Origin of the sequence: Lysinibacillus sp. VIII_CA (genome assembly GCF_049943995.1) — a bacterium.
Taxonomy (GTDB): Bacteria; Bacillota; Bacilli; order Bacillales_A; family Planococcaceae; genus Lysinibacillus; species Lysinibacillus pinottii.
This window is the reverse complement of the sequence record NZ_JBNFXM010000005.1, coordinates 171,484-260,285: the sequence shown is the minus strand read 5'-3', so window position 1 is coordinate 260,285 and position 88,802 is coordinate 171,484. Positions and strand designations below refer to the sequence as shown.

Genomic DNA, 88,802 nt, shown 5'->3' with positions numbered 1-88,802 from the left:
CGTTCCCATACCGAACACGGAAGTTAAGCTCTTTAGCGCCGATGGTAGTTGGGGGCTTCCCCCTGTGAGAGTAGGACATCGCTAGGCGCAAAAAGTCGCTACTGATACACTCAGTAGTGGCTTTTTTTTTGTTTAAAATTCTAAAAAGTAAAAGGAGGCATTTCATTCAAAGAAAATGCCTCCTTACTATATTTAGACAGTTGCTGCTCGTAGTTCGATACGACGAATTTTCCCAGATGTTGTTTTTGGTAACTCATCGATAAAGACAATACTACGAGGATATTTATAAGGCGCAGTCAGTGCTTTTACATGCTCCTGTAGCTCCTTAATTAATTCTTCTTCATTGTGTTCCTTATAGCCATCTCGTAAGATTACATAGGCTTTGACAATATGCCCTCTAATTTCATCTGGAGCAGCCACAACTGCGCACTCTTGTACAGCATCATGCTTGTTTAAGGCATCTTCTACTTCAAAGGGACCAATAGTGTAACCAGATGAGATAATTATATCGTCGCCTCGACCTTCAAACCAAAAATAACCATCTTCATCACATTTCGCTTGATCACCAGTAATGTACCATTCACCACGGAATGCCGCTTGTGTGCGTTCAGGCTCCCGATAATACTCTTTAAACAACGCTGGCGATGATTTGTGTATGGCAATATCTCCAACCTCGCCAACAGGTGCCTCATTTCCTTCATTGTCGATAATACGTACAATATTACCTGGAGTTGGGACACCCATGGAACCAGGACGTAACTCTGTGTTTTCCAGAGTACCAATGAGTAATGTATTTTCTGTTTGACCATAACCATCGCGGACTTTTAGATCAAAGTGATTCTTAAATGTTTCAATGACTGGTCGATTTAATGGTTCACCAGCAGAGACAGCACTACGCAGAGAGGATAGATTATAGTCTTTTAAATTCTCAAGCTTCGCCATGATACGATATTCAGTTGGAGTGCAGCAGAGAACATTAATTTTTTCATCCTGCAACAGGCGAAGATATGTTTTTGCATCAAACCCACCATGATAAACAAAGGCTGTAGCCCCCAACATAATGGTGGATAGGAAAGGACTCCAAATCCATTTTTGCCAACCTGGAGCAGCAGTAGCCCATACTAAGTCTCCTTCACGTACACAAAGCCACTGTGCAGCCGCTGTTCGAATATGCGCGTAGCCCCAACCATGAGAATGAACGACACCCTTAGGCTTACCTGTTGTTCCAGAAGTATAAGAAAGGAACGCCATGTCATCGCGTTTAGTAGCAACAGCAGTAAATGTATTTGGTTGCGAGCTAGCCAATTCATCTAAAGAAGACCAATCTCCTGTAGCTGTGCCAATGACCATTTTGTTTTTTAAAGTATTGACAGAAGAAGAGATTTTATCTACTTCACTAGTAAATGCTTCATAGGCGATCACAGCACTAGCAGAAGAATGCTCCATACGATACTCTAAATCACTTGCGCGCAACATTTCTGAGCATGAAATAGGAACAATACCCGCTTTTAAACAGCCTAGGAAAACAAAATAGGCCTCTGGTAGGCGAGGAATAATAACTAATACACGATCTCCTTTTTGAAGCCCCTTCTTCGTAAAGGCATTAGCGTATTGATTCATTTTTTGAACAAGCTCTACGTAAGTAACTGTTTGCCTCTCTTGTTGTGTATTTAACCAACGTATAGCTTGGCGTTCACTATCTTGCGAAAATTTTTCTAATTCCTCTGTAATGTTATAAACATCCGGTGCAATTAAATCCTTTATTACCATTTGAACATTCCTCCCCCTGAAATGATAGAAAATTCGTAAAACTATTTTCATTTTAACAATTGCAATAATATACAGCAAGAATATTTAATACACAAAATAGAAATATTAGATTTAATAGAGAACTATTTTGCTTTCTAAGTTATATTTAAGAAGGCCTCGACAAAAAATATAAAATTTTTCACAAATGTGTTGCATTATTTAGAATGCTTGCTATAATAATAAATGTACTTAAGAGGTTGTCTAAGACATACGAATAGTATTGTTCCGAAGTAGCTCAGTTGGTAGTAGCACCTGACTGTTAATCAGGTTGTCGCAGGTTCGAGTCCTGCCTTCGGAGCCATTTTTTTGCTCATTTTTAAGATGGTTTTATACATAAAAAAATTGTAGAAAAGTGTTGCAAGAATGTAGAAATAATGTTATTATAATTATTGTCTTGTTTGAGACGTACATATGGCCCCTTGGTCAAGTGGTTAAGACACCGCCCTTTCACGGCGGTAACACGGGTTCGAATCCCGTAGGGGTCACCATTCATTTTTATACCCAGATGGAGGATTAGCTCAGCTGGGAGAGCATCTGCCTTACAAGCAGAGGGTCGGCGGTTCGAGCCCGTCATCCTCCACCATTATTATTGTGTTATTTCGGAGGGGTAGCGAAGTGGCTAAACGCGGCGGACTGTAAATCCGCTCCTTAGGGTTCGGCGGTTCGAATCCGTCCCCCTCCACCAGTTTTATAAATGATTGGGGTATAGCCAAGCGGTAAGGCAACGGATTTTGATTCCGTCATGCCTAGGTTCGAATCCTAGTACCCCAGCCATTTTTCTTTTATGAGCCATTAGCTCAGTTGGTAGAGCATCTGACTTTTAATCAGAGGGTCGAAGGTTCGAGTCCTTCATGGCTCACTTTTATAGAATAAAATATATTCAAAAGTGATATAATAAATACAGATAACTAATCTCTTGCTGAAAACAGTAGGAGATTTTTTTATGTTGATTTATAATGAATAAATATGCGTTTTTTTGTTGGGTTGAGCCAATTGGTAAGTAGGCTTTACAATAGTCTTATAACTTTTAGGGGGTATAAAAACATGAATAAACTTAATATTTCTATTATTGGAGTACCAACAGATTACGGACAAACACGTCGAGGCGTAGATATGGGACCAAGTGCTATTCGTTATGCAGGCGTTGTTGAACGTTTAACAAGTATTGGACACGAGGTACAAGATCAAGGGGATATTCGTGTAAGTCAAAAGCAAGCAAATGCAGCAGTAGACGAAAAGTTATTAAATTTAGAGGAAGTTGTCGAAGTTAGTACAGCTTTGGCTAATAGTGTACATGAAGTAGTCGAACAAAAAAAATTCCCACTTGTATTTGGTGGAGACCATAGTATTGCTATTGGTACACTTGCAGGATTAGGAGAACATTATAAAAATCTAGGTGTTATTTGGTATGATGCACATGCAGATTTAAATACACCTGAAACTACACCTTCTGGCAATATACATGGAATGCCTTTAGCAGTTAGTATTGGACTTGGGCATGAACGTTTAGTTCAAATTCGTAATAGTGTGCCGAAAATTAAGCCAGAAAACGTTATTATCATCGGAGCTCGCTCTGTAGATCCTGGTGAGCGTGACTTGATTCGTGAACAAGGAATTAAAGTGTACACAATGCATGAAATTGATCGACTTGGCATGACGCGTGTTATGGAAGATGCACTTGCCTATTTAAAAGAGCGTAATGTTGATGGATTGCACCTATCGCTTGATTTAGATGGACTTGACCCTCTTTATACACCAGGGGTTGGAACACCAGTGCCAGGTGGAATTACGTATCGTGAAAGTCATTTAGCAATGGAAATGCTACAAGAGTCTGGAATGTTAACCTCTGCGGAGTTTGTAGAAGTGAATCCGATATTAGATGAGAAAAATACAACGGCAAATGTAGCTGTTGCTTTAATGGGCTCTTTATTTGGAGAAACGTTAGTTTAAACAAAAATATTCAAAAAATTGCCTGTCGCCACATTGCATAAAAATCTTTTGCTATAATTGAAATAAAACGAAACTTTTCTTATCGATGGGTCGTATAGTATAAGACAGTTGTAAAGGTGGAGAAGTCAACACAATGGATGCGTTAGTAAATAAGAGAATAAAACAAGTGCTTAAAGGCGATCAAAACGCATTTGCCGATATTGTGAGTCTCTATCAGCACAAACTGTACCAAGTATGCTATCGAATGTTAGGTAACAAACAAGAATCTGAAGATATTGCTCAGGAAGCTTTTGTTCGGGCATATATGAATTTGCATACTTTTGATCAGAAAAGAAAGTTTTCGACGTGGCTTTATCGCATTGCGACAAACCTCTGTATAGATCGTATTCGGAAAAAGAAACCGGATTATTATTTAGATGCAGAAGTAGCTGGTACAGAAGGGCTTGATATGTATTCACAAATCGCAGCAGATGACCAGCTACCAGAGGAGCAGTTAGAGCAAATGGAGCTGCAAGATCGCATTCAATACGAAATTGGACGTTTGCCGGATAAATACCGTTCGGTTATAGTATTGAAATATATAGAAGAGTTATCGTTGCAAGAGATTAGCGAGATTTTAGATATGCCACTTGGAACGGTGAAAACGAGAATTCACCGCGGACGTGAGGCATTACGTAAGCAGTTAAACAATCTGTAGGAGGGGGAGCGTCATGAATACTTGTCCAGAGCATATTATTGATTATATGCATGATTATTTAGACGGTGACATTAGTCGTGAGCATGAGCAAGAGTTAAAGCAACACTTGCATACATGTAATGATTGTAAACAGTTGATGCATGAATTGAGTGAAACAATCGCCTTTGTGAAGAGTGCTTCCCATATTACAGCGCCTCCGGATTTTGAAGCAGCAGTAATGGCTCGTTTACCAAAACCGAAAAGTCGAGTAGGTATACAAAAATGGATACACCGACATCCATTTTTTGTGGCAGCAGCAGTATTTTGTTTATTTATGAGTGCTACCTTGCTAGGAAGCTTTATGGATGACCAGCATTTCTCTGTGACCAAGCAGCCCAATTTAGTTGTAGATGGTCAAACGGTTATCGTACCCGCAGGGGAAGTTGTAAAGGGCGATATTGTGGTGAAAAATGGCGATTTGGTTGTTGAAGGAGAAGTTGATGGTAACGTCACAGTCATAAACGGGCAATACATGGCATCTTCAGCGGTAGTTTCAGGGAGAATTGAAGAAATTGACGAAGTATTTGAATGGTTATGGTATACGATTAAAAACTCTGTAAAAACAGCCATGACATTTGATGAAAAAGAAGAAACTAAATAACACTCTATACGTCCTAAAAAATAGTGCACGTGAGAGGCTGAAAGGTCTACTCTTCTGAGTAGACTTTTTATTTGAAAAAAGTTACATTTGATAAGAATGTGCTATACTTGAATGTGTATGGATTCGTAATGAAAAGTGGGGGATGCCACGTGCAAATTATTGAACATTTCACAGATTTAACGCCTGTGAATATTGTTATTAACTTCATCGATGTACTGCTCGTTTGGTACGTTGTTTATAAGGTCTTAACCCTCATTAAAGGTACGAAGGCTGTCCAATTACTTAAGGGAATTTTCGTCATTATTATTGCACGAATTGCAACAGACCTTTTAGGGTTACAAACGTTAGGCTGGATGCTACAGCAGGTCATTGAATTTGGTTTCTTGGCGATTATTATTATTTTCCAACCTGAAATCAGACGAGGCTTAGAACAAATTGGTAGAGGGAAGCTTTTCCAACGTTCATCTAGTCAAGAAGACGAGGAGCAAACAAGGCTTATAGAGGCTATGAAAAAATCTGTAAGTTATATGGCTAAACGTCGAATAGGTGCGTTAATTTCAATTGAAAAAGAAACAGGTCTTAACGAATATATTGAAACAGGCATAGGTCTAAATGCTGAAATTTCTTCAGAATTGCTCATTAATATCTTTATACCGAATACGCCATTACATGATGGGGCGGTAATTATGCAAAGAGATAAAGTTACAGCAGCAGCTTGCTATTTACCTCTATCTGAAAGTCCATTTATTTCAAAAGAGTTAGGGACACGCCACCGTGCTGCACTTGGCTTAAGTGAAGTGACGGATGCGATAACTATCGTTGTCTCAGAAGAAACAGGAGCCATTAGTATTACGTTGAATGGCAATCTCCATCGTAATCTTTCTCTAGAGGAGTTCGAGACACTATTACGAAAAATGTGGTTCGGATCAGCACAAGAGTCAAATGCAGCCTCTAAGTTAACTTGGAGGGGGAAAAAGAATGGATAAAATGATGGATAGTCCTTGGGTACTAAGAATCATCGCGCTATTTTTAGCATTTTTGCTTTTTTTCTCAGTTCGTACCGAGCTTTCGCCAATCAATACAACAACTACCACTGAACAGACTGATATTATTCGTGATGTACCAGTAGATGTTTATTATGATAATGAGAATCTGATTGTAACAGGATTACCTGAAACAGTAGATGTGAAGATAAAAGGACCAATGCCTGTAGTTATAAAAACAAGGGCAACAAAGGATTTCTCAGTATTCGTTGATTTAAGTAATCTATTGATTGGCGAGCATGATGTTAAGCTACAATACGAAAATATTTCTGATAAGTTAAAGGTTACATTAGACCCTGCAACTATTCATGTAAATATTGAGGAAAAGGTCACGAAGGAGTTCCGAGTAGACCCAGAAATGAATACTCGACTAATCGAAGAAGGGTATATTTTAAAGGATATGGTAGCCGATCCACCGACTGTTTACGTGACAGGGGCAAAAAGTGCTATTGAAAGCATCAGCTATGTAAAAGCCACTGTTGCTGGAGAGCCAGGCTTGAAGCAATCATTCTCTCAGGACGCGGCAGTAAAAGTATTAGATCGAGATTTAAATAAGCTTGATGTAACAATTGAACCTGATACCGTTAATGTTCAAGTAGATATTGGGGAGTATAGCCGAGAACTCCCAGTTGTTATTAGAGAAACAGGGCAAGCCTCGGATGATATTACAATCAATTCTTTAACATTTACGCAAAAAATGATTAAAGTATATGGCAGAAAATCGATTATTGATGGTTTAACAGAAATTCCAATTGTAGTAGATTTGTCAAAAATTACTGAATCAAAAACTTATGAGTTTGATGTAAAATTACCAGATGGTGTGACAAAAATATCTGATAAGAAAATAAAAGTGAAGGCAGATATTACAAAAGTAGAGAAAGAAGAAGAGCAGAAAACACCGGCTTCTACAGAGGAAACGCCACCCCCTACTGAGGAAACTGATGTGAAGGATGATAGTACTACGACTGATAAAAATACGCCAACTGAAGAAACGGAAGATATTGATTCTTAAACAATATCTGACTATAATTTTATTTTGATTCTAAATCAAAAATTTAACTGGAGTTTGGTTTGGTGGGTAGATCGCAATATATTCACCAAACAAACTAACTGAGTGGATTACGAAAAATTACCAATGAATGAACAAAAGCAGACTTTTCCAAAAGTAAGCGGACAAGTGTCTATGATGAATGTGACACAGTCTTGCATTGAAGGAGAGAATAAGTAGAATGGGTAAATATTTTGGAACAGATGGCGTCCGTGGCGTCGCCAATAGTGAACTAACACCGGAATTTGCATTTAAACTTGGCCGTATAGGTGGCTATGTTTTAACGAAAGATGCAACTGACCGTCCTAAGGTTTTAATTGGTCGTGACACACGTATTTCAGGCGAGATGCTGGAAGGTGCACTTGTTGCTGGTCTTTTATCAATTGGGGTAGAGGTAATGCGCCTTGGAATTATTTCAACACCAGGTGTTGCATACCTTACTCGTATTATGAGCGCAGATGCAGGCGTCATGATTTCAGCTTCGCATAACCCAGTAGCTGACAACGGCATTAAATTCTTCGGCCCAGATGGCTTTAAGCTAACAGATGCACAAGAAGAGGAAATAGAAATTTTACTTGATGCTCAAGAGGATACATTACCACGTCCAATTGGGGCAGATTTAGGATCTGTAAGTGACTATTTCGAAGGCGGACAAAAGTACATTCAATACTTAAAACAAACAGTGGATGAAGAATTTGATGGTATCCATGTAGCATTAGACTGTGCACATGGTGCTACCTCATCATTAGCGACGCATCTTTTTGCGGACCTAGAGGCTGACATTTCTACAATGGGTTCTTCTCCAAATGGTTTAAATATTAATGATGGTGTAGGTTCAACTCACCCAGAGGGACTAGCTAAATTTGTATTAGAAAAGGATGCAGATGTGGGTCTAGCGTTTGATGGAGACGGTGACCGTTTAATTGCTGTAGATGAAAACGGTAAAATTGTTGACGGCGATCAAATTATGTTTATTATTGGCAAGTATTTAAATGCAGTTGGTCGTTTAAAGAAGCAAACTATTGTGTCAACCGTTATGAGCAATATGGGCTTCTATAAGGCAGTAGAAGATAACGGTATGCAAAGCATACAAACTGCAGTAGGGGATCGTTATGTCGTAGAGGAAATGCGTGCTAATGATTACAATTTAGGTGGCGAGCAATCAGGGCATATTGTTTTCTTAGATTTTAATACAACGGGCGATGGTCTACTAACAGGTATTCAGCTTGTCAACATTATGAAAGCGACAGGTAAGAAGCTGTCAGAGCTTGCTGCCGAGATGAAAATCTATCCTCAGCGTCTTGTCAATGTTCGTGTAACAGACAAGCATGCGGTGACTGAAAATACGAAAGTGGCCGCTGTGATTGCAGAGGTAGAAGCTGAAATGGCAGGGAATGGTCGTGTTTTAGTACGTCCTTCAGGTACTGAGCCGCTTGTTCGTGTAATGGTGGAAGCTGCTACTGAAACAGCTTGTGAGCGTTTTGTTGAGCGTATTGCAGATGTTGTGCGTGCAGAAATGGGCTTAACAGACAAGTAAATATAAACTTAACTCGATTTCCGTTTTTAGGAGGTCGAGTTTTTCTTGTTTGAAAAAGGATGTTTTAAATAGCAAAGATGGGGAACAGTAAAAAGGAGTCACAATAACAAGGAGTGTTTGATGGATATGGCTAAAATTGCTACAGTTATTACCGATATGTTCGAGGATAGTGAATTTACAAGTCCTAAAGAAGCCTTAGAAGCGGCTGGACATCAGCTAGTAACAATTGATACAGAGGCAGGAAAAGAGGTAAAAGGGAAACATGGGGAAACAGTAAAAATTGATAAAGGCATTGATGATGTAAAAGCGACTGATTTTGATGCACTGTTTATACCTGGTGGTTTTTCTCCAGATATCTTACGCGCCGATGATCGTGTAGTGGCGTTTGTAAAATCCTTTATGGATGATATGAAACCAACCTTTGCCATTTGTCATGGACCGCAGCTGCTAATTACGGCAAAAACACTAAATGGTCGTGACGCTACAGGTTATAAATCCATTCAAGTAGATTTAGAAAACGCAGGGGCAAAATTCCACGATGAGGAAGTATTCGTCTGCCAAAAGCAACTCGTGACAAGTAGAACACCAGATGACCTACCTGCCTTTAATAGAGAAATAGTAAATTTATTAGCTAGTAAATAACAAAAAGGCACAAGCAGCTTTTGCTTGTGCCTTTTGTTTCTTTTGTATAATGCGCTGGGCACATTTGTTGTTTGACCAAGATCAATGTGTATTCTGGCGATACCCTTAAAGCCCGTACTCGTAAGTTGCGTGACAACTTCATATCCATAAATTTCGTCACGACTAATGATTTCTAATACGATTCCTGCCTGCCTTTAAGCATTTTCTTCAGATTCTCCACCAAATCACCCCCACTAACAAAACAATCCGTACTAAGTAATGCTAAGTAGTGTGTTTTTCAAGGTTTTTCTAGCACTAGCAATTGTTTGTCTACATATTTGTCACGAAAAAGCAAGGGTACTAGGTATTTTTTATAACGAAAGTTTGACGGATAGCATATGATTGAGTATGATGGAGAAGTTGAAGACGAGGTCCGACCTTGTTCTTGAACGAACGCAAAAGGAGGAAAGAGAGCGTAAAATCGGAAAACAATTATAGCGCCTGAGCTGAAGAAATTGGACGAAAAGAATCTTCAGCAGACGAGGTGGAGGTTTATCGAAAATTCGGCGGATACCTCCCGATCGACATACCCGATTGTCATTTTTCATTTTGAAAGCATTTGAGTGATTGAATGTACAGGAAATGGAGAAGGTATCGTAAAGCAATAGATGAATAGAAGAAAACTTCACATATCGAATGCTCCATTCAGATGGCTGAATGAGTTCATTGCATGTACGAAAGTGCTTTATTTTATTTAAAATAAAGTTTGCTTGTCCATTCAAAAAATTCGGTAGATGAGGTCTACTTTGTCATTGCGTTAAATTGACAATATCGGAGGACGAGAATTTATGTGTGGAATTGTAGGATATATTGGTGAATCAGATGCAAAGGAAATTTTATTAAAAGGTTTAGAAAAGCTAGAATATCGTGGTTATGATTCAGCGGGCATTGCAGTCCGTAATGAAGAAGGCGTAACGGTTTTTAAAGAAAAAGGACGTATCGCAGACTTACGAGAAGCGGTAGATGAAGATGTTGCTGCGAAAATTGGTATTGGTCATACACGTTGGGCTACACATGGAGTACCAAATCGTTTAAATGCTCATCCGCATCAAAGTGCATCAGGGCGTTTTACGCTTGTGCATAATGGGGTAATTGAAAACTATCATCTATTACAAAAAACATACTTAAAAGGTATTCCAATGAAATCTGATACAGATACAGAGGTTATCGTGCAATTAGTAGAGTTGTTTGTAAAAGAAGGTTTAAGCACAGCAGATGCTTTCCGTAAAACGTTATCTTTACTACATGGTTCATATGCGCTTGCACTATTAGATGCAGAAGCCGCTGATACAATCTTTGTAGCGAAAAATAAATCTCCACTTTTAGTTGGAATTGGTGAAGACTTCAATGTTGTTGCTTCGGATGCAATGGCTATGCTGCAAGTGACAGACCAATATGTAGAGCTACACGACAAAGAGGTTGTAATTGTACAAAAGGCTAGCGTTGAAATTACAAAACTAGATGGTTCTGTAGTGGAACGTGCACCATATACAGCAGAGCTTGATATGAGCGACATTGAAAAGGGAACATATCCTCATTATATGTTAAAAGAAATGGATGAGCAGCCTACAGTCATACGCAAAATTATTCAAGCGTATGAGGGTGATAATGGCGATCTAACAATTGATACCGAAATTTTAGAAGCATTGCGAGCTGCAGATCGTTTATATATTATTGCGGCGGGCACAAGCTATCATGCAGGGCTCATTGGTAAACAATATTTTGAAAAAATGGCTGGTATCCCAGTAGAAGTTCATATTTCTAGTGAATTCGGCTATAATATTCCATTACTTTCAAAAAGACCTTTATTTATCTTTATTACACAATCAGGGGAAACAGCAGACAGCCGTCAGGTTCTAGTAAAAATTAAAGAGCTTGGCTACCCAACATTAACAATTACAAATGTACCTGGCTCAACACTATCACGTGAAGCTGATCACACGTTGTTATTACATGCGGGTCCAGAAATAGCTGTAGCTTCTACAAAAGCATATGTGGCGCAAGTAGCAGTCCTTGCTCTAGCAGCCTATGTAACAGCAAAAGCAAATGGCACCGGCTTAGAATTTGATTTAAAACAAGAGCTTGCGATTGCCGCAAACGGTATCCAAACAATTATTGACTCAAAAGATGTATTAGAAGACATCGCAGAAGACTACTTAAAAATCGCGCGTAATGCATTCTTTATTGGTCGTAATATGGACTTCTACGTGAGCCTTGAAGGGGCCTTAAAACTAAAGGAAATCTCTTATATCCAAGCAGAAGGCTTTGCTGGCGGTGAGCTTAAACACGGAACAATTGCTTTAATTGAAGAAGGAACACCAGTGTTTGCACTTGTTACACAAGCATCAGTTGGGCTAAACATCCGTGGTAATGTGAAAGAAGTTGCTGCACGTGGTGCATATCCATGTATTATCGCGATGGCTGGTATTGATGAGGATGGCGACCGATTAGTCATTCCGCATGTTCACGAATACCTAACGCCACTTGTATCGGTAGTGCCATTACAGTTAATCAGCTACTATGCAGCACTCCACCGTCGTTGTGATGTGGATAAACCACGTAACTTAGCTAAATCGGTGACAGTTGAATAATTGAGTTTTATGCTAGAAGTGTGTTTGTAGTTTTATAAAAAAATTTGATCATTTAAAACAAAGTTCGATAATTTATATTAAAGTTTGATTAAACATCCTGTGTTGATATGCAGGATGTTTTTTGTATAGATAAGATTGTGAAGAATTGTAGGTTTTCAAATTATATAAAGGGAATTTTTTAAAGATTAACATTTCTGTTATTCTTTTTTTCTTTTGTGATAGATTTATCGTATTCATTTCGTATTACATAGTAGGTACCAATATTCATTGAGCGGGGTGAACAATTGAAAATTACAGAGAACAATGTTGTACAACACATACAGAAAAAAAATGAAAAAGCAATTCCTTTTATTATTAATCAGTATGGTGGTTTACTTACAGCGATCATTAAACGTCATTTAAATTACCAGCAGCAAGATTATGAAGAATGCCTTGATGATGTTTTATTATCGATATGGAATAATATTCATTCCTTTGATCCTAAGAAAAATTCATTCAAACAATGGATTGCAGCGATTGCAAAGTATAAAGCAATTGATTATCAAAGAAGACAAATTACCATACAAAATCAGCAATTTTCAGTTTCAGAAATTGATGAATCTATGGTAAAGGCAAAACAACCATTAGAAGAAAACTGCGTTGAGGAACTCCTTGAGCAATTGTCAGCTAGTGAACGGAAAATCTTTGAAAAATACTATTTAGAAGGAACCACTTCAAGTGAAATAGCAAAAGAATTTGATGCGAAAGAGTCTTGGGTTTATAACAAGCTTTCCAGAGGACGTAAAAAGCTTAAAAGTTTTTTAGTTCAAAAAATGAAGTGTGAGGAGTGAGAATATGTCTATTTATAAAGATTTAAATGATATGAATATTGATTTGGAACATTATGAAGAACAAGACCTTACAAACTTCGAGAAAAAGAAATGGGAAAAGCGTATATTAAAAAAAATAAGTAAAGAAAAGCCATCTCACGTAAAGATATATTTAGGAGTTACAGCATCTGTAGCAATGATTTTTAGTTTGATTATTGTCACGGGTTTAATTTCACCAACGATGGCGGCGGCGATGAAAGAAGTGCCTTTATTATCATCTGTTTTTAAATTTACAAGGGATCTTGGTCTACACGCCGCGGATGAAAAGGGGCTCTCAACAAAATTGAATACAAGCGTTACGCATGAAGGCTTTACATTAAATGTAACAGAAGTAGTGTATGATGGTACACGTGTTGCAATTGGGATTGAAGGCCATCATAAAGAAGGTGAAAATTCAAAAGAAAGTTTATCAGATCAAATGAGTAATATTGAATTTTCACTAAATGGTGAACCACTGAATCACACTAATTATAGTGGTGTTTATATGCAACCAAGTAAGGATAATAATTCCGCAGTTCTTGAATTTGCAGATTTGGAAAATCAAGATGGAAGACCTTTCCAAAAGAAGTTTAATTTGACATTATCCACTACAATAACTGGGATTTCTGAACCTTTTAAAATGGATATTCCAGTGAGGGATATAGGTAACTATATAAACCTACAGCCTAATATAAGTAGAAAATACAAAAATAATCAGTTTACTATTGAACAAATTATACTAACTCCCATAACAACTAGTATTACAACAAGAATAGCCTTGCTTGATAAATCAACTTCTGTAGATTTCCGGGAAGGAATACGTATCGAAGTTTATGATGAACAAGGGCGTGAACTAAAACTAATTAATGGCAATGGTGGCCGTGAGACAAATAAAGGAAATAGCGATTTCATCATGGATTTACGTGTTCATCCATTTGAAACCTTACCAAAAGCTATTACAATTAAACCGTATATTCATCTTTATGACTTTGAGGGATCATACCAACTGGATGAAAACGGTGATCCGAAGATTCAATACATTCCAGAACTAGAAATAACAATACCAATTAACTCAAAAGAATAAAAAACTTCAAACTATCTTTTCACCTCAAAATAATAAGTACCAAGTAGTGCTCCGTTAGATTTAAAAGCTTTAACTTGAGCAGTTCCTGTATTTATCATAATAGTTTTATTACCAACAAGACGTACAACATTATTTCCATACAAAACTAACCAATGAGTACCTTGTATAGCGTATTCAGAGCTATAAGCGATTTTAGGAATAAGCCCATATTTTAGTTATTCCATTAAAGGACGCGTTTATTTAGGAACGCGTCTTTTTCTTTTAAAGGGCCATTTAGTTGAATAACTGCCTCTAAAGAGAATTGTATATTTATGTTAAAATTTAGGGATAGTTCTTGAGAACAACTTGGTTATTTAATAAGAGTTTTTCGTTATTGCCATAGATACTTTATTTATAGTAGAAGAAGTGAGGGATTAACATGTTTTTTGTTCAAATGTCTGGCTTTCCTGGGTCTGGGAAGTCTACACTTTCTCGTCAAATTGCTGAGCGTACAGGAGCAGTCATAATAGACCACGATATTGTAAAATCTGCTTTATTACAGTCAACAGAAGAAATTCAAATCGATTCAAAATTAACTGGTAAGATTTCATATAATATTGATTGGTCTTTAATTGAATTTTACTTATCACAAGGACAAAATGTAGTATTTGATAGCCCTTGCCTTTATCAAGAAATGGTAGATCGAGGAATTGCTATGTCTAAAAAATATAATGTGAAGTACAAATATATTGAGTGCTACCTTGATGATTTTCAAGAGATTAATTTTAGATTGAAAAATCGAGAAAGAATGATAAGTCAAATAAGTGAGGTAACTTCCGAAGAGAATTTTAAATATACATTAGTCAATAGTAAAAGACCCGCTGATTATCAGTGCTTGGTTGTAAATACTGGCGAACCTATCGATAGTTATATTAATGACGTTGTAAATTACATAAAGAAATGAGTTGTAAATATTTTTATTCAATTAAAGGGCGCGATTGTGGAGCAACACAGGTAGAAAATACTCAAACTTTTTTATAAGGCCTGACTTAAAACAGCTAAAGAAGAATCCCTTTTGGTCAATCTTTTTTCAAAAGGGATTCTTCTTATTTAACGTAAAATAAGGAATTTGCGAGGCATTTTTAATCAAACTTTATTCCAAACCAACAGTATTGAGTTACAATAAAGTTGTATACAGAACACTTAAACAGAATACATGAGTGATGATAACTATAAAATACAAACCTTGGTACAGTGTATTGCTGTATCAGGGTTTTTGTTTATGGTTTTTATTATGGCACACAAAATGCATTTCTTTAGTAAAGAATGCGACTTTCCTTCATCTAAGTAGCCATATGGTTGAATAACATTTTTATATGAAAGTCACGCTCTAGAAATGAAATAAAACTGTGATGAAACACCCCTTTGAAACCGAATAGGAGAGCAACATTTCAAATAATGTTCCTTGATATAATTCTCTATGTAATATAACTTTGTTTGAACAAGGAGATGGAAGCATGAGTAAGTTAACAGGCAAAATCGCTTTAGTTACAGGGTCAAGTCGAGGAATTGGCCGCAGTATTGCATTGCGTCTGGCTCAAGAGGGAGCCTTTGTCATCGTTCATTACGGGAAAAGGCGTAATGAGGCAGAAGCAGTTGTTCACCAGATCGAACAAAGCGGAGGAAATGCTTGCGCAATTGGTGCTGACCTCAGTACTCTAGATGGTATTCAAGATTTATTTACTACTTTGGATGATACTATTCGGGGATATATGGGCGGTGTCGGATTCGATATTCTTGTCAACAATGCTGGAATAGGTCAAATTATGAGTTTAGAAGAGACGACGGAAGAATCATTTGAGGAGGTAATGAAGATTAATGTTAAAGCACCACTTTTTGTTACTCAGCAAGCTTTGCCACGTTTAAAAGATGGAGGACGTATTATTAATATTTCTTCTTTTGTGACACGTGCAGCTTCGCCAAGTGTCTTCACATACAGTATGTCCAAAGGTGCTATCGACACTTTTACGCGTCTTCTAGCCAAGCAACTAGGGAGCCGTGATATTACGGTAAACGCCATCCAACCTGGAATTATTAATACGGAGATGAATGCTGAGACTTTGGAAAACCTTGATGGGCAAAAATATGCGGCTGGTCTTTCAATCTTCAATAGATGGGGAGAACCCGAGGATGTGGCAGATATTGCCGCCTTTCTTGCTTCCTCAGACAGCCGTTGGGTAACTGGTCAATTACTCGATGCAAGTGGAGGATCTCATCTATAGAACCTGTAAGATAACGAATTTATACGGAACTTCAAATGAAGACACCCGAAAAAGTTAGACACATATTTTTAAGCAGTTACTGAGGAATGAACTCTGTATTGGACAGGGCTCATTCCTTTTAATTTTTCTTTCATTCGTTGGTTATTGTAAATAGTAAATGTACCTCTCCAATTCGAAATGAAATGTTCTATACTTTCAAATTTTTAGTTCAGATGTTAATCGTCCTTCATTATGGAAGTATGTTGAACGATTGGCCCCATTTACAGAGGGAAATCCAGTTCCAGATTACGAGAAACAGAGTGGATTTATCGATGCCTAGCAATCGGGCTCAATTGTTGAACAGCATAGTTAGAAAATGATCCGATTTATTTAATAAAATCGAAACCGAAATATGCAAGAAAAGAATCTATTATGATCATACCTTCTATTAATATGGATTCTTTTATTTGCCGTAAAATATGGGTTTCTGAGGTACTTTAATTGCATGTCATCAAAAGCAAATGATTAAAATGTGGCACGAAGTTAAATGTAGGTTATTCCATTAAAGGGCGCGTCTTTTTCAATGCATCACTATTGCTTAGCAATGGCTTTTAAGAAGCAGCTCTAGAAATTATCTAATTTATATAATAAACCACAAATAAAAAAGCAATTGTAAAAGTAAAAGATATATCCAGAGTTAGGTGAAACTAACTTGGAGATAGTTTAATTTTTTATGTAAAAAAAATTAAATTTCAGATTCCTATCATTTTTCTTAGCTACAATGTAGTCAAATGAAGGGGGTAGTATCCATGAAAAAAAAGAGAATCAGTTTGATATTGGCTTTTTTAGTAACTTGTACATTCACTTTTGGATTAAGTGTTCGAGCTGATGATGACCATGAACACGAGTATAAGAAACATGAGAAGTACGACGATGATGATCGTTACGAATATGATGATGAAGATGAATCCTATAATACGAATGGTGAAGTATACGAAAAAGGTACTTGGAATATTTGGACAAGAGAATTAGTTATGGAGAAAGAGGTTTTGCCTTTCAGCATGTCAAAATTAGTCAATTTGAAAGTAGTAGGTATGAATAAAGAATTAAATTTTTATGTTATCCCAAAAGACGGGGAGTTTTTTGTACCAGGGAAAACAGTGGCACAGCTTTTAGGAGCAAAAGCTACCTTTTACAAAACAAGCAAAATTTTAGATATACAATATCAAGAGAATGAACTAGTTTTTCGCTCAGGTACTAATGTTGTCTATGATAACAATGTTAAAACACCGTTACCTGCATCTTCATTCTATTTAAATGAGGAACTCTATGTACCAATCAGTGTCATTACAAATGGCTTAGGCTATGTGGTCGAATGGCAAGAAGACAATCAAATGTTTTTATGTCAACTTTTAATCAAATAGGAAGGAATGGTGAACAATGAAAGATCCGAAAAAAGCGAAATGGATATTAGGCGCATCAGGGGTGATGTTATCTGCCGTACTATTAACGCAAATAAACACTTCAATACAAGCAAAAACAAACCATTCAAATGATCTTCAAATTACTGCGCAACAAGAAAAAGACATGACGGAGAAAGAGAAAGAGCTTGTCCAACTAGATTGGACAAATTTTGAAGTTCAAGCTGCCAATCAAATTTCAAAAAAGAGTGATCGAAAAACCAAAAGAACATAGTGGAGATGATGAAGATGGACACACTTTCCCTACAATTAATGAATACCGATTTTTTTATAGCTATTCCAAAAGGTAAAAATAAAAATTGGAAAGAGCGGGCTGAAAAATGGTTGCAGTACGTAGCAAAAGAATGGTCAAGGTTTCTACCTAATAATGAGTTGTCACTATTAAATGAATTAAAGATTGGCGAGACATTGCAACTAAGCACGTCACTTTATGATTGTTTACAACGAGCAAATCAATATTATCTTCAATCCAATGGATTATTCTCACCCTATTTGAAGTTGCAGCTGGAGCAGCAGGGCTACAATCAGTCGTTCCCATTTAAAGTGGCTAAGCATCAATCCTCAAATGTAAAGTCCATCTCAGGAAAGCCATTTCAGTTTTTAAGCAATCAGCAGGTAATGAAACTTACGAACCAGGAAATTGATTTAGGTGGATTTGCTAAAGGGTATGCCATAGAAACGCTGGCTAATTGGCTTGAAAATGAGGTTGCCCCTGATTACGGCATTATAGATGGTGGTGGTGATATGAAACTATGGTCTACAGGGGAGAAGATATGGAAGATTGGTGTGGCTGACCCTAAAATAATTGATAAAGAAATTAGCTATATCAATATTAGCACGGGAGCGATTGCCACTTCTAATCGAATTTTTAGAAGTTGGACACAAAATAATATTACGAAGAATCATCTATTGAATGGACGAACAGGTGAGGTTGCCAAAACAGATGTGTTGCAAGCGACGGTCGTAACATCTTCATTGTGTGATGCCGAAGTATGGGCAAAGCTTTGTTTCCTAATAGATGAAAGTGAGCAACAACAGTGGTTTGAAACAAATTGTCAACGAAATGCTCGGTTTATTGTCAAAGAAGGACAAGAAGGTTATTGGATGATGGCAAGGGGGAGAGAAGTTGTTAACTAGTACATGGGAATGGATTAGACTATTTGGATTTTTAGCCTATTTTTATTTTACAATCTCCATTGTTTTTGGGCTTTTAAGAAAATCACCATATGTAAAATCACATAAAAACTTAATTTATCAAATACATCAAAATGCAGGTTGGATGGGGTTGTTCACATTAATAGCCCATATGCTTGTATTAATGATTGACAGCTATAAGCCTTATAATGTAGTGGAAGTTTTGATTCCTTTTGCCGCCGACTATAAGTCAGTAGCCTCTAGTCTTGGCACAATTGCTTTTTATTGTTTTTTGATCGTGTTAATGACTTCAGATTTATGGATTAAAACAATGAGTCGATCTATATGGAAGAATATTCATATGCTTGTGTTACCTGCGTGGTTACTTTCACTTTGCCATGGCATCATCATTGGTACTGATACTGAAAATTTATTTGTACTAATTTTTTATGCGTTAACAGCCGGTTTCACTTTAGTTATATTGGTTTTGCGAAGAGTGAGCCAAGAGAGTTTGAAAAAGGACATTTCCCCGAAAAATAATACGTCTATCTAAGTGATAAAAGCATCAACTCTTCCTAGAAAAAGGGAAGGATTGATGCTTCTATTATTTCAAATTTTAAATACAATATGAAATGTTGTGCCTGTTCCTACTTTACTTGTAGCAAAAATTTTCCCATTGTGCTGTTCAACAATCGCTTTTGCTATTGACAGACCTAAACCAGTTCCGTTTCTTTGGCGTGCAGCATCGCTACGATAAAATCGTTCAAAGATTAAGGATAATTCATGCTCTGGTATACCAATTCCTTGATCGGTTAAAGCAATTTCAATAGAATCTCTTTCTTTTAAAAGGGTGAGTGTTATTTTCCCTTTTTTAGAGTACGAAATAGCATTTTCCAATAATATATAGAGTAGTTCTTGTATCTTTGCTGCATCTCCAAGTAGCTCTATATTTTCTTCAATTTGTGTTTCAAATTGTATTTCAGGAGGCATTAATTTGTGGAATTTTGCACTAACTTTTTCTAGCATTTTGGAGAGTGGTATAACACCTATATGCTGATTCCATTGTTGCTGATCATGGCGAGCTAAAAATAACAATTTCTCCAACAATTCTTTCATTAGTTGAGCTTCTTCTTTCATTTCATGAATTAATTCTTTGCCAAAAGGGCTTATATTTTTAGCTTCTTCTAGATCTAATATATCGAGCGAGCTATAAAAAATACTGAGTGGTGTGCGCAATTCATGAGAGGCATCTGAAACAAACTTTTTCTGTTTATCATATGACCATTGAATAGGGACCATTGCTTTACCTGCCATATAGTAACTAAGGAGTCCGATTAAGACTGTAGAAATACAAGTTAACAGAATAAGTAACTGAATGGTTTTTTTGAAAAAGTGTTGTTGTGAAGTAATGGATTTCCCTAAAATGATATATCCAACAACCTCATTACGTTCGTAAATAGGTTTTTTCAGAAGAAGGAAATGCTCATTTTGCCATTCGAAATGGAGCACTGTTTTTTCATTTGTCTTGCTTTTTGTAAAGACTTCCTCTAATTGTGTTTTCAGACCTTTATAGGACTCATCACCGTGAACAAATATATGGTTGTTTGTATAAATGTAATAGAAAAAATTACGGTTTGGATCATAGCTCAAATTTTCCTTGTCATGATCCTTGTATTCATAAAAATCATGTTTTTGTTTTGTATAGATGGATTCTAGTTCTTCTAACTGTTGAGTATCCATCAAATTTACGAGTGAAAAATAAAGAATGATGATGAAGAGAGAAAAAAACGAAAAGAAAATGGTGGCATATAATAATGATAATTTTTTTCTTGTTTTATTAAACACAGTAATCCCTCAGTTTATAGCCAATCCCTCTTACATTTTGAATATGCGATTTTTCATGGCTAGTATCAATTTTTTTTCGGACGAGTTTCACAAGTGCATCCAAGGAGTTATTTGAAACGTCAAAATCATAGCCCCATATGTAAATACATATTTGTTCTCTTGTAAGCACATGTCCCTTATTGATGAATAGGAATTCTAAGAGTGCAAACTCATTTTTAGTTAATTCAATTTCAGTATTATCGCGAAGGAAAACGCGAGAATCTATATTAAGTTGTAAATTTTCTACTTGGATGACTTGTTCGATTACTTTTTCTTTTCTTCGCAGTACTGCTCGAATTCTTGCTAAAAGTTCCTCCATCTTAAAAGGTTTTACTAAGTAATCATCTGCTCCACTATCTAAACCTTGAATAATATCAGAGGTATCATCTTTTGCAGTCAGCATCAAAATACCACCACTAAAACCTGTATCTCGAAGTTGTTTGCAAACCTCAAGACCACTCAACTGAGGCATCATCCAATCTAAAATTAATAAATCAAAGCTTTCGGAAAAGGTATGGTCGAGCGCGTCTAGTCCGTTATCCACTTCGATTACGTGGTGAAATTCCTTTCTAAGAATATATACGATATTTTTTCTTAAACGAGCATCATCTTCTGCAAGTAATATTTTCAAAGTTGTTTTCCCCCTGTAAATTATATTCAATATACTATACAACCCTAAAATGAATTTAAACTGAAAATTGTAGCTTTGAAAAAAAGATGCGATGCTTTTTTAAAAGTAGTGGAGGTTTGACCATTGGTAATCAATATGAGAGCCGCACGATCAAGATGTATCGTTGATTTTTGAAATTATGATTTGGGTAAATCTTTTATTTCTGTGCAATGTGCCAGCCAATAGGTTTTGATTCGGGCATTGATCTACTCCCTTAGTTGGTTGTGATAAAAGTATACTACGAATATCACAGCAAGCGGCATAAAACGGAAAGAGCAAAATGAATCACATAAAAATTATGACTGAACCTTGAAATAAATGAAAACACCTCTCTGATTAAGGAGGTGTTTTTACGAGAGGTATAGAGGGGTAATAATGGTTGTGGTTAATACTTTTAAATAATAATAATATTTTTCAATTTTTTCCTTTTGTACATCCTTGTAAAGCCTCAATAGAATATGCATCATGTGATTTTAAACACCATTAGCATAATTTTCCGTTTGTGTATAAGGTATTTCTTCATATGTAGGAGATAGAGATCAAGCGTGTAAAAAAACTTATTTTTGTTCTAACGTCTAACTACTTTTTCGTTAATTGGCACTCATTTCTGAGTCTGAACAAAAATGCAGAAGTTTGTTTTTATTTTAAACACGAACTAGTAAACAGTATATATGTACATAAGCTGAGTGGAGCTATTTTTATACTAAGTGTCTATACTGTTTAACCAATCAAATGTAAAATAAGTGATTCTTATGTATGAAATATGTAGATTTATCGAAAAAGGGACTTAAATAAACTAAACAGCTTGTATTCCTGTCAACATTATCGTTCTTTTTTTCTTCTGGTTAGAAGTAATTGATATAGAAAAATAATGGCCAAAAAAATTACTCCAAATAAATAAAACCAAAATATGGTTGTTTTTTCTCCCCAGTGAATACTTACTTGGCGTAAAAGAGCAATAAATAAGATTAGTAACGGGATAAGTATAGCTTTCCTATTAATCAAAATTGTTCACCACCTCTAATTTTCAATTTATGTTTCTGCATGCCTATCCAACTTTGAAACATTTTTTCAAATCTTAGCTAAAGTAAATGGAATCCCCTAAAAGCAAAGTGTTTCGCCATTTTAAACAAATGTCTATAACACCGATTACTAAAAGGGGATGATACAAATAAAAATTTAAATTCAATTACTTAGAACTATGTAATTAAATTATAATCAAAAAGTCAAAACTAAGTTTATTTTAGTTAGTCGTTACCTAACCATACTCCAACTACCCCACCTACTACGGCACCAGCAGCAATTCCCCAAGGTCCACCAAGTCTACCCACTTGAGCCCCTTTTTTTGCTCCTTGTACTAAAGCAACACCTGTCGCGCCAAGACCTGCACCTGTAGAAAAATTAAGAACAGAAGATGCAGCGCCCCCTCCACTAATCTGTAACTCATCATTAGACAATTCAATTAAATTTGCATCAAAACAATAGTCTCTCATGTATCGTGTTCTCCTTTACATTTATTTTTTATCAATCGCATACCCAATAATATAAGCAACAGCTCCGTAATGAGCTCCTACTACTGCTCCTGCCGGACCACCAACAAGGCCACCAACAGTAGCAAACCCTGCAGAAGTCTGAATTGTATTCCAGATTTCATTCTTCAGGCCCCCGCCATCTATTTCCATTAACTCTGCTTCAGATAGTTCGTTCATCCCTAACATATGTATTCACCACCTTTCTAGTAATCGGAATCTAATTAACATATATGTTTAAACATATATTATTTTTTTTGGGTCATATTTACAATTGTGTAATTCCGCAAAGTATCAATTGCGTAATCACACAGTTGATTACAGAATGTAGCTCTATTTAGGGGGGGAATTAACACCAATTTATTAGCATTCTTTATGTAATTTTTACCTGAATTTCGATTACCAATTTTAGAAATATAGCAAAATATTAAAATTGATAACAAAATTTTACTATTCCATTTTGTTGTTAGACGTTTATAATGAAATGTAAATATTTTAAAAGTGGGTGATGGGTGGAGTTGCTGTATCAAAAAAAAATACTTAAGGAAATGAAAGAAATAGTTTTATCGGAAGATTTCCATGAGTCTTTCAGAACTAACATTTTAAATTATATTGATGAAAAAAAAGATTCGCATATGATTTTTGGGCATCTCTGTATGATTCACTATCAAGAATTTGCCCAAGATGATAACTTGGAAATTATAAAGATAGCTGCCGCTATTGAACTAATAATTTTAAGCTTTGATATAATAGATGATTTACAAGACAATGATTCAGATAATATCTGGTGCAATGAACCTGCTTTTGCTATGAATGCAACTTTAGCCATGATTTTTTTAGCTATAAAGCTGATAAGTGAAAGTTCCTTTACTCATAAACAAATAGCTGTAGGTGTTTTAAACGATTTTGTCTTAAGAAGTATTAACGGACAACACTTAGATTTATTAAATAATTGTAGAGTTGAAGAAAGCTATATAGAAATGATTACTTTAAAATCTGGATCATTGACTGCCTTAAGTAGTCAATTAGGCACGGTTCTAGCGTTAGGTAAATATGAACCCTGTGTAGAAGAGTATTCAAGCTATATAGGTGTTATTCAACAAATAAAAAATGATATTGAGGATTTAAACATATGGAATAAGAAAAATGATTTGCTAAATAAAAAATTTTCCATACCCATTATTTTTTTATTTGAACAAAGTGAGGAGTATTCGAAAATTTTAACAGATTATTATTCAGGTACTACAGCATACTTAGATAATCAAATTTTTGAAGATGCTTTGATGAATAACGGAGCTATCCATTATACCGTTGCATTAAAAAATACGTTTAAATATAAAGCACTAGATTTATTAAAGATAATGCCATTTAGCAAAAAAAGTAGGCTATATTTAGAGAAATTAATGGAATGAGGGCTGTAATTTGAGAAAATTAATTCAGTATTTATTAGAAAATCCTAGTTTAATTGTTTCCTTAAAAGAAAACAAATTGTCATTAGTAGGTGTTACAACACGAGAGCAACAGGCTATTTTGGAAGCATTTAAAGAGCCTATCTATTTTAGAGGGCTTGGATGGCGCGGGGCAGTGGATGAAAATAAAATATAGTGCGTTTTTATTTACGATTATTAGCTATACATTAGCGATCGTATATATGTTGTCTATCAGTTTCAGATTTCCATTGATCGGCATTGAAGTCGAAAGAGTACATAATGATTGGGTCATAAAGAATTTTACCTATCCTGAGTGGGCAAACCTCAATGATGCAAAAAAAGGGGATACTATTTTAGAGGTAGATAATAAAGAAATAGAAACAGGAAAAGACACAAAAGAATATATGATAAGAAGTGCAAATAGTATCTTGTTAGAAGATTCACAGGGTAATTTAAAGACTATACAAATTAAGTATTCAGAGTTACCATATCAATTTCTGCATGCTTTCATTATTCCATTAGTTTATTTCTTTATCAATTTAACGTTAAGTATTTATTTATATATATATAAAAGAAAAACCTTTCAATCCTTGGGCATCTTTATTTTATTTATACTGACAGTTTCATTGACTTATAGCAGTGTGGGAGCTTCTACTCGATTAGATAGTTTAGGCATATTTATAATAAGCAATGGTTTAATATTAAGCTTAATTTTATTAATTCATTTTTTATGTAATTATCTTAAATCTTTAAGTATTCATTTCACTTTTATAGTGAATAAAATGATCTTATATGGATTTACTTGTATTGTTGGTTTATTGACGCTATGTGAGATGGTTAATCCTTTGATAAGACCATTCAATACAATCCTAATTTTAGTTATATTTTGTGTTCTAATACTTTATGCTATTTTTATAATGGGTATGTCTTACATAAGATATCGTAAGCAACAATTTTTGCTATTATTTTTATGTTTGATAGTACCATTCCTCCCGTTTGTGCTACTCTACGTTCTACCGATTCTTTTATTTAAACAATTTATCATATCATCTTCGGTTTGCGCTTTGTTTTTATTAGTTATCCCTATTTCTTTACTATTGGTGCAATTTCCTGAGCGGTTGTTTGATTTAGATTATCAAATTTCCAAGATCCGTAATTATAGTTTGTTTTCATTAACGTTAGCTGCTTTAATATGTACAGGGATTTATCTTACTATTCATATTTATTTAATGGATTTACTGTATATCTTTTTATTTGTGTTTATATTATTGGTAGTTGCACTCTATATTAAAGAAAAAATAGATTATGCTAATCGGAAGCTACTATATTCCCCTAAAGGAGATTATATTCACGTTGTCCATAAAACTATTGAACGCATTATAAAAGTGACAACAGTTGAAGAATTATTAGAGCGTTTTACAGAGGAACTATCACAACAATTAGCTGTTAGTAATATTACTATTTATATCTACTCTACAGTTGATGGAACAGTTATAAAGAATGATTTACCGTCTGTTCCTGTCTTTAATACTGATATTATTGAAAAAATAAGCTTAGGTGAGATAAAGAAAATAGGGGACCTTTATATAGGTTGTTTACATGAAACCTTAGATCAAAAATACATTCTTACGATTGGGGATAAAGATAAAGTTTATTTAAAAAGAGAAGAGTTATTATGCCTTGAACTGTTGATTATGTACATAAGTAACTTTATTGAAAATACGCAATTGGTTGAAGACTTAATCTACCAATTGAATACTTCTCAAAAACCAGGTAAGCCATATCCTCCATGGCTAAGGAAATTCGTTTGGATAAAGCTCGAAAACGAAAAATATCAGCTAGCTCAAGAGCTCCATGATACGATTCTTCAAGAACAAATCCATCTAATTAGAGAGATAGATAAATTTCAAGACAGGCAAGTACAAAAAGAAATACAACAACTCATTCAGCAGCATCGCGAAAATCTGGTTGAGCTTAATCACCAATTACGCTATTATTGTGGAAAATTGAAGCCACCACTACTAGAAAAGCAAGGTTTAAAGGCAGCATTAAATAAATTATTTGCAGAGACAGATCAGCGGGCGGATTTCGCTATGATTCTTGAAATTGAAGATGTAGAGTTAGCGAATGCTGATTATCCTTTACTCATTTATCGAACAGTACAAGAATTATTAAATAACGCAATAAAGCATTCACAAGCTACCTATGTGAAGATACAACTTATCTCTACACTATATGGCTTTGAGCTGGTGTATTTGGATAATGGTATAGGCTGCGATTTGTCCGAAAGTGAACGGAAAAATTCTATGGGACTCCAAGGAATAATAGAGCGTATTTATGCTTATAACGGTTTTATCCAAATTGAGTCTGCTCCTGACGAAGGGATGCGCGTCCATATAAAAATAGAGGAAGGAGTTACTTATGATTAAACTACTTATAGTAGACGACCATCCTATGATTTTGGATGGCAGTAAAAAGCTTTTTAACGCCGTATCAGACATTTCAATTGATACATTAAATGATATAGAGTCATTTGCAGATGTTATTGAGAAAAAAGTGTATGATGTTTTTTTAATTGATGTTAATCTCGGTGCTTGCAGTGGTCTAACATTTGCTGAATTAGTGAAGGAAAAATATCCATCCTCAATTGTAATTTTATATACGGGTGATGATATTAAAGATTACTATTCCTTAATTATTGAAAAGAAAATTAATAATGTGATTTCGAAAACAGCAACAAAAGATCGGATATTAAAAACCATTTACGCAGCCATGAACAATGATATGTTACTTCCTGAAAACTTTATTGATTATGTTAATGATCGGTATTCAGGGAACTCTCTCAAAAAAATATTGCGCTTCAATAACAGAGAAAAAAGAATACTCGAGCTCGTAATGGAAGGATATACGAATCAGGCTATTGCGCTTGAACTGGGTGTAAAGCAACGGACAATTGAAAATAATTTAACACAAATCTATGCACTGTTAAATGTGGGGACACGTGCTGAAGCGGTAATAAAAGCGAAGGAGATGGGGTTGATTTGAAAATTAGGGAGAGTAGTATAACGCTTATACTGCTCTTTTTATCCATAACCTTTCGAACTTAAATACGAAAAACTCCTCATTATAAGTCTCTACCTATGGTAATCGTTATAGTTTTAAGTTTAAAGAATAGTTTTTCTTAAGTTGCTTTTTTATTTGAAGAAAAGCTTCTTTTGCTTTTGGTGATAATAACGAATAAAATCTACCTTCTTCAATTCCTGAAAGTGCCAATAATGTCCCTGCTGCTCCAGAAAAGGAGTCACCTAAAGGCTTATTGTTTAAGGGAGGATTTTGTGTTGAATTAATTACGGTAGAAATCGATCACCAGAAATTTCCATAACCAAAATATCTATTATAGAAGTTTATTTGGGTATAAATCCTGCGATATTATAATACTGAATTTCTAGTATATTCTTTAAAATTTATTAGACTACTGAAGCTTTTTATATTTTTTATAGATAAATACACTCGAAGTCAGACTGGAGAAAATTCCTAGAGAATGCATTATAATAAAAAATGGCTGTTGTTCAATAATAGCAATAATGGTTGCAAATATAAAAAAGACTAATAAGATTAGTAACCCAGTTAATGATTGTTTGATTATATTCATATAATAAAAATCTCCTTACAATAAAAGGGGGATAAGTGGTTACACTAATCTTCTTTTTAATTATCCGATTAAAATACGTAAATTAAGCCTCCAACAATCCCATCAACACCTCCTGCGCCTAATCTAACTTCTATTTCAGCACCACCAATAACAGTTGCACTAAATCCTGTCCAGTAGCCACCACCATCAAAAGCTAAAAGTTCAGTAAAATCGAGTTCCTTGAAATTACTGTTAATAACAAAATTCATTTTACATTACCTCTCATTGTACCAAGGCTTGCTCCTATAGCTCCGCCTACAATACCCCCTGGATCAGCAAGTCCGCCAAAGTAAGCTCCAATACTAGCACGCCGCCAACTTAAGAAAGGTAATTTGTTAATTCTTTCATTATTAATCTCAACCTTTTTAATATCTTTGAGGGCAAAAATATGTTTCTGTAAAACATTTGTCCCCCCTAAAAAAAATATATATATTCCTTTAAGATTAAACAATTGCGTGTTTACGCATTTGAATCATGAGTAATCACGCAATTGAAATCGTTTGTTCTTTTCCTTAATTATAGAAATATATATTCTTATGAGATATACACAGATAGTCATTATTTTTAATTATTGAATAGAGGGATAGAGTTAAATGTTTAAAAGATATGTTTGTGTAAAGCAGCATGATCAAAAGGATTGTGGTATCGCTTGTTTATCTACAATTTCAAAGCAATATGGATTAAAAATTCCTATTTCTAAATTAAGGGAAGTAGCAGGAACAGATAAACAAGGTACGAACGTTCTTGGTTTAATAAAAGCAGCTGAAGAACTAGGCTTTACTGCAAAAGCGGTTAAAGGAGACGCTAAGGCTCTTTTTCAGGAGTTCCCACTACCGGCGATTGCGCATTGTGTTATAGATGGAAAAATATTACATTATGTAGTTATACATAAAATTACTCAAAAAGAAGTAATTATTGCCGACCCTGCAAAAGGGATTGTGAAATATACACCTGAAGATTTCTTGCAAATATGGACAGGCGTTCTTGTCCTACTTGTGCCGTCAATTAAGTTTGAAAGAGGCGATGAAACACAAGGTCTTTTCGCACGTTTCTTCCATCTACTAAAACCACAAAAATGGCTATTTTTTCAAATATTTATTTGTTCTATATTGTATACATTACTTGGTATTGCAGGTGCATTTTATTTTCAATTACTAATCGATGATATTCTTGTTTTTAATTTAGAAAAGTCGTTACATATTATTTCTTTAGGCGTACTTTTACTTTACACATTCCAAATTATACTTGACGCATTTCGTAACTATTTATTGTTACATATTAGTCAAAAGTTCGATATTTCACTTATTCTAAATTATTATAGTCATGTCATAAATTTACCTATGAATTTTTTCAGTACAAGAAAGGTAGGGGAAATTATCTCTCGAATAATGGATGCGTCTAAAGTTCGGGAGGCATTATCAGGAGCAACTTTAACAATAGTACTAGATACCATGATGGTCATTGTTGGGGCTGTTATACTGTATACCCAAAGTGCCTTTTTATTTGGAATAACATTGGTTATGGTCCCTGTTTACATATTGATTGTATGGCTATTCAAAAAAACCTATGAAAATATTAATCGTAGAGAAATGGAAGAAAACGCCCAATTAAATGCTTATCTTGTAGAATCTCTTAATGGAGTCGAAACCATTAAAGCTTACAATGCCGAAAAAGCAACAAAAGATGAACTTGAAAAACGCTTTATTAAATTTTTAAAAAGTATTTTTAAGCACGGGCTAATTGATAACTATCAAAACTCTTTGAAAAATTATTTAGGTCTAGTAAGTGGAACGGTCATATTATGGGTAGGATCATATCAAGTTCTAAGAGGAAATATGACAGCGGGGCAGTTAATAGCCTTTAATGCATTATTAGCCTACTTTTTAACGCCATTGCAAAACTTAGTTAATTTGCAGCCGATGCTTCAGTCCGCTATTGTCGCTTCTCAAAGATTAGGAGAAATACTTGATTTAGAAACGGAAGAAGAGAAGCATAAAGGAAAAAGAATGGTTCCTCAACATCTAAAAGGCGATATAGATATACGAAATGTTGATTTTAGGTATGGCACAAGAAGTCTAATCTTAAAAGATATGAACCTTTCGATTGGTCAGGGGGAAAAGGTAGCTTTTGTTGGCGAAAGTGGCTCCGGAAAGACAACTTTAGCAAAGCTTCTATTAAATTTCTATCAGCCAGAAAAAGGTGAAATTTTGATTAATGGTAATAATATTCAAGATTTAGATTTTCATAAATTGCGTGAGAAAATTGCCTATGTTTCTCAAGAGAGTTTCTTTTTTAGCGGGACAATTGAAGAGAATTTGTCATTGGGGACAGATAATGATGTGACACTTGAGGATATTGTGAGTGCGGCAAAAATTGCGAAAGCCCATGATTTTATTAATACTCTACCTTTGCGTTATAGTACGGTTCTTGAGGAAAATGCATCTAATTTATCGGGCGGACAACGTCAACGTCTATCTATTGCAAGAGCAATTTTAAAAAGACCGGATATTCTTATACTGGATGAGGCTACAAGTAACCTGGATTCCATCACAGAGAAAGCCATTTCGGAGACCATCGATGACTATTGTTCTGGAATTACTACTATTATTATTGCGCATAGATTAAGCACGATTAAGAAGTGCGATAAGATTTGTGTGATTGAACAGGGGCAAATTATTGAATTAGGGACACATGAAGAATTACTGAATAGTAAAGGTAGATATTATGAACTTTGGAGAAATCAAATTGCTGGTGGAAATGAACAAATAGAGTTAGTTACTAGTTAAAAGGTGAAAATAGATGAGAATAAAAATAAGTAATTTAAATGAGTTAACTGATAGTCGGGAGATTTTAGAATCCAAGCCACATCCGTTCGTATCAATCTTTATTTCTATTTTGGTAGTTATATTAATATGTGCATTAGCTTGGAGTTACTTTGGTGAGATAGATACTGTTGCAAAAGCGAATGGCATAGTACGTCCAAATGAAAAAGTACATACAGTGCATTCTCCAATAATCGGTAAAGTTCAAGGGCTATATCTAAAAGAGGGCCAAAAAGTAAAAGAAGGAGATTTACTATTTTCTATAGAGCAAAAAGAAGTTTTAAAAGAATTGGGGAACAGAAAAACGGAATTAGGACAAATCGAGTCAGAATTAAACCTTCTGAACAAATACAAGGTGAGCATTCAACAAAGAAAGAATCAATTTTCCAAATCCGAGGATAGAGAATTAAAATACTTAAAATTAGTAGATCAATATATTGCGAATTATAAGCAACTAGAAATAGATTTTAAAAGTAGCTCTATGGATGTAGAACAGAAAAGAAATACGTTAGAGCAATCTAGCCAAATGACTGATATTAAGATACGAGAAAATGAAAGAACTTTCAAAGATGAAAAAACTAAGTATGAGGTAGAAAAAGGGGTACTAAAAAATAAAATTAATGAAGTAATGGTTGATTTAGATAACGAAAGAAAACTAAAAAAATCAATTATTACTAAACAAAATCATTTAGACCCAAGCGATTCAGTACGTAATTCTCAATTGGCTAATTATCAAAAAAAAATTGATCAATTAACTTTAATAATGAATGATAATGAAAAAATATATAAAAGATCTTTAGAGTTAGGTGAGCGTTTTGTTCCAAAGGCTCAGATTGAAAAGGAAAAAATGCAGTATGAAAACGCCTCTTTAGAATTAGAAAAATTTATTAATAACACAATCTTGGATATAGATACACATATCAATACTTTAGAAAAACAACTAAAACAAACGAAAATTGATATGGAAAACTTAGATAAAGTAACAGATTTAGTCATAAATAATGATGGACTAAACCTAGAAAAGCAACATTTAGCCGAGAGTATGCAAGATATAGACAACCAAAAAGGATTACTAAATGAGGGTGTACAAGTCACACTAAAAAAGTTTGAGCTAGATAAAGTTGTAGAAATAAATAGTCAAATTGAAGAGGCGGAGAAAAAGAAAAAAGCGATACAAGAAAATATTGAACAGCTAGAAATTTCCTCAAATAAAGGTGCAGTTAAAGCATCTACAAGTGGAACGATAAATGTTATTAAGGAAATTAATGTTGGAGAATTTCTTCAAGCTGGAGAACCAATTTTGTCTATAATTCCTGATCAAGAATCTCAATATAAAGTTACTTTAGCGGTACCTAATCAAGAAATAGGCAAAATAAAAATAGGTGACAAGGTTAATTTTCATTTTTCAGCTTTTCCAAAACAAAATTTTGGTTATTTATCAGGAGAAATTTCTTCAATTAGTCCAGATTCAGTGACGGGTGAAAATGGCTTGAGTTATTATACAGTGGAAGCATCTCTTACAAGTAAATCGCTTAGCAATAAAAAAGGAGAAAAAGGTGAAGTTAAGGTAGGTATGACAGCAGAAGCGTCTGTCATTACAGATTCTAAAAAAATTCTAAATTATCTTTTAGAGAAAGTTAATCTTATAGACTAGAGGTATAAAATATGAACTTAAAATCAATTGTACCTTATTTTTTGAGCATTGTATTATGTATGTTTTGCGTATCAACAGTAGCTCAAGCGAAAGAAACAGAAGATATAGAAACGATTACAATTGAAAAGGCAGTAGAATTAGCACTAAATAATCATGGGAATATAAAACTTTTAGAAACTAAAATTAAGGCGTTAAGTTCACAACACAAGAATATACAAGATGAATTAAAAGAGCTAGATAATATTCATAATCCAACTATAAGTTTACTTCCTACAGATCCTGAGTACTTTCTTCATCAGCATCCAGATTTTAACCAATTAGCAGAGGAAGAAAAAGAGGCGATTGGACAATTGATCGGTACACAAATTTTAATTAATACGACACTGAATCAATTATTAGAAGGCCAGGAGGTTATAAGAAATCAGGAGCTACAAGAAAAGATAAAAGTGCAACGCGAAGAATTGAATAATGCTGCTAAAGTAATAGATACTAATAAAAATAAAAATTATATCGGAATTGAAAAAACTAGGGAGGCTATTAAACAATATATCTCTCAAAAGTATATTAGCCTTTTATTACTTGAGACTGAAATTGATCAACTTAAGAAAGAAGTATCGTATATTCATATGGATATCGAAGATTTATTGATAATGAAAGAACAGGGGTTAACGAGCAACAAGGATGTTGAGAAAAAAGAGCGGGAAATTGAAAAATTAAACCAGCAGCTTGATGAAAAAGAAAGAGCCTATCGTTTTTATTTAGAGGAACTGAAATTGGAGATTGGGTTGCCCTATAATCGAATGCTTCAGCTGCAATCAATTGATAAAGAAATTAATAGATTACCAATAATGGAACTGGAAAGTAAAATGTATAAAATGTTCAATGTTCGAGAATTAGAAGAGGATATATTGTTAGCAGAGAAAAACTACAATAGTGCTGATTCTAATAAAACAAATTTAAAAGATTATTATTACCAAACATGGCAAATAGCTAAATATGAAAAAGATAATCTTGTAAAGGAATTAAAAGTAAAAATCAAAAAGTTTTACTTTGAACAAGAAGAAATGTTTTTACAAATGAATAATTTGCAGGAAACTAGAGCGTCTTTAATTGCAGATAAAAAGGATTTACAAATACAATTTAATGCTGGAGTAATTACTAGTGCAGAAGTGGAAAGAATAGATAGAGATATTCAGCGAATTGATTCACAAATTAAAATTTATAAATGCGAATACTATATGCTAAGTGAAAAGTATACACAGGCATTAAATGGATATTTTATGTAATTATTAACGTTATTGTAGGTTACTTTCAACTAGTATATAAAAATTTGATTAAACTCGTATAAAGGTAAATCATTTACCTTTATACGAGTTTTAACTTGGTGTAGCATTTTCTTTTTATTGGAATTACCTATCAGTCTCTTTCTTGGAAAATGCCTGAAGCATTTTTTTAATATCTTAATGCCGTAGCATTCATAATATCTTGAATAGAAGTTTGGTTGTAACCTTGTTTATTAAATAAACTTAGTGAAGTTTGGATAATAAGATCACGTATTTGATCTTCTTTATTCATTGAATTTCGTCCATTTTGCACAATGATAGAAGCAATTAATGCTTAACTTTAAAGTATGCCTTACTTACAGTTTAAATATTATTTTTATAAATTTAATCCAAATCTTTTTAGTTCAATGAAAATCCCTTCCAAGCCTTTTCCCTTTTTTGTTAGCGTATATTCCACGCGAGGGGGAACCTCAGGGTATACCTTTCTTTCTAATATTCCTTGGTCCTCTAGCAACTTAAGTCGGAGGGAAAGTGTTTTCGGGCTAATTCCATCCATTGATTTCAATAGGTCACTAAAGCGCATCGTTCCTTCTATAAGCAGATCACGAATAATCAAAAATGTCCATTTAGTCCCAATCACATCCAGCGTTTTAGCAATGGGACAAGTCTCACCTGGAGTTCCTTTGGTCAACACGACTGGCTCAATCACATTCATCAGAAGCAGCCTCCTAAAATTTCTTTATCTAATTCACCCTATACTACCACAATAGTATCCTTTTAGAAACTTTATATAATAAATATCACTACTTCCATAAATGAAGTTACTGTATATATAATAGCGTTGTGGCTGGATTGAAGAGGTGATCTTAATGAGACTTCTGATACCCATTAAAAATTAATGCTTGATATACACATGCAAGAGAAATTAAATGTTTAATTTACCATTGGTAAATATAGGGGGTAAAAACATGTTAAAAGATAAAAAGATTGTCATTATTGGTGGGAGCTCAGGAATTGGCTTGGAATCTGCGAAACAACTAATAGCCGAAGGTGCTGAAGTAATCATTGCAAGCCGATCTGAAGATAAATTACGGAATGCAAAAGAGCAATTGGGGGCGAAGGCTATAGCTTACATACTAGATACAACACAAGAACAGCAAGTTGTGTCTTTCTTTGAAAAAGTTGGTCCGTTCGATCATCTCGTAGTAAGCGCAGCAGAAACATCCGGTGGCTCATTTCTCCAAACAAGTACAGCTCAAGCTCGACAGTTGTTTGAAAACAAATTTTGGGGGCAATATTATGCAGCTAAATACGGCGCGTTAAACATTTTACCAAACGGTTCCATTACTTTGTTTTCTGGGGTTGTAGCCTATAAGTCTATGATTGGTTCAGCAAATCTAGGTGCAGTCAATGCAGCTGTTTCAAATCTGGGTCAAACTTTGGCATTAGAACTTGCTCCGATTCGAGTGAATATTATTTCACCAGGTATCATTGATACACCTTCTCGTAATAAAATGCCAGAAGAAGTACGTAATAATTTCTATGCTTCTGTTGAAAACAAACTTCCAGTGAAACGTATAGGGAGGGCTGAAGATGTTGCACAAAGCGTATTATACGTACTAAAAAATAGTTTCGTGACCGGAACCATTCTTCATGTAGAAGGAGGACACATTTTAGCTTAAGTCCGTAACTAAATGAAAAAATGCATACGGGTTTAAGAAATGTTCAGATACTAATACTATTAAAAGGGAAAAGCTTCAATTTCATAAACAAAAGTATGTGAGATTAAACAAATATAGCCTAGTAACCTTAGGCTTCATTTAAAAGGCAAATTTAATGATGTAGAATAAGAATTGCTTATGACCAAAGAAGTGATAAACAGGTTTTTTCTATTTTGAACAATATCTTGGAATATAGTATGTAATTTTTGGTATAATTACATATAAATATATTAAGGAGTGTACTATATGAAAAAACTACTTATCATAACAAGTTATTTAGGCTTTTTTATATTAGGAGGTTTAACCTTCACCTACCTTTCAACAACAGACGCAGCAAGCAGTTTGAAAAAAATAAATGTTTATCAAGATACGATTCATTACTATGTAGATAAGGTGGAAAAAAAGCCACAAGAGGGTCAATCTGGCTTTATTTATGAAGGAACTACCTATGTTCCGATGCGATTTATTGCTGAATCATTAGGAAAAAATGTGACATGGGATGGAAAATCAAAATCCGTTTATATTGGTGATGTTCCTAAATTCATCTCTTTAAAAGATGTAAAACCTATTGGGAGTGATGAAGATCACTTCTTCCATAACCCGAGCTCTATTGTTATTAGTACTGGAGAAAAGTTTGAACAATCCTATCAACTAGGAGGTTTCCACGGTGGAGGGGCTGTACAAGATCATACAGTTGAATACTTAGTTAATGGAAAGTATAAGACATTTGAAACATCTCTAACGCCTGTTAAAAAGCTAGCAGCGGGCTCATTCGGCATAGGCTATATGAAAATTTACGCGGATAATAAATTGATCTATGATAGTGGATCAATAAAAGAAAAGGTAAAGGTTAATGTTAATTTAGACGGTGCTTCAAAAGTGAAGTTTGAAATGGAAGGCAGTGGCCTTGGTATATTAGACCCTAAATTTACGCAATAAGCTTTAATTTAAAGGCGATGACAAGAATGTGTGTCATCGTCTTATTTAATGGGGTGAATATTGTTTAACATTGATCTTGAATAACTATAGCGACATAATTAAGAGTCCATACATTTATGTAAATATTTTCACATTTACATATAAAATAGTTGGTATATTTATGGTATAATTTCAAACGTTGTAGTTAAGGAAGAAGAAAAGGGAGAGAAAATCTTATGATAAAAAAGATCATGAAACGTACAAGCGCTATTTTGCTTGGTGCTTCATTGATGCTAACAACGGTTGTACCTGTGATTCATGCGGAGGAGCAGTCACTGCCTCTAACACCGTCAATTAGTGAGTGGGCAATATCAACATTAAATGAGGGTGAAAAATACGGAATCTACCCAATGGAATGGTATTTTGATGGTTTCCTTCAAGAAATTCCGGTAGATAAAGTAAATGAACTACTAGCTTTAACAGAAAAGAAAATTGCATCTCTAGGCTTAGAAGAAAACAAACAATATAAACCAGTGAGTGTGAAGAACGATAACACACGTGGGGATATTGTAAAACGTTTATATAATATTGTAGCGCGCTATGATTTATCTGTGGGTAAAGATCCTATTCAATTTATGAAAGAGCATAATATTTTACAAGGCTCTTCAAACGGATTGCAACTGGAGAACAAGGCAACGACACAACAAGCTGTTATATTAGCTGTGCGTTTCATTCAGAGTACATATGCGCTTGCAGAGCAAGGTTCGAACGGAGTAGCTTGGGTTGTCGAGGATGAGGATACACTTGTATATTTACTAGGTTCTATTCATCTAGGAACACCAGACTTATATCCATTTAATAAAAAGCTAGTAAAGGCATTCAATGAGTCGGATGCGCTATTAGTAGAGGCGAATATCTTGGATACGAAAGCACTCGAATACTATGCAGAAAAAGCAATGTATACAGATGGTAAAACACTAAAAGATACGGTTGCACCAGAAACATACGCGAAGCTTGAACAAGTCGCTAAGCTTTACAATCTTCCAATGGAGGAACTGACAGTGCAAAAGCCATGGATGCTTTCTAACGCATTATCAATGCTGGCAATGGACGATTCCTTTGGAATGACACCACAAGAAATGGCAATGCATGGGATTGATATATACTTTTTATTGAACGCACAGTTACAGCAAAAGCCAGTGATTGAATTAGAAGGTACAAGAGCACAGGTTGATATGTTTGAAGCATTATCCCCAGAGGCACAGGAGGAATCATTAGTTGCTGTGTTGGATAATATCATAAATCCATCTGAAGAAAATCAATCCGAAATGCTTCAAGAATGGTTTACAAGCTGGCAGCAAGGGAATGTTGAAGAATTCGCAAAAAGCTTCCAAGCAATGGAGGGTACATCATCTGAGTTCAATGAAATGCTTTTCGGTTTACGTGATGAGCAAATGGCCAAGAAGATCATGAATGTACTGGAAGAGAAAAAAGGGACGTACTTCGTTGTTGTGGGATCAGGACATTTCCTAGTAGATAAAAATATTCGTTATCATTTGGAGAAAAACGGATACAAGGTAAAGCCGTTTTATCAATAAAATTTGAAAAGGCTACCCAAAGCTATGAATTTAGCTAGGGTTGCCTTTTTTTTAGTTGCACCCATAATATCCTAACCCAATGATATAATCTAAAGCTAAAAAACAGAGGGTTTTAGATATCCTATCATAAACACTATTGCTACCTGTTTTTATTGTGAGGTTAATTGAATTACATAACAAGAAAGTTCTAAAAAAGATGAACCATTTCTAATAGTCATTTGTTTATAAAGTAGAACAGTCAGAAAGGAGTGACTCAGATTGACAGAACGAGAATTATTTGATTCATACAATAAGGATGTATACCGTACCTGTTACTACATGCTAAGAAATGCACAAGATGCAGAGGATCTCTGCCATGATGTATTTGTTACCGTGTTCCGTCAGGATTGGAAAAGCATTGAGCATATACGTGCTTGGATTATGCGCATTGCGATGAACCAATGCTTAAACTTGTTAAAAAGAAAGCAGGCTCAATTGAAAAAACAAGGTCAGGTTCAACTTCTCCATGAGCAGAATACGGCATTGGTCAAGTCCGTAGACACTATTGTCATGGAGAAGGTAGCTGGGGAGGAATGGGAGGAATTGCTCAAGCAGCTGCCAGAAAAGCTCATGGCCGTTGTCACCCTTCGTTTTATCGGTGAGTTGTCGTTAGTAGAAATCGCAGAAGCGTTAAAAATTCCTGTAGGTACAGTGAAGTCGAGGCTGCATAAAGCATTAAAAATAATGCGCAAAAAACTGGAACAAAACCAAAATCTATGGTTGAAGGGAGAGAATCAATTTGGAACGCACTGAACAGAAGCTGAAAAAATTGATGAAGGCAGATCATAATATGGTCTACCCTGACTTTGAACAAATGTGGAGCTCTATTGAACAAGATGAGTTAAAGATGGCTGAAGGTGAAACGATTGAACAACGCCCCCGCAGAAGAAAGAAATTCGCTTTGGTGGCTGGACTAGCTGTCGCGCTCATGGCCACGCCAGTTTATGCAGCTCTGAATTATGATTGGTCAAACATTCTTTCATATAGAGCTGGTATTCAATCGGCATTAGCACAAGGCTTAGGTCAGACGATTGAGCAATCCATTACGAAGGACGGATTTACGTTAACGGTACACACGGCGTTTATAGATGATAATAGAACTTCTTTACTGTATAGCCTGAAACCTAACACCTCTTGGGATGGAAATGATGTAAGATTTGATCAGATTGGATTAAAAGATTCAGAGGGGAACTTTATTGAGGGAGTGTATTTACAGGATTGGAACGAAGAACTTGGTATGTTCCAAGGTATATTTGAGGCAGAATGGGTGGCAAAAGACCAGACGACTAATATTGATTTTACGATAGAAGGAATTCAAATCATCGATGTTGGAAAGCAGTCTATCAACTATGATCCTAACAACTTTAATACTCAAGTCTTACCTATTCACAAGGATGGCATTGATAGTGTAACCTTACATTCCTTTGAACATTCAAAAGGGAAAGTACTACTTCAATCAACGGTTACATTTACAGATCCTGATATGCAGGATAAAGGGATTTTTATAGAGGCTATGAATGTAAAAGATAATTCCATCCAAAAATCTGAAACTTTTAGTTTCCACCCTCCAGGGGAAGTTACAGAGAGATACTTGAGTCAGCAAATATTTAAATCGGATGTGTTACAGGCTGAAGGCGCAAAATTCCAGCTTACTTATGATTACATCACAGAGACCAAAGAGAGTACCTGGAATATTAATATGGACCTATCAAAAAAACACTTGGAAAATGGGTCATTTAAACAAGTACTAAATATTCCATTGGACAATGAAATTGCTGTTGGGGCTAAAATCCATGAAATAAAAGTGACCCCGACTCAAGTACGATTGATTTTTACATCCAAAGATAAAGAGACATACATCCGTGTGCCTTACAATGACTATTACCTTGATGTAGGTGGAACACTATTAAAAGGAAGATTAAATTTAGAAGCAAACAGAACGGAACTTCATTTTGAAATGGTAGGTCTGAATGCTACTGCCTTAGCCAATCAACCTGTAACGCTTGTTGCGAAGGAACGAGTTAATGAGTTCGAAGGGGATAGTCAACCAGTTCGACTGACTAATATATCGGACAAACCTCAAACTAAAACGTCTAGTATTGGTGGATATCCTATCACATGGACATATTATAAGAAAGACAATTACTTCTATGTGGAGTCTTCTAGTACAAATCCATCGTTCGGTGGAGTTGGGCAAACATATTACTTGGATAATAATGAAAGAGTCGGTGGAATACCGCGCATACGCTTGGATCATAATAAAATAATAGACGAGTATGATAATTTCAATAAAAAAGACATTGATATTTATATTTGGAAGTACGCAACTCTCCAACCTGATGAAGAACTCCGTATACCTCTAAGAATAGGAGAATAAGGATGAAAATCACCCCATCTATTTGGACAATCAAAACTCAAATAGATGGGGTTTTTTACTCATTATGTCCATAATTGCTTTACTTACAATAATATTTAATATATAGTTAAGTTAACTTAACTAAATTATTAAATAGGAGAATCATTGTATGCCCTCTATTGAAAAACAAAAGTCCATTGCCTATAAATTGGGTATCGGGATTATTATTTTTTCACTTTCGTTGTGGTTAATTCCAATTATTACACCATTCACACCTATTCCTACGAAAGTAAAAGCAGGTATTATTCCAGGCAGCATCATTGTAGCTGAAATCTTATTTTGGTTGGGCGCTTTACTTGTCGGGAAAGAAGTAGCTAACAAATTTAAAGGCTATCTTAATCCTAAAAAATGGCGTGAAAAAGGTGATACTCAAAAAAATGAAGACTAATCATGTAGCAGAGCAAATTAATCAAACGATTGAAGATATTTGGATTGTTCTTGAGAAAATGGAAAGAGACTATACTAAGTTCAATTTAAATAATCAGCAAGCGGTCCTTTTGGCATTAGTGATTCGTCACCCTTCCATTTCACCATCAGAAATAGCCGAGAAAATGACGATTACCAAAAGTGCCGTGAGCCAGCAGATAGCAAAGCTTGAAAAGGATGGCTATATTATAAAAAAGCAGCATGCCAAGGATAAACGTGGCTTTTCAATTGAATTAGGTGAAAAAGGGTTGCTGTATAAACAGGAAAGTGAAGCTTTTAATCAAGTAATCACTGAGAAATATCAAGCGCAGCTATCGGATGAGGATTTGGCGAATGTGCTAGAGGCACTAGAAATGTTAAAAAAAGCGCTACTGTGAAATTATGTAAATAATTAGATGTTTAACTTATTTAAATGCCTATAGTATCCCTAAACATAAAAGGGGGAATACATATGACAATCTACTTTGTCCAATCGTACACAACCAAACATCATCATAGTCAGTAGTCTTGCTATCTTTATTATTTAATTAATATTGAATAGGAAGACTTTTTCTCATGTAATCGTATAAATAAAGCTGATGGAGAGCTTTATCGAATACGGTTTTTTTATTTGTCAAAAAATGAGGAGGCAAAAGTGATGAAAAAAATGGATTACCAAAATGTACGTGGTACACAAGATTATTTACCTGAGCATGAGGTTACTAGGCGCACTTTAAAAGACACGCTTATGGCTGTAAGCAGATTGAGACACCTATACTTGATTTTCAATTTAAACGTAAAAGCATGTAGTCATTCATTTGGCTATATGCTTTTATTTTTATTTCACAAAAAGGAAAATTTTACTTGCATATTTGTATCGATGTGTATATATTGTATATAAAGTATATATACAATATTTCAAGAAGAGGGATTTGCATGCAAATTATTATTTCGAACAGTTCTAAAGAGCCTATTTATGAGCAGATCTATGCACAGATTAAAAAGCTTATTCTAACAGGGCAATTACAAGAAGGTCAGCCATTACCTTCTATGCGCCAACTTGCAAAAGATTTAGAGATTAGTGTCATTACGACGAAGCGGGCATATGAGGAGCTTGAAAAAAATGGCTATATTTACTCTATTGTTGGGAAAGGCTCATTCATCTCTGAACAAAATTCAGAAATGATGAAGGAAAGAAAAATGAAGGCCATTGAGGAAAAACTGTTGGTGGCGATTCAAAATGCGAAGGAAATGGATATTAGTTTGGCGGAGTTAAAGGCTATGCTTACTTTATTGTATACGGAGGATGAATAAATGGAAAATGTTATTGAATTACAGCATATACAAAAGTCCTTTAATGGTTTTCAAATAAAGGATTTTTCAATCCACGTTAAAAAAGGGTTTGTTACAGGGTTTATTGGAGGAAATGGTGCAGGAAAATCAACGACCATTAAAATGATTATGAATTTATTGCAGCAGGATAGTGGGACTATTTCTATTTTTGGTAAAACTTATGATAAACACGAAAAGGAAATAAAGGAACGTATCGGTTTTGTTTATGATGAGAATATATTTTATGAAAATATCACACTCAAGGATATGAAAAGGATTATTAAACCTGCCTATAAAAGATGGGATGATGAGGCATTTCAGCATTATGTGGAACAGTTTGAGTTGCCCTTGAACAAAAATATGAAGACCTTTTCGAAAGGGATGAAAATGAAAGCATCATTAGCCATCGCGTTAGCACATCACGCTGAGTTAATCATAATGGATGAACCAACATCTGGCCTTGACCCTATTTTTCGCAGAGAATTACTCAATATTTTACATGAGTTAATGCAAGATGAGGACAAAACTATATTTTTCTCCACACATATTACTACAGATTTAGATCGTATCGCAGATTATATAACGTTTATTCATAATGGCGAGCATATTTTTACAAAGGAGTTTTACAAAATTCAAGAGGAATACGCTATTGTTAAAGGAACCTTGGATTTATTAGATCGTGAAACGGAGCAGGAATTCGTCTCCCTTCGTAAAACAAACAGGGGTTTTGAAGCATTAACAACCAATAAACATCGGGTAGCTACTATATTTGGCGATACAGTTGTGATTGAAAAGCCTACGCTTGAAGACATTATGTATTATACAAAGAAAGGATGGTAAGGATATGTTGAATCTTATTCTAAAAGATATATTAATTCAAAAAAACATTCTAATCATTTACATAGCAACGATTATTCTTTATTTAATGGTCAATGTTCCATCAGTATATATAGTATTTATATATAGTATCGTATTTGTTTTAAGTGCTTTTTCGAATGATGAAAAAGATAATGCTAATATTTTACTCAATTCATTACCTTATACAAGGAGAGAAATTGTTAGTTCAAAATATATTGGAGCTTTAATTTTTACAGGGCTTTTTATGTGTTATACGTATTTGTTCGACTTTCTTTTAAATGGGAAACAGGTAGCTGTATTGTGGAAAGAAATATTGCTGATTATGGGCCTCGTTATGATTGTCATTTCTTTTATCCTGCCGATTTCCTATAAATTTAAAACAAAGTATTTAACTATTGCTATTATGGGGTTATTGGGTGTTTATATGGTGATCATCAATTATTTTGTCCCTAACTTAAATAAACAAATAACAACTGTTGTGCAAAATTTCATGACTGTACAGGAAATACAACTATACCTTATTGTCTCATTACTAATCGTTCTAATATATATAGGCTCATGGATGCTCTCGGTAAGGATATATAAGCGCAAGGCATTTTAAAAGAAAACGGCCGGTCCCATATAAGGTGGGACTCGAGCCGTTTTTGTCATTTGAAAGCTAACTTCCATACTAGCATGTTGATGAAAAAAAGCACTATGAAATAAATAGTCGGTCCGAATGCCGCTTGACTAACAATTAAATAGTGGAGACCTGCCAGCATAGCTAAAGGGATAAACAATAAAACAGTTTTCCAGCCTTGAGCATCTCCAACCTCATCATATGGTTTGGTAAAAGGTATTTTATTGCTCATCATCAAGAAACAAAATAGTGTATATAACCAGCTTGTCACTAAAACTACTAGTAGATCTGGGATAATTCGAATACCGTAAATATAGCTAAAGACCAAACTTAGTACTAAAAATAGTGGGACATACAATTTGATTAAAAAAGCCTTTAAACTGCCTTTTTGTAAATTCGTATAATCTTTTAATGGAAGTATCTTATAAATCCATGCAGCTTTATATTTAGCCGAATGACCAAGTAAAAGTACTGCAGCTGGAATAATCATCATACTAAAATAAATATTTAAGTAGCTCATACTAGTAGCGTAATCAATCTTTTCGGATCCGCTAAAGGTAAATATAAAAATAAATGGGATAATAAATGAAAAACCTAATGAAGGGTAAACTTTGAGCTTAAACTCTCGTTCTTGTTTCATCATAAGAGAGGCGAAACGAAAGAATGCTCTTTCTTCATGTGTTCTACATAGCATTGCTAATAAATACGTCTTCAGTCGATTGTGCTTCTCTTTTTTTGATTTACTTGTACTTAATAATTTTTGAAGGTTACGTTCAAAGGTTGGAATGAGTTTAATATATAAGCCAATCGAAAGTATCGGTATGATTACGGCAAAGATGCTGTATAGTATTGTTAATAAAGAAGTATCACCATTTAGTAATAAGTCAAAGGGCGCTGCGAACCACATCGGTATTAGGAAGAGACTCCACCAATGAAATGACACTGTCATATCCAAATCAACGAATTCAAAGGATCGAATGAGAACCTGATAGCCGATCATGAGCATTAACGACAAGGCAATTTGTACATAGTTAATCATATCCTTCAGCTTTTCACCATCAAAGAAGCGTAAAATGGCAATATATAAAATGGCAGTGATCGCTACAATAAACAAATTAATTAATATAATCTCTAGAACGGTTAAAAGGAAAAATACAATTCCTTGCGTAAAAAGGCTGACAAGTAAAGGGATACCTGTTAAGGCAATCGTTAAATAGAATAAGTAAATGAAAATATGCATAAATTTTGCAGCGTTAATGGTTCTAGCAGAAATTGGCTTAGTTGATAGTATACTTTTATCTCGTACATCTAATAGTACTGAGGAAAAGTCAGAAATCAATGAAGTCATAATTAAAAAAATGATCATGGCAAACGCAATGCTCATTTGAAATAGAAAATTTTGACCAAACCCCATGAGTGGAATAAGAATAAGGCCGAATAAAACATAAATCCATAGCGATTTAATATAGCCATATTTTTGATTGTCCTTCTTTTTGTTCTGGTTAAATAGTGTGGGTACTTTACGTTCATCCATCGTTAATTTGATATGAAGAATTTTTCTCATTAGGTCATAATCAATGCCCATTTTTACAAAGAGCCAGCGGAATAAATCAAGCAATTGGAGTGTTTTAAAATCGGTCATGATTGTACTCCTCGAACGATGGATACAAATTTTTCACCAATTTCCTGATGCTCATGAAATCCTGTTAATTGATTAAAGATCCTTTCTAGCGTTCCCTCAGTGTTACCGGCTTGTAATTGCGCAAATGTACCGTCCGCTGCTATGTTGCCATCATATAGCAGGATGATGCGACTACTGATCTTTTCCACGACATCCATAATATGAGATGAGTAAAATATTGTTTTTCCATTGGCTGCAAGCTGTGTTAAAATCTCTTTAAAAATCATTACACTGTTTGCATCTAAACCATTGATCGGTTCATCTAAAAATAGTAAGTCTGGATTATGTATAAGACTAGCAATGATTAATAGTTTTTGTCGCATGCCCTTCGAATACGAGGAAATTCTAGAATGGTATGCCTCACCCACTCCAAACAATTCCATGAGCGATTTCGATTTGTTAGCTGCTTCCTCTAGCTCTAGCCCATATAACTGACCGATAAAGGTTAAATATTCATAGCCTGTCAAATTGTCATATACATCCGCAATTTCTGGAACGTAACCAATTCTCCGCTTATAGTCTATTTGATCTTGCCCAATACTTTTGCCAAAGAGCTTAATTTCACCGCCATAATCACCTTCAAGTCCCAAAATAATTTTAACAGTCGTGCTTTTGCCAGCACCATTAGGACCAATATATCCGATAATTTCTCCTCTAGCTGCATGAAGGTTTACACCTTTTAATATTTCCTTATTTCCATAACTTTTCGTTAAATTTGTAATCGTTAAAATGTCTTCCAATTTCGTGCACCTCCATATTATAGAAAAAATATCCATTAATACACTATAACATATAAAAAGAAAATATATTCCTATTGGGAATGGTCCATTGTTGACCTAATGGTCCATGAAGGAAGGTTAGTGTCTTTTCGTCTAGGCGAATCATTTTTAAATCAATCACTATGTCCCTTATCATGTTAACAGTGTGAAAGACCGTTACCACGTTTGATAAGGTTGACATTTTTAAAATAAGATAGAAAGAAGAACAACCACTATAATAGGAAATTACATGATGAGTGGACCTTTTGAGTTCGCTCTCGTTGTGCAAGAATGAAGCAAGGGGGTCAGGGATTGTTTAATGATTTTAAGATGGTGGATGATCGTCCTGTTTATGTGCAATTGAAGGATTATGTTCAAGACATGATTGTCAAAGGGCATCTGTTAGAACATCAAAAGCTTCCATCTACCCGTGAACTTAGTAAGCTATTAGCAGTTAGCAGAAATACAGTGTTAAATGCATATGCCGAGCTAGAGCAAGATGGCATCATTTATGCAGTGAAGGGAAAAGGCAACTTTGTAGGTAAGGTTACTACTTTGAAAACGTCCACTATCGAACTTGATTGGAAGAATAGGCTTAATACTGCAACTTTGTTAGCTGATGAAATCGATTTAGTACGACAAGATATAAAGTGGCAAAAAGGAATGATCTCCTTTACCAGCATTGCTCCAGAAGAAAAGCTTTTTGATGTAGAAAATTTTAAAAGGGCTTTTCTTACACGGATGTCTCTTGAAGGCGATATTGTGCTGAATTATGGCTATGCAAAAGGGTATAAGCCTTTAATCGATTATCTCCTTCATTATATGGAAATGAAGGGCGTAGATATTTCTAATAAAGATATTTTAATTACTAACGGCTTTACGGAGGGATTAGATATTCTATTATCCTCAATAGCCAAAAAATCTGGACGTGTACTATGTGAAAACCCTACACACCACGCGGCATTGAAGCTTTTTCGTTTACATGGGCTAGATATACATGGCATTGATATGAGAGATGATGGGATTGACATGGGGCAGGTGGAAAAAACGTTAGCCGAAATGGATTATGATTTTGCCTATCTTATTCCGTCCTATCATAATCCAACAGGAATTGTCACTTCTTCTGAGAAGAGGAATGCTATCTTTCAGCTTTTTTCCAACTTTGAAATACCTATTGTAGAAGATGGCTTTAATGAGGAATTAAGGTATTCAAGCTCTCATTTGGCGCCACTCATCGCTTTTAGTGGGTCAGGTAATAACATTGTCTACATTGGCAGCTTTTCTAAAATTCTTTTCCCAGGTTTACGTGTTGGCTGGATTTTAGCAGATAAGGCGTTAATTGCCAGCCTAGAAAGCATGAAAAGAGCGCGAACAATTCATACATCGACATTGGATCAGGCAGTGTTATATCAATATTTACAGGATGGTTATTTTGAAAAATATTTAAAGAAAGCAAGATCCGTTTACAAGAAAAAATATGAGCTTGCTCGTCAAGCCTCTATGCAATATATCCCTTTTTGCAAAATCAGAGGGGATGGAGGACTTCATCTCTTTATTGAACTAGAAGAGGGCATTGATGCTCGCGAATTATTAGAAAAATGTTATGACAAAGGCGTGGTGTTTTATCCAGGAGATGTATTTTACACAAATGGACTTGGTAGAAACACATTTCGCCTAGGGTTTTCACGGTTATCAGAAGAAAATATTGTTCGGGGTATTCAAATTATCGGTGATACATTAAGAAATGATAGAAGGGGTTGAAAAAATGCGAGTTGGCGTAATCATGGGTGGCACCTCCTCTGAAAAGCAGGTCTCGATGATGACAGGGAAGGAAATGGTAGCTCATTTAAATAAACAAAAATACGATGTTGTTGAAATCTTATTGGAAGACCATCAAGAGGTAATAGAAAAAGTGCAAGGTATCGATGTAGCTTTATTAGCATTACACGGTAAGTTTGGGGAGGATGGCACGATTCAAGGTGTGTTAGAAACATTGGGTATCCCTTATACAGGAAGCGGTCTTCTAGCAAGTAGTTTGTGCATGGATAAAAATATGGCCAAAAAAATACTGCGCTATGAAGGGATCGCAACACCAGATTGGATGCATCTCATAAGGGGAGAGGAGCTACTATTACAGGACATAGAGCTGATAGGTTATCCGCTTGTTGTTAAACCAAATGCTGGTGGCTCTAGTGTAGGTGTTCAAATTGTCCATGATCGAAATGCCTTATTGGCAGCTGTTTCAGAGGTATTTAAGTGGGATAACGAAATCATTATTGAGCAGTACATGATTGGTGACGAAATTACATGCCCAATCCTCAATGATAAGCTATTACCAGTCCTCTCAATCAAACATACGGCAGTATTTTTTGATTACCAGGCGAAATATGATGATGCTTCAACAATAGAGGAGCCTGTGGAACTCCCACTTGCTATTCATGACCGTGTGGCAAAGGCTGCGATGACCAGCTATAAGTCTTTAAAATGTAGTGTGTATGCTAGAGTAGATATGTTAATTAAAGAGGGCGTTCCCTATGTGTTGGAGGTTAATACATTACCTGGCATGACCCAAAATAGCCTGCTACCCAAAAGCGCCCTTGCCGCTGGAATAAGCTATTCTGCCCTATTAGATAGCATAATTGATAGCTCCTTACAAATTGATAATAGATAAATAGAAAAAACACCTTTTTGTTGTCACATCCAAAAGGTGTTTTGACTATCTTATGATTTTGCTAATTCAATAAAGCCTTCTCCAAAAACATCCCTTACATCATGAATGGCAATAAAGGCATCCTTGTCGACTTCTTTAACTATTTTTTTGAGCTTTACAACTTCTTGCTTACTAATGACGATATATAAAATTTCTTTTTGTTCCTTTGTATAATAGCCATGACCAGAAAGTACCGTAACGCCACGGTTCATGTAAGCAGTTACCTGTCCAGCAATGTCTTCAGGTTTTTTAGAGATGATTGTAATTGCTTTTTTAGGATTAACTCCTTCGATAACGAACTCCATCACCTTTGTACCAACATAAAGCATGATTATCGTTAACATTAATGCCTCTGCACCGATGATAAAATAAGATGAAAAAGCAACGATTAAATCAAAGAATAAAAGTCCATAGCTAATACTCCAACCAAGGTATTTGTTGGTGATTCTAGCTAAAATCGTAGAACCAGCAGTTGTACCTCCAACTCGAATAATTAAACCAATACCGACCCCAGCAAATACTCCACCAAAAATCGTATTAACGATAATTTCATTTGAGGAAATCGACCAAGATTCCGTTAAATGTAAGAATAAAGAATGGAATGAGACGGCAATAATCGTATAAATTGTTGTTTGTCTATTTAGAAATTTATAGCCAACTATTAGTAAAGCTGCATTCATAATAAAGCTGACAATACTCGGAGACCATCCGAAAAGATAATAGGCTATAATCGTTAAACCCGTTACGCCACCTTCACCCAAATCATTCGGAATAACAAATAAGTTAACTGCCAGGGCAAAGAGCAGTGATCCAAGCATAATCATTAAAATATCCATTACGTATTTTTTCATTCACATAACACCACCATATCAAATTAGATTTTTTCTTAAATCCATACTATATCAGGTTTTCACCAAATGATATACTTTTTTTGTAATGTTCATTTAGGATATATCGTCCTTTTTTTACATGTCTTTAGTCTGGAAGACCTTGACTAATTAGAAAAAATATTTATAATAGTCATAACACTTTTTGGGAGGGTTATTAAAAAATGACATATTCGTTGAGGCGACGTTGCCCTGATTTAAGCCAATAACTGAATTGGGTCAAAACGGTTTGTGAAGCCAGAGTATACGAGATAGTCTGTCCTTTTTTAATCATCTTCTATCATACAAGAAATAGATTAGCTCACGCCTTTATGTAGAGACATATTCTCTAAATATAGTCTAGTTACTTGGATTACAGGCAAATTGTCTGTGATTGGTTGCTTTATCCAATAAGGAGGAATAGATCATGCATATGCTATTATTCTTTTGATACGAGCTTGAACTAAAAGCTCGTATCGGTACCATAGCTATCGATACGAAATGATTCAATTTCGGGAGGTAGTCGTATGGAAAAAGTTTGCTTTGAATTAGATCGCCTAATTGTAAGTTATTTAGATAAAGAGATTTTAAACATTGAAAAATTGGCCATTCACCAATTTGATCGTATCGGTATCGTTGGGAAAAATGGCGCTGGGAAAAGTACATTAATGAAGATACTGGCTAGCAAGATTCAGCCCACAAGTGGGATAGTAAAAAGTCATGTACATTTCGGTTATTTTGAACAAATGGAAGCACCAATGCTCGTAGAGGCGGAGGGACAGTTATTAGGGAAATTAGCTATTCCATCAAATTCTGAGGGACTAAGTGGTGGAGAGCAAACGAGATTAAAGTTAGCACAATTATTCTCCTATTATAAGGAGGCACTGCTCATTGATGAGCCAACGACACATTTAGATCAAGAGGGTATTTCATTTCTAGTGGATGAATTGCGTTATTACTATGGTGCGCTCGTACTAATTAGCCATGATCGAGCGGTTCTGGATGAATTGGTCACAACAATTTGGGAGATTGATGGGGGCACAGTAAACATTTATTCGGGCAATTATAGTAATTATGCTTGGCAAAAGCAGCTGGAGCGAGATCAACAACGTCATGCGCATGACTTGTACTTGAAAGAAAGAAGTCGTCTTGAAAAAGCTGCTGAAGATAAAATGAAAAAGGCTGAAAAAAATACCCAAGCAGGTAACATGTCAAAAAGAGAAGCTCATGCAAAACCGAACCTTACGTTTATGACAAAGTCCAAAGGTACAAGTCAAAAAAACGTACAACGGGCAGCCAAGGCAATAGAACAGCGAATAGAGAAGCTTCAGAAAGTAGATGCGGTGCAGGTAGACAGAAAAATAGTTTTTCGACAATCGAAAGCTTTAGAACTGCACAATAAATTTCCGATTATAGCAGATCAATTCACGTTACACGTTCCGGAAAAAGCACTATTGGAAGAAGTAAACTTCCAAATACCATTGGGTAAAAAAATTGCGCTTACAGGTAGTAATGGTTGCGGAAAGAGTACATTATTACGATATATTGCAACTAATGGGGAGGGATTGACCATTTCTCCTAAGGCTAAAGTCGGCTATTTTAATCAAATGAGCTATCAATTTAAAAGTGAGGAAACAGTTCTCCAATTTTTAAAAAATCGCTCTGATTACGATGAAGGCTTTTTAAGAAATATTTTAAGTTCCATGCAATTTGTAGGAACTGATATACAAAAGAGTGTGAACTCATTAAGCGGTGGGGAAGCAATACGCCTCCAGCTATGTTATCTGTTTTTGGGAAACTATAATATACTGTTATTGGATGAGCCAACCAACTTCTTAGATATTCAAGCATTAGAAGCGCTAGAGCAATTTATAACGGCTTATGAGGGGACCGTAATCTTCGTGACCCATGATAAAAATTTTATCGAAAATGTAGCTGACATACAATTCACAATAAAGAATAATAAGATATTTTAAATGTAAGGGTGCGATTCTTTCAGCAGAAGAATCGTACTTTTTTTATTGAATTTATGTTCATAAGAAGAGTATATAAAAGCGTAAATATACTATAAAAAGGAATGATGATCGATATTCAAAACAGATATGTCAGCGAAATTTTGAACATTATAGGAATGTATAAGAAAATCATCAATTATTATATAATCTAACCTTCCTCTAACCTAGCAATCGATATACTTGGTCTGTAACTATTGTTACAAATCATTTTCTTGGAGGGATATTTATGAAATTAAGAGCATTAGGGGTAGGAACACTAGCATTAGGGTTATTAACAAGTGGTTTTTCATTTTCTGCATTAGCTTCTTCAAATGATGAGAATGAAAAAGGGGCACAATCAATCAAGGCTGATATGAAGATACTTAAGCCTGGAGAGAAAAAGGAGGTTCATAAAGGCTTGTTAATGAAAAAAACAAAAGTAGATGAAAAAGAATCAGTAAAAGTGAGCGTAAAAACATTTGAACCTGGTAAAATGCCAGCTATTCCTGAGGGTGCTGTGATGATGACAACTACAATAGTTGATGGCGGGGAAAAGGATAAGTAATGAAAAGAAGCTTGTTTTGATTTTTCAAAACAAGCTTCTTACTATGTAAAGGTAAAAGAGACAAGTGTTAGTTAATTTAAATTATTTTAAAAGCTAATTCAAGTAGGCTATTCTAGGACAAAGGAGTAGAACGTGTTTGTTAGAAAATTTATGAAACTAACGGTTCGTTAAAAAAGTCTGATTTTTAAAGGTGGATAGAACGGATGAAACTTTTATTGGTCGAAGATGAGGCTGTCTTATCCAGGATCATCTCTAAAGGGTTAAAGAAATCTGGCTATGCCGTTGATACAGCTTTTGATGGTAAGGAAGCATTAGAATTATTCGAAATCAATGAATATGACCTTATTATATTGGATTTAAACCTACCCAAAATGGATGGCATAGAGGTGTTAGAGCAGATTCGAGTTCAGAACGAGGATGTGAAAATACTTATCCTTTCAGCACGTTCAGCTATTCATGATAAAATAATGGGTCTTGATTGTGGAGCCAATGATTATTTAATAAAGCCCTTTGATTTTCAAGAGTTGGATGCGCGTATACGCAACTTATTAAGGCGGTCTTTTAGTCAAAAAAGTGCCATTATATCTTTTGAAAATATAACACTTGATAGCTCAAAGAAAATAGTTTTAGTGGATGGTGAGATGATACATGTTACCAAAAAGGAATATGCTATTTTAGAATATCTCATGCTACATCAAAATAAAGTAATTAGTTCAGAGGAGTTGATAGAGCATGTATGGGACAGTGAAACGGATTTATTTTCAAATTCACTCAAGTTCCATATCCATTCATTACGGAAAAAAATAGCAGATGTTTTGGGGGAAATAGAAGTGATTCAGACAATCCGAGGACAAGGTTATATCATTACAGAAAATGATAGAGGTTCCCATGAATAACTTATCATTAAGAATGAGACTAACACTTTTAACTGGCTGTATTTTTATAGTGGTTACCATTTTACTAACGCTATTATCGATTTATAGTGCTGAAGAGAAAATCGTTCAACCTATTACGTCATCGCTACTCAATCAAGAAAATAGTCTTCACAAGGAAATCATGGATGAGTCGGCAGTAGAAACCAAGATGAATCAGGATATCGTTGCTCAGATAAAGATTACGGATGTAAGAGAGGCGAAAAAGAAATTTATCAATCAGAGTGTCATTTGGATGTTAATTATTATTGTAGCAGGGATAGCTTCGATTTATGTAGTGGCTGGTCGGGCTTTAAAGCCAGTTCATGATCTTAGGCAAAAAATCGGAAATATAAGCGAACATAATTTATCTCAACGTATTGAACATATTTCTACTAAAGATGAAATGGGGGATCTTACAGTTTCATTTAATCACATGCTAGATCGCTTGGAAAAATCGTTTCTTTACCAAAAGGGCTTTGCCGCAAATGCAGCACATGAATTGAGAACGCCACTAACAACAATGATGGCAGGTATCCAGGTTTTAAAACTAGAAAAATCTCCGACAGTAGAAGATTATAAGGAAACGCTAGAGGTGACAGAGGAAGGTACACAAAGGCTCATCCAAGTGGTAAATGATCTTTTAGCATTAGCCTATGAACAAACGGAACATTTTACAGATGATATTGAGCTTAGAACAATGCTTGACACGATAACACAGGAATTACAGTCTTTATGTTTAGAAAAAAACATTACTATTTCTGTCAATATTGATGTTGAAACAATAAAGGGAAATCAAACATTACTCTATAGAGTTTTTTATAATATGATTGAAAATGCAATTAAGTACAATCATAAAAATGGAATGATTGAAGTTCGAGGGCGTGTTAAAAATGGAGCTACTCATATTTCAATTGAAGATTCAGGAATAGGGATACCAAAAGATCAGCTACATTATATTTTTGAGCCATTTTACCGTGTCGATCATTCCCGAGCTCGTGAGTTAGGTGGTTCGGGGTTAGGTTTATCTATTGTAAGAACAATCGTTGAAAAACATCAAGGTAAAATAAATGTTAACAGTACATTGAATGTCGGTACAAGATTTGAGGTCATTTTACCATTGTAAAGGTGCGATTCTACCATGAGGGGAATCGCATTTTTTTATTAAATTTTTAATAAAAGAGAGGGAAGAGGGATAATTTGGCGAATGTGATAGATAGACACTATAAAAAGGAAGATGATCGATGATGAATACGAATGTGACGACTAAATTAAAAATCAAGCAGCCAGCTCATAAAGTTTTTGAAGCCATTATTTCCCCTACTGAAATAGGACATTATTGGTTTTCTAGTAGCTCTGAAAGATGGGCAGAGGGGAAGAGGATTACATTGAGATACGAGGAGTATAGCGCAGAAGGAATTATCTCTGTACTTGAAATAGAGACTAACAAAAAAATTGTATTTTCTTGGGGGGAGGAGCATGGTGAAGTGACGATTGTTACTATGACTCTTGAGGAATATCAAGGTGAGACAATCATTGAGGTAGTGGAATCAGGACTGAACGCACATGATCCGGAAATTGTGACGAAAATGATGGGCCAAAAAGAAGGCTGGATTTATACATTAACCTGTCTCAAAGGATACTTAGAAAATGGCATAAATACTTTAAGAGCTTCATTAATTCATTAGAGTATTTAGCTTACAATGTAATGACCTTAAATATTGATGCCACTATGAGGGACAAGTCTTTTTTAGAAAGTCAGGATTTAAAACGTGTCAGGTAAACTATGCTTAATATTTAAAATAGACATAATCATTTAAATCTAATTTTATTAAAGATTAAAATGATTATGTTTTTTTTTTATTAAAAATTGAAAAGGTCTAAGATAACATAAATGAATGTTTTAATATTTTCCATATATGTTACCATATTAATTAGTTGTAAAATATTTTCCAAAATTAAATAGGATTGAAGTAATGAGATACTTATTGTTAACATTTTTAGGATTATTGTTATTTTTAGGGTTTTCAATTACACCAAGTTCTGCAGCAGAATTAAATAATGAGGAAATAGTAGTCGATAGAGCAAATTACAATTCTGAATTAGATTTCGAAAATGCTGTCAATAGTTATATGAAGATGAAAATATTTTAACTGTAACAGTTATTGATAGTAATAGAACAATTGAAGAAAATGTCGAAGAAAATTTACGTGTCCAACCAATGAGCGCATTCGTACCGTATGCAGACAATGTATTTCTTGCCGGTAGAACTCAAGGTACACAATTGCTTAATACGTTATGGGGAGAACCAGGAATAGAGATGAGCTTAACTAATACTTTTTCAGCTTCAGCTACTCTTGATGGTACAATGAGCGGTTTTAATAAAAATGCTGTTTCCATTGTAGTTGGGTTTAGTGTTTCAAGTACACATGCGGTAAGCTAAACTGGTAAATATACAGCTTCAGCTAACCACAATGGAAAAAAGTAAGACGAGTAGAATTAAGCGCTTATCCTGTACTTGATCAGTATCATTTTGATTATTGGGTTCCTGAAAGACAAATTATTTCTACTAAATATGTTTGTGCTGGGAGTGGGGTTGGAGGAAAACCAGTGGGAGTATCCTATATAAAAACTTATAGATATGTATAAACAGAATTGATAGGTGATTCTTTGGATAAAAAATTTTTTTCAAGTTGTATAATTTTTATTGCTGTTATTTCGTTATTTAGTCCGACAATTATTTCTACTTTAATGCTACAACAAAGTTCAATACTTAATACTCATTATTACATTCAATACATTGCTAATTTATTAAGTTTCCATCTAAGTTTATTCTTTTTGGCTTCATTAGCATTAGTTTTATTTATCAAGAAGAGGGGCGATGACTAAATTAACACATTCAAAACCCACCTAAATCTCACGTAAATGGAGATTATAGATGGGTTTTTGTTTCTTACTATCAAATTAAATAAAGCTTTGGTATTAAAGCAAGACTTCTTCAGCTTTTGAAAAATAAAAAAGTGCTAACCGTCGTGTTTATTTACTGAACAATGATACAGTAACATTGGTTGCGCTAGATCAATGTTACTGCCAGTTATATGTTTAGGTCCGTCGAAAAAACGCTTAACCAGCAGTAATGTCATAAAGATGAAGCAAACACAGAAATAGCGTTGCAATTAAACCAGTTGTCTACAGCATTACAGCAATGGTTGGTGGAAGTAGCAGAGTGATGGAGGGATTAAAGTGAAAAAAATATACTGGATGATGGGTGGCCTTTTAATTTGTGCAGGGTTTGTCATAGGTATAGTATTTTGGAAATTTCAAAAAGAGATGAAGAAGGATGACCCAGAATATATTGTTCAATTTATAAAGGAACATAGAGCTGATAAAAATGTTTCAGTAGCCATTCAACACAATCAGCAGTATTGGGTGGAACTAAACACCATGGAACAGCTACCATTAGCCAGTACAGTTAAAATCATCGTAGCTATCGCATATGCTCAACAAGCCGCAGATGGACATATTAATCCTCAGCAACAAGTTCGCTTAAGGGAAATAGAGACATTTTATATCCCTAAAACAGATGGAGGCGCCCATGAAGCGTGGCTAGCGCAGTTAAACCTCAATGGCAAGGAAAGTGTACCGCTGAGCGAGGTTGCGAATGGAATGATTACTTATAGTTCTAATGCCAATACAGATTATTTAATGCATGTACTAGGGCTTCAAAATATCAATGAGGTTCTCACTCAACTGGGTGTAAAAGGTCATGAACCCCTCTATCCAATCACAAGTGCTCTCTATATCCCTATCCAACTACGAGATGAAAAGAGCCTAACGGAAAAAGAAACACTAACTGCCTTAAAAGATATGGGGATGGCTGAATATCGAGAAAGGGCATGGGCTATTCACAAAAATTGGCTAGAAGAACCTTTAACAACAGAGCAGAAAGCTCAGGCCATAAAAATGCTCAATATGGATGTTCAAAGGGTATGGTCTGATCGTTTAATAAGGGCTTCAACAAGTGATTACATATCTATTTTAGAAAAATTGAACAGTAAAAATTACTTTACTGAAGATGTACATAAATATTTAGATCCTGTAATGGAACAGTTGATGCAAAATCCGAAAAATCAAGAATGGCTTACACACGCAGGTCAAAAAGGAGGGTCAACAGCCTTCGTATTGACACTAGCTGCCTATGCGAAGGATAAGGAAGGGAATCAGACGGAGATAGCCTTTTTTGCTAACGATTTAAATACAATGGAACAAATTAAACTATCTACTAGTTTGAATAGTTTTCAATTAAAATTTCTTACAGATGAAAAATTTAGGATGCGTCTTCAAAGTGAATTATCTGAGTGATGCATTGCCTCTAAAATCATCTATGTTCATCAAGCAACCTTTCAAGACAATCTGAGAATGTAGGATCATGTCATTCAAATAAGCCATAACACAGGATGGGAAGCTCCCCATCCCTTTTTTTATAATGATATCCAAAGAGCGTCCGTATAGCCGAGGTAGCTAGAATTCGTACATTCCTTCAACCGTCTGCATACTATACATTAATAATATGTGAGAGGATTGAGATGGATGCATTACCCTTATTATCATAATTACCCCGTTTATAATTACGGCTATCACCCTGTTTATTGGGCTTATCCAGCACAGCAACAAGGGAACAGAAGTAATATGCGGACAGATTATGGACCAGAGCCATTCGTTGTAGACATTGAGGAGGTAGCGAAGCATAATAAAAATTTCCGTACTGCATTGTGGACAGGGTCCAACTTACAAGTAACTGTGATGAGCATCGATGTAGGAGATGATATTGGCTTAGAGGTGCATCCTCATGTTGATCAGTTCATTTGTATTGAAGAGGGTAAAGGAGTTGCCCAAATGGGACCGACGAAGGATTATTTAAACTTTCAAAGAAATGTTTCTGAAGATACAGCCATCATGGTACCCGCAGGGACATGGCATAATATTATAAATATAGGAAATGAACCATTAAAGCTTTACACGATTTATGCGCCACCCAACCATCCATTTGGGACTATTCATGTGACGAAGGCAGATGCAGTGGCTAAAGAAGCGGGCTATGGTCAAAATAAATAAAAGATAAAAAGCGTGTTTTATTAAACATGCTTTTTTTCGATATATGGTAGAATGTTTTTTAATTGCAGATAATAAAGGTCCTTATTTAATGAAAGAAGGTAATGAATGATGAAATATTCAAAAGCAACAAACTATGCGTTACATACAATGGTGTTTTTGACGAATATGCCTAAAGGTAAATCAATGAATGTCGAGACGCTAGCAGACATGCAGAAACTATCCCCAACCTATCTTTCGAAAATTTTAACAAAGCTTGTAAAGGCTGGTTTAATTGAATCGAATCCAGGTGTTAATGGAGGGTATCGTATTTCTAAGCGACCTCAAGAAATTTCCTTTTTAGATGTGATTTACGCTATCGAAGGACAAACCACATTATTTAGTTGTTCCTCTGATCATGAGGATTCCTTTCATAACGAAGGTTGTCTCATTGAACAAGTAATGGTGGATGCTGAGAATAATATGAAAGAAGAGCTAAGTAAGAAATTTATTATTGATATAGCCCATGAAATCGATAAAAAATGAGGTAGGCGGATAGAAGGTTGAGACTGGCGGATAGGAACTAGGGGGACCCTAGTTCTGTTATTATTTCAATTGCATAAGGGCCCCGAAGTATTGCTGTGCGGTGGTGAAGCAAATAAATGCCAGTAGTTCACTGATTTCTGCCTCTGTTAAATAGTCCTTTAAGAGAGCAGTGATATAGGGTGCAGTATGCCCCTTAGTGACTAAGAATGCTTCAGCAAAACCTGTGCAAACAGTTGTTTTCTCATCGTAATGCTGAGGGTCTGGCAGACCTTTTGCCTGACAGTACTGACAACCATTTTTTTGTGCCAATGTTTTTCGGACCTCTTCTTTCAAAAATGCAGATAAATGACCGTCCTTTTCGACTGCTTTCCCAAGTTGTAACCAGTGCGACTGTATGTCCTCGTTATAGCCTAATAGTTGTTGAAATGGTGTTAATCCCTTGTTATATAAATGAATTAGTGTCATTAGTATTCCCTCCTTTTAATTAGTGTAAAATATGAATAACGTAGTTAACATGCGAAATAGAAGGGAAATGTTTTCTTTCTCTTTTAAAATGAAGGGAATTTTCTATAATGGATTTCATTAACGAAAGAATACTAGAAGAATTGAAAAAAGACAGTCGAATTTCTATGAGTGAATTAGGCAGAAGAGTACACTTATCGGCACCTGCAGTTCGTGAAAGAGTACGGCATTTAGAGGAGCAGCAAATTATAAGGAACTATACGTTGGACATTAATACAAAGGCGCTAGGCTTTCCTATTGAAGCTTTAATTGAGGCAACAATTAAAAATAATCGCTATAGAGATTTTAAAGAGCATATCCAGACATTTACAAACGTAGATTTTTGCTATCGAATATCGGGAGAGACTTGTTTCTTATTAAAGGCTCATTTTCAATCTTTTCCTGATGTAGAGCAGTTTATTGATGATTTACAGCGATATGCACATACAAAAAGCAATTTTATTTTTTCTGATATATGTGAGGACAAATAAAAAAGGAGATTTTTATGGAAATCAAATTATTTACGGGTGAAGTAGATGCATGAGTCCATTTACTAACTCAAAATATTTGGATGTACCACACAAATCAGCACATAAAAGAAGAGACAGTTCGGGCAGCATTTGTAGAGGGCTATTATGGGAATGATCGTGAAACCCATTGGATACTGGAAAATGGAAAAAGGATAGGGATTATCTTTATTCATGATATCAGTGATACCATCCCACTGTTTGATATCCGTCTAGATGAAAATTGTAGGGGAAAAGGATATGGCGTAAGGGCACTTCGATGGTTACAAGAGTATCTATTTGAGGTAAAGGGTAAAATTCGTATTGAGGGCTATACAAGGGTTGATAATATAGGGATGCGGAGATGTTTTAGCAAAGCCGGTTTTGTGAAGGAAGGCTATTTACGAAATGCTTGGGAAAATGAAGATGGTACAGTGACTGATAGTATTGTCTATGGCGCAATTAAAGAAGATTGGATTTTAGGAAATCTAACGCTTATAAGCATAGATGACGTTCCATTTTAAGGAGACTAGTATGAAGATAAATGTACTAAATGCTTTAAGGCAAGCTTGGTCAGCTCAATCAAGTTCTAAATGGCGTATTGGGAACCCTGCAAAAGGACAATGTGGTGTTACTTCTCTAGTGGTACAAGATATTCTCGGCGGGGAAATTAGGAAAACACGTTTGGATGAAGGCTGGCACTTTTATAATGTAATCAATGGAGAGAGAATGGATTTTACGGAGGAGCAGTTTTCATCAAAAATTGATTATCAAGATATTGATTCAAATAGAGCGGAGGCTTATCTAGATACGAATCGTGCTCAATATAGCTATTTAAAATCACAAGTTAATAGACATTTAGAAAGGGCAGAGGGATAGATTCCTCTGCCTTTTCTAAATTTTAAAAACAAAGGTGTTGACGTTTAGGAAAGAGGCGTGTTATTATTATCTCGAATTCAAGATAAATAAATTCAAGATAAATGAATTCGAACCTTTAGCTTTCGTAAGGAGGTACAATAATGGGTTTTTGGAATAAATTATTTTCTTCAAAAAAAGAGGAGGAACAAACAATGGCAGAATTAAATATCGGTATTATTATTGGATCAACACGTGAGGGACGTGTAAGTCCTCAGGTGGCACAATGGGTAAAGGAAATCGCAGATCAGCGAGGCGATGCAAACTATACAGTAATTGATATTGCGGATTATAAATTGCCATTATTAGGAGAGCCAGGGCAAGATGCTTCAGGTGCACAGGCTTGGTCAGAAATTATCGCTAAACAAGACGGATTTGTGTTCATCGTACAAGAATACAATCACTCTATTACAGGTGCTCTAAAAAATGCGCTAGATTATTTACGTGTTGAGTGGAATAACAAAGCAGCAGGAATCGTTTCTTATGGTTCTGTAGGTGGAGCTCGTGCGGCAGAGCATTTACGTGGCATTATGGGTGAGCTTTTAATTGCAGATGTACGTGTTCATCCTGCCTTATCCTTATTCACAGATTTTGAAAATGGTTCAGACTTTAAACCAAAAGCTGTACAAGCGGACTCAGTCAATCAAATGTTAGATCAAGTAATCCCATGGTCAAAAGCTTTATACACAATTCGTTAAGCTTGCCTGTTTGAAATAGGACGATATTGGATAAAGTGTGGGAGAGAAAAATTAGACAGGAAAGGGCATGTTAACATGAAAAAACATACAGCAGGTATTCACCATATCACAGCTATTGTAGGCCACCCACAAGAGAATATTGATTTTTATGCAGGTGTGTTAGGCTTGCGTTTAGTGAAACAAACTGTAAACTTCGATGATCCTGGCACATATCATTTATATTTCGGTGATGAAGGTGGGAAACCTGGAACAATTATTACCTTCTTCCCTTGGGCCAATGCATATCAAGGGCGTATTGGTGATGGTCAGGTTGGTGTCACAACGTATGTTGTACCAGAAGGGGCACTACCATTTTGGATTAATCGCTTAGCAAAATTCTCGATTCCTTTCCAAAAAGCTGAACGCTTTGGTGAGCAAGTCATTCAGTTCGATGATCCACATGGTCTGCATATTGAACTCGTTGCCCGTGCTGCAGGTGAATTAAATAACAGGACATTTGGAGAAGTAACGCCAGAGGTTGCCATTAAAGGATTTGGTGGAGCTACATTATATTCTAGCCACCCTGAAGAAACTGCAAAAGTTTTAACAGAGGTAATGGGTCTTGAACGAGTAGCGACAGAAGGTGACTATACTCGTTTTAAATCCAATGCAGAGATTGGCAATACAGTTGATTTAAAAATGGTTGTAGGCCAACGTGGGCAAATGGGTGTAGGGACGGTTCACCATATTGCGTGGAGAGCACAAGATAATACGGATCATTTAGAATGGCAAGAGTATGTTATGAATCATGGACAACATGTAACGGAAGTCAAAGATCGTAATTATTTTAATGCGATTTATTTCCGAGAACCCGGTGAAATTTTATTCGAAATTGCTACAGATCCTCCAGGATTTGCTCATGACGAAACAATAGAGACGATGGGAAGTCAATTAATGTTACCATCTCAATATGAACAACATCGAGAGCAATTAGAAAGAACACTAATTCCGATTAAAGTACGTGAGCTTGACTAAGATATAGAATCTACTTAAATGAATGCGAAATGTTGAGAACTCAACATTTTCGCATTTTTTTGATCCGGCAAATCCTCATCTGCCGTTGAGCGCACGGGCCATGGCATTTTCTATGATTAAAGACAAATCACATATTTATAAAGCTCAACATAAAATGAATCTATAATTCTTTACAAGCCCAAGCATCGATTTCAACTTTTATGGCCGGAGCAGCCAGTGCCACTACATACAGCAAGGTTGTACATGGAAGATGCTCTTGCAAAAAATCATTAATTATTTCTTTTCGTTGATGAGCCTCCATATCGCCTACCAAATAAAACACGAGCTTTGTAATGTCTTGAATCCCCATATTAGCATGATCCAGATTTTTCCGAATATTCTCTAGCGCTATCTTCAATTGGGCGACAGGATCTTCAGGTATAGACCCATCAATATTCATGCCAATTTGTCCAGATAATGTTAACCATCTGCTTGGTTCTGTTATTTCAATTTGATGTACATAAGGGGCTACAGGTGGATGAATGTTTTCAGGATTTCTACTAATTTTCATGGAATCAGTCCTTTGCTATTATTCATTATTATCTCTCCATAAAAATAGCATAAAGTATTCATGGGTAAAAGTTATACAAATACCATTATAAATGAACTTTCAAATTGGATATGTGGTTTCAAAGGGTTATAATAGATTCATAAAATAAAGGCTTATACGCTGATAAAGCATTCAAAATAGATAAAAGTATTAACTTTTTAATTTGACTAGACATACAATTCACTTCACGCCCTTAGGTTTGATACAGATACTTCTAAAGAAACATGAATTTCGTCTTATTTTGAAGGTGGATGGTTATACTCATTAAATGAGAGGGAAATTTTTACATAAGAATGATGCGTATTGATGTAAATTAATGTTTACTACTGATGTTTAGTTACTAGTGCAACCTTAGGTAGCAGAGGCAGCGAGGCCGTTTTGTAGAAGGAGTGAATAAATGAGTAAATTCTTTCAGAGTAATGGATTTAAACGTTTTATTATTCTAGTTGGAATTGCTATTGCATTATATTTAATGCGAAGTATGATCAACTTAATTTTGCTTACGTTTATTATTACCTATTTGATGAATCAGCTTACTACGAAGACAACAAAAAGCATAAGAAAATACACACCTATGAATGAAAAAGCTGTTACTGTAACATTATATTTGTTACTGGTCGCTGGTATTGTCGCTGTGATCTACAAATACTTGCCAATTGTCACACAGCAAGTTACACAGCTTTTTGATCTTATTGCCAGTTTTAACCTTGATCCAGATGACAATGAGATTGCGAGATATTTAGCTCCAACTTTTGAGAAGATTGAGCTTGGCAAGTATTTAGAACAGGGTGTGGATATAACTCTCAAAAATATTACGAATATTGGTAAAATCATTATGCAAATTTTGATTTCCCTAATATTGAGTTTGTTCATATTGTTGGAAAAGAAGCGAATCATTGAATTTACAGCAAAGTTTAAGGATAGCAAAATTGGACCTCTTTACGATGAACTGAATTATTTTTCAAGAATATTCATCCGTTCATTCGGTAAAGTGATTGAGGCACAGTTTATTATTGCTGCTGTTAACTGTGTATTATCAGTGATTGCCCTTTCGATTATGGGCTTCCCACATCTAATTGCTCTTGGGATTATGCTCTTTATCCTTGGCTTAGTGCCAGTTGCAGGTGTTATTATTTCATTAATCCCACTCAGTATTATCGCCTATAGTATTGGTGGCTTAATGTACATTGTCTACATTTTAGTAATTGTTATGGTCTTACATGCAATTGAAGCTTATTTCTTAAATCCAAAGCTTATGTCAGCTAAAACAGATTTACCGATTTTCTACACATTCATGGTCATTCTTTTCTCAGAGCATTTCCTTGGTGTTTGGGGATTAATCATTGGTATCCCACTGTTCATGTTCTTGCTTGATATTCTAGGTGTTACTTCCTCGGAAGAAACTAAACAGAAAATGGACGCCGTAGAGAACAAAAAATTGATGGAATAGCTTTACAAAAGGATTCATCTCGTACGTAGAGATGATCCTTTTTTACTTTCTGGCTTAGCTCATTTAAGATAAGTAGGGGGTGTTTTTTACAATGATGGTAAAGGGACAGAAGGTATATTTAAGGGAAATCTCTGTTAATGATAGTGAAAGCATTGAAAGATGCTTTCAAAATGAGGAAATCATGTATATGACAGGGACTCGTAACTTGCTAACAAAAGAACAGATTAAAGAGGCTATCTACCGCTTTAAAGAAGATTCTACACGCTATGATTTTGCTATTTGTTTAGTAGATAATGATCAAGTAATTGGTGATTTAGCTATTATGGAAGTTGATCGAGATAATAAAAAGGCAATGTTTCGTATAGCCCTGCATGAGTTAGAGGATTGTGGCAGAGGATTTGGATCAGAAGCAGTTCAACTTGCTCAAAAATTCACATTTGAGGAGCTATGTCTGAATCGTTTGGAATTACAAGTGTACTCTCATAATATAAGAGGGATTAAATCCTATGAAAAGGTCGGCTTCAAAAAAGAAGGAGTGTTGAGGCAGGCATTATTGATGAACAATACCTATTCAGACGAAATCATTATGAGTATTCTTCTGGAAGAGTATATGAACATATCAAAATAGACATGGAGCCAGCATAAAAATTCTTTGTGCTGGTTTTAATTTTGCTAAAAGAAAAAAATGTTAATCGTGTATAAAAAAGTATGATATTATAGGTGTGAATCTTTGTTGAAGGGGGCGGTCATTATGACAAATACATTTATTTTTATCGTTCAATACTGGGGGACAACGCCTTATTAACAGAGTGTTTAGCGTTTCCCTAAATTCGGAAGGGGACCATATATGTCTAGCAATACTGTAAGAATCGAAGAAGTAAATAATAATAATTGGTATGATTGCTGCCTATTAGAAATATCAGAAGAGCAAAGGGATTATGTTGAATCCAATGCTATTTCTATTGCGCAATCAAAGTTCGAACCGACTTTAAAGCCGTACGCCATTTACTATAAAGACCAAATTGTTGGGTTTTTAATGTTCAATGCTGTAAAGGAAGAGCTTGGAGGGTACTGGATCTATCGCATAATGATTGATCGGCACTTTCAAGGCAAAGGTATTGGCAAAGAAGCCACAAAGCAAATAATAAATGAAATAGCTAAGTTACCGGATGCTACAAAGGTTATAGTAGGCTATCATCCAGAAAATAAAGCCGCGCATCATCTGTATGCAAGTTTAGGGTTTGTCGATAACGGTGATCGTTTCGGTAAAGAAATGGCTGTTATTCAATATTTAACTGAGTAAATAGTAGGAAAAGGGACCTGTTTAATGACAAGGTCCCTTTTCATTTAAGCATCGCCAGGAGAGGCAATTATTCGTGGATTTTTTTTGATATACCCGTAAATAAGCAAGGCTGTAATCCCTTCTGCCACTGGGAAAGTCCACCAAATAGCTTGAGAGCCAAACACTTTAGGTAGAAGAATAAGCGTTGGAATAAATAAAATAATACTCCGAAGTAACATAATAGTCGTGGCAATACGAATTTTTTCGATAGATTGAAAGAATTCGGCGAGCACCATATTGATACCTAAAAATACATAGCCTATAGCAAAATGAACAAAGCCTTGAGTTGCCATATGACGAATTTCGAATGAACTATCTCCGAATAACGCCATGAGCTGTGAAGGAAAAAGCATGGCTATAAGTGCTGTTGTTAATCCTAAAATAAAAGCCGTAGCTAATCCGATTTTTAGTAATGCTGTTAACCTCTCCAATAATCTTGCCCCATGATGATAGCTAACTAATGGCTGTAGGGCCATGCCAATACCTAGAAAAATTGTTAACAGGACTGTATGAATATAATTGACCATTGCATAGGCTGTCACGCCACTTGCCCCTAGATAGTGTAAAAAGGTAACGTTATATAAAATGATAATAACTGCTACAGAGGCCTCGACAATAAAACTAGGTAAGCCTATAGCAAAAATTTTTCTTAAATCTGTTTTATTGAAGAATGAAGAGACAAACTTTAATTCAGATTGTGGACGGAAAAAATGAAGACATAGTACAGCTGTACCTATGATAGTAGCTATTGCTGTTGCTAATGCACAGCCTGTTACACCATAATCTAGAACGAAGATAAAAATATAATTTAAGATAATATTCAATACGGATGTTGTAATTAAACCTAGCATAGCTAGCTTTGGATTACCATCATTGCGAATAAAAATACTTAAAAGATTTTCAATTGTATAAAACACCCCAAATAACAAAATAACGTGTAAATACTCTTGCACATATGGATACGTATCATCACTCGCACCGAATATATAAGAAATATCTTTTAAATTAAACGCAAGGAACCCGATAATTGTTAACACGACCACAAGCATTGTAGTAAACGCCAACGTAAAGAGCTGATGGGCTCGTTGCTTATTGCCCTCCCCAAGAGAAATGGAATAGAGTGTAGCTCCACCCATCCCAATCCAAAGAGAAATAGACAGCAGAATAGAGAAAATCGGAACAGCAATATTAACGCCTGCTAACGCTGTAGGACCCACGCCGTGACTGACGAAAATGCCATCCACTAAAATATTCACGGACATTAGGAGCATGCCAATCATTGCTGGAAATAAATAGGATAAAAACAGTGGTTTGAGCGGCCTTGTTTCTATTGGATTAATGGTTGTCATGTCCATGCACCTCTAAGACCATTACTTTTTCCCCTTTATCATCTAGTTCACCATTAAATATAAAGCCAAACTGTTTATATAGCTGAATAGCTACTGCATTATTGTCATAAACACTTAAATATATTTTGTGACAGTTGAATTTTTCTGTTAAGTAATGTATAAGCTGCTGTAAAAAATGTTTACCTAAACCTTGTCGCTGATAGCGCTCATCAATTAAATAACGATCAAGCCATACTCGTTGACTATGATCCTCATGAGGAAATACGCCATACATAGCGAAGCCTATCACGGTGCTATCCTTATACAAGCCTAAAGGTGTAAAGCGCCGATCCATTTCCGCCTCTGCTAAGCATTGGTCTGTACTTTCGATAAAATTTTGCTGATTGTCAGCAATGCGTAATGCTAATATTTCTTGTTTGTTAAAAGCTGTAATGTCACGAATCTCCGTGAACATAATGTCAAAACCTTTCTATTTTTATTGTGAATAGGTACAATTTAAAGTATATAGTTACTATATAGTCAAGAGAGGATACTCAAAAAATGCTTAATAAAAATGTAAAATATTTTACAACTGGTGAATTTGCTAAAATATGCAAAGTTAATAAACAAACTTTAATTTATTACGATCAAATTGGCTTGCTATCTCCTGTTATGAAAGATAGTAAAGATTATCGATATTATTCACTCGCTCAGTATGATTTTTTTGGTGTCATTGAGTTATTAAAGGCTGTTGGCATGTCTTTGAAAGATATTCAGCAGTATATGGCTGAGAAATCACCTGAAAATTTTTTAGAATTGATGCATCTACAAAAGGAAATTGTTGCGAAAAAGCGGCAAGAACTGGAGATGATTGAAGGTATTATTGATGTCAAAATTGATTTAACGAAGGAGTCCCTACAACTTGATTTTGATAGCATTACAATTGAACATTTTCCAGAGGCAACCTTGTATTTAAGTCAAAATATTGAGGATTCAACGGAAGAACAATTTGTGAAGGCGGTCTCTGATTTTATTGATGAATTGGATCGCTCTCGCTTAGACACAGGTTATCCCATTGGCGGAATTACCAAAAGGGAGCAGGTATTAGCGGGCAACTATGATAATTATAGGTATTTATATATTGAACAGCCACATCCACAGGAAGGTCATCCTTATTTTAAAGCGATTGAAGGAAAGTTTATTGTTGGATACCATGTTGGAACATCTACGACACTAGGTGAAACTTACAAGCGATTATTTCAGGTCATGAGAAAACAGGGGTATGAACTGGGGCAATATGTTTATGAGGAATATATTTATGATGCGGTTATTAAAAACCGTGAAGAAGAATATGTAACAAAAATTATGGTGGAAATAAAAGAAGGCTGTTGATGCATCTCTGCCTATCAACAACCCCAAATGTACTTAATGCAATGTTAAGTTTATTTCCGGATGTGCCTTTTGTATTTTATTTAATTTATTGTCTTGGATTCCTTTTAAATTTTTATCGAAAAAGCCAAGTGATAATTCATTAATCAATTTATAAATTGCATTTACGTCTGCCCCAGATTCATTAATAATCGGCGAAACGGCTGCTAAATCTGTAAAACTTCCGTGATTTGTTTTTGGAATAATAGCTGTGTAGACACCAGGCTTTTCAATTGTTTTATTTCGTAGATAAGCTTCTGCAAACAATTCATCACGATTACCAGGCTGCTGGTTATACGCTTCTTTCATAAAGTTAATGGATGCCTCAGCATTCATCAGCATAAAAGGCTTTTTAGGACCATTTTTTGGCATTGGATCGCCATATAACCCACCATCCATATCAATGGCTGCTTTAATACGATTATCCTTTACTAGCATTTGAGCTGAAGTAGCACCGCCAAAAGAATGACCTAGCATACCAATGCTATCGTAGTCAATTAGTGAGGCTATTGCACGAAAGTTCTTATCAAAATCGCCTTTAATGACTTCATCTAAAACAAATGATGCATCCTGCTCCCAAAGATGGATTCGATTATTCAAGAATGTAATGGTGTTTTCAATTGGTGTAAAATCAACCCGATCACCATCGGGGAATATTGTTGTTGCCGCATCACCTGTAAAGTTAATAGCAACGGCAATATAGCCATGACTCACTAATTCTTCTAGTTGGAAGGTATTTTGGCGACTATATAAACTCATACCATGTGCAAATAATAAAAGTGGAAATTTTTCTTTAGACTTTATAGCTGTCGCATCTTGATAAGAATGGGTTTTCGTCAGTCCTAAATGCGTTGTCGCGATATTGGGAAAACCCTGTGTCGTTGCTAACTGTTGTGTTAACGCATCTATATCTTTAAAGTAGGGTGACGGTTGTCCTGTCTCTTTTTCAGCAGGATAATAAACTTGAATCATCAGTTCGCGATTCACCTGATGATTAGGTACGACAAATTCTTTGCGATTCTTATCGGTCAGGTGAAATGTCTGTGTTCCTACTGTGTATTTTCCTGTTGGCTCAGGAAAAGACATGATTGGAAATAACGTTGGTAATGTGAACATTGCAATAGTGGCCACAACAATACCTGAAGTTTTAATTATTTTCATCCTTAATTTTTTTGAAACAATTGTACTTTTTGGCTTCACAAAAACTTGTAATGTTAATAACATCAAAACAAAATAAGCAGGGATCATGCGCCAGTTAGCACCAATTGTCATAATTGTTCCAATTAACAAAACATAATGGGTAGCTATCATAATAAGATTTATTGTCGTTACTCCACGTTGTCTAAAAGTTAGTGAGATACTCGATAGTATTAAAATAAGTGTAAATAGTACTTCTAAGGTTTTCATCATTTATCTCCTTTTTCATACATACAAATGTATGAAATTAATTAAAAATATTTTTAAGTATATATACATACGAATGTATGTATAAGATTAAAATAATAAACTACATATAGTAGTTTATTATTCCTGCACTTTATCAAATAATGCTAAAAAAACATCTTTCAATTCATCATTCATAAGTGGTATGCCAATTCCTTTGAACATCAAACTTATATGTTCAATTTTATGAATAAATTCAGCTCGGCTTACACGAAATATTTCAGGATTCATCCAAATGTCAAAAAGCATTGTAAAAGTTTCAGCTGCTTGCTTCGGGAAAGCAACTTGCAGTGAGCCGTCTTGATTGCCCTCATCAATAATTTTTTGAATTCCTGGTGCAACAACCTGAATTCCTTCTGTGATGCGGCTATAAACAAACTCGGCAGAATTCATTTTCAAATGAATCGAGGATAAGTTTTCTTCCTTTCCGCTTTGAGAAATTGAGAAAGAAATGCCTTGTCTTAAACGCTCTAAAGCATTTAAGTTTTCCAAATCTGAGATGTCATTAAAATAATTATTTGCTGTTAGCATTTCCTTTGTGATGGCATCAATAACATCAGCACGCGTTTTAAAATGATGATAAAATGCTCCTCTAGTAATATCCCCTACATCATCGACAATTTCTTGAATCGTTACATTATCCCAACCGTTTAAAGTAAATAATTTAACAGCTGATTCAATGATTCTTTTTCTCGTAACTTCTGGATATTTATTTCTGGCCATAAAATATCTCCTTATAGATACATTCGAATGTATTTATAATAATAGGCGAATCCTTCCAAATTGTCAACATGATACGATTTATGAGAATTGCTGAAGAAAACTGGAAAGAACTAGTAAAGGTAAGTAATTTAGCATATATTTTGAATTTAAATAGAAGTAAAATCCGAGTGTTTTTAGGCAAAGTAAAACCAAACTCTAATACATAAATGACTTTCTGACGATACATTAGTAGAGAAAAAAGTAGAGCATTATCCGAAATATTTTTCTAAGCATGGAGGAATAGATATGCAAATATGGGTTGATCGATGGACGCAATTATTAAAACAGCTTGAACAGCAGGGTGCTTGGATTCATCCACTGGAGATAAAGCCTATGGCTACTGTGCATGAACTATCAATGGTAGAGATGCGGCTCGGCGTCCCGATTCCTTCTGAGTTCCGTGATGTATTACTTCATTGTTCTCGGCAAGTGGGGGTGTATTGGTCTTTACCTGACGAGGCACTACTTCCTATTGAGCTGGAAGACACACCTTTAGGTGATTTTGGCTGGAGCTTGGAAGAACTCGAATTCCCTGATTTTGGCGGAGACAGTGATAATGCAAAAGAACAACTATACCTACAATTTCATACGGCTGGCAATGGTGATGCGCTTCTGATTAAGATTGAGGATGGTTCCGTTTGGTATTGGAGTCATGAGGGGGGTGAGTATGACCTTCTTGCCTTGAATTTTAAAGATTATGTAGAGAGAGCTACAACTTTAGGATGCATAGGGGCAGATTGTGGACAGTATCTACAGTTTTGTAGTGAAGGTGGACTAGATTTAAGTCTGACCACTTCTCAAATCTGGCTGAAGTGGTTTGAACAATTTTTAACTTCAACGTGGGAGAACGTTATGTATCAACTGGATACTTTACTCCTATATGTGTCGATGCATGGTATGAAGGATACTAGGGTTCGTGAAGCATTTACACGGTTAAATACTGGGGAAGCGTTTGCCGCACTTCAAAATCAAATTGAACAATCACGGCGTTTATCGGATAAAGAAGTATGGTGCAAAGTGCTAGTAGAGGTTTGTGCAACAGAGGCAAGTCATTGGGTGATGACACTTTGGGAAGACCAAAATGATTTGCCTACTAGTATTAGAGATTATTTAACCGCCTACTGTCTACCAGAAGAAGTGGGGTTATCACTTGTTCTTCAAGATATTGAAAAAAGGAGAATTGAATCTTATACAGCTTTACATCGACTACGTCATTTTCATAACCCTAGAACAATAGCATGGATGAAACGTTATGTTTCTTTTCCGATAGAGGGGTGGGATACGCTTTTAGTAGAATCACAGCCGAGTGCAGAAACTTTATTTGAGTGGTTGAATGGTAGGGAAGTAGAGCGTCAAATAGCAATACGAGCCGTATGCCAAATGTTGCAGCAGGGAATTAAACCGACAACTTCAGTGGATATGGAGAAATGGCTGTCATTGCTTACGTTTTGGAAGGACAATGAGGTACTACGAAAACATAAACAATTTTTTAGCCAAGCTCTAGAGGGCATTGAACTTTGGTGAAATCTAATAGATGTAAGGAGGAGAAATAATTGAACAATTTCACTATATTCGCTTCTATGAATAATACAAAAGAAATCGAATGTAAGATTTTCGATGTTTTTAGTAAAGGTTTTGCTATTGAAAAAAATGAAGATAACTATCTTATAAAATCCAAAGCATTATTTAACAAATATAAATTGATGGTTAGGGTGATGTCTGAAGATACAAACTCAGAATACTTTGTCAATAATATCCCTGGAATGATGAGCTATTACAACAGTATTCCATTTGAGGATAACCATTTAAAAGAATTAGTTTTAACGCAAATTTCTGTGTTAAATACAGTAATTGCGATCGAATGTGAAAAAGAAATAAAGGATGAACAAATGCAGTTATGTTTGAGCCTGCTATTAACCATTGGAGGAATTGGATTTTTACCAAATGGTACCTTGTTAGACAAAGAAGGTGCAGTCATTGTTTATCCTGATGGGCAATCAGGGCCATCTAACTTTAGGCCTTATGCTTGTACACAGAAGGTGAGGGGACAAGAGGCGACATCGGAAGAAGGTCATCAAAGAAAGAATAAAACGATAGCGTATTTAAAAGAAAACGGTATTCCATACACAGATTCACTCCCGCAACTTCCGCCAATTGGAGCTTGTCAGCTTAAAGCCAAAGAGGATATTGCTAGGAGAGCTGTAGCTTTACTAATTGTTATTCAATTTGCTTGTGATGTGGCACAAGGAGAAAATGTTGAAGAATCAAGAGATTTCTTCATCAATATGTTACATAAATATGAAGTGGAGGCAAATCTAACGGACAATGAAAGGGCCTTTTTATATGATCAACAACCAAATGCACAAGAAGCCATTAATATTTCATGGCAATATGAAGCTTATTGGATACTGATTTGGGTACTGGGATTTGTTAAAGAGCTTGATTTCCCTGATGAAGTATGTGATTGTGAGTACGCTATTCAAGTTATTTCTAACTGCGAAACGTTTGAGCAATTTTATCTTCAAATTATGATGCGTAGTCAGAAAGAAATAATGGATGAAGCCGACAAGATATTCAGATTACACTGGGCGTGCGTAAATAGTCGTATACAAGAACGACCTGCTCCTGTTGGAATGAATGAAAGTATTGTTATGGAAAGACGTAGAGCCTTATTCTGGTTGATCGGTCATCAAAATGAAGAGTGGGAAACGATATCAATGGATACTTAGAAAGTAATAGCAAACTAGGATACTAGTTTGCTATATTATAAAGGTTATTTTACATATGTGGGTTTATTCACCTTATCAATTAAAAGAATACCATCGTATTGATCTCGTGGAACAAGACTTTCTTGGATAACTCCCCAGCTATAGGATAAGCGAGGTTCAAACATCCATGAGTTACCACGTTCATTTTGACGATTACGTAAATCAATGAATGTGTAAGGTTCGTTGACTGACGATACAATATCTTCTATGGATCCTTTTATAGGTGGTAAAACGGCCATCGTCTCGCCCATATTATTGGCAGTCTCTCCGTTTGTCATATATAGACCTAATACATAGCTGTATTTTTTGTAGATATCCGGTAAACGTTCACCCATTAATTTAACTGGATATGGGGAGCCCATTACGTCTGATTGTGCCTTACGAATATGGTCATTATGCGCCCAAACGATAAACTTTTCGGTTGGATAAACTTCCTCAGCTAGCCAAAGTAAGTTCTCCATCATTGCCTGATCACGCCACTCCATTGTTTTTAAAAATGAATCATATTTATTTTGCTCCATCTCGATGTTGGACTGAATTGTTAGCTCTACATATTCGTCTGCCAAACGGATACGGTCTGCTAAAGTGCGCTCCATCAATTTTACTATTTGAAGTTCATTCGGATAAACCTTTTGAAGCTCTTTTTCTTTCTGTTGAACTTGAGATTTTACTTGTTTATATACATTGATAATAGCTGTTTTTTCTTTCTGGTAGCCTTTTAGATCTTTGCTAGAGCTCCACTCCGCGAGTTGCTTCTCCGCATCCCTAAACTGCTTAGCCAATTGTGGGGTTTGCAACCAATCCCCATTTGTAAATGCCCCTTGCTGTTGAATATCAAAGCCTGCTAGAACAAGAGGCTTCTCTGTAGCTTGAGTTGTTTTTGCATATTCAAAAAGAGGTAAAGTTTCTTTTGTCCACCATACTCCAAAAATAGCATCCTTCATTGTTTGTTGAGCAGCTTGTTTGTCAATTTTTCCTTGGGCATTCATGACATCGCCAAGACCACTTTCAAAGGCTAAAACATTGTAACCCATTTCTTGATGTAAAAATTGTATTAAACGTGTTTTAACGAGATTAAACTGTGCCACTCCATGAGAGCTTTCTCCTAAAAAAACAATGCGTTTATCGTGTAATATCGGCTTGAGCATCTCTAAATCCTCGAATTTATTAGAAGGGATTTTTTGCGAACTAGCTGGCTCTGGCTCAATGGAAGTCAAGCTGTAAGCATGATCATTCATCCATTTTTTCCAATCCTCTAATGTTTCAGTAGTAGTTCTAGCCTGTTGAACCACTCCGTATTTTTCCTGCTCCTTTAACGCAGGGGTAGCCGCTGAAGCACTTGCTATACCACTAAATACGATTAAGCCTGTCAGTGCTGTGTTTAATAAAGCTTTCCATTTTCTATAACTTTTCATTAAGAATCAGCCCTTTTCTTTATGTTAATCTCCTAAGTATAAGGGGCTAAGTTTAAAGCATAGGAGAAGTTTGTTTAAATTTTGTTTAAATTTGGACTGATTATAAAAAAGAAAGCATCTCCATTTGTAAGGCAAGAAATACAAATGGGGATGCTCAATAGCTATTTATAATGATACGTACTAGCTCTAACATGGTTACGTTGAATTTGGTTAAACCATGCCCGATCCTTTTCCTCTTGATTTAGGGTGCCAATAATAGAGGAGGAGCAGCTCACGCAAATTTTCGCTTGAGTAATTTGCCCACATCTTTCACAAGGTGCTCCTAAATTTGGGAAAATGGAATTTTTTAATTTTCCGGCTTTGACCCATTTGTACAGTAGCTCAGATGATACACCTGTCAAAGTCACGACCTCTTCGTTTGTTAAATAACGATTATTTTTTCTTAATAAAAAGTGATGTAGCTCTGAAAAGATATCCTCTTCTCTCACATCTATCTTTTTTTGAAATAGCAACATAACTAGTCATCTCCTCGATACATCAATGAATGCTTTCATTAACTGTTATAGGTTGTTCATCATATTTATAATTTTCCCAACGATTACGTGCTAGCTTTCGATATTTTGGCGAGACGTTCCTATCAGCAATTAACCTTGAAAATCCTTTTTTAGCTTCTGTCATATCACCAAGTCGGAGGCTTAGCTCGGCATGTAAAAATTGAATTCGCTCTCCACCTTCCTGATTAGAAGCAAATGATTTACTGTAAAAATCTCTAGCGGCAAAAAGGTAGCGTTTTTCTGATTCTTCATCGTTTTTTATACGATATAACCAGGCAATTTTTAAGGCGAAATTAGCCATCAAAAGCGATTCTTCCATTGATGCGCGAGATACTAAGTAAGCAAGCTTAAAGCTTATAATGGCATCATCGATTGTACGCTCTTGACAGATACTCATAGGTTTCTGTAGCTCTTTAATGTATAGTTCATCTATAAGCTGCATGAAAGGTCCGTATGTACGTGTCATGGATTTATGGAAGGCAAAGCCACAATGTGGGCACACGGCAACTTCATACAGCAAAGGGTTAAGACCATCATAGACGGGCATGAAATCTGTTTGTTCCTCGATAATTTTATATCGATTTGGGCGTACTTTATACGTTGTAAAATGCTTTTTGCAAAATTTACAATCTACGCTACTTTCATAGTAGTAGATGTTAAATGCCATAAGAATCAACTCCTTTGCATGCTCAATAATATTATTTCTTTTGTTCTATTTATACGTAATCAATAATCGTTCAATGTATTTAATTCATTATCTTCCATTTTAACAATTCTGTGTTCTTTGGTATACTCCTTTGGAATTATAAAATTAAAAATAATACTCGTTTTTTTAGTTAAATATCATTAGAAATGTGCTTGTAATAGTATTTATCGGTGTAGTTAAAGTAAGTTATATAGTTACCGAAAAGTTTGTCGAATTATGTACAATTTATTTAATGGACAGTTCGAATTGTATAGTTCAAAAGTTTACTATGAGAGGGTGGAGCAGATGACGTATAAAATAGTATTTTTTGATGTGGATGGTACACTAATCAATTATGAGAATGGTGCTGTGGAGGAAAGTACGAGGCAGGCTATTCGACTATTACAGGAAAAGGGAATCTATCTTGTGGCTGCGACAGGAAGACCGTTGTCCATGTGTGAAGAGCTGAAAAATTTAGGGATTGAAACCTTTATTACGGCGAATGGGGCATATGTGAAACACAAGGATGTTGTGATACATAAAATTCCGATTGAGAAGGGCATTGTTCAAAATGTTCAAGCTTTTGCACAGCAACATCAGCATTCCTTAACATTTTTTACAGAACAACTTACGATGAATGATATACAAAATCCATTAGCCTTAAGCGCGATGCAAGAGACATTGTCTTTATGTGATTTTCCAGTTAGAAAAGAAAGCATTATGGATGAAGAGGTTTTTCTTATGTGCCTTTATGCTGATGAACAGGCTGAAAAAAGATTAGCTCGTCAATTTTCGAATATATTACGGCAACGATGGCATCCTTATATTGTGAATGTTTTACAGCAAGATGTGTCCAAGTCGATAGCCGTAAAGGCTGTACTTGATTATTTTGAGATTAATGCTAAGGATGCCATAGCTTTTGGAGATGGAGAGAATGATATAGATATGCTAGAGCTGGTTGGCCTTGGGGTAGCTATGGGGAATGGGAGCCAAGCTCTAAAAAATGTTGCAGATTTTGTTACAAAGAAATCCATTGAAGGTGGCATAGATTTTGCTTTACGAAAGCTGCACATTATTTAACGACATGGAAAGGAAGTAAAGTGGAGGCTTGAGAGACTCTTTTGGTATACAGTTATGAGTATATAGAACAATGTATTAGGTGGGATGAAAAATGGCGCAGCATGTGCAATCTCTAATTGAACATTACGGGTATTTTGGCATCATCGTGATCCTAATTGGAGGCATTGTTGGGTTGCCACTTCCCGATGAAGTATTTTTAACTTATGTAGGCTATAGTGTTTATCGAGAAAGCCTTGGACATATCCCAGCTTTAGTAAGTGCTCTGATTGGCGCAATGGGGGGGATTACTTTAAGCTACTATATCGGCCGTCGATTTGGCTTACCGCTCTTGCAGAAATATGGGCCAAAGATTCATATAACTGAGCAAAAAATTGAATTTACTAAAAAAATGTTTATGAAAGTGGGGCCTTTTTTATTAATTGCTGGCTATTTTATTCCTGGTGTACGCCATCTAACAGCCTATATCGCCGCTATCAATAATTATCCATATAGGAAATTCGCTTTCTTTGCTTATACAGGGGCATTTATATGGACTTTTACATTTATAACCTTAGGAAAAGTGCTAGGAGAGAAATGGCGATTCGTCGGTTACTATTTATCTCATTACAGTATGTACGTCATCTTGCTGTTTGTCCTAGTCATGTTAATTATTTATTATTTATTTAAAAAAAGAAACGTACAAAAGTAAAAGTCAGTAGGATTCCTACCGACTTTTTGTTATGGCAATATGGCAAATGAACGTACAGGGAATCCAGATGCTTTTTCAGGCTTGGGTACTATATTAAAAATAATAGCACCTATAGGAGGTAGCTTGTCTAAATTAGTCATGAGCTCAATTTGATAAGTGTCTTGATTGAGGACAAAATATTCACCAACTAATTGGCCACTTTGACGAAAATCAGTGGCAGAATCAGTATCAAAAGTTTCATGACCTATTGCACTTACTTTACGTTCCTTGAATAGAAATTGTAAGGCCTCCAAGCCCCAACCTGGGAGATGATTATCTCCATTGACATCTTTATTACTAAATGCCTCTTTATCTGGCCAACGCTTACTCCAATCTGTTCGCAGTGCCACAAATGTACCTTCTTCAATCTGTCCATAGTGTGTCTCGAATTCTAGAATATCTTGTACACTGAGCGTAAAGTCATGATTACTAGCAGCCTCCTGTGATTTATCAATGACGATAAGCGGAAGAACAAGCTCCTTTAGTGCTAATTCATCTAGAAATCGAGTATCTCTTACAAAGTGAATGGGTGGGTCAATATGTGTTCCATATTGTCCAGGAAAAGAAAACTGCTGTGCAAAAAATCCATCATCATGCGAGAATAATGTTTCAAATTTAGCATCTTCAAACATGAAAAAATGAGGTGAGTCTGGGCCGAAGGTATGTGTCAAATCGACCCATTGTTTTGATTTTAGTAAGTGCAATGCTTGTAAAAGTTCGTTAGACATTAAATTCCCTGCTTTCTAAAAGTAGTAGTCAATAAAAAAAGAGTCCTCAATCGAAGAGGACTCCCGGAATCAAACATAGGTAGTGCGTCTTCTCATCTTTCAGGCTTAAATTTTGCCAATAGGAATTAGCACCATACTGCTTGAGCTGGTTGCTGAGACTTCATCGGGCCGATCCCTCCGTCTCTCTAGATAAGAAATAGGATATAAGAATTTTCAGAAATAATAGTATAAATACTTTAACATATATTTTTATAGTTTACAACTTTGATAGGATTACAGGGTTAAAATTAATTTACTTACCAATTCAAAATTAACGTTACTCGACAGCAGGCACTATCCATAAGCTGTATTCTAAAATTATCTGGTGTATAGTTGGTTTCAAATTTTGTAGTAATGCCTGTGGATGTAATTAATTTTTCGACCTCTGTTTTATTTGAAAGCTGTGCAGCATTCTTTAAGTCATGTGCAAATTGTTGAGAACTATCAATTTTATCTGTAAGTAATTGTGCCTGCTGCATAATCGTCTTTATCCGCGTAGCTGAAGATATTAATTTTTGTGTATCAACAGGGGGAAAGGGACTATTACTAGTCGGCATTGCTAAATGTTGTGAAAAGGTTCTAGCTGCAAGTTGATGGTCTGTCGATGGTATCGGGTAATGGTAGGGGTGAATAAAATAAGGATAAGGATTATAATACAAATCAATTCCTCCTAGCCAGAAGCTGATATCTTATCTTATGTATCATGATCTTTTTAGGTGTTTGAATAACGCCATTCCTGTACTGAAGTGTTAATATACTATGCTGAATGGTATGCCACACAAACTAAAAAAGGAAGCGATGGCGCGCTTCCCTTTTGTTCTTTAGCCAAGAACGTTTAATACATCATCTATTTTTTTGCTATGTGACAGGATTCCATAATTCATCCACGTTAAAAAATCCACCTCATAGACACAGTTTCTTTTAACAGCCCTTAGGTTTTTCCACATAGAGGATGTTAAAATAGTACGCTCTTCATTCTCATAAATGGAGTGTTGCTTGTCGAAGGTGATAAACAAATGATCAGCGTCTAGTTGTTGCAGCTGATTTGAAGTCAGATGAGCTTTACGCTGATTAAGCGGTATTTTCCACACCAATGGATCAGGCGTTAAGCCTAAGTCACGGTATAGAATTGGCCCTGTATAACCGCAATCAGGGCCAGCATACAGTGTAATGCCAATGGCTGAAATGCGAAGAAATGCCACACTTTGTCCGTAAACGGATCTACCTAGAATTTTTCGAGCCCTCTGTACCTTGTCCTCATATTCCGTAATAATATCTTGCATCATAGCGGTTTTCCCTGTTAAATCTGCAATTTTAAATAGAGTCGATTGCCAGTCCTCTCCAGGGTTGTTTAGGTGACAGATTGGGGCCAACTTATTTAAATGAAGACAGGTTTCCCAACGCTCTATACCAGCATCTAACATAATTAATGTTGGTTTATAGTGAAAGAGGTGTTCCATTTTTCCATACTGTACATCGATATCAGGCACATCCTGTAGACCTAAATAGTCTTGTTTTCCCCACTTGGAATGACTGAATTGCGCAATGGGCGTAATACCTAAAGCTACAAAGAAGTCCTCTAAGAATGGTGCGAATACGCGTACATTATTGCTCTGACTTCGTCGGAATTGCCCTGGGGAAATACCTACATGCTCTTTAAAACGACGATTGAAATAGTATTCATTATTAAAGCCAATAGACTGACTTATTTCAAATACACGATCATTCGTTGTCATTAATAACTGTTTGGCTTTTTCAATACGTATACTATTTAAATAATACAGAGGTATTTGTCCCGTAATATCTTTAAAAATGCGTGAGTAACTCCATTTTGGTACACCTGCCAGTTCTGCTAGCTGTTCGACAGTCCAATCCTTTCCAAAGTGGTTGTGCAAATATTGGATAGATTGCTCTACAGATTGACGATCACTTTGTTGTAGAGGCTTCGTTCGGTTTTGCTCAAAAATAAATAATATCAATTCTTGGAAACGAACATGCTGCTCAAAAACAGTGTGCTCATCTTTTGTTTGACGACACCGATAAATAGCTTCTAATAGTCTATTGCATTGAGAGAAGGGAAGAAGACGTAGTTCTCTAACACTTGTAAAGAGACTAGTAGGAGAATGAGCTTCACTAAGATAGATCGTATTAAATGTCAATTGGTAAAAGCAGAGTGTCTCATCGGCAATGTGAATTTCGACAGGGCTATTAGGTGGAATAATCACACATTTTCCTTTCATAAGGTGGATAGTTTCATGGTTTGTCTTAAGTGTTCCGTTACCACTAATAAGGATGAAAAGAGAATAGTATGTATTGCTATATGACTGCATACCTGCTGAAAGAATAGTATATGAAATAGTTTGTAAATAATAGATTTGTATTAAATTACCCATTGTCCACGCACTCCTAAGTAAAGTTTAAATTTGGAAAACAACACAAAGAAAGCCCCCTAAAGAGCTTTCTATTGTAAATTATTTCACGAACCATTTCTCAAGATCATCATATTTTAGTAGGTTTGCAGTAATGGCACCAGACTGCCAATAAGTTCGATCAGCAATATAAACTTGTCCATTTTTTACAGCAGGAACTGTTTTCCAAAGCGTACTATCTAACCATTTAATCGCCTCTTGATTTTCTTCAGTTTCCCAAGTGCCATTTGAAGGGAAGAGTATAATATGATCAGCATCTAATTCTGGAATAGCTTCTTCAGACAAGACCTCGTGGAACTCTGTCATATCCCGAGCTAATGGATGTGGATTTAAACCAGCTTCCGTATAAATGTAGCCCGTGTAGCGATTCTTTATACCGAATAATGCCAACGTTTTATCTGCCACATTTAGGCGGACAACGGCAACAGTTTCGTCACCAACGGATTCTTCTAACTTAGCTTTTAAATTCGTAACACGTTCCTCATATTTATCAACGATTTCATTCGCTTTCTCAGGGATATTTAAAACATCAGCTATCGTTTTCACAATTTCACGTGGATCTTGTAGTATGTCTTCTTTTAAGCGATAAGTAGGTGCAATCTTTGAATATTCTTCATACTTTGCCTTATCTGCTGCACCATCTACAATGATTAAATCAGGCTTAGCTTGAAGTAATGTTTCTAGACTACCTGTAACGTCAAACTCAGGTACGTCTAAGCCTAAATAATCTTGTTTACCCCAGGAAGGGTGATACCATTGCACAACAGGCTTGACATCTAAGGCAGTTAAATAATCTTCCATATAGATGGCTGCTACTCGCTGTGGATTTGTTGGAATTGTTACTTCTCCAAACTCATCCTCTACAACTCGTGTATCTTCTTTTGTTGGATTCACACTCTCTGAACTTGTTTGTGTTTCATTTGAACCACAGGCACTTAAAACGAACAGCAGTACAAGAATAAGTACAAATGTAAAATATCGACTGATACGCATGGCTATTCACTCCTATAAATTTACTAAAAACTGATAAATGTTTATCTTAATTTAGAATGATAATCATTCTCGTTTGATTCAAATAAATTATAGGATACCATATAAAAACAAACAATACATATTCTCTACATCTTTTTTATACAAAATGAAGAGTTTAGAGTCCTATTGATTCTTTTTATCAAAAAGTAGCCATAGGAGTGTAACGACCGCTGCCAGCATAACCATAAGGAATCCATATACAGGCGTTTGTGCTAATGATTGATGACGAATAATAAAACCACCCATATAGGAACCTAAAAATATACCGATATTGAAAGCAGAAATATTTAATGCAGAGGCCATTGAAATAGCTGATGGTATATATTTTTCAGACAGTATAACTGCATATAGTTGCAAGCCTGGGACATTCATGAACATAAATAAGCCCATTAGTAGGACCATGAATAACCCAATAATTGGCGATTCAAGAGTAAAGCCAATACCAAGTAAAGCTAATGCAAGTCCTACAAAAATAATAAAGATGGAACGAAGCGGATTTTGATTTGCAAAATGGCCTCCTAGTGTATTACCAATAGCAACGCAAATACCATAGACAACTAATATAATAACTACCGCGTGTGGTGAGTAACCCATATATTGCTCTAATATAGGTGAAACATACGTGTAGACCACAAAGGCACCACCATAGCCAATTGCTGTAATGAAAAGGATTAATAACATTCGAATATTGCCTAATACTTTACCGATATCACGAAGAGAGATTGGGTTACCTTTTGATAATTGGCTTGGTACTAACAAAGCATTACTTATTAAACCAATTATCCCTATAGTAACAATAAATATGAATGACATACGCCAGTCTGTTACTTGTCCAATGAATGTACCTAATGGGACACCCGTCACAGTAGCCAATGTAAGTCCAGTAAACATAAAGGCAATTGCACTTGCGCGTTTATTTGGTTCAACTACATCTGCCGCTATGACAGAAGCGATGGACATAAACACACCGTGTGCTAATGCTGAAATAATACGCCCTATTAATAAAATCGAGAAATTTGGTGCCACAGCTGCAGTTAAGTTCCCAATTATAAAGATTGTCATGACTAGCAATAAAACAGTTTTTCGACTAAGGCGAGATGTTAGGGCTGTTAATAATGGAGCTCCAACAGTAACGCCTAATGCGTATATTGAAACAGTTAAGCCGGCTGTGCTTAAAGATATACCGAAGTCATCTGTCATTAACGGTAAAAGCCCAACACTGATAAATTCAGTGGACCCTATTCCAAAAGCACTGATTGCCAGTGCTAGCAAAGTTAATTTAGCACTTGGCTTTTTTGAATGTGACATACTACTAATATCTCCTTTGATTTTTTTTATCATGTATAGTAATATTCATACATACCTAAAAGATATGTAGAGTACTTTTGGTTACTTTTGAATATTACGGGGGGTTTACAATGCAAAAAATTTATAATATTGGTGTAGAAGCTACACTTGAAGTCATTGGTGGTAAATGGAAACCAGTCATTCTTTGTCATTTAAACCACCATGGTAAAATTCGCACAAATGAGTTTCGACGATTAATTCCAGGAATCTCGCAAAAAATGCTCACTAGTCAATTAAGAGAGTTAGAGCAAGCTGGATTGATCCTTCGAAAGGTCTTCAATCAAGTTCCGCCGAAAGTTGAATATTCCTTAACGCCTTATGGACAAGGAATGGAGCCTATTTTAAACATGCTTTGTACTTGGGGCGAGAAGCATGTTGAAGTATTACAGGATAAAGGCGAAGATGTACTATTAAAACAACGTGACGAAGATATAGCTATGCAGCAAACATCGTAATGAGGGAAAAAGAGACTGTCAAACACGCGACAGTCTCTTTTCCTTGTTAATGCTTATAGAGCAAAGTCATATTCATCAGGATTAGGTCCAACACGTTGTTCAAGGTTCATCGCATTGATGATAGCCATCTCTGCTTCTGTTAAAGTAAAGTCAAAGATATCGGCGTTTTGTATCATGCGTTCTCTACGCACAGATTTAGGAATAGTAATCACGCCATTTTGTACATCCCAACGCAAAATAACTTGAGAGTTTGATTTTCCGTATTTTGCTGCTATTTTAGAAATCGTTTCATCTTCAAGAAGCCCACCTTGCATTAAAGGTGCCCATGCTTCAAGTTGAATTTGGTGCTCTTTACAGAATGAACGAAGCTCCGCTTGCTGTAAGCGTGGGTGGAATTCCACCTGATTCACAACAGGTTTAATACGAGCAAATGATAATAAGTTTTCCAAGTGTGCCACAGTGAAATTACATACGCCAATGGCTTTGATCTTACCTTGTTTATATAGGTCTTCAAGAGCTTTCCAAGATTCAGCAAACTTATCTTTACCTGGCCAATGAATCAGGTAAAGATCTAAATAATCTAACCCTAACTTTTGTAGGCTCTCTTCATAGGCAGCCTTCGTTTCATCAGAGCTTAATCCATCATTCCACACTTTTGATGTTATAAACAGATCTTCACGATTTAAGCCAGTCGATGCTAGCGCCTGTTTAATGCCATCCCCGACACCTACTTCATTGCCATAAATAGCGGCAGTATCGAGGCTGCGATAGCCAACTTCTATAGCGTTTTTAACCATTTCAGCAGTAGCATCATTTGCTACTTGAAAAACACCTAATCCCATACCAGGCATTTGAAGACCGTTATTTAATGTAATTGTATCTTGTAAATGATTAATCATTGCGATTCCTCCAATTGTTTGGATTGCTTATTGCTTTTTCATTATGCTGCTAACATACCTTCAAAAAAAGTACGCACTTTTTTGTGTCATAGAAACGTAGAGGTAACTTTTGTGAGCTAACAATGGCTAGAGGGATAAAAATATTCATCAGCCTCTTATTCAATATCAGATAAATAAAGTTGTCCAATAAAATAGTAAGCACCTTTATTGGCTATATCTACTAGTCGTTGTGGCAAGATAATTGTCTACAAAATGAACAGACGGAAATCTTGGCTTTATTTAAGTAGTAAAAGGAAATGTTTGTTCGATGGAGAATATATGTAGTAATACTGTAAAAGGGGTTTTGAAGATGAATCGTTTAAATTTAATTACATTAGGTGTTAAAGATATGGTGAAGTCTCTCGCTTTTTACCGAGAAGGTCTAGGTTTTGAGGTTGTAGTTTACGGAGAGGAAACAAATCCTGATGTTATATTCTTTAATAATGGTGGGACAAAAATATCACTATTTCCAATTGAAAGATTGGCAAAAGATATTAATGAAGCTAACCCACCTGAAATTGACCATGGCTTTGGCGGAATCACTCTTGCTTATAATGGTAAATCAAAAGAAGAGGTGGACAGTATTTTTGCATTAGCTAAAAAGGCTGGTGCAAAAATTATTAAAGAGCCTGAAACTGTATTTTGGGGTGGTTATAGTGGCTACTTCCAAGATCCGAATGGCTTCTATTGGGAAATTGCTTACGGCGATATGTGGCAGTTCGATGAGAACGATATGCTGATTATTCAATAATTGATATAGATAATTTAGATAAGAAGAGCGTCTATTTTTTATTTTATAACATAAAACGCAACTTTTTTAATTAATAAAAAGTTGCGTCAGACTGTCGACAAAAGGAATTGAGAAGTTCACACTCGATTCCTTTTGTCACTTTTTTTCTTTCATTATGTTTAAAAATGGTAATTTGATATCCCATAAAACAGACTCTTCAAGTATAAGAACTCTTTTAAACCGCCAGCCACGTCCAAGTAGCTAGTTTCTTTAAATTCATGGCAGCAAGAGTAAGCATCGCCTACATGGACAATTTTTTCAGACCTCTAGGTTGTCCATCGCATACCATGCTTTTCCTTTGCATCGGCAAAGACACGCTCAATCGTTACTTTACGCTTGCATAAATTTGTTTGATGTCATAGGAATGGCGTAAATGTTCAGCTTCCTCCACATACAGTTCCCAAATATGAAGTTGAATGAGTTTTTTGTGATTCTTACTTTCCGTACATTGGGAAAGGCTTGACACTTAGTACAAATCAAAGGTTTCGATGTATTATCACCTCAAAAATTTACTTTTCACCCTATGTAGGTGGGGTACTTTATTTAGAAGTTGATGGGAACGAAGGGCGCTGACTCCAGTGGGAAAAGCGGGAAAGTCGAGATTCTGGACTGAGCGAAGCGAGGGAAGCAGCTCGACCCCGCCCGCGGAAAGCGTCCGCCCGTAGTGGAAATCAACGGCTTTACTTTATTTCATTGAGTTTGTCTGCAGTCTGATGCAACTTTTTTAAATTAGTAAAAAGTTGCGTTTTTTTCACTTTCACGTTAAAAAATAGGAAGAAAATAAGTAGGGGATTACCATATAATAACCAAGTATGGAATTTATCTTGTACTTCAATTTAAGATAAATGTATAATGCAAAATATGGTATTTTGGGATAGCTTTCGAATAGATATAAGGAGGGTGAAACAATGATTCGTATATTATACATAGAGGATGAAAAGGAAATAGGATATTGGGTTAGTAAAGAGTTAACTGAAAGGGGCTATGAAGTAACATGGTTAGAGTCTGGGGACGGTATGGAGCAACATATTTCCTCAAAGGATATTGCCATACTGGATGTGATGTTACCTGGTTTAGACGGCTTTTCTATCGGTAAAAGAATTAAAAGGGAAAATAAAGAACTGCCGATTTTAATGCTATCTGCTAGAACGGCAGTCGAAGATAAAATAGAAGGTTTGAACTTCGCAGATGATTACTTAACAAAGCCATTCCATCCAGATGAATTAGTAGCAAGGCTAGAAGTATTACTAAGAAGATATCAAAAAAATGATGATGTGTTGGAACTACAGCATCTTAAAATGTATACAAAAGATATGAGGATAATGAATACATTGACTGAAGAAGAAATTCTCTTGACGGGTAAACAGTTTTATCTTTTACAGTATTTCATTCGCCATCTCAATCAAATTTTAACGAAAGAGCAACTTTATGAGGGGGTTTGGGGTGAGAGCTATATCGAAGGTGATAAAACATTGATGGTACATATTCGATATTTAAGAGAAAAGATAGAAACAAATCCCGCAAAGCCAACGATTATTGAAACGATTCGAGGGATTGGTTATAGGGTGAAACTATGAAATTCTTCCAATCATTACAAGCTAAATATATGTTGATCATCATATTAGCCTTATCAATTGTTCAAATTTCTTATATGGTAACAGCCATGTTTGTATTAGGAATTACAAAGACTGGGGTGGGCGAGTTTTCTAGTGAGGTACTTTTGGAAAGTGAAATCGAGAAACAATGGCATGCACAATCTAAAAATATAAGCAATGTATCAAATGATGCCATTACTCAGCTTTTTCAAAAGTGGCAAGAGCAATTACCTTCGGCTTCTATGTTCTGGGTAAGTGAGGATGGGACATTATTGACTACAGTAAATGTTCAGGAGGAGCTTCCAGCAAAGTGGACACCCGCATTTACTACTAAATTCATAAAACAGCGGTATGGGGAAGACCCATTTACAGTTATTTCCTTCTTGGGCGATGATGTATCCAATGGCTTTATTGTTTTAGAAGTTCCAAGGAACGTATTTAATCCGCCACTTATCAATATTTATGAAAACTATGGTAACTTCTTATTTCTTGGCGTTATAGCCATTATTCTATTTTTCATAGTCGTATCTTGGTTATTTTTCAAAGGAATCCGAAAGAGACTTTTATATCTTCAAGATGCCATGGAAATACGGGATGTAGATGGTTTACCTATTGAAATCCATGTGAAAAAGAAAGACGAAATTGGGCAACTGGAGCATAGTTTTAATAGGATGGTTTGTGAGCTGAGAGAAAGCAAACAGCGTCAGCAAAAAGAAGAGCAACTAAGACGGGAGCTGATTGCGAATCTCTCACATGATTTGCGAACACCTTTAACAAAGGTAAGAGCTCAATCCTACTCAATTAGTAAAGAAGCATTGTCAGAGGAAGGTACGCATGCATTACGAGCGATGGAAACATCTATAGTGAATATTGATGCTTTAATTGAAAATTTAATGTCCTACACATTGCTCATGTCAAGTAAATATAAATTTGAACCGAAAGAAATCAATGTTATTCGTTTTGTACGAGAGCACCTGACGACCTGGTATCCCGTTTTTGAACGAGAAGGCTTTGCCATTGATATTGAGCTACAAGCATTTGAGCATCATGAATGGTATATAGACCCCATTTGGTTAGGCCGTATACTGGATAACCTCTTCCAAAATGTACTACGACACGCCAATAGCGGGAAATACATAGGTGTGAAAACAGAGTCGACAGCGAGTTATACGGCATTTATTATTGAGGATCATGGAAATGGTATGAAAAATGAATCAAATGCAAAGGGTGCAGGAATAGGTTTATCAATTGTAGATGTTATGGTAAAGGGCATGCATTTAGATTGGGATATTTGTTCGGATCCATCGGGTACAAAAATTATAATAAAACATGTAAATCCATCTGCGAAGCTTGGTCTGTAAAGGCTCGCAGATTTTTTTTAGGCTTTTTTAAACAAAATTTAAACTTAGCCCTTACCTGTTTTTAAACTTCTATTCTTATGATAGTTAAAGAGGTGAGGATATTGGAATA

At 35.4% G+C, this 88,802-nt stretch carries 91 protein-coding genes, 6 tRNA genes, 1 rRNA gene, 1 pseudogene and 1 riboswitch (1 of these 100 running past the window's edge); of the genes and pseudogenes, 71 read left to right on the top strand and 28 right to left on the bottom strand.

What is annotated here, in order from left to right:
* A 5S ribosomal RNA gene (gene rrf / locus ACP3VS_RS10165) occupies positions 1-87 on the top strand; the annotation flags it as partial.
* Positions 88-192: 105 nt separating this feature from the next.
* Here rrf and mbcS read toward each other — a convergent pair.
* Positions 193-1,770 (bottom strand): acyl-CoA synthetase MbcS, encoded by a 1,578-nt coding sequence (gene mbcS / locus ACP3VS_RS10160; RefSeq protein WP_012296038.1) that lies wholly within the window; start codon positions 1,768-1,770, stop codon positions 193-195.
* A 263-nt stretch (positions 1,771-2,033) separates the two neighbouring features.
* On the opposite strand from mbcS, the gene ACP3VS_RS10155 reads away from it, so the two are divergent.
* The 18 genes from ACP3VS_RS10155 (at position 2,034) to ACP3VS_RS10070 (ending at position 16,189) form a co-directional block, all read left to right on the top strand.
* Positions 2,034-2,110: transfer RNA gene (locus tag ACP3VS_RS10155), tRNA-Asn, on the top strand.
* Between the two features lie 112 nt (positions 2,111-2,222).
* Positions 2,223-2,297: transfer RNA gene (locus tag ACP3VS_RS10150), tRNA-Glu, on the top strand.
* A 19-nt stretch (positions 2,298-2,316) separates the two neighbouring features.
* Positions 2,317-2,392, top strand: a tRNA-Val gene (locus tag ACP3VS_RS10145).
* 18 nt (positions 2,393-2,410) lie between these two features.
* Positions 2,411-2,494 (top strand) — tRNA-Tyr (locus ACP3VS_RS10140).
* A gap of 14 nt (positions 2,495-2,508) precedes the next feature.
* A tRNA-Gln gene (locus ACP3VS_RS10135) sits at positions 2,509-2,583 on the top strand.
* A 12-nt stretch (positions 2,584-2,595) separates the two neighbouring features.
* A tRNA-Lys gene (locus ACP3VS_RS10130) sits at positions 2,596-2,668 on the top strand.
* 185 nt (positions 2,669-2,853) lie between these two features.
* Complete coding sequence (gene rocF, locus ACP3VS_RS10125; protein ID WP_012296037.1) at positions 2,854-3,759, top strand: arginase; 906 nt, start codon at positions 2,854-2,856, stop codon at positions 3,757-3,759.
* A gap of 133 nt (positions 3,760-3,892) precedes the next feature.
* Positions 3,893-4,456 carry an RNA polymerase sigma factor SigW gene (gene sigW, locus ACP3VS_RS10120; RefSeq protein ID WP_004225410.1) on the top strand — a complete coding sequence of 188 codons (564 nt, stop codon included), beginning with the start codon at positions 3,893-3,895 and terminating at the stop codon, positions 4,454-4,456.
* Between the two features lie 13 nt (positions 4,457-4,469).
* Positions 4,470-5,096: an anti-sigma factor family protein gene (locus ACP3VS_RS10115; protein WP_426388599.1), complete on the top strand. Its 627-nt coding sequence runs from the start codon at positions 4,470-4,472 to the stop codon at positions 5,094-5,096.
* Positions 5,097-5,245: 149 nt separating this feature from the next.
* On the top strand, positions 5,246-6,082 hold the full coding sequence (gene cdaA, locus ACP3VS_RS10110; protein WP_012296035.1) for a diadenylate cyclase CdaA: 837 nt from the start codon (positions 5,246-5,248) through the stop codon (positions 6,080-6,082).
* Entirely contained in the window at positions 6,075-7,151 is a 1,077-nt protein-coding gene (locus ACP3VS_RS10105; protein WP_012296034.1) for a CdaR family protein, read from the top strand. The genes cdaA and ACP3VS_RS10105 overlap by 8 nt, the downstream gene beginning before the upstream one ends.
* A 217-nt stretch (positions 7,152-7,368) precedes the next feature.
* On the top strand, positions 7,369-8,724 hold the full coding sequence (gene glmM, locus ACP3VS_RS10100; protein ID WP_426388598.1) for a phosphoglucosamine mutase: 1,356 nt from the start codon (positions 7,369-7,371) through the stop codon (positions 8,722-8,724).
* A gap of 126 nt (positions 8,725-8,850) precedes the next feature.
* On the top strand, positions 8,851-9,366 hold the full coding sequence (locus ACP3VS_RS10095) for a type 1 glutamine amidotransferase domain-containing protein (RefSeq protein WP_031416704.1): 516 nt from the start codon (positions 8,851-8,853) through the stop codon (positions 9,364-9,366).
* Positions 9,367-10,193: 827 nt separating this feature from the next.
* Positions 10,194-11,996, top strand: a complete 1,803-nt coding sequence (gene glmS / locus ACP3VS_RS10090) for a glutamine--fructose-6-phosphate transaminase (isomerizing) (RefSeq protein WP_426388597.1) — start codon at positions 10,194-10,196, stop codon at positions 11,994-11,996.
* 284 nt (positions 11,997-12,280) lie between these two features.
* Positions 12,281-12,826 (top strand): sigma-70 family RNA polymerase sigma factor, encoded by a 546-nt coding sequence (locus ACP3VS_RS10085; RefSeq protein WP_099805422.1) that lies wholly within the window; start codon positions 12,281-12,283, stop codon positions 12,824-12,826.
* 4 nt (positions 12,827-12,830) lie between these two features.
* On the top strand, positions 12,831-13,928 hold the full coding sequence (locus tag ACP3VS_RS10080; RefSeq protein WP_426388596.1) for a DUF4179 domain-containing protein: 1,098 nt from the start codon (positions 12,831-12,833) through the stop codon (positions 13,926-13,928).
* Positions 13,929-14,346: 418 nt separating this feature from the next.
* Positions 14,347-14,871, top strand: coding sequence for an AAA family ATPase (locus tag ACP3VS_RS10075; protein WP_012296026.1), 525 nt, complete (start codon positions 14,347-14,349; stop codon positions 14,869-14,871).
* Positions 14,872-15,424: 553 nt separating this feature from the next.
* Positions 15,425-16,189, top strand: coding sequence for an SDR family oxidoreductase (locus tag ACP3VS_RS10070; protein ID WP_099805414.1), 765 nt, complete (start codon positions 15,425-15,427; stop codon positions 16,187-16,189).
* Positions 16,190-16,257: 68 nt separating this feature from the next.
* On the opposite strand, the gene ACP3VS_RS10065 is transcribed toward ACP3VS_RS10070, so the two are convergent.
* Positions 16,258-16,341, bottom strand: a complete 84-nt coding sequence (locus ACP3VS_RS10065) for an IS3 family transposase (protein WP_426388604.1) — start codon at positions 16,339-16,341, stop codon at positions 16,258-16,260.
* A 636-nt stretch (positions 16,342-16,977) separates the two neighbouring features.
* Between ACP3VS_RS10065 and ACP3VS_RS10060 the strand changes: the two genes are divergently transcribed.
* The 4 genes from ACP3VS_RS10060 to ACP3VS_RS10045 are packed head-to-tail and all read left to right on the top strand — an operon-like array spanning position 16,978 to position 19,336.
* Positions 16,978-17,592, top strand: a complete 615-nt coding sequence (locus tag ACP3VS_RS10060) for a copper amine oxidase N-terminal domain-containing protein (RefSeq protein WP_426388595.1) — start codon at positions 16,978-16,980, stop codon at positions 17,590-17,592.
* 16 nt (positions 17,593-17,608) lie between these two features.
* On the top strand, positions 17,609-17,863 hold the full coding sequence (locus ACP3VS_RS10055; RefSeq protein WP_012296022.1) for a hypothetical protein: 255 nt from the start codon (positions 17,609-17,611) through the stop codon (positions 17,861-17,863).
* Between the two features lie 14 nt (positions 17,864-17,877).
* The gene (locus tag ACP3VS_RS10050; RefSeq protein WP_257216161.1) at positions 17,878-18,786 is read left to right on the top strand and encodes an FAD:protein FMN transferase; all 909 of its coding nucleotides are present in this window, start codon (positions 17,878-17,880) and stop codon (positions 18,784-18,786) included.
* Positions 18,776-19,336 (top strand): ferric reductase-like transmembrane domain-containing protein, encoded by a 561-nt coding sequence (locus tag ACP3VS_RS10045; protein ID WP_099805411.1) that lies wholly within the window; start codon positions 18,776-18,778, stop codon positions 19,334-19,336. The genes ACP3VS_RS10050 and ACP3VS_RS10045 overlap by 11 nt, the downstream gene beginning before the upstream one ends.
* A 56-nt stretch (positions 19,337-19,392) precedes the next feature.
* Here the strand turns inward: ACP3VS_RS10045 and ACP3VS_RS10040 are convergent, their stop codons facing one another.
* The 4 genes from ACP3VS_RS10040 to ACP3VS_RS10025 all read right to left on the bottom strand — a co-directional run bounded on the left by ACP3VS_RS10040 (position 19,393) and on the right by ACP3VS_RS10025 (position 23,055).
* Entirely contained in the window at positions 19,393-20,628 is a 1,236-nt protein-coding gene (locus tag ACP3VS_RS10040) for a sensor histidine kinase (RefSeq protein WP_012296019.1), read from the bottom strand.
* The gene (locus tag ACP3VS_RS10035; protein WP_012296018.1) at positions 20,621-21,298 is read right to left on the bottom strand and encodes a response regulator transcription factor; all 678 of its coding nucleotides are present in this window, start codon (positions 21,296-21,298) and stop codon (positions 20,621-20,623) included. Before ACP3VS_RS10035 ends, ACP3VS_RS10040 begins: the two co-directional genes overlap by 8 nt.
* A gap of 1,286 nt (positions 21,299-22,584) precedes the next feature.
* The gene (locus tag ACP3VS_RS10030) at positions 22,585-22,830 is read right to left on the bottom strand and encodes a hypothetical protein (protein ID WP_036164731.1); all 246 of its coding nucleotides are present in this window, start codon (positions 22,828-22,830) and stop codon (positions 22,585-22,587) included.
* Between the two features lie 21 nt (positions 22,831-22,851).
* The gene (locus tag ACP3VS_RS10025; protein ID WP_230591299.1) at positions 22,852-23,055 is read right to left on the bottom strand and encodes a Blp family class II bacteriocin; all 204 of its coding nucleotides are present in this window, start codon (positions 23,053-23,055) and stop codon (positions 22,852-22,854) included.
* 323 nt (positions 23,056-23,378) lie between these two features.
* Here ACP3VS_RS10025 and ACP3VS_RS10020 point away from each other — a divergent pair, with 323 nt between their 5' ends.
* The 4 genes from ACP3VS_RS10020 to ACP3VS_RS10005 are packed head-to-tail and all read left to right on the top strand — an operon-like array spanning position 23,379 to position 27,341.
* Entirely contained in the window at positions 23,379-24,278 is a 900-nt protein-coding gene (locus tag ACP3VS_RS10020; RefSeq protein ID WP_426388594.1) for a polyprenyl synthetase family protein, read from the top strand.
* Positions 24,279-24,288: 10 nt separating this feature from the next.
* Complete coding sequence (comX, locus tag ACP3VS_RS10015; protein ID WP_036164729.1) at positions 24,289-24,471, top strand: competence pheromone ComX; 183 nt, start codon at positions 24,289-24,291, stop codon at positions 24,469-24,471.
* Positions 24,455-26,725 carry a sensor histidine kinase gene (locus ACP3VS_RS10010; RefSeq protein ID WP_332291134.1) on the top strand — a complete coding sequence of 757 codons (2,271 nt, stop codon included), beginning with the start codon at positions 24,455-24,457 and terminating at the stop codon, positions 26,723-26,725. Before comX ends, ACP3VS_RS10010 begins: the two co-directional genes overlap by 17 nt.
* On the top strand, positions 26,718-27,341 hold the full coding sequence (locus tag ACP3VS_RS10005) for a response regulator transcription factor (protein ID WP_036164723.1): 624 nt from the start codon (positions 26,718-26,720) through the stop codon (positions 27,339-27,341). The genes ACP3VS_RS10010 and ACP3VS_RS10005 overlap by 8 nt, the downstream gene beginning before the upstream one ends.
* A gap of 675 nt (positions 27,342-28,016) precedes the next feature.
* Here ACP3VS_RS10005 and ACP3VS_RS10000 read toward each other — a convergent pair.
* Together ACP3VS_RS10000 and ACP3VS_RS09995 are read right to left on the bottom strand one after the other, a co-directional pair.
* Entirely contained in the window at positions 28,017-28,196 is a 180-nt protein-coding gene (locus ACP3VS_RS10000; protein ID WP_036165012.1) for a hypothetical protein, read from the bottom strand.
* On the bottom strand, positions 28,193-28,438 hold the full coding sequence (locus ACP3VS_RS09995) for a hypothetical protein (RefSeq protein WP_426388593.1): 246 nt from the start codon (positions 28,436-28,438) through the stop codon (positions 28,193-28,195). The genes ACP3VS_RS10000 and ACP3VS_RS09995 overlap by 4 nt, the downstream gene beginning before the upstream one ends.
* A gap of 142 nt (positions 28,439-28,580) precedes the next feature.
* Between ACP3VS_RS09995 and ACP3VS_RS09990 the strand changes: the two genes are divergently transcribed.
* Genes ACP3VS_RS09990 through ACP3VS_RS09980 form a run of 3 tightly spaced genes read left to right on the top strand, consistent with a single transcriptional unit; the run spans position 28,581 to position 33,749 of the window.
* Complete coding sequence (locus tag ACP3VS_RS09990) at positions 28,581-30,773, top strand: peptidase domain-containing ABC transporter (RefSeq protein ID WP_426388592.1); 2,193 nt, start codon at positions 28,581-28,583, stop codon at positions 30,771-30,773.
* A 13-nt stretch (positions 30,774-30,786) separates the two neighbouring features.
* Positions 30,787-32,463 (top strand): HlyD family efflux transporter periplasmic adaptor subunit, encoded by a 1,677-nt coding sequence (locus tag ACP3VS_RS09985; protein ID WP_426388591.1) that lies wholly within the window; start codon positions 30,787-30,789, stop codon positions 32,461-32,463.
* 11 nt (positions 32,464-32,474) lie between these two features.
* On the top strand, positions 32,475-33,749 hold the full coding sequence (locus ACP3VS_RS09980; RefSeq protein WP_099805406.1) for a hypothetical protein: 1,275 nt from the start codon (positions 32,475-32,477) through the stop codon (positions 33,747-33,749).
* A 373-nt stretch (positions 33,750-34,122) separates the two neighbouring features.
* On the opposite strand, the gene ACP3VS_RS09975 is transcribed toward ACP3VS_RS09980, so the two are convergent.
* On the bottom strand, positions 34,123-34,461 hold the full coding sequence (locus ACP3VS_RS09975) for a winged helix-turn-helix transcriptional regulator (RefSeq protein WP_012296009.1): 339 nt from the start codon (positions 34,459-34,461) through the stop codon (positions 34,123-34,125).
* A gap of 253 nt (positions 34,462-34,714) precedes the next feature.
* Between ACP3VS_RS09975 and ACP3VS_RS09970 the strand changes: the two genes are divergently transcribed.
* The 11 genes from ACP3VS_RS09970 (at position 34,715) to ACP3VS_RS09920 (ending at position 43,634) form a co-directional block, all read left to right on the top strand.
* A complete protein-coding gene (locus ACP3VS_RS09970) occupies positions 34,715-35,428 on the top strand; it encodes an SDR family oxidoreductase (RefSeq protein ID WP_099805405.1) in 714 nt (237 codons plus the stop codon).
* A gap of 285 nt (positions 35,429-35,713) precedes the next feature.
* Complete coding sequence (locus tag ACP3VS_RS09965) at positions 35,714-36,406, top strand: stalk domain-containing protein (RefSeq protein ID WP_012296007.1); 693 nt, start codon at positions 35,714-35,716, stop codon at positions 36,404-36,406.
* A 215-nt stretch (positions 36,407-36,621) separates the two neighbouring features.
* On the top strand, positions 36,622-37,983 hold the full coding sequence (locus ACP3VS_RS09960; RefSeq protein WP_012296006.1) for a TraB/GumN family protein: 1,362 nt from the start codon (positions 36,622-36,624) through the stop codon (positions 37,981-37,983).
* 258 nt (positions 37,984-38,241) lie between these two features.
* Positions 38,242-38,775 carry an RNA polymerase sigma factor gene (locus tag ACP3VS_RS09955; protein WP_036214566.1) on the top strand — a complete coding sequence of 178 codons (534 nt, stop codon included), beginning with the start codon at positions 38,242-38,244 and terminating at the stop codon, positions 38,773-38,775.
* Positions 38,762-40,399 (top strand): DUF4179 domain-containing protein, encoded by a 1,638-nt coding sequence (locus tag ACP3VS_RS09950; protein WP_099805404.1) that lies wholly within the window; start codon positions 38,762-38,764, stop codon positions 40,397-40,399. Before ACP3VS_RS09955 ends, ACP3VS_RS09950 begins: the two co-directional genes overlap by 14 nt.
* Before the next feature lie 148 nt (positions 40,400-40,547).
* Positions 40,548-40,826, top strand: a complete 279-nt coding sequence (locus tag ACP3VS_RS09945) for a transporter suffix domain-containing protein (RefSeq protein WP_012296003.1) — start codon at positions 40,548-40,550, stop codon at positions 40,824-40,826.
* Positions 40,816-41,241 carry a MarR family winged helix-turn-helix transcriptional regulator gene (locus ACP3VS_RS09940; protein ID WP_012296002.1) on the top strand — a complete coding sequence of 142 codons (426 nt, stop codon included), beginning with the start codon at positions 40,816-40,818 and terminating at the stop codon, positions 41,239-41,241. Before ACP3VS_RS09945 ends, ACP3VS_RS09940 begins: the two co-directional genes overlap by 11 nt.
* Positions 41,242-41,501: 260 nt before the next feature.
* Positions 41,502-41,744: a hypothetical protein gene (locus ACP3VS_RS09935; protein WP_036162425.1), complete on the top strand. Its 243-nt coding sequence runs from the start codon at positions 41,502-41,504 to the stop codon at positions 41,742-41,744.
* A 35-nt stretch (positions 41,745-41,779) separates the two neighbouring features.
* Positions 41,780-42,157, top strand: a complete 378-nt coding sequence (locus ACP3VS_RS09930; RefSeq protein ID WP_031416681.1) for a GntR family transcriptional regulator — start codon at positions 41,780-41,782, stop codon at positions 42,155-42,157.
* Positions 42,158-43,015: an ABC transporter ATP-binding protein gene (locus tag ACP3VS_RS09925; protein ID WP_426388590.1), complete on the top strand. Its 858-nt coding sequence runs from the start codon at positions 42,158-42,160 to the stop codon at positions 43,013-43,015.
* A gap of 4 nt (positions 43,016-43,019) precedes the next feature.
* Positions 43,020-43,634, top strand: coding sequence for an ABC-2 transporter permease (locus tag ACP3VS_RS09920; RefSeq protein WP_012295999.1), 615 nt, complete (start codon positions 43,020-43,022; stop codon positions 43,632-43,634).
* Positions 43,635-43,680: 46 nt separating this feature from the next.
* Here the strand turns inward: ACP3VS_RS09920 and ACP3VS_RS09915 are convergent, their stop codons facing one another.
* Together ACP3VS_RS09915 and ACP3VS_RS09910 are read right to left on the bottom strand one after the other, a co-directional pair.
* Positions 43,681-45,294: a hypothetical protein gene (locus ACP3VS_RS09915; protein WP_416277814.1), complete on the bottom strand. Its 1,614-nt coding sequence runs from the start codon at positions 45,292-45,294 to the stop codon at positions 43,681-43,683.
* The gene (locus ACP3VS_RS09910; RefSeq protein ID WP_036164988.1) at positions 45,291-46,073 is read right to left on the bottom strand and encodes an ABC transporter ATP-binding protein; all 783 of its coding nucleotides are present in this window, start codon (positions 46,071-46,073) and stop codon (positions 45,291-45,293) included. Before ACP3VS_RS09910 ends, ACP3VS_RS09915 begins: the two co-directional genes overlap by 4 nt.
* A 309-nt stretch (positions 46,074-46,382) precedes the next feature.
* On the opposite strand from ACP3VS_RS09910, the gene ACP3VS_RS09905 reads away from it, so the two are divergent.
* A complete protein-coding gene (locus tag ACP3VS_RS09905; protein WP_422762543.1) occupies positions 46,383-47,852 on the top strand; it encodes a PLP-dependent aminotransferase family protein in 1,470 nt (489 codons plus the stop codon).
* Between the two features lie 4 nt (positions 47,853-47,856).
* Positions 47,857-48,762, top strand: a complete 906-nt coding sequence (locus tag ACP3VS_RS09900; RefSeq protein WP_426388589.1) for a D-alanine--D-alanine ligase — start codon at positions 47,857-47,859, stop codon at positions 48,760-48,762.
* Between the two features lie 50 nt (positions 48,763-48,812).
* On the opposite strand, the gene ACP3VS_RS09895 is transcribed toward ACP3VS_RS09900, so the two are convergent.
* Positions 48,813-49,652: a YitT family protein gene (locus ACP3VS_RS09895; RefSeq protein ID WP_012295994.1), complete on the bottom strand. Its 840-nt coding sequence runs from the start codon at positions 49,650-49,652 to the stop codon at positions 48,813-48,815.
* Between the two features lie 542 nt (positions 49,653-50,194).
* On the opposite strand from ACP3VS_RS09895, the gene ACP3VS_RS09890 reads away from it, so the two are divergent.
* The 10 genes from ACP3VS_RS09890 (at position 50,195) to ACP3VS_RS09845 (ending at position 58,774) form a co-directional block, all read left to right on the top strand.
* Positions 50,195-51,643 carry an Msr family ABC-F type ribosomal protection protein gene (locus ACP3VS_RS09890; protein ID WP_426388588.1) on the top strand — a complete coding sequence of 483 codons (1,449 nt, stop codon included), beginning with the start codon at positions 50,195-50,197 and terminating at the stop codon, positions 51,641-51,643.
* A 265-nt stretch (positions 51,644-51,908) separates the two neighbouring features.
* Complete coding sequence (locus ACP3VS_RS09885; RefSeq protein WP_012295992.1) at positions 51,909-52,226, top strand: hypothetical protein; 318 nt, start codon at positions 51,909-51,911, stop codon at positions 52,224-52,226.
* A 203-nt stretch (positions 52,227-52,429) separates the two neighbouring features.
* The gene (locus ACP3VS_RS09880) at positions 52,430-53,122 is read left to right on the top strand and encodes a response regulator transcription factor (RefSeq protein ID WP_012295991.1); all 693 of its coding nucleotides are present in this window, start codon (positions 52,430-52,432) and stop codon (positions 53,120-53,122) included.
* Positions 53,115-54,263: a sensor histidine kinase gene (locus ACP3VS_RS09875; protein WP_036162420.1), complete on the top strand. Its 1,149-nt coding sequence runs from the start codon at positions 53,115-53,117 to the stop codon at positions 54,261-54,263. The genes ACP3VS_RS09880 and ACP3VS_RS09875 overlap by 8 nt, the downstream gene beginning before the upstream one ends.
* 118 nt (positions 54,264-54,381) lie before the next feature.
* Positions 54,382-54,825 (top strand): SRPBCC family protein, encoded by a 444-nt coding sequence (locus ACP3VS_RS09870; RefSeq protein WP_025113581.1) that lies wholly within the window; start codon positions 54,382-54,384, stop codon positions 54,823-54,825.
* 288 nt (positions 54,826-55,113) lie between these two features.
* Positions 55,114-55,290, top strand: a complete 177-nt coding sequence (locus ACP3VS_RS09865) for a hypothetical protein (protein WP_012295988.1) — start codon at positions 55,114-55,116, stop codon at positions 55,288-55,290.
* 68 nt (positions 55,291-55,358) lie between these two features.
* Positions 55,359-55,580, top strand: coding sequence for a hypothetical protein (locus ACP3VS_RS09860; RefSeq protein ID WP_036164979.1), 222 nt, complete (start codon positions 55,359-55,361; stop codon positions 55,578-55,580).
* Between the two features lie 800 nt (positions 55,581-56,380).
* Complete coding sequence (locus ACP3VS_RS09855; protein WP_426388587.1) at positions 56,381-57,499, top strand: serine hydrolase; 1,119 nt, start codon at positions 56,381-56,383, stop codon at positions 57,497-57,499.
* 228 nt (positions 57,500-57,727) lie between these two features.
* Positions 57,728-58,252, top strand: a complete 525-nt coding sequence (locus tag ACP3VS_RS09850; protein WP_426388586.1) for a cupin domain-containing protein — start codon at positions 57,728-57,730, stop codon at positions 58,250-58,252.
* A 105-nt stretch (positions 58,253-58,357) separates the two neighbouring features.
* Positions 58,358-58,774, top strand: a complete 417-nt coding sequence (locus ACP3VS_RS09845; RefSeq protein WP_012295985.1) for an Rrf2 family transcriptional regulator — start codon at positions 58,358-58,360, stop codon at positions 58,772-58,774.
* A 60-nt stretch (positions 58,775-58,834) separates the two neighbouring features.
* Here ACP3VS_RS09845 and ACP3VS_RS09840 read toward each other — a convergent pair whose 3' ends face one another.
* Positions 58,835-59,239, bottom strand: a complete 405-nt coding sequence (locus tag ACP3VS_RS09840) for a carboxymuconolactone decarboxylase family protein (RefSeq protein WP_289449874.1) — start codon at positions 59,237-59,239, stop codon at positions 58,835-58,837.
* Between the two features lie 107 nt (positions 59,240-59,346).
* On the opposite strand from ACP3VS_RS09840, the gene ACP3VS_RS09835 reads away from it, so the two are divergent.
* The 5 genes from ACP3VS_RS09835 to ACP3VS_RS09815 all read left to right on the top strand — a co-directional run bounded on the left by ACP3VS_RS09835 (position 59,347) and on the right by ACP3VS_RS09815 (position 62,408).
* Positions 59,347-59,766: an Lrp/AsnC family transcriptional regulator gene (locus ACP3VS_RS09835; RefSeq protein ID WP_099805390.1), complete on the top strand. Its 420-nt coding sequence runs from the start codon at positions 59,347-59,349 to the stop codon at positions 59,764-59,766.
* A gap of 80 nt (positions 59,767-59,846) precedes the next feature.
* Positions 59,847-60,305, top strand: coding sequence for a GNAT family N-acetyltransferase (locus ACP3VS_RS09830; RefSeq protein ID WP_426388585.1), 459 nt, complete (start codon positions 59,847-59,849; stop codon positions 60,303-60,305).
* Positions 60,306-60,315: 10 nt separating this feature from the next.
* Entirely contained in the window at positions 60,316-60,660 is a 345-nt protein-coding gene (locus ACP3VS_RS09825; RefSeq protein WP_012295981.1) for a YunG family protein, read from the top strand.
* Between the two features lie 140 nt (positions 60,661-60,800).
* Complete coding sequence (locus ACP3VS_RS09820) at positions 60,801-61,394, top strand: NADPH-dependent FMN reductase (protein WP_012295980.1); 594 nt, start codon at positions 60,801-60,803, stop codon at positions 61,392-61,394.
* Positions 61,395-61,469: 75 nt separating this feature from the next.
* Positions 61,470-62,408 carry a ring-cleaving dioxygenase gene (locus ACP3VS_RS09815; protein ID WP_031416660.1) on the top strand — a complete coding sequence of 313 codons (939 nt, stop codon included), beginning with the start codon at positions 61,470-61,472 and terminating at the stop codon, positions 62,406-62,408.
* A 160-nt stretch (positions 62,409-62,568) separates the two neighbouring features.
* Here ACP3VS_RS09815 and ACP3VS_RS09810 read toward each other — a convergent pair whose 3' ends face one another.
* Complete coding sequence (locus ACP3VS_RS09810) at positions 62,569-62,958, bottom strand: RidA family protein (protein ID WP_012295979.1); 390 nt, start codon at positions 62,956-62,958, stop codon at positions 62,569-62,571.
* A 436-nt stretch (positions 62,959-63,394) separates the two neighbouring features.
* Here ACP3VS_RS09810 and ACP3VS_RS09805 point away from each other — a divergent pair, with 436 nt between their 5' ends.
* The 3 genes from ACP3VS_RS09805 (at position 63,395) to ACP3VS_RS09795 (ending at position 65,750) form a co-directional block, all read left to right on the top strand.
* Positions 63,395-64,447: an AI-2E family transporter gene (locus ACP3VS_RS09805; protein ID WP_012295978.1), complete on the top strand. Its 1,053-nt coding sequence runs from the start codon at positions 63,395-63,397 to the stop codon at positions 64,445-64,447.
* 91 nt (positions 64,448-64,538) lie between these two features.
* On the top strand, positions 64,539-65,075 hold the full coding sequence (locus ACP3VS_RS09800) for a GNAT family N-acetyltransferase (RefSeq protein WP_196243928.1): 537 nt from the start codon (positions 64,539-64,541) through the stop codon (positions 65,073-65,075).
* A 219-nt stretch (positions 65,076-65,294) separates the two neighbouring features.
* Positions 65,295-65,750, top strand: a complete 456-nt coding sequence (locus ACP3VS_RS09795; protein WP_012295975.1) for a GNAT family N-acetyltransferase — start codon at positions 65,295-65,297, stop codon at positions 65,748-65,750.
* A gap of 44 nt (positions 65,751-65,794) precedes the next feature.
* On the opposite strand, the gene ACP3VS_RS09790 is transcribed toward ACP3VS_RS09795, so the two are convergent.
* Positions 65,795-67,138: an MATE family efflux transporter gene (locus tag ACP3VS_RS09790; protein WP_036162418.1), complete on the bottom strand. Its 1,344-nt coding sequence runs from the start codon at positions 67,136-67,138 to the stop codon at positions 65,795-65,797.
* Positions 67,125-67,592 carry a GNAT family N-acetyltransferase gene (locus tag ACP3VS_RS09785; RefSeq protein WP_012295973.1) on the bottom strand — a complete coding sequence of 156 codons (468 nt, stop codon included), beginning with the start codon at positions 67,590-67,592 and terminating at the stop codon, positions 67,125-67,127. The genes ACP3VS_RS09790 and ACP3VS_RS09785 overlap by 14 nt, the downstream gene beginning before the upstream one ends.
* 86 nt (positions 67,593-67,678) lie before the next feature.
* On the opposite strand from ACP3VS_RS09785, the gene ACP3VS_RS09780 reads away from it, so the two are divergent.
* Positions 67,679-68,509: a MerR family transcriptional regulator gene (locus tag ACP3VS_RS09780; RefSeq protein ID WP_036217746.1), complete on the top strand. Its 831-nt coding sequence runs from the start codon at positions 67,679-67,681 to the stop codon at positions 68,507-68,509.
* 33 nt (positions 68,510-68,542) lie between these two features.
* Here ACP3VS_RS09780 and ACP3VS_RS09775 read toward each other — a convergent pair whose 3' ends face one another.
* Both ACP3VS_RS09775 and ACP3VS_RS09770 read right to left on the bottom strand, forming a co-directional pair.
* Positions 68,543-69,952, bottom strand: a complete 1,410-nt coding sequence (locus ACP3VS_RS09775; protein WP_325882037.1) for an alpha/beta hydrolase family protein — start codon at positions 69,950-69,952, stop codon at positions 68,543-68,545.
* Positions 69,953-70,069: 117 nt separating this feature from the next.
* Positions 70,070-70,711 carry a TetR/AcrR family transcriptional regulator gene (locus ACP3VS_RS09770; RefSeq protein ID WP_012295970.1) on the bottom strand — a complete coding sequence of 214 codons (642 nt, stop codon included), beginning with the start codon at positions 70,709-70,711 and terminating at the stop codon, positions 70,070-70,072.
* A gap of 285 nt (positions 70,712-70,996) precedes the next feature.
* Here ACP3VS_RS09770 and ACP3VS_RS09765 point away from each other — a divergent pair, with 285 nt between their 5' ends.
* Positions 70,997-72,274 carry an SMI1/KNR4 family protein gene (locus ACP3VS_RS09765; protein WP_325882038.1) on the top strand — a complete coding sequence of 426 codons (1,278 nt, stop codon included), beginning with the start codon at positions 70,997-70,999 and terminating at the stop codon, positions 72,272-72,274.
* Between the two features lie 29 nt (positions 72,275-72,303).
* Positions 72,304-73,479: a DUF4272 domain-containing protein gene (locus tag ACP3VS_RS09760; protein WP_099805388.1), complete on the top strand. Its 1,176-nt coding sequence runs from the start codon at positions 72,304-72,306 to the stop codon at positions 73,477-73,479.
* Between the two features lie 44 nt (positions 73,480-73,523).
* Here the strand turns inward: ACP3VS_RS09760 and ACP3VS_RS09755 are convergent, their stop codons facing one another.
* The 3 genes from ACP3VS_RS09755 to ACP3VS_RS09745 all read right to left on the bottom strand — a co-directional run bounded on the left by ACP3VS_RS09755 (position 73,524) and on the right by ACP3VS_RS09745 (position 76,154).
* Entirely contained in the window at positions 73,524-74,933 is a 1,410-nt protein-coding gene (locus tag ACP3VS_RS09755; protein ID WP_426388584.1) for an erythromycin esterase family protein, read from the bottom strand.
* 161 nt (positions 74,934-75,094) lie between these two features.
* Positions 75,095-75,448, bottom strand: a complete 354-nt coding sequence (locus tag ACP3VS_RS09750; RefSeq protein WP_012295965.1) for a hypothetical protein — start codon at positions 75,446-75,448, stop codon at positions 75,095-75,097.
* 22 nt (positions 75,449-75,470) lie between these two features.
* The gene (locus tag ACP3VS_RS09745) at positions 75,471-76,154 is read right to left on the bottom strand and encodes a DUF2225 domain-containing protein (protein ID WP_012295964.1); all 684 of its coding nucleotides are present in this window, start codon (positions 76,152-76,154) and stop codon (positions 75,471-75,473) included.
* A gap of 324 nt (positions 76,155-76,478) precedes the next feature.
* Between ACP3VS_RS09745 and ACP3VS_RS09740 the strand changes: the two genes are divergently transcribed.
* Positions 76,479-77,252: a Cof-type HAD-IIB family hydrolase gene (locus ACP3VS_RS09740; protein ID WP_031416644.1), complete on the top strand. Its 774-nt coding sequence runs from the start codon at positions 76,479-76,481 to the stop codon at positions 77,250-77,252.
* A 91-nt stretch (positions 77,253-77,343) separates the two neighbouring features.
* Complete coding sequence (locus ACP3VS_RS09735; protein ID WP_031416642.1) at positions 77,344-77,940, top strand: DedA family protein; 597 nt, start codon at positions 77,344-77,346, stop codon at positions 77,938-77,940.
* A 29-nt stretch (positions 77,941-77,969) separates the two neighbouring features.
* Here the strand turns inward: ACP3VS_RS09735 and ACP3VS_RS09730 are convergent, their stop codons facing one another.
* The 5 genes from ACP3VS_RS09730 to ACP3VS_RS09710 all read right to left on the bottom strand — a co-directional run bounded on the left by ACP3VS_RS09730 (position 77,970) and on the right by ACP3VS_RS09710 (position 83,515).
* Entirely contained in the window at positions 77,970-78,707 is a 738-nt protein-coding gene (locus ACP3VS_RS09730; protein ID WP_426388583.1) for a cyclase family protein, read from the bottom strand.
* 89 nt (positions 78,708-78,796) lie between these two features.
* A riboswitch (SAM riboswitch) is annotated at positions 78,797-78,903 on the bottom strand.
* Between the two features lie 100 nt (positions 78,904-79,003).
* Complete coding sequence (locus ACP3VS_RS09725; RefSeq protein WP_031416640.1) at positions 79,004-79,405, bottom strand: hypothetical protein; 402 nt, start codon at positions 79,403-79,405, stop codon at positions 79,004-79,006.
* A 162-nt stretch (positions 79,406-79,567) separates the two neighbouring features.
* On the bottom strand, positions 79,568-81,139 hold the full coding sequence (locus tag ACP3VS_RS09720; RefSeq protein ID WP_426388582.1) for an AraC family transcriptional regulator: 1,572 nt from the start codon (positions 81,137-81,139) through the stop codon (positions 79,568-79,570).
* Positions 81,140-81,217: 78 nt separating this feature from the next.
* On the bottom strand, positions 81,218-82,168 hold the full coding sequence (locus tag ACP3VS_RS09715) for an ABC transporter substrate-binding protein (RefSeq protein WP_197150583.1): 951 nt from the start codon (positions 82,166-82,168) through the stop codon (positions 81,218-81,220).
* A gap of 162 nt (positions 82,169-82,330) precedes the next feature.
* Entirely contained in the window at positions 82,331-83,515 is a 1,185-nt protein-coding gene (locus tag ACP3VS_RS09710) for an MFS transporter (protein ID WP_426388581.1), read from the bottom strand.
* A 110-nt stretch (positions 83,516-83,625) separates the two neighbouring features.
* On the opposite strand from ACP3VS_RS09710, the gene ACP3VS_RS09705 reads away from it, so the two are divergent.
* A complete protein-coding gene (locus ACP3VS_RS09705) occupies positions 83,626-84,009 on the top strand; it encodes a winged helix-turn-helix transcriptional regulator (protein WP_012295955.1) in 384 nt (127 codons plus the stop codon).
* Positions 84,010-84,062: 53 nt separating this feature from the next.
* Here the strand turns inward: ACP3VS_RS09705 and ACP3VS_RS09700 are convergent, their stop codons facing one another.
* Positions 84,063-84,908, bottom strand: a complete 846-nt coding sequence (locus tag ACP3VS_RS09700) for an aldo/keto reductase (RefSeq protein ID WP_036164948.1) — start codon at positions 84,906-84,908, stop codon at positions 84,063-84,065.
* Positions 84,909-85,257: 349 nt separating this feature from the next.
* Here ACP3VS_RS09700 and ACP3VS_RS09695 point away from each other — a divergent pair, with 349 nt between their 5' ends.
* Positions 85,258-85,698 carry a VOC family protein gene (locus tag ACP3VS_RS09695; RefSeq protein ID WP_012295953.1) on the top strand — a complete coding sequence of 147 codons (441 nt, stop codon included), beginning with the start codon at positions 85,258-85,260 and terminating at the stop codon, positions 85,696-85,698.
* Between the two features lie 214 nt (positions 85,699-85,912).
* On the opposite strand, the pseudogene ACP3VS_RS09690 reads toward ACP3VS_RS09695, so the two are convergent.
* Positions 85,913-86,226, bottom strand: a pseudogene (locus ACP3VS_RS09690) (transposase); the annotation flags it as partial.
* A gap of 419 nt (positions 86,227-86,645) precedes the next feature.
* Between ACP3VS_RS09690 and ACP3VS_RS09685 the strand changes: the two are divergent.
* The 3 genes from ACP3VS_RS09685 to ACP3VS_RS09675 form a co-directional block, all read left to right on the top strand.
* Positions 86,646-87,314 carry a response regulator transcription factor gene (locus tag ACP3VS_RS09685; RefSeq protein ID WP_426388580.1) on the top strand — a complete coding sequence of 223 codons (669 nt, stop codon included), beginning with the start codon at positions 86,646-86,648 and terminating at the stop codon, positions 87,312-87,314.
* Positions 87,311-88,693 carry a sensor histidine kinase gene (locus ACP3VS_RS09680; RefSeq protein WP_099805384.1) on the top strand — a complete coding sequence of 461 codons (1,383 nt, stop codon included), beginning with the start codon at positions 87,311-87,313 and terminating at the stop codon, positions 88,691-88,693. The genes ACP3VS_RS09685 and ACP3VS_RS09680 overlap by 4 nt, the downstream gene beginning before the upstream one ends.
* Before the next feature lie 101 nt (positions 88,694-88,794).
* On the top strand, positions 88,795-88,802 hold the start of the coding sequence (locus tag ACP3VS_RS09675) for an ABC transporter ATP-binding protein (RefSeq protein ID WP_031416626.1). 904 nt of this gene lie beyond the right edge of the window; only the first 8 of its 912 coding nucleotides appear in the window; the start codon lies at positions 88,795-88,797; the stop codon falls past the right edge of the window.

Bases quoted from the DNA above. Each gene is read 5' to 3' on its own strand.
- mbcS (WP_012296038.1), bottom strand. From the start codon at position 1,770: ATGGTAATAAAGGATTTAATTGCACCGGATGTTTATAACATTACAGAG.
- rocF (WP_012296037.1), top strand. From the start codon at position 2,854: ATGAATAAACTTAATATTTCTATTATTGGAGTACCAACAGATTACGGA.
- sigW (WP_004225410.1), top strand. From the start codon at position 3,893: ATGGATGCGTTAGTAAATAAGAGAATAAAACAAGTGCTTAAAGGCGAT.
- ACP3VS_RS10115 (WP_426388599.1), top strand. From the start codon at position 4,470: ATGAATACTTGTCCAGAGCATATTATTGATTATATGCATGATTATTTA.
- ACP3VS_RS10105 (WP_012296034.1), top strand. From the start codon at position 6,075: ATGGATAAAATGATGGATAGTCCTTGGGTACTAAGAATCATCGCGCTA.
- glmM (WP_426388598.1), top strand. From the start codon at position 7,369: ATGGGTAAATATTTTGGAACAGATGGCGTCCGTGGCGTCGCCAATAGT.
- ACP3VS_RS10095 (WP_031416704.1), top strand. From the start codon at position 8,851: ATGGCTAAAATTGCTACAGTTATTACCGATATGTTCGAGGATAGTGAA.
- glmS (WP_426388597.1), top strand. From the start codon at position 10,194: ATGTGTGGAATTGTAGGATATATTGGTGAATCAGATGCAAAGGAAATT.
- ACP3VS_RS10080 (WP_426388596.1), top strand. From the start codon at position 12,831: ATGTCTATTTATAAAGATTTAAATGATATGAATATTGATTTGGAACAT.
- ACP3VS_RS10075 (WP_012296026.1), top strand. From the start codon at position 14,347: ATGTTTTTTGTTCAAATGTCTGGCTTTCCTGGGTCTGGGAAGTCTACA.
- ACP3VS_RS10070 (WP_099805414.1), top strand. From the start codon at position 15,425: ATGAGTAAGTTAACAGGCAAAATCGCTTTAGTTACAGGGTCAAGTCGA.
- ACP3VS_RS10060 (WP_426388595.1), top strand. From the start codon at position 16,978: ATGAAAAAAAAGAGAATCAGTTTGATATTGGCTTTTTTAGTAACTTGT.
- ACP3VS_RS10055 (WP_012296022.1), top strand. From the start codon at position 17,609: ATGAAAGATCCGAAAAAAGCGAAATGGATATTAGGCGCATCAGGGGTG.
- ACP3VS_RS10050 (WP_257216161.1), top strand. From the start codon at position 17,878: ATGGACACACTTTCCCTACAATTAATGAATACCGATTTTTTTATAGCT.
- ACP3VS_RS10030 (WP_036164731.1), bottom strand. From the start codon at position 22,830: ATGAGAGACTATTGTTTTGATGCAAATTTAATTGAATTGTCTAATGAT.
- ACP3VS_RS10025 (WP_230591299.1), bottom strand. From the start codon at position 23,055: ATGTTAGGGATGAACGAACTATCTGAAGCAGAGTTAATGGAAATAGAT.
- ACP3VS_RS10010 (WP_332291134.1), top strand. From the start codon at position 24,455: ATGAAAATAAAATATAGTGCGTTTTTATTTACGATTATTAGCTATACA.
- ACP3VS_RS10005 (WP_036164723.1), top strand. From the start codon at position 26,718: ATGATTAAACTACTTATAGTAGACGACCATCCTATGATTTTGGATGGC.
- ACP3VS_RS10000 (WP_036165012.1), bottom strand. From the start codon at position 28,196: ATGAATTTTGTTATTAACAGTAATTTCAAGGAACTCGATTTTACTGAA.
- ACP3VS_RS09990 (WP_426388592.1), top strand. From the start codon at position 28,581: ATGTTTAAAAGATATGTTTGTGTAAAGCAGCATGATCAAAAGGATTGT.
- ACP3VS_RS09985 (WP_426388591.1), top strand. From the start codon at position 30,787: ATGAGAATAAAAATAAGTAATTTAAATGAGTTAACTGATAGTCGGGAG.
- ACP3VS_RS09980 (WP_099805406.1), top strand. From the start codon at position 32,475: ATGAACTTAAAATCAATTGTACCTTATTTTTTGAGCATTGTATTATGT.
- ACP3VS_RS09975 (WP_012296009.1), bottom strand. From the start codon at position 34,461: ATGAATGTGATTGAGCCAGTCGTGTTGACCAAAGGAACTCCAGGTGAG.
- ACP3VS_RS09970 (WP_099805405.1), top strand. From the start codon at position 34,715: ATGTTAAAAGATAAAAAGATTGTCATTATTGGTGGGAGCTCAGGAATT.
- ACP3VS_RS09965 (WP_012296007.1), top strand. From the start codon at position 35,714: ATGAAAAAACTACTTATCATAACAAGTTATTTAGGCTTTTTTATATTA.
- ACP3VS_RS09960 (WP_012296006.1), top strand. From the start codon at position 36,622: ATGATAAAAAAGATCATGAAACGTACAAGCGCTATTTTGCTTGGTGCT.
- ACP3VS_RS09945 (WP_012296003.1), top strand. From the start codon at position 40,548: ATGCCCTCTATTGAAAAACAAAAGTCCATTGCCTATAAATTGGGTATC.
- ACP3VS_RS09940 (WP_012296002.1), top strand. From the start codon at position 40,816: ATGAAGACTAATCATGTAGCAGAGCAAATTAATCAAACGATTGAAGAT.
- ACP3VS_RS09935 (WP_036162425.1), top strand. From the start codon at position 41,502: ATGAAAAAAATGGATTACCAAAATGTACGTGGTACACAAGATTATTTA.
- ACP3VS_RS09930 (WP_031416681.1), top strand. From the start codon at position 41,780: ATGCAAATTATTATTTCGAACAGTTCTAAAGAGCCTATTTATGAGCAG.
- ACP3VS_RS09925 (WP_426388590.1), top strand. From the start codon at position 42,158: ATGGAAAATGTTATTGAATTACAGCATATACAAAAGTCCTTTAATGGT.
- ACP3VS_RS09920 (WP_012295999.1), top strand. From the start codon at position 43,020: ATGTTGAATCTTATTCTAAAAGATATATTAATTCAAAAAAACATTCTA.
- ACP3VS_RS09915 (WP_416277814.1), bottom strand. From the start codon at position 45,294: ATGACCGATTTTAAAACACTCCAATTGCTTGATTTATTCCGCTGGCTC.
- ACP3VS_RS09905 (WP_422762543.1), top strand. From the start codon at position 46,383: ATGAAGCAAGGGGGTCAGGGATTGTTTAATGATTTTAAGATGGTGGAT.
- ACP3VS_RS09900 (WP_426388589.1), top strand. From the start codon at position 47,857: ATGCGAGTTGGCGTAATCATGGGTGGCACCTCCTCTGAAAAGCAGGTC.
- ACP3VS_RS09895 (WP_012295994.1), bottom strand. From the start codon at position 49,652: ATGAAAAAATACGTAATGGATATTTTAATGATTATGCTTGGATCACTG.
- ACP3VS_RS09890 (WP_426388588.1), top strand. From the start codon at position 50,195: ATGGAAAAAGTTTGCTTTGAATTAGATCGCCTAATTGTAAGTTATTTA.
- ACP3VS_RS09885 (WP_012295992.1), top strand. From the start codon at position 51,909: ATGAAATTAAGAGCATTAGGGGTAGGAACACTAGCATTAGGGTTATTA.
- ACP3VS_RS09880 (WP_012295991.1), top strand. From the start codon at position 52,430: ATGAAACTTTTATTGGTCGAAGATGAGGCTGTCTTATCCAGGATCATC.
- ACP3VS_RS09875 (WP_036162420.1), top strand. From the start codon at position 53,115: ATGAATAACTTATCATTAAGAATGAGACTAACACTTTTAACTGGCTGT.
- ACP3VS_RS09870 (WP_025113581.1), top strand. From the start codon at position 54,382: ATGATGAATACGAATGTGACGACTAAATTAAAAATCAAGCAGCCAGCT.
- ACP3VS_RS09865 (WP_012295988.1), top strand. From the start codon at position 55,114: ATGAGATACTTATTGTTAACATTTTTAGGATTATTGTTATTTTTAGGG.
- ACP3VS_RS09860 (WP_036164979.1), top strand. From the start codon at position 55,359: ATGAGCGCATTCGTACCGTATGCAGACAATGTATTTCTTGCCGGTAGA.
- ACP3VS_RS09850 (WP_426388586.1), top strand. From the start codon at position 57,728: ATGCATTACCCTTATTATCATAATTACCCCGTTTATAATTACGGCTAT.
- ACP3VS_RS09845 (WP_012295985.1), top strand. From the start codon at position 58,358: ATGATGAAATATTCAAAAGCAACAAACTATGCGTTACATACAATGGTG.
- ACP3VS_RS09840 (WP_289449874.1), bottom strand. From the start codon at position 59,239: ATGACACTAATTCATTTATATAACAAGGGATTAACACCATTTCAACAA.
- ACP3VS_RS09835 (WP_099805390.1), top strand. From the start codon at position 59,347: ATGGATTTCATTAACGAAAGAATACTAGAAGAATTGAAAAAAGACAGT.
- ACP3VS_RS09830 (WP_426388585.1), top strand. From the start codon at position 59,847: ATGTACCACACAAATCAGCACATAAAAGAAGAGACAGTTCGGGCAGCA.
- ACP3VS_RS09825 (WP_012295981.1), top strand. From the start codon at position 60,316: ATGAAGATAAATGTACTAAATGCTTTAAGGCAAGCTTGGTCAGCTCAA.
- ACP3VS_RS09820 (WP_012295980.1), top strand. From the start codon at position 60,801: ATGGGTTTTTGGAATAAATTATTTTCTTCAAAAAAAGAGGAGGAACAA.
- ACP3VS_RS09815 (WP_031416660.1), top strand. From the start codon at position 61,470: ATGAAAAAACATACAGCAGGTATTCACCATATCACAGCTATTGTAGGC.
- ACP3VS_RS09810 (WP_012295979.1), bottom strand. From the start codon at position 62,958: ATGAAAATTAGTAGAAATCCTGAAAACATTCATCCACCTGTAGCCCCT.
- ACP3VS_RS09805 (WP_012295978.1), top strand. From the start codon at position 63,395: ATGAGTAAATTCTTTCAGAGTAATGGATTTAAACGTTTTATTATTCTA.
- ACP3VS_RS09800 (WP_196243928.1), top strand. From the start codon at position 64,539: ATGATGGTAAAGGGACAGAAGGTATATTTAAGGGAAATCTCTGTTAAT.
- ACP3VS_RS09795 (WP_012295975.1), top strand. From the start codon at position 65,295: ATGTCTAGCAATACTGTAAGAATCGAAGAAGTAAATAATAATAATTGG.
- ACP3VS_RS09790 (WP_036162418.1), bottom strand. From the start codon at position 67,138: ATGACAACCATTAATCCAATAGAAACAAGGCCGCTCAAACCACTGTTT.
- ACP3VS_RS09785 (WP_012295973.1), bottom strand. From the start codon at position 67,592: ATGTTCACGGAGATTCGTGACATTACAGCTTTTAACAAACAAGAAATA.
- ACP3VS_RS09780 (WP_036217746.1), top strand. From the start codon at position 67,679: ATGCTTAATAAAAATGTAAAATATTTTACAACTGGTGAATTTGCTAAA.
- ACP3VS_RS09775 (WP_325882037.1), bottom strand. From the start codon at position 69,952: ATGAAAACCTTAGAAGTACTATTTACACTTATTTTAATACTATCGAGT.
- ACP3VS_RS09770 (WP_012295970.1), bottom strand. From the start codon at position 70,711: ATGGCCAGAAATAAATATCCAGAAGTTACGAGAAAAAGAATCATTGAA.
- ACP3VS_RS09765 (WP_325882038.1), top strand. From the start codon at position 70,997: ATGCAAATATGGGTTGATCGATGGACGCAATTATTAAAACAGCTTGAA.
- ACP3VS_RS09755 (WP_426388584.1), bottom strand. From the start codon at position 74,933: ATGAAAAGTTATAGAAAATGGAAAGCTTTATTAAACACAGCACTGACA.
- ACP3VS_RS09750 (WP_012295965.1), bottom strand. From the start codon at position 75,448: ATGTTGCTATTTCAAAAAAAGATAGATGTGAGAGAAGAGGATATCTTT.
- ACP3VS_RS09745 (WP_012295964.1), bottom strand. From the start codon at position 76,154: ATGGCATTTAACATCTACTACTATGAAAGTAGCGTAGATTGTAAATTT.
- ACP3VS_RS09740 (WP_031416644.1), top strand. From the start codon at position 76,479: ATGACGTATAAAATAGTATTTTTTGATGTGGATGGTACACTAATCAAT.
- ACP3VS_RS09735 (WP_031416642.1), top strand. From the start codon at position 77,344: ATGGCGCAGCATGTGCAATCTCTAATTGAACATTACGGGTATTTTGGC.
- ACP3VS_RS09730 (WP_426388583.1), bottom strand. From the start codon at position 78,707: ATGTCTAACGAACTTTTACAAGCATTGCACTTACTAAAATCAAAACAA.
- ACP3VS_RS09720 (WP_426388582.1), bottom strand. From the start codon at position 81,139: ATGGGTAATTTAATACAAATCTATTATTTACAAACTATTTCATATACT.
- ACP3VS_RS09715 (WP_197150583.1), bottom strand. From the start codon at position 82,168: ATGCGTATCAGTCGATATTTTACATTTGTACTTATTCTTGTACTGCTG.
- ACP3VS_RS09710 (WP_426388581.1), bottom strand. From the start codon at position 83,515: ATGTCACATTCAAAAAAGCCAAGTGCTAAATTAACTTTGCTAGCACTG.
- ACP3VS_RS09705 (WP_012295955.1), top strand. From the start codon at position 83,626: ATGCAAAAAATTTATAATATTGGTGTAGAAGCTACACTTGAAGTCATT.
- ACP3VS_RS09700 (WP_036164948.1), bottom strand. From the start codon at position 84,908: ATGATTAATCATTTACAAGATACAATTACATTAAATAACGGTCTTCAA.
- ACP3VS_RS09695 (WP_012295953.1), top strand. From the start codon at position 85,258: ATGAATCGTTTAAATTTAATTACATTAGGTGTTAAAGATATGGTGAAG.
- ACP3VS_RS09685 (WP_426388580.1), top strand. From the start codon at position 86,646: ATGATTCGTATATTATACATAGAGGATGAAAAGGAAATAGGATATTGG.
- ACP3VS_RS09680 (WP_099805384.1), top strand. From the start codon at position 87,311: ATGAAATTCTTCCAATCATTACAAGCTAAATATATGTTGATCATCATA.